At 62.8% G+C, this 110,364-nt stretch carries 111 protein-coding genes, 3 tRNA genes and 2 pseudogenes (2 of these 116 running past the window's edge); 53 read left to right on the plus strand and 63 right to left on the minus strand.

Going from position 1 to position 110,364, the window contains the following annotated elements; translation table 11 throughout:
- Both AB7C87_RS00500 and purD read left to right on the plus strand, forming a co-directional pair.
- Positions 1 to 1,013 carry the 3' portion of a hybrid sensor histidine kinase/response regulator gene (locus AB7C87_RS00500; RefSeq protein WP_369727448.1) on the plus strand. Its footprint begins 814 nt before the window's first position, so the window shows 1,013 of its 1,827 coding nt (coding positions 815–1,827); the start codon falls outside the window, past its left edge; its stop codon occupies positions 1,011 to 1,013.
- Between the two features lie 91 nt (positions 1,014 to 1,104).
- Positions 1,105 to 2,505 carry a phosphoribosylamine--glycine ligase gene (gene purD / locus AB7C87_RS00505; RefSeq protein ID WP_369727449.1) on the plus strand — a complete coding sequence of 467 codons (1,401 nt, stop codon included), beginning with the start codon at positions 1,105 to 1,107 and terminating at the stop codon, positions 2,503 to 2,505.
- A gap of 121 nt (positions 2,506 to 2,626) precedes the next feature.
- On the opposite strand, the gene AB7C87_RS00510 is transcribed toward purD, so the two are convergent.
- The 7 genes from AB7C87_RS00510 to AB7C87_RS00540 all read right to left on the minus strand — a co-directional run bounded on the left by AB7C87_RS00510 (position 2,627) and on the right by AB7C87_RS00540 (position 9,195).
- Positions 2,627 to 3,349 carry a DICT sensory domain-containing protein gene (locus AB7C87_RS00510; protein ID WP_369727450.1) on the minus strand — a complete coding sequence of 241 codons (723 nt, stop codon included), beginning with the start codon at positions 3,347 to 3,349 and terminating at the stop codon, positions 2,627 to 2,629.
- Positions 3,349 to 3,711 (minus strand): DUF7344 domain-containing protein, encoded by a 363-nt coding sequence (locus AB7C87_RS00515; protein WP_369727451.1) that lies wholly within the window; start codon positions 3,709 to 3,711, stop codon positions 3,349 to 3,351. The genes AB7C87_RS00510 and AB7C87_RS00515 overlap by 1 nt, the downstream gene beginning before the upstream one ends.
- Positions 3,712 to 4,018: 307 nt before the next feature.
- Complete coding sequence (locus AB7C87_RS00520; RefSeq protein ID WP_369727452.1) at positions 4,019 to 5,356, minus strand: aminotransferase class III-fold pyridoxal phosphate-dependent enzyme; 1,338 nt, start codon at positions 5,354 to 5,356, stop codon at positions 4,019 to 4,021.
- Positions 5,357 to 5,578: 222 nt separating this feature from the next.
- A complete protein-coding gene (locus tag AB7C87_RS00525) occupies positions 5,579 to 6,868 on the minus strand; it encodes an MgtC/SapB family protein (RefSeq protein WP_369727453.1) in 1,290 nt (429 codons plus the stop codon).
- Positions 6,869 to 7,016: 148 nt separating this feature from the next.
- Positions 7,017 to 7,292 carry a PadR family transcriptional regulator gene (locus tag AB7C87_RS00530; protein WP_369727454.1) on the minus strand — a complete coding sequence of 92 codons (276 nt, stop codon included), beginning with the start codon at positions 7,290 to 7,292 and terminating at the stop codon, positions 7,017 to 7,019.
- A 653-nt stretch (positions 7,293 to 7,945) separates the two neighbouring features.
- Positions 7,946 to 8,092, minus strand: a complete 147-nt coding sequence (locus AB7C87_RS00535; protein WP_369727455.1) for a DUF8555 family protein — start codon at positions 8,090 to 8,092, stop codon at positions 7,946 to 7,948.
- A 395-nt stretch (positions 8,093 to 8,487) separates the two neighbouring features.
- Positions 8,488 to 9,195: a hypothetical protein gene (locus AB7C87_RS00540; protein WP_369727456.1), complete on the minus strand. Its 708-nt coding sequence runs from the start codon at positions 9,193 to 9,195 to the stop codon at positions 8,488 to 8,490.
- Between the two features lie 229 nt (positions 9,196 to 9,424).
- Here AB7C87_RS00540 and AB7C87_RS00545 point away from each other — a divergent pair, with 229 nt between their 5' ends.
- Positions 9,425 to 10,435, plus strand: a complete 1,011-nt coding sequence (locus AB7C87_RS00545; protein WP_369727457.1) for a lysylphosphatidylglycerol synthase transmembrane domain-containing protein — start codon at positions 9,425 to 9,427, stop codon at positions 10,433 to 10,435.
- Positions 10,436 to 10,473: 38 nt separating this feature from the next.
- Entirely contained in the window at positions 10,474 to 11,199 is a 726-nt protein-coding gene (locus AB7C87_RS00550) for a DUF7117 family protein (protein ID WP_369727458.1), read from the plus strand.
- Positions 11,200 to 11,231: 32 nt separating this feature from the next.
- On the opposite strand, the gene AB7C87_RS00555 is transcribed toward AB7C87_RS00550, so the two are convergent.
- Positions 11,232 to 12,125 carry a bifunctional methylenetetrahydrofolate dehydrogenase/methenyltetrahydrofolate cyclohydrolase gene (locus tag AB7C87_RS00555; RefSeq protein WP_369727459.1) on the minus strand — a complete coding sequence of 298 codons (894 nt, stop codon included), beginning with the start codon at positions 12,123 to 12,125 and terminating at the stop codon, positions 11,232 to 11,234.
- Between the two features lie 165 nt (positions 12,126 to 12,290).
- On the opposite strand from AB7C87_RS00555, the gene glyA reads away from it, so the two are divergent.
- The 3 genes from glyA to AB7C87_RS00570 all read left to right on the plus strand — a co-directional run bounded on the left by glyA (position 12,291) and on the right by AB7C87_RS00570 (position 17,758).
- Positions 12,291 to 13,544: a serine hydroxymethyltransferase gene (gene glyA / locus AB7C87_RS00560; RefSeq protein WP_369727460.1), complete on the plus strand. Its 1,254-nt coding sequence runs from the start codon at positions 12,291 to 12,293 to the stop codon at positions 13,542 to 13,544.
- 287 nt (positions 13,545 to 13,831) lie between these two features.
- On the plus strand, positions 13,832 to 15,151 hold the full coding sequence (locus tag AB7C87_RS00565) for a serine hydrolase domain-containing protein (protein WP_369727461.1): 1,320 nt from the start codon (positions 13,832 to 13,834) through the stop codon (positions 15,149 to 15,151).
- A 498-nt stretch (positions 15,152 to 15,649) separates the two neighbouring features.
- Complete coding sequence (locus tag AB7C87_RS00570) at positions 15,650 to 17,758, plus strand: hypothetical protein (protein WP_369727462.1); 2,109 nt, start codon at positions 15,650 to 15,652, stop codon at positions 17,756 to 17,758.
- Between the two features lie 23 nt (positions 17,759 to 17,781).
- On the opposite strand, the gene AB7C87_RS00575 is transcribed toward AB7C87_RS00570, so the two are convergent.
- Positions 17,782 to 17,922: a hypothetical protein gene (locus AB7C87_RS00575; protein ID WP_369727463.1), complete on the minus strand. Its 141-nt coding sequence runs from the start codon at positions 17,920 to 17,922 to the stop codon at positions 17,782 to 17,784.
- A gap of 378 nt (positions 17,923 to 18,300) precedes the next feature.
- On the opposite strand from AB7C87_RS00575, the gene tbsP reads away from it, so the two are divergent.
- The 9 genes and pseudogenes from tbsP to AB7C87_RS00620 all read left to right on the plus strand — a co-directional run bounded on the left by tbsP (position 18,301) and on the right by AB7C87_RS00620 (position 26,509).
- A complete protein-coding gene (gene tbsP / locus AB7C87_RS00580; RefSeq protein WP_369727464.1) occupies positions 18,301 to 19,119 on the plus strand; it encodes a transcriptional regulator TbsP in 819 nt (272 codons plus the stop codon).
- A gap of 433 nt (positions 19,120 to 19,552) precedes the next feature.
- A complete protein-coding gene (locus AB7C87_RS00585) occupies positions 19,553 to 20,257 on the plus strand; it encodes an RNase P subunit p30 family protein (protein ID WP_369727465.1) in 705 nt (234 codons plus the stop codon).
- Complete coding sequence (locus AB7C87_RS00590) at positions 20,241 to 20,903, plus strand: class I SAM-dependent methyltransferase (protein ID WP_369727466.1); 663 nt, start codon at positions 20,241 to 20,243, stop codon at positions 20,901 to 20,903. The genes AB7C87_RS00585 and AB7C87_RS00590 overlap by 17 nt, the downstream gene beginning before the upstream one ends.
- A gap of 4 nt (positions 20,904 to 20,907) precedes the next feature.
- Positions 20,908 to 21,482 (plus strand): annotated as a pseudogene (locus AB7C87_RS00595) (Rpp14/Pop5 family protein).
- Between the two features lie 4 nt (positions 21,483 to 21,486).
- A complete protein-coding gene (gene psmA / locus AB7C87_RS00600) occupies positions 21,487 to 22,239 on the plus strand; it encodes an archaeal proteasome endopeptidase complex subunit alpha (protein ID WP_369727467.1) in 753 nt (250 codons plus the stop codon).
- 187 nt (positions 22,240 to 22,426) lie between these two features.
- On the plus strand, positions 22,427 to 23,152 hold the full coding sequence (locus AB7C87_RS00605; RefSeq protein ID WP_369727468.1) for a ribosome assembly factor SBDS: 726 nt from the start codon (positions 22,427 to 22,429) through the stop codon (positions 23,150 to 23,152).
- A 406-nt stretch (positions 23,153 to 23,558) separates the two neighbouring features.
- Positions 23,559 to 24,869 carry a GTPase HflX gene (hflX, locus tag AB7C87_RS00610; protein ID WP_369727469.1) on the plus strand — a complete coding sequence of 437 codons (1,311 nt, stop codon included), beginning with the start codon at positions 23,559 to 23,561 and terminating at the stop codon, positions 24,867 to 24,869.
- An 81-nt stretch (positions 24,870 to 24,950) separates the two neighbouring features.
- Positions 24,951 to 26,108: a thiolase family protein gene (locus AB7C87_RS00615; protein WP_369727470.1), complete on the plus strand. Its 1,158-nt coding sequence runs from the start codon at positions 24,951 to 24,953 to the stop codon at positions 26,106 to 26,108.
- Complete coding sequence (locus tag AB7C87_RS00620) at positions 26,105 to 26,509, plus strand: PhlB family protein (RefSeq protein ID WP_369727471.1); 405 nt, start codon at positions 26,105 to 26,107, stop codon at positions 26,507 to 26,509. The genes AB7C87_RS00615 and AB7C87_RS00620 overlap by 4 nt, the downstream gene beginning before the upstream one ends.
- Here the strand turns inward: AB7C87_RS00620 and AB7C87_RS00625 are convergent.
- Positions 26,506 to 27,375, minus strand: coding sequence for a DUF7547 family protein (locus tag AB7C87_RS00625; RefSeq protein WP_369727472.1), 870 nt, complete (start codon positions 27,373 to 27,375; stop codon positions 26,506 to 26,508). The two genes, AB7C87_RS00620 and AB7C87_RS00625, sit on opposite strands and share 4 nt — an antisense overlap.
- A gap of 145 nt (positions 27,376 to 27,520) precedes the next feature.
- Here AB7C87_RS00625 and AB7C87_RS00630 point away from each other — a divergent pair, with 145 nt between their 5' ends.
- From AB7C87_RS00630 to AB7C87_RS00640, 3 genes are all read left to right on the plus strand, one after another.
- On the plus strand, positions 27,521 to 28,171 hold the full coding sequence (locus AB7C87_RS00630) for a DUF7504 family protein (RefSeq protein WP_369727473.1): 651 nt from the start codon (positions 27,521 to 27,523) through the stop codon (positions 28,169 to 28,171).
- 78 nt (positions 28,172 to 28,249) lie between these two features.
- Positions 28,250 to 29,002, plus strand: a complete 753-nt coding sequence (locus tag AB7C87_RS00635; RefSeq protein WP_369727474.1) for a ribonuclease H-like domain-containing protein — start codon at positions 28,250 to 28,252, stop codon at positions 29,000 to 29,002.
- 67 nt (positions 29,003 to 29,069) lie between these two features.
- Positions 29,070 to 29,465 (plus strand): acyl-CoA thioesterase, encoded by a 396-nt coding sequence (locus AB7C87_RS00640; RefSeq protein WP_369727475.1) that lies wholly within the window; start codon positions 29,070 to 29,072, stop codon positions 29,463 to 29,465.
- Positions 29,466 to 29,481: 16 nt separating this feature from the next.
- Here AB7C87_RS00640 and ddfA read toward each other — a convergent pair whose 3' ends face one another.
- The 7 genes from ddfA to AB7C87_RS00675 form a co-directional block, all read right to left on the minus strand.
- Positions 29,482 to 29,772 carry a DdfA family disk-determining factor gene (ddfA, locus tag AB7C87_RS00645; protein ID WP_369727476.1) on the minus strand — a complete coding sequence of 97 codons (291 nt, stop codon included), beginning with the start codon at positions 29,770 to 29,772 and terminating at the stop codon, positions 29,482 to 29,484.
- Positions 29,773 to 30,154: 382 nt separating this feature from the next.
- Positions 30,155 to 30,228, minus strand: a tRNA-Thr gene (locus AB7C87_RS00650).
- Positions 30,229 to 30,240: 12 nt separating this feature from the next.
- Positions 30,241 to 30,735, minus strand: coding sequence for a GNAT family N-acetyltransferase (locus AB7C87_RS00655; RefSeq protein ID WP_369727477.1), 495 nt, complete (start codon positions 30,733 to 30,735; stop codon positions 30,241 to 30,243).
- Positions 30,736 to 30,864: 129 nt separating this feature from the next.
- Positions 30,865 to 31,473, minus strand: coding sequence for a CBS domain-containing protein (locus AB7C87_RS00660; protein WP_369727478.1), 609 nt, complete (start codon positions 31,471 to 31,473; stop codon positions 30,865 to 30,867).
- A 218-nt stretch (positions 31,474 to 31,691) separates the two neighbouring features.
- Positions 31,692 to 32,453, minus strand: a complete 762-nt coding sequence (locus AB7C87_RS00665) for a GTP cyclohydrolase III (RefSeq protein WP_369727479.1) — start codon at positions 32,451 to 32,453, stop codon at positions 31,692 to 31,694.
- Positions 32,454 to 32,564: 111 nt separating this feature from the next.
- Complete coding sequence (locus AB7C87_RS00670) at positions 32,565 to 32,888, minus strand: DUF5785 family protein (RefSeq protein WP_369727480.1); 324 nt, start codon at positions 32,886 to 32,888, stop codon at positions 32,565 to 32,567.
- A 32-nt stretch (positions 32,889 to 32,920) separates the two neighbouring features.
- Entirely contained in the window at positions 32,921 to 34,357 is a 1,437-nt protein-coding gene (locus AB7C87_RS00675; protein ID WP_369727481.1) for an ATP-binding protein, read from the minus strand.
- 269 nt (positions 34,358 to 34,626) lie between these two features.
- Here AB7C87_RS00675 and AB7C87_RS00680 point away from each other — a divergent pair, with 269 nt between their 5' ends.
- A complete protein-coding gene (locus tag AB7C87_RS00680) occupies positions 34,627 to 35,058 on the plus strand; it encodes a hypothetical protein (RefSeq protein ID WP_369727482.1) in 432 nt (143 codons plus the stop codon).
- A gap of 33 nt (positions 35,059 to 35,091) precedes the next feature.
- On the opposite strand, the gene AB7C87_RS00685 is transcribed toward AB7C87_RS00680, so the two are convergent.
- The 5 genes from AB7C87_RS00685 to AB7C87_RS00705 form a co-directional block, all read right to left on the minus strand.
- Positions 35,092 to 35,703 carry a HEAT repeat domain-containing protein gene (locus AB7C87_RS00685; RefSeq protein WP_369727483.1) on the minus strand — a complete coding sequence of 204 codons (612 nt, stop codon included), beginning with the start codon at positions 35,701 to 35,703 and terminating at the stop codon, positions 35,092 to 35,094.
- A gap of 62 nt (positions 35,704 to 35,765) precedes the next feature.
- Positions 35,766 to 37,793 (minus strand): SpoVR family protein, encoded by a 2,028-nt coding sequence (locus AB7C87_RS00690; protein WP_369727484.1) that lies wholly within the window; start codon positions 37,791 to 37,793, stop codon positions 35,766 to 35,768.
- 47 nt (positions 37,794 to 37,840) lie between these two features.
- A complete protein-coding gene (locus AB7C87_RS00695) occupies positions 37,841 to 39,205 on the minus strand; it encodes a YeaH/YhbH family protein (protein ID WP_369728365.1) in 1,365 nt (454 codons plus the stop codon).
- A 7-nt stretch (positions 39,206 to 39,212) separates the two neighbouring features.
- On the minus strand, positions 39,213 to 41,498 hold the full coding sequence (locus AB7C87_RS00700; RefSeq protein ID WP_369727485.1) for a PrkA family serine protein kinase: 2,286 nt from the start codon (positions 41,496 to 41,498) through the stop codon (positions 39,213 to 39,215).
- Position 41,499: 1 nt separating this feature from the next.
- A complete protein-coding gene (locus AB7C87_RS00705) occupies positions 41,500 to 43,572 on the minus strand; it encodes a PrkA family serine protein kinase (RefSeq protein WP_369727486.1) in 2,073 nt (690 codons plus the stop codon).
- A gap of 688 nt (positions 43,573 to 44,260) precedes the next feature.
- Between AB7C87_RS00705 and AB7C87_RS00710 the strand changes: the two genes are divergently transcribed.
- Positions 44,261 to 44,653 carry a DUF5820 family protein gene (locus tag AB7C87_RS00710; RefSeq protein ID WP_369727487.1) on the plus strand — a complete coding sequence of 131 codons (393 nt, stop codon included), beginning with the start codon at positions 44,261 to 44,263 and terminating at the stop codon, positions 44,651 to 44,653.
- Between the two features lie 193 nt (positions 44,654 to 44,846).
- A complete protein-coding gene (locus AB7C87_RS00715) occupies positions 44,847 to 45,293 on the plus strand; it encodes a UPF0179 family protein (protein ID WP_369727488.1) in 447 nt (148 codons plus the stop codon).
- A 120-nt stretch (positions 45,294 to 45,413) separates the two neighbouring features.
- Here AB7C87_RS00715 and AB7C87_RS00720 read toward each other — a convergent pair whose 3' ends face one another.
- Together AB7C87_RS00720 and AB7C87_RS00725 are read right to left on the minus strand one after the other, a co-directional pair.
- Positions 45,414 to 45,770 (minus strand): winged helix-turn-helix transcriptional regulator, encoded by a 357-nt coding sequence (locus AB7C87_RS00720; protein WP_369727489.1) that lies wholly within the window; start codon positions 45,768 to 45,770, stop codon positions 45,414 to 45,416.
- Between the two features lie 86 nt (positions 45,771 to 45,856).
- A complete protein-coding gene (locus AB7C87_RS00725) occupies positions 45,857 to 46,297 on the minus strand; it encodes an SRPBCC family protein (protein WP_369727490.1) in 441 nt (146 codons plus the stop codon).
- Between the two features lie 116 nt (positions 46,298 to 46,413).
- Between AB7C87_RS00725 and AB7C87_RS00730 the strand changes: the two genes are divergently transcribed.
- Genes AB7C87_RS00730 through AB7C87_RS00740 form a run of 3 tightly spaced genes read left to right on the plus strand, consistent with a single transcriptional unit; the run spans position 46,414 to position 50,394 of the window.
- Positions 46,414 to 47,382 (plus strand): ABC transporter ATP-binding protein, encoded by a 969-nt coding sequence (locus AB7C87_RS00730; RefSeq protein WP_369727491.1) that lies wholly within the window; start codon positions 46,414 to 46,416, stop codon positions 47,380 to 47,382.
- Complete coding sequence (locus AB7C87_RS00735) at positions 47,379 to 49,250, plus strand: PrsW family intramembrane metalloprotease (protein WP_369727492.1); 1,872 nt, start codon at positions 47,379 to 47,381, stop codon at positions 49,248 to 49,250. Before AB7C87_RS00730 ends, AB7C87_RS00735 begins: the two co-directional genes overlap by 4 nt.
- Complete coding sequence (locus AB7C87_RS00740; RefSeq protein ID WP_369727493.1) at positions 49,240 to 50,394, plus strand: ABC transporter permease; 1,155 nt, start codon at positions 49,240 to 49,242, stop codon at positions 50,392 to 50,394. The genes AB7C87_RS00735 and AB7C87_RS00740 overlap by 11 nt, the downstream gene beginning before the upstream one ends.
- Positions 50,395 to 50,450: 56 nt before the next feature.
- On the opposite strand, the gene AB7C87_RS00745 is transcribed toward AB7C87_RS00740, so the two are convergent.
- On the minus strand, positions 50,451 to 51,488 hold the full coding sequence (locus tag AB7C87_RS00745; RefSeq protein WP_440590502.1) for a transposase: 1,038 nt from the start codon (positions 51,486 to 51,488) through the stop codon (positions 50,451 to 50,453).
- Positions 51,489 to 52,392: 904 nt separating this feature from the next.
- Here AB7C87_RS00745 and AB7C87_RS00750 point away from each other — a divergent pair.
- The 3 genes from AB7C87_RS00750 (at position 52,393) to AB7C87_RS00760 (ending at position 55,007) form a co-directional block, all read left to right on the plus strand.
- Positions 52,393 to 52,779: an ArsR/SmtB family transcription factor gene (locus tag AB7C87_RS00750; RefSeq protein WP_369727494.1), complete on the plus strand. Its 387-nt coding sequence runs from the start codon at positions 52,393 to 52,395 to the stop codon at positions 52,777 to 52,779.
- A 239-nt stretch (positions 52,780 to 53,018) separates the two neighbouring features.
- Entirely contained in the window at positions 53,019 to 54,182 is a 1,164-nt protein-coding gene (gene arsB / locus AB7C87_RS00755; protein ID WP_369727495.1) for an ACR3 family arsenite efflux transporter, read from the plus strand.
- 96 nt (positions 54,183 to 54,278) lie between these two features.
- Positions 54,279 to 55,007, plus strand: a complete 729-nt coding sequence (locus tag AB7C87_RS00760) for an HNH endonuclease (protein ID WP_369727496.1) — start codon at positions 54,279 to 54,281, stop codon at positions 55,005 to 55,007.
- Between the two features lie 229 nt (positions 55,008 to 55,236).
- Here the strand turns inward: AB7C87_RS00760 and AB7C87_RS00765 are convergent, their stop codons facing one another.
- The 6 genes from AB7C87_RS00765 to AB7C87_RS00790 all read right to left on the minus strand — a co-directional run bounded on the left by AB7C87_RS00765 (position 55,237) and on the right by AB7C87_RS00790 (position 61,247).
- Positions 55,237 to 55,383 (minus strand): hypothetical protein, encoded by a 147-nt coding sequence (locus AB7C87_RS00765; RefSeq protein WP_369727497.1) that lies wholly within the window; start codon positions 55,381 to 55,383, stop codon positions 55,237 to 55,239.
- Between the two features lie 66 nt (positions 55,384 to 55,449).
- Positions 55,450 to 56,307: a phosphate ABC transporter ATP-binding protein PstB gene (pstB, locus tag AB7C87_RS00770; RefSeq protein ID WP_369727498.1), complete on the minus strand. Its 858-nt coding sequence runs from the start codon at positions 56,305 to 56,307 to the stop codon at positions 55,450 to 55,452.
- Positions 56,308 to 56,485: 178 nt separating this feature from the next.
- Positions 56,486 to 58,198 (minus strand): sensor histidine kinase, encoded by a 1,713-nt coding sequence (locus AB7C87_RS00775; RefSeq protein WP_369727499.1) that lies wholly within the window; start codon positions 58,196 to 58,198, stop codon positions 56,486 to 56,488.
- Positions 58,199 to 58,378: 180 nt separating this feature from the next.
- Positions 58,379 to 59,281 carry a phosphate ABC transporter permease PstA gene (pstA, locus tag AB7C87_RS00780; protein ID WP_369727500.1) on the minus strand — a complete coding sequence of 301 codons (903 nt, stop codon included), beginning with the start codon at positions 59,279 to 59,281 and terminating at the stop codon, positions 58,379 to 58,381.
- Entirely contained in the window at positions 59,278 to 60,207 is a 930-nt protein-coding gene (gene pstC, locus AB7C87_RS00785; RefSeq protein WP_369727501.1) for a phosphate ABC transporter permease subunit PstC, read from the minus strand. Before pstC ends, pstA begins: the two co-directional genes overlap by 4 nt.
- Positions 60,204 to 61,247 carry a PstS family phosphate ABC transporter substrate-binding protein gene (locus AB7C87_RS00790; protein WP_369727502.1) on the minus strand — a complete coding sequence of 348 codons (1,044 nt, stop codon included), beginning with the start codon at positions 61,245 to 61,247 and terminating at the stop codon, positions 60,204 to 60,206. Before AB7C87_RS00790 ends, pstC begins: the two co-directional genes overlap by 4 nt.
- Positions 61,248 to 61,450: 203 nt before the next feature.
- Between AB7C87_RS00790 and AB7C87_RS00795 the strand changes: the two genes are divergently transcribed.
- Positions 61,451 to 62,446 (plus strand): PhoU domain-containing protein, encoded by a 996-nt coding sequence (locus tag AB7C87_RS00795; protein ID WP_369727503.1) that lies wholly within the window; start codon positions 61,451 to 61,453, stop codon positions 62,444 to 62,446.
- A 41-nt stretch (positions 62,447 to 62,487) separates the two neighbouring features.
- Here the strand turns inward: AB7C87_RS00795 and AB7C87_RS00800 are convergent, their stop codons facing one another.
- The 4 genes from AB7C87_RS00800 to AB7C87_RS00815 form a co-directional block, all read right to left on the minus strand.
- On the minus strand, positions 62,488 to 62,859 hold the full coding sequence (locus AB7C87_RS00800; RefSeq protein ID WP_369727504.1) for a 30S ribosomal protein S8e: 372 nt from the start codon (positions 62,857 to 62,859) through the stop codon (positions 62,488 to 62,490).
- A gap of 138 nt (positions 62,860 to 62,997) precedes the next feature.
- A complete protein-coding gene (locus AB7C87_RS00805; protein ID WP_369727505.1) occupies positions 62,998 to 63,354 on the minus strand; it encodes a hypothetical protein in 357 nt (118 codons plus the stop codon).
- Positions 63,355 to 63,568: 214 nt separating this feature from the next.
- Complete coding sequence (locus tag AB7C87_RS00810; RefSeq protein ID WP_369728366.1) at positions 63,569 to 64,939, minus strand: outer membrane protein assembly factor BamB family protein; 1,371 nt, start codon at positions 64,937 to 64,939, stop codon at positions 63,569 to 63,571.
- Positions 64,940 to 64,969: 30 nt separating this feature from the next.
- Positions 64,970 to 67,225: an NADP-dependent malic enzyme gene (locus tag AB7C87_RS00815; RefSeq protein WP_369727506.1), complete on the minus strand. Its 2,256-nt coding sequence runs from the start codon at positions 67,223 to 67,225 to the stop codon at positions 64,970 to 64,972.
- Positions 67,226 to 67,350: 125 nt separating this feature from the next.
- Here AB7C87_RS00815 and AB7C87_RS00820 point away from each other — a divergent pair, with 125 nt between their 5' ends.
- On the plus strand, positions 67,351 to 67,824 hold the full coding sequence (locus tag AB7C87_RS00820; RefSeq protein WP_369727507.1) for a phosphopantetheine adenylyltransferase: 474 nt from the start codon (positions 67,351 to 67,353) through the stop codon (positions 67,822 to 67,824).
- A gap of 72 nt (positions 67,825 to 67,896) precedes the next feature.
- Here AB7C87_RS00820 and AB7C87_RS00825 read toward each other — a convergent pair whose 3' ends face one another.
- A complete protein-coding gene (locus AB7C87_RS00825) occupies positions 67,897 to 68,205 on the minus strand; it encodes a transcription initiation factor IIB family protein (RefSeq protein WP_369727508.1) in 309 nt (102 codons plus the stop codon).
- 242 nt (positions 68,206 to 68,447) lie between these two features.
- Here AB7C87_RS00825 and AB7C87_RS00830 point away from each other — a divergent pair, with 242 nt between their 5' ends.
- The 3 genes from AB7C87_RS00830 (at position 68,448) to AB7C87_RS00840 (ending at position 70,044) form a co-directional block, all read left to right on the plus strand.
- On the plus strand, positions 68,448 to 68,621 hold the full coding sequence (locus AB7C87_RS00830) for a hypothetical protein (RefSeq protein WP_165874869.1): 174 nt from the start codon (positions 68,448 to 68,450) through the stop codon (positions 68,619 to 68,621).
- A gap of 46 nt (positions 68,622 to 68,667) precedes the next feature.
- A tRNA-Leu gene (locus AB7C87_RS00835) sits at positions 68,668 to 68,751 on the plus strand.
- A gap of 672 nt (positions 68,752 to 69,423) precedes the next feature.
- Positions 69,424 to 70,044, plus strand: coding sequence for a hypothetical protein (locus AB7C87_RS00840; protein WP_369727509.1), 621 nt, complete (start codon positions 69,424 to 69,426; stop codon positions 70,042 to 70,044).
- 10 nt (positions 70,045 to 70,054) lie between these two features.
- Here AB7C87_RS00840 and AB7C87_RS00845 read toward each other — a convergent pair.
- A pseudogene (locus AB7C87_RS00845) lies at positions 70,055 to 70,165 on the minus strand (IS6 family transposase); the annotation flags it as partial.
- A 174-nt stretch (positions 70,166 to 70,339) separates the two neighbouring features.
- Here AB7C87_RS00845 and AB7C87_RS00850 point away from each other — a divergent pair.
- Entirely contained in the window at positions 70,340 to 70,471 is a 132-nt protein-coding gene (locus AB7C87_RS00850; protein WP_369727510.1) for a hypothetical protein, read from the plus strand.
- A gap of 1,163 nt (positions 70,472 to 71,634) precedes the next feature.
- Here AB7C87_RS00850 and AB7C87_RS00855 read toward each other — a convergent pair.
- A complete protein-coding gene (locus tag AB7C87_RS00855; RefSeq protein WP_369727511.1) occupies positions 71,635 to 71,934 on the minus strand; it encodes a winged helix-turn-helix domain-containing protein in 300 nt (99 codons plus the stop codon).
- 220 nt (positions 71,935 to 72,154) lie between these two features.
- Here AB7C87_RS00855 and AB7C87_RS00860 point away from each other — a divergent pair, with 220 nt between their 5' ends.
- The 3 genes from AB7C87_RS00860 (at position 72,155) to AB7C87_RS24235 (ending at position 73,152) form a co-directional block, all read left to right on the plus strand.
- The gene (locus tag AB7C87_RS00860) at positions 72,155 to 72,568 is read left to right on the plus strand and encodes a DEAD/DEAH box helicase family protein (protein WP_369727512.1); all 414 of its coding nucleotides are present in this window, start codon (positions 72,155 to 72,157) and stop codon (positions 72,566 to 72,568) included.
- A 229-nt stretch (positions 72,569 to 72,797) separates the two neighbouring features.
- Positions 72,798 to 73,046 (plus strand): UPF0175 family protein, encoded by a 249-nt coding sequence (locus AB7C87_RS00865; RefSeq protein ID WP_369727513.1) that lies wholly within the window; start codon positions 72,798 to 72,800, stop codon positions 73,044 to 73,046.
- Positions 73,033 to 73,152, plus strand: coding sequence for a PIN domain-containing protein (locus AB7C87_RS24235; RefSeq protein ID WP_502259736.1), 120 nt, complete (start codon positions 73,033 to 73,035; stop codon positions 73,150 to 73,152). Before AB7C87_RS00865 ends, AB7C87_RS24235 begins: the two co-directional genes overlap by 14 nt.
- Before the next feature lie 132 nt (positions 73,153 to 73,284).
- On the opposite strand, the gene AB7C87_RS00870 is transcribed toward AB7C87_RS24235, so the two are convergent.
- On the minus strand, positions 73,285 to 75,165 hold the full coding sequence (locus tag AB7C87_RS00870) for a serine hydrolase domain-containing protein (RefSeq protein ID WP_369727514.1): 1,881 nt from the start codon (positions 75,163 to 75,165) through the stop codon (positions 73,285 to 73,287).
- A gap of 538 nt (positions 75,166 to 75,703) precedes the next feature.
- Here AB7C87_RS00870 and dacZ point away from each other — a divergent pair.
- On the plus strand, positions 75,704 to 76,516 hold the full coding sequence (dacZ, locus tag AB7C87_RS00875) for a diadenylate cyclase DacZ (protein WP_369727515.1): 813 nt from the start codon (positions 75,704 to 75,706) through the stop codon (positions 76,514 to 76,516).
- 1 nt (position 76,517) lies between these two features.
- Entirely contained in the window at positions 76,518 to 77,282 is a 765-nt protein-coding gene (locus AB7C87_RS00880) for a mechanosensitive ion channel domain-containing protein (RefSeq protein ID WP_369727516.1), read from the plus strand.
- Between the two features lie 30 nt (positions 77,283 to 77,312).
- Here AB7C87_RS00880 and AB7C87_RS00885 read toward each other — a convergent pair whose 3' ends face one another.
- The 4 genes from AB7C87_RS00885 to AB7C87_RS00900 form a co-directional block, all read right to left on the minus strand.
- Positions 77,313 to 78,137 (minus strand): nucleoside phosphorylase, encoded by an 825-nt coding sequence (locus AB7C87_RS00885; RefSeq protein ID WP_369727517.1) that lies wholly within the window; start codon positions 78,135 to 78,137, stop codon positions 77,313 to 77,315.
- A 91-nt stretch (positions 78,138 to 78,228) separates the two neighbouring features.
- The gene (locus AB7C87_RS00890; protein WP_369727518.1) at positions 78,229 to 78,768 is read right to left on the minus strand and encodes a GbsR/MarR family transcriptional regulator; all 540 of its coding nucleotides are present in this window, start codon (positions 78,766 to 78,768) and stop codon (positions 78,229 to 78,231) included.
- Between the two features lie 184 nt (positions 78,769 to 78,952).
- Positions 78,953 to 79,447, minus strand: a complete 495-nt coding sequence (locus tag AB7C87_RS00895) for a nitroreductase/quinone reductase family protein (RefSeq protein WP_369727519.1) — start codon at positions 79,445 to 79,447, stop codon at positions 78,953 to 78,955.
- Between the two features lies 1 nt (position 79,448).
- Entirely contained in the window at positions 79,449 to 80,051 is a 603-nt protein-coding gene (locus AB7C87_RS00900) for a hypothetical protein (RefSeq protein ID WP_369727520.1), read from the minus strand.
- 431 nt (positions 80,052 to 80,482) lie between these two features.
- On the opposite strand from AB7C87_RS00900, the gene AB7C87_RS00905 reads away from it, so the two are divergent.
- The gene (locus AB7C87_RS00905) at positions 80,483 to 80,974 is read left to right on the plus strand and encodes a DUF488 family protein, N3 subclade (RefSeq protein WP_369727521.1); all 492 of its coding nucleotides are present in this window, start codon (positions 80,483 to 80,485) and stop codon (positions 80,972 to 80,974) included.
- Positions 80,975 to 81,535: 561 nt separating this feature from the next.
- On the opposite strand, the gene cdd is transcribed toward AB7C87_RS00905, so the two are convergent.
- From cdd to AB7C87_RS00940, 7 genes are all read right to left on the minus strand, one after another.
- Complete coding sequence (gene cdd, locus AB7C87_RS00910; protein WP_369727522.1) at positions 81,536 to 81,940, minus strand: cytidine deaminase; 405 nt, start codon at positions 81,938 to 81,940, stop codon at positions 81,536 to 81,538.
- Between the two features lie 88 nt (positions 81,941 to 82,028).
- Positions 82,029 to 83,096, minus strand: a complete 1,068-nt coding sequence (locus tag AB7C87_RS00915) for an ABC transporter permease (RefSeq protein WP_369727523.1) — start codon at positions 83,094 to 83,096, stop codon at positions 82,029 to 82,031.
- Positions 83,093 to 84,340 (minus strand): ABC transporter permease, encoded by a 1,248-nt coding sequence (locus tag AB7C87_RS00920; protein WP_369727524.1) that lies wholly within the window; start codon positions 84,338 to 84,340, stop codon positions 83,093 to 83,095. Before AB7C87_RS00920 ends, AB7C87_RS00915 begins: the two co-directional genes overlap by 4 nt.
- Positions 84,337 to 86,007, minus strand: a complete 1,671-nt coding sequence (locus tag AB7C87_RS00925) for an ABC transporter ATP-binding protein (RefSeq protein WP_369727525.1) — start codon at positions 86,005 to 86,007, stop codon at positions 84,337 to 84,339. Before AB7C87_RS00925 ends, AB7C87_RS00920 begins: the two co-directional genes overlap by 4 nt.
- A 4-nt stretch (positions 86,008 to 86,011) precedes the next feature.
- Positions 86,012 to 87,067, minus strand: coding sequence for a BMP family lipoprotein (locus AB7C87_RS00930; protein WP_369727526.1), 1,056 nt, complete (start codon positions 87,065 to 87,067; stop codon positions 86,012 to 86,014).
- A 156-nt stretch (positions 87,068 to 87,223) separates the two neighbouring features.
- Positions 87,224 to 88,609, minus strand: a complete 1,386-nt coding sequence (locus AB7C87_RS00935) for a phosphopentomutase/phosphoglucosamine mutase (protein ID WP_369727527.1) — start codon at positions 88,607 to 88,609, stop codon at positions 87,224 to 87,226.
- 185 nt (positions 88,610 to 88,794) lie between these two features.
- Positions 88,795 to 89,427 carry a MaoC family dehydratase gene (locus AB7C87_RS00940; protein WP_369727528.1) on the minus strand — a complete coding sequence of 211 codons (633 nt, stop codon included), beginning with the start codon at positions 89,425 to 89,427 and terminating at the stop codon, positions 88,795 to 88,797.
- Positions 89,428 to 89,830: 403 nt separating this feature from the next.
- On the opposite strand from AB7C87_RS00940, the gene AB7C87_RS00945 reads away from it, so the two are divergent.
- The 5 genes from AB7C87_RS00945 (at position 89,831) to fabG (ending at position 93,699) form a co-directional block, all read left to right on the plus strand.
- A complete protein-coding gene (locus tag AB7C87_RS00945; RefSeq protein WP_369727529.1) occupies positions 89,831 to 90,145 on the plus strand; it encodes an AbrB/MazE/SpoVT family DNA-binding domain-containing protein in 315 nt (104 codons plus the stop codon).
- Positions 90,146 to 90,147: 2 nt separating this feature from the next.
- A complete protein-coding gene (locus tag AB7C87_RS00950; protein WP_369727530.1) occupies positions 90,148 to 90,633 on the plus strand; it encodes a hypothetical protein in 486 nt (161 codons plus the stop codon).
- 51 nt (positions 90,634 to 90,684) lie between these two features.
- Positions 90,685 to 91,230: a poly(R)-hydroxyalkanoic acid synthase subunit PhaE gene (locus AB7C87_RS00955; protein ID WP_369727531.1), complete on the plus strand. Its 546-nt coding sequence runs from the start codon at positions 90,685 to 90,687 to the stop codon at positions 91,228 to 91,230.
- Positions 91,227 to 92,831, plus strand: a complete 1,605-nt coding sequence (gene phaC, locus AB7C87_RS00960) for a class III poly(R)-hydroxyalkanoic acid synthase subunit PhaC (protein WP_369727532.1) — start codon at positions 91,227 to 91,229, stop codon at positions 92,829 to 92,831. The genes AB7C87_RS00955 and phaC overlap by 4 nt, the downstream gene beginning before the upstream one ends.
- Positions 92,832 to 92,955: 124 nt before the next feature.
- On the plus strand, positions 92,956 to 93,699 hold the full coding sequence (gene fabG, locus AB7C87_RS00965; RefSeq protein WP_369727533.1) for a 3-oxoacyl-ACP reductase FabG: 744 nt from the start codon (positions 92,956 to 92,958) through the stop codon (positions 93,697 to 93,699).
- 113 nt (positions 93,700 to 93,812) lie between these two features.
- Here fabG and AB7C87_RS00970 read toward each other — a convergent pair whose 3' ends face one another.
- Genes AB7C87_RS00970 through AB7C87_RS00980 form a run of 3 tightly spaced genes read right to left on the minus strand, consistent with a single transcriptional unit; the run spans position 93,813 to position 96,861 of the window.
- On the minus strand, positions 93,813 to 94,847 hold the full coding sequence (locus tag AB7C87_RS00970; RefSeq protein WP_369727534.1) for an NAD(P)H-dependent flavin oxidoreductase: 1,035 nt from the start codon (positions 94,845 to 94,847) through the stop codon (positions 93,813 to 93,815).
- A 57-nt stretch (positions 94,848 to 94,904) separates the two neighbouring features.
- Positions 94,905 to 95,441, minus strand: a complete 537-nt coding sequence (moaC, locus tag AB7C87_RS00975) for a cyclic pyranopterin monophosphate synthase MoaC (RefSeq protein WP_369727535.1) — start codon at positions 95,439 to 95,441, stop codon at positions 94,905 to 94,907.
- Positions 95,434 to 96,861: an NAD(P)H-hydrate dehydratase gene (locus AB7C87_RS00980; RefSeq protein WP_369728367.1), complete on the minus strand. Its 1,428-nt coding sequence runs from the start codon at positions 96,859 to 96,861 to the stop codon at positions 95,434 to 95,436. The genes moaC and AB7C87_RS00980 overlap by 8 nt, the downstream gene beginning before the upstream one ends.
- A gap of 138 nt (positions 96,862 to 96,999) precedes the next feature.
- Here AB7C87_RS00980 and AB7C87_RS00985 point away from each other — a divergent pair, with 138 nt between their 5' ends.
- From AB7C87_RS00985 to AB7C87_RS00995, 3 genes are all read left to right on the plus strand, one after another.
- Positions 97,000 to 97,356 carry a DUF7987 family protein gene (locus tag AB7C87_RS00985; RefSeq protein ID WP_369727536.1) on the plus strand — a complete coding sequence of 119 codons (357 nt, stop codon included), beginning with the start codon at positions 97,000 to 97,002 and terminating at the stop codon, positions 97,354 to 97,356.
- A gap of 78 nt (positions 97,357 to 97,434) precedes the next feature.
- Entirely contained in the window at positions 97,435 to 97,920 is a 486-nt protein-coding gene (locus tag AB7C87_RS00990; protein ID WP_369727537.1) for a hypothetical protein, read from the plus strand.
- A gap of 448 nt (positions 97,921 to 98,368) precedes the next feature.
- Positions 98,369 to 99,415, plus strand: a complete 1,047-nt coding sequence (locus AB7C87_RS00995) for an ATP-binding protein (RefSeq protein ID WP_369727538.1) — start codon at positions 98,369 to 98,371, stop codon at positions 99,413 to 99,415.
- A gap of 499 nt (positions 99,416 to 99,914) precedes the next feature.
- Here the strand turns inward: AB7C87_RS00995 and AB7C87_RS01000 are convergent.
- Positions 99,915 to 99,998 (minus strand) — tRNA-Ser (locus tag AB7C87_RS01000).
- A 41-nt stretch (positions 99,999 to 100,039) separates the two neighbouring features.
- Positions 100,040 to 100,780 (minus strand): hypothetical protein, encoded by a 741-nt coding sequence (locus AB7C87_RS01005; RefSeq protein WP_369727539.1) that lies wholly within the window; start codon positions 100,778 to 100,780, stop codon positions 100,040 to 100,042.
- A 106-nt stretch (positions 100,781 to 100,886) separates the two neighbouring features.
- Here AB7C87_RS01005 and AB7C87_RS01010 point away from each other — a divergent pair, with 106 nt between their 5' ends.
- Positions 100,887 to 101,132, plus strand: coding sequence for a hypothetical protein (locus tag AB7C87_RS01010; RefSeq protein WP_369727540.1), 246 nt, complete (start codon positions 100,887 to 100,889; stop codon positions 101,130 to 101,132).
- A gap of 38 nt (positions 101,133 to 101,170) precedes the next feature.
- Here the strand turns inward: AB7C87_RS01010 and AB7C87_RS01015 are convergent, their stop codons facing one another.
- From AB7C87_RS01015 to AB7C87_RS01030, 4 genes are all read right to left on the minus strand, one after another.
- A complete protein-coding gene (locus AB7C87_RS01015; protein ID WP_369728368.1) occupies positions 101,171 to 101,782 on the minus strand; it encodes a uracil-DNA glycosylase in 612 nt (203 codons plus the stop codon).
- 109 nt (positions 101,783 to 101,891) lie between these two features.
- Positions 101,892 to 103,688, minus strand: coding sequence for an ATP-dependent DNA ligase LigA (gene ligA / locus AB7C87_RS01020; RefSeq protein WP_369727541.1), 1,797 nt, complete (start codon positions 103,686 to 103,688; stop codon positions 101,892 to 101,894).
- A gap of 78 nt (positions 103,689 to 103,766) precedes the next feature.
- Positions 103,767 to 104,339 carry a hypothetical protein gene (locus AB7C87_RS01025; RefSeq protein WP_369727542.1) on the minus strand — a complete coding sequence of 191 codons (573 nt, stop codon included), beginning with the start codon at positions 104,337 to 104,339 and terminating at the stop codon, positions 103,767 to 103,769.
- A 67-nt stretch (positions 104,340 to 104,406) separates the two neighbouring features.
- Positions 104,407 to 104,970 (minus strand): hypothetical protein, encoded by a 564-nt coding sequence (locus AB7C87_RS01030; RefSeq protein WP_369727543.1) that lies wholly within the window; start codon positions 104,968 to 104,970, stop codon positions 104,407 to 104,409.
- Between the two features lie 111 nt (positions 104,971 to 105,081).
- On the opposite strand from AB7C87_RS01030, the gene AB7C87_RS01035 reads away from it, so the two are divergent.
- Complete coding sequence (locus AB7C87_RS01035; protein WP_369727544.1) at positions 105,082 to 106,635, plus strand: glutamate-cysteine ligase family protein; 1,554 nt, start codon at positions 105,082 to 105,084, stop codon at positions 106,633 to 106,635.
- A 12-nt stretch (positions 106,636 to 106,647) separates the two neighbouring features.
- Here AB7C87_RS01035 and AB7C87_RS01040 read toward each other — a convergent pair whose 3' ends face one another.
- Complete coding sequence (locus AB7C87_RS01040; RefSeq protein ID WP_369727545.1) at positions 106,648 to 107,052, minus strand: secondary thiamine-phosphate synthase enzyme YjbQ; 405 nt, start codon at positions 107,050 to 107,052, stop codon at positions 106,648 to 106,650.
- A gap of 174 nt (positions 107,053 to 107,226) precedes the next feature.
- Between AB7C87_RS01040 and AB7C87_RS01045 the strand changes: the two genes are divergently transcribed.
- Together AB7C87_RS01045 and AB7C87_RS01050 are read left to right on the plus strand one after the other, a co-directional pair.
- Positions 107,227 to 107,691: a universal stress protein gene (locus tag AB7C87_RS01045; RefSeq protein ID WP_369727546.1), complete on the plus strand. Its 465-nt coding sequence runs from the start codon at positions 107,227 to 107,229 to the stop codon at positions 107,689 to 107,691.
- Positions 107,692 to 107,814: 123 nt separating this feature from the next.
- The gene (locus tag AB7C87_RS01050; protein WP_369727547.1) at positions 107,815 to 108,252 is read left to right on the plus strand and encodes a hypothetical protein; all 438 of its coding nucleotides are present in this window, start codon (positions 107,815 to 107,817) and stop codon (positions 108,250 to 108,252) included.
- Between the two features lie 3 nt (positions 108,253 to 108,255).
- Here the strand turns inward: AB7C87_RS01050 and AB7C87_RS01055 are convergent, their stop codons facing one another.
- Together AB7C87_RS01055 and AB7C87_RS01060 are read right to left on the minus strand one after the other, a co-directional pair.
- Entirely contained in the window at positions 108,256 to 108,468 is a 213-nt protein-coding gene (locus tag AB7C87_RS01055) for a hypothetical protein (RefSeq protein ID WP_369727548.1), read from the minus strand.
- Between the two features lie 103 nt (positions 108,469 to 108,571).
- Positions 108,572 to 109,012, minus strand: a complete 441-nt coding sequence (locus AB7C87_RS01060) for a pyridoxamine 5'-phosphate oxidase family protein (RefSeq protein WP_369727549.1) — start codon at positions 109,010 to 109,012, stop codon at positions 108,572 to 108,574.
- Between the two features lie 136 nt (positions 109,013 to 109,148).
- On the opposite strand from AB7C87_RS01060, the gene AB7C87_RS01065 reads away from it, so the two are divergent.
- Entirely contained in the window at positions 109,149 to 109,910 is a 762-nt protein-coding gene (locus AB7C87_RS01065; protein WP_369727550.1) for a sugar phosphate isomerase/epimerase family protein, read from the plus strand.
- 118 nt (positions 109,911 to 110,028) lie between these two features.
- Here the strand turns inward: AB7C87_RS01065 and AB7C87_RS01070 are convergent, their stop codons facing one another.
- On the minus strand, positions 110,029 to 110,364 hold the 3' portion of the coding sequence (locus tag AB7C87_RS01070) for a DUF2267 domain-containing protein (protein ID WP_369727551.1). The gene runs 54 nt beyond the window's last position; 336 of the gene's 390 nt are visible here — the last part of the coding sequence; its start codon lies beyond the right edge, outside the window; the stop codon is at positions 110,029 to 110,031.

Here is a 110,364-nt window from a genome sequence, read left to right on the forward strand (position 1 = left end):
TCGCGTTCGACGAAGAAGGTACGTTCACCCGATCACAGGGTCGAGCGCTCGAGCGGGTCGGACTCGAGCCGGGTGAGGCCGTCGGCGAATCGGTGTTCGACCTGTACGCCGACGTTCCGGCGATACGCGAACACAGCGAGCGGGCACTGGCCGGCGAACAGGTGAGCACGATCGTCGAGGTAAACGGGGTGACGTTCGAGTCGTGGTACCAGCCGATCTTCGACGGTGAGGAGGTCACCGGCGTCGTCGGTCTCTCCTACGACGTTACCGAACGCGAACGACGGAAAGTAAAACTCCAGCGACAGAACGCCAGGCTCGACGAGTTCGTGAGTATCGTCTCCCACGACCTTCGCAACCCGTTGAACGTCGCGATCGGGGCGATCGATCTCTTAGACGGCGAGGGAAACGATGGCGACGTGGTCGCCGAAAGCGCGTCGATCGACGCCACCGAAGCGGCGACGATCGCGTCCGAAGCCCACGATCGGATGGACCGGTTGATTACGGATCTGCTCTCCATCGCTCGGGACGGCGAGTCCGTCGACAGAGACGAATCCGTCTCCCTCGAGGCCGTCGCGCGGCGATGCTGGCAACACGTCGAGACATCGAATGCCGAACTCGCCGTCGAGACGACGCGAACGGTCCGGGCCGACGGCGGGCGTCTCGAGCAACTCCTCGAGAACCTCGTGGGCAACGCCGTAGAGCACGGCTCCACGAGCCATGCAGAACCAGATAGTTCTACAGACGCGATCGAACACGGCGACGAGGGCGTGACGGTGACGATCGGCAACCTCGAGGACGGCTTTTTCGTCGCCGACGACGGCCCGGGGATCGCCGAAAGCGATCGCGAGCGGGTGTTCGATTGGGGGTATACGAGTTCGCGTGAAGGAACCGGTCTTGGCCTGAGCATCGTCGAAGAGATCGCCGCCGCTCACGGGTGGACAGTCGACGTGGTTCGAAGCACGGACGGCGGCGCACGGTTCGAGATCACCGGTGTTTCGACCGTCGAGGACTGACCGGCCCGAGTGTAGAACAACGCACGACCATGCATACATTTCACTCGCCCAAAGGGTAACGCTTACAGGTTCGTGCGTTCCGCTATCGGTTATGCGAGAGAACGTGCTCCTGATCGGTGGTGGCGGCCGCGAACACGCCATCGCTCGCGTGCTAGCGGACAGCGAGGTCGACCTCTACGCCTGTGCGGGGAATCGAAACCCGGGCATCGCGGAGATTGCGGCCGGATTCGAGACCCTCGAGACGACGGACCCGGACGCCGTCGTCGAGTACGCCGAGGCGGTCGACGCGACCATCGCCGTCGTCGGCCCCGAGGCACCGCTCGAGGCGGGCGTCGCGGACGAACTCGAAGCCGCGGGCGTCTACGCCTTCGGCCCGAAGGAAGCGGACGCCCGAATCGAGACGGACAAGGCGTTCCAGCGCCGGTTCATGGCAGAACACGACATTCCAGGCTGTCCGGATTTCGAGACGTTCGACGATCCGGAGGCCGCGTGTGACTTCATCGACGAGTACGACGGCGACCTCGTGATCAAGCCGGCCGGGCTGACGGGCGGGAAGGGCGTCAAAGTCATCGGCGAGCAGGTTACGCCCGAGGAGGGCAAAGCGTACATCCGTGATTCGGACTACGACCGGATCGTTCTCGAGGAACGGCTCATCGGCGAGGAGTTCACCGTCCAGGCGTTCGTCGCCAACGAAACGTTCGAGACCGCCCCCGCCGTCCAGGATCACAAACGCGCCTACGAGGGCGACGAGGGACCGAACACGGGCGGCATGGGCAGTTACTCCGATGCGACCCGCGAACTGCCGTTTATGACCGAAGAGGATTACGAGGAGTCCGTCTCGATCATCGAGGCGACCGTCGACGCCTTGGAGGACTACCGCGGTATCCTCTACGGCCAGTACATGCTGACCAGCGAGGGACCGAAGGTGATCGAGTTCAACGCCCGCTTTGGCGACCCCGAAGCGATGAACACGCTCCCGGTCCTCGAGACGGAGTTCCTCGACGTGCTCACCGCCGCTCGAGACGGCGATCCCGTGCCGGAACTCGAGTTCACCAACCAGGCAACGGTCTGTAAGTACGCCGTTCCGGAGGGGTATCCAACGGATCCGGAGGCCGGCGCGAAGGTGCAGGTCGACGAGGAGAGCGTGGCGCGGGTGGTCCGCGCCGCGGATGACTCGATCGGGGAGGGGAACGACCCGCGAGAGAGCGCCGACGACGCCCTGCTGTTTTACGCCAGTGTCGAAGAGCGGAACTCTTCGAGTTCTGATGACGTCGACGAGCGCGAGGACGGCATCTACACGACGACCTCGCGGTCGTTCGCCCTGGTCGGCGTCGCAGACACGATCACCGACGCCGAGGAGATCGCCGAGCGTGCCATCGCAGTCGCTGGCGAAGAGGGTCTACACGTACGCCACGACATCGGTAAACCCGACCTCGTCCAACAGCGTATCGACCACGTCGAGGAGCTTCGGGGCGACGATAGTAACGACTGATACGGATTACTGTAAGGATTTCCACACTGATCGCACGACCGCTGTGCGATCAGGTGTGCATTGACGTTCGGTCGCGACTCCTGTCGACACTGACACCCCTTCGCACGGCTGATTCGACCGCTCACCCGAGATCGTACGTCCTCTCGAGATACTCGAGGAGGTCGTCGACGATTCCCGGTTCGTACGTCCAGAACCCGTAGTAGCGCTCGGAGCCGCGTTGCTCCGCAACGAGTGCACACTTTTGGAGATCGTTTTCCGCACCGTCGAAGACGAGAAACCAGAAATCGCCGATCTCGCCGTTTCCCGTTACGACGCTGATGCCGTCGAATGGATCGTTCCACTCGTCGTCGATAAAGACGGTGATCGTAATCGATCCGCGCTCTCCGAGCCGGGTGTATACGTCAACCTGGTCGGCGAGGGCCTCACGGCGCTGGAACCCGACGTACAGTTTGCCGCTCCCGACTCGCCACGCGCGCTCTTCGATCTCGCGTGCCGCCGCGAGCATCTGGCGACGGTCGTAAGCGGAAAAGACGGTGTTCTCGAGGAAGTCGAACAGCTCGCTCGGTTCGACGTCGCTCTCGGCGAGTTCCCACGGCGGGCTGATCTCCGGCGAGAGAATCGTTTCGAACTGCTCGAGGCCGATCGCCCCACGAAACTCGCCGTTGGCGCGGCGGATGATTACAAATCCGGGCCCCGACAACGCGCCCAACGAGTGGTGTGAAACGACGACGTTCCGGGTTTCGAACTGCGTCGACAGCTCGTCGGCGACCGCCGGATCGTCCGCGTAGACCTCGAGGTGTTTCCGGTGTCGTTCGACGGTTTCGATGGTCTCTCGGAGCCCCATTATTCGCTCCGTTCGATTTCGAGACACGAGTAGATCACTGGCGGGATCGAAACGTCGTCGACGGTTCCGTCATCGGGGTGAAACGCGAGGAATCCGTAGTGATCCAGCCGAGGAAGCGTCGCGTGGTAGAGGGACGTTCGTGCTGTTTCGTAGTCGATCTCCGTCGCGATCGCACCCGTCTCGGTGGCGGTGACGGCCGCGACGATCGCGGCAAGTTGCTCGAGAGTCGTCTCCGATCGGCCCTGTAGGTACCGAATGGTCGTTCGAACCGCTTCGTTCGAAATCAGGCGGAGGATCTCCTCGGCCGACAGATCGATGTCGGCAGACTCGAGTTCCGAGACGAGAGCGAAATACTCCTCCATACCGGTTATCGAACAATCGGCTGTTGAGACGTAAATAGTGCGTGCCGGAGACGGCAGGAACTGATCAGGTGGATTTCATTCTCGGTTGGAACACGGCACTCGGGGAATCGGAGTGGGTAGCGGACCCCGTCTACGCAATTCGCACAAGCGGTCGTCGGTATCGGTCGTCATCCCCTCGAACGTGGAGGCCTGTATTCACGGCTTCGACTCTCCGCCGTGTTCGAGAGGTTCTGCGCGGCGGTCCTGTCTCCCGGTCGGGGAGTGGGACTTCGGTCTTGGTTTGGGGAGAACGGGACATCGATCCCGATCAGACGACGTCGTCGATCGCCTCCGCCAGGAGCCCGACGCACAGATCGATCTCTCGTTCGGTGACGTCGAGCGGCGGGAGCAATCGAAGCGTCTCGTGGCCACAGCCGAGGGTGAGCAAGCCGCGTTCAAACGCCGCCCGAACGACGGCCTCGCGGCGATCGTGCGTGTCGAACTCGAGTGCGAGCATGAGCCCGCGGCCGCGAACGTCGACGACGGCGGGAGACTCGGCCTCGAGTTCGACGAGTCGCTCCCGAAGCTGGGACCCGCGTTCGCGGACGTTCGAGAGGAGGTCCTCCTCGCGGATGACGTCGATCGTGAGCGCCCCTTGCATCGAGGCGACGACGTCGCCCCCGCCCCAGGTCGAGGAGAGTCGCCCCTCGCGGTCGGGAAAGACGTCCGAACGTGAGATCGTCGCGCCCACGCGCAACCCCTTCCCGGTCGCGATTACGTCGGGGGTGAGGTCGAGCCGGTCGACGGCCCACCACTCGCCCGTCCGTCCCAGCCCGGACTGGATCTCGTCGGCGACGATCGTCAGATCGTATCGCCTGCGGAGATCCTCTATGTCTCGCGCGAACTCGGGGTTGGCGACGCGATACCCACCCTCGCCCTGGATCGGCTCGAGGACGAGGAACGCAACCTCCGACGGGTCGATCACACCCCGTTCACGATGGAGTTTGTCGGCGACGACGTTGCCGCCCGGACCGTCGGTGAGCCATCGGGTTTCGTACTCCTCGTCGCTCGCCGGATAGGGAACGCTGACGACGCCGGGAATTTCGGGGAAGCCGGTCCGGTGGACGGCCTTCGAGCGATTCAGTGAGAGCGCGCCGAGGGTCCGTCCGTGAAATGCTCCGTCGAAGGTGAACGCGCGGTGGCCTCCCGCGGCGTAACAGATCTTGATCGCGTTTTCGACGGCCTCGGCGCCGGAGTTCGAGAGGAAGACGCGGTCCATGTCGTACTGCGCTGTCAGTTCGACGAGTCGTTCCATCAGTTGCGTTGGACCGGGCAGATCGAGATCAGTCGAGGCGCTCCCGGAGCTCACGTAGAAGTCCTGACCAGCGATCTTGAGCGGGTCGACGAGGTCGAATTCCTCGAGTCGGTCACGAATCTTCGGATTGTTGTAACCAAGCGGTGCGGCGGCCACGTGGCTCGTAAAATCGAGCAATACGTTCCCGTCGACGTCGGTACAGAACGGGCCGATCGCTGGTGCGCTCGTCTCCCAGACGAACTCGTACACGTAGGTGCTAGGTGTGGCCACGTCGTGGTGGGCGTCGACTAACCGTGTAGCACGTTCGCCTGGAATCGCCTCGACCCGAGGTTCGGCTGTCTCTCGGTCCATGCCACTACGTATCACGGCGGTGTGTAAAGACACCACGGCGATTCTCGTTCGTCGCGCCTCGAAGGGGAGATGACGGCGATCTCGGAACGCGATCGGGTGATGTGAACGACCGGGACCGGCCAGACGACGCGACGAACGAATTGCCATCCGAGTAGCGTCGAGCGTACGGGCAGTGGTGGTTTTTTCCGATGCTGGACCAGCGTCTCCGTCAGTTGGACGCAGTCACACGACGATGACGACCGACGCGGCCGCCCCGCCGAGCAACAGCGCCGCGCTGTAAGTCGCCACCTGATTCCGGAACGTGTGATTCGTCGACGTCCCCGCCAGCATCGCCTTGACGACGATGCTCGAGACCGTCGCGAGCAGGATCGCGATCGTCGCCTCCGCCGCCCCGAGTTGGCCGCCCCGGTAGAGGACGACGGCGGAAGTGGTCGCGCCCGCACTCGAGACGAAGCCGCTCGCGACGGCAGTCGCGTAGAAGCCGAGGGTGCCGAACCACGTCTCGGCGAGCGATCCGAACACGAGGACGACCAGGAAGACTGCACCGAACGCGAGGGCGTTTTTCAGCGAGAACGGACTCTCGAGTTCGACGGGACCGGACTCTCGCCAGTCGGCCGTCAGGCCCGCGATGACGAACGCGAGGACGATGACGGCGCCGAGTGGGATAACCGCCTCGACGAGAACGTCCGTCCCACCGCCGACGGTAAAGCCGACGGCGATCGCGAGATTGCGGGCGGCCATCGCCGCGTTCGCGAGCAAGATCGCGGCGACGGCGTAGGAGGCCGCCTCGGGTCGCTGTCGGACGTGGTCTAACATCGTCCCGACGACGGCGGTCGACGAGGCGAGGCCGCCGAAAAAGCCGGTAACAGCGATGCCGCGGCCGCCGTAAGTCGAAACGATCGCGTAGTTGACGATGCCGATGCCGGCGACCGCGACGACCATCAGCCAGATCACCTGGGGCTCGAGTGGAATGGTGATACCCGCAATTTCCGGTTCGTACTCCGGTGGCAACAGCGGATAGATGACGAACGCCAGGATGGCGAACTCCGTCGTCGAACGCATCTCCTCGCGGGAGAGTCCCCACGCGAACTCGTGAAGTTCCCGTTTCAAGACGAGCAACAGCGACGAGAGGACCGCGACGGTGACGCCCTCGAGGATGAAACCCGCGGCGACGAGCGCACCGACGCCGTAGGCGACGAGCATCGACACCGAGGTCGTCAGCGAGAGTCCGGTGTCTTCCTCGCCGAGTAATCCCTGTACCGCCAACAAGATGCCCTGAACGATGACGAGCAGACCCCCAAGCACCAGCAGACCCTCGCCGACGTCGGTCTCGAGGACCAAAATGGTGAACACGGCGGCAAGCAGGCTAATCAGCGAGAACGTTCGGATTCCTGCGGACTTCTGTGACCACTCGCGCTCGAGGCCGAGGAACATCCCGAGCGCCCCCGCCAACGCGATCCGGACGATCGTCTCGTCCAGTGGCCACCCGACCTGCAGTACGACCTCGTTCACTCGACGACCTTCCATCCGAGCGTACATAAACGACGTGTCGAGTGGAAAAATCTGCAACCGACGCTCGCCCCATCAGGACGACTCCAGAGTACTGCTCAACGGCGATCGGTCGCTCGATTTCGCGAAAAGTGACGTTCTATTGTCAGAATCAGAGGTCGACGTACTGGGACTCCCACTCGCGGCGTGCCTCGAGTTCGCGGCGGCCACGACGGGTGAGCGTGTAGAAGTTCGTTCGACGGTCACGACGCCCCTTCTCGACTAACCCCTTATCGACGAGTGTATCGAGGTTCGGGTACAGCCGCCCGTGATGGATCTCCTTCTCGTAGTACTCCTCGAGTTCTTCTTTGATCGCCAGTCCGTGAGGTTCCTCCTCGCCAGCGATGACGAAGAGCAAGTCACGCTGGAATCCTGTCAGGTCGTACATTGGGAAAGTACCACCCGTACTTACTGTCGAATTTTAATAAGGCTATCGGGTTGCTCCGATCGAAACGGGGATACTATCCCTCGAGGGAACGCTATCCGGTTCGAAAGAAATGATAACGGCCGTGATGAGTAGATCCGCGTATTACACGTAATGCTAAAATCATGTTTACAGTACGTTCATTTCTTCTCGGGATAATTATACCGTGGCTGCGTAGAGTCTCTCAGACGTACGACCGATATCAAGAACTCACGCTAAGCGATAGTCAAGCGCCGTCAGTTACGTAAACAGGAAAGCAGATCGCGTGACGGAAAAAGTCACGCGATCGCTTGCCGCCCTGAATTGGTCCCCGCTGACGCTTCGGCCCTCCAAGCGAAGCGTCAACTGAAAGGTTTCGCTGGGTCGACTTAAAGGTAACGACACTCCCTTGGATCGTGATATGTTCGTGACGTCTAGTAGCTCCCCCGTTACCAGCCCGTTGGGTGGGTCGAGTCGTCGCGACGGAATTCCGAATTTGGACATCGATCTCGCTGATCGTCTTGCGGGGAGATCGGAACAGTGGTGTCGATCTACCAGTGTACCCGTGGGCCGATCACGATCACAGCGGAGACGGTGTCAGGATTCCGTCCGACCCCCACCAGTTTCGACGAGGGGAATCACATGTGTTCTTCCTCGAGTACCCATCCAAGTGCGCGTTTATAGTAGGTAAACATCGACTCGACGCCATCGTGGCGCATCTCCTCGCTCTCGAGTTGTTCCTCGAGGAACTCGTATTGGTCGCGAATCTCCGCTTCGTCGCGCATATCTGGAAGACGACGCCGAGCGACAAAAGCCCGCCGGGAGGGGAATACGGGCCGAGACGGGTTATCGGTCCGGTCGTTACTGACGTTTCCGACTCGCGAGCGAGCCCTGAGTGGGTCGGCGAGTCGGACGGTAATCCGTCCGACGGGAGGCCAGTCGATCGAGGATAGTCGCGTTCGCACACCTCACGGTTGAATCCAGAGGTGGATTCGTTCGAGGTGCGACCGGGTCACGTCGGGGCCGAATGAGCCCGTATCCGAATCCCATTCCGGGACCGATTTGCGTACCGAGCCAGGCGGCTATTGGTCATTCTCGACGGTCGCAAGCGGTTTCGATCCTCAGACATCGGTACAGCAGACCCTCTAACTCGGAGGGTGTGGACTGACCGATCGGGGATTTAGATTCCGTCGTCCTCGTCGTCTTCGTCCTCGTCCTCGTCATCCATGCCGTCGTCCGTTTCGGCTTCTTCGCCGAGGGTAAGCGTGATCTCCTCGTCGTCACCGTCGATCTCGACTTCGTCTTCGGCTTCGTCACCCTCGTACTCGGCCTGAACCGTGTATTCGCCGTCCTCGAGATCGTCGAACTCGGCTTCGCCGTTCTCGTCGGTCTCTTCTTCCATCCCGTTCTCGTCTTCGTCGTCCATCCCGTCGTCTTCGTCCTCGTCCATCCCGTTCTCGTCTTCGCCGTCGTCCATCCCGTTCTCGTCTTCGCCGTCGTCCATCCCGTTCTCGTCTTCGCCGTCATCCATTTCGTCGTCTTCGTCGTCCATCTCATCGTCGTCCATCCCGTTCTCGTCGAGCGTGACGGTAGCTCCTTCGACGGGTTCGGCTTCGTCGTCTTCGACGGTGACGGTCAACGTGTACGTCTCGTCCTCGTCGTCTTCCTCGTCCTCTTCATCCATCGGATCCTCTTCCTCGGCTGGATCTTCCTCTTCATCCATCGGATCCTCTTCTTCGGCTGGATCCTCCTCTTCTGCGGGCTCGCCGTTGGCAGGGTCGTCTTCCTCGTCACCGGGACCCTCGTCGGCACATCCGGCCAGAACGAGCGCGCCTGCTGTACCTGCCGCAGCGATGAACTTCCGCCGATCGAATCGTGGGTGGGACATACTCCTGGATAGAACGTTCCCGCTGGTCTCAGTGCGGCCTGCAGTTGCCGTACATTAATGACCTGTTGAACGTCGTGTACCGGCCCGTGACGGTCCCCGAGAGAGAACAGTTCACGGGCCCGAGCAGTTCGATCGACGGCCGGTTCCTGCTTCGAAGCAACGGAATCGTGATTCTCCTTCCTCACGTCGCGACACAAGACAATTGTACAACCGGTTCGATGATCGACTCGTGAAACGACGGGCCGTTTCGGGCTTCATCCTCGCCGGCGTGCTTCTCGCGGCGCTGGTCGTCGTCGTCGGCGGGCGCGAGGTGATCGACCAGATCACGGCCGCGGATCGACGGATGCTCTGGCTCGGGGTCCTCTCGGGAACGCTCGCACTGACGTTCCGCGGACTGGTCTGGGGGCGATTCGTGACGCTCGTCGACGACGCTATCTCCCGCGGACGGGTTGTGACGATTTTTCTGACCGCGATGTTCCTCAAGTACGTGACGCCGTACGGCCAGGTCGCGACCGAGCCGCTCGTCGCACACCTCGTCGCTCGAGACGGCGAGATGGCGTTCGAGGACGGGCTCGCGAGCGTCCTCTCGGCCGATTTCGTCAACTACGTCCCCTACTACACGTTCGGCTTCATCGCGCTCGGTCTCGTCGTGTTCGACGGCACCCTCGGAAGCGGTATGCTCTCGCGGCTTCTCGCGTTCTGTGGGCTCTTCGGTGTACTGCTCTCGACGGTCTACGTCGTCACCCGCCGTCCGGAGGTCGTCTACGGAATCACCCTCGCGGGAAGCAAACCGATCCGGCGTCTAACCGGCGTATTCACCGACCGGTTCGACGACCGACTCGAGCCTCGAGTGATCAGATCCCGACTCGACGGTTTCTACGGAACCCTCGACGCGATCTCCGGTGATAGACGCACTCTCGCCGTTGGGACAGTGTACGCACACTGTGGCATGCTCTTCCTGATGCTTCCCGTCTATCTCGGCGGCGTGGCACTCGGCTACCGAATCGCACTGCCGGTCGTCGCGCTGGTCGTTGCCCTCGGTAAGCTTGGGTCGGTTCTGCCGTCACCCGGCGGAACGGGTGGCGTCGAAGCGATCGTCGCGGCGAGTCTGGTCGCTTTCGCCGGGATGACGGAAGCGCCGGCCCTGACGGTCGCGTTCATCTACCGTCTGAGCACCTACTGGCTGACGATCGCCATCGGCGGGGTTGCCGCTAGCGGGCTCACGATCGACCGACCGTGACCGGTGGGACTTTCCAGTCGGCCGGCGTAGCGTCGACCATGAAGATTCGCGGGGAGCGCGAGTGCACCCAGTGTGGCACCCGCTGGTCGTACTACGAGACCGGGAGCATCGGCTGTCCCGCCTGTGGAAGCCTCCACAGCGTTGGTCTCGACGAGCGTACCGAACACACGGATCTCCGCATCGAGTTCGATCTCACCCCGGTCCGCGCCGACATCGACGAGGTCCCGACCGACGAACTCGCCGAGCGGGCTCGAGACCGCTGTCGCGAGTACGTCCGCCGTCGCGGATTCGTCAACGCTGGCGACCTCCGCGACCTCGACGACGCCTATCTCGTGGCGGCCGAACTGCTCCACGTCGCCGACATCGTCGTTCGGGAACTCGATCTCGAGGAACGCGAAGCGCTCTACTTCCTCTCGCTGTTACGCGACGCCGACGACGACGAGCGCCCGCCGCCCGAGGAGGTTCCGCGGACGTTGCGAGCGGGTCGCGGCCTCGCCTACGCCAACGCGGTCAGGGAGTACCGCCGCGAGATCCGAACGTGGACGGACGACCGCGAACTCACGGCGGCCGAACGGAGCGCCCTCGAGACGCTCGGCGAACACGTCAAACGCGTTCGGATGCTCGACGGCGACATTAGCCCGCGGACGGCAGAACGGCTGGTTCAGGCCACACGCGAGCTCGCAAACGGGCTCCGCGGCGACGAGCTCGCTTTTATGCAGGCACAGGATCGACTCGAGGAGTTAGCGGTCGCCAGTCCCGAGTAACGAAACGGGAACGCAAAGAGCGGCGGAGAGAGTTAGGGCAGGTCGACGTCGACTCCTTCCTGAACGCTCGCCGCTTTCACGGTGTTGTAGAGCAACATCGCGCGCGTCATCGGGCCGACGCCGCCGGGGACGGGTGTGATCGCGCTCGCCTTTTCTTTTGCGCTCTCGAACTCGACGTCGCCGACGAGTTCGTACCCTTTCTCGGTGTCTGCATCGACGCGGTTGACGCCGACGTCGATCACGACCGCGCCGTCGTCGATCATCGAGCCGTCGACGAGTTCGGGGACGCCGACAGCGGCGACGACGACGTCGGCGCTCTGGGTCTTTGCCGCCAGATCCTGGGTCCGGGAGTGACAGACCGTCACCGTGGCGTTGCCGTCCTCGGCCTTCTGGATCAGTAGGTTCGCGAGCGGTTTGCCGACGATGTCCGATCGGCCGACGATCGTCACGTCCGCACCCTCGAGATCGACGCCGGCGGACTCGAGGAGCTTCTGGACGCCGTGGGGAGTACAGGGGCGGAATCGGGCGTCGCCGGCGACGAGCCGACCGACGTTCTCGGGGTGGAACCCGTCGACGTCCTTCGCGGGATCGACGCGACGGATGACCTCGCGGTAGTCGACGTGATCGGGAACCGGCGACTGGACGATGTAGCCGTGAACGTCCGGATTCTCGTTCAGCGCGGCGATCTCGTCGTACAGCTCTTCGGCGGGGGCGTCCCCGTCGACGTCGACGTGGTAGCTCTCGATGCCGACCTCCTCGCAGTCGCGCTGTTTCATGTTCACGTACGTCTCGCTGGCGGGATCGTCACCCATCAACACGGTCGCGAGACCGGGTCGCGATCCGGCGTCCGCGAGCGTCTCGATGGCGTCGGTCAGCTCCTCGCGAATCTCGCTCGCGACGGCGTTGCCGTCGATGATCTCGGTCATTACTCGAGACCCCGACCGCGAGGCTAATCAACCCTCGGATTCGTGCTCAGATGGCTCCCGAAGGATCGGTAAATATCCACGTTCGTGGATAGAATGTGGCCCAAATAGGGGCTCCACTTGCCGCGGAAGGGTACACTTATGCGGCCGACGACCCCCACATCGGACATGGAACACGAGCATGTCCGCGACGTCGATCCCGCCGTCGCCGATGCACTCGAGTCGGAAGTCGACCGTCAGCGATCGTCGCTCCAGATGATCGCGAGCGAGAACCACGCCAGCCGCGCGGTCATCGACGCGCAGGGAAGTGCGCTGACGAACAAGTACGCGGAGGGATATCCCGGCTCCCGGTACTACGGCGGCTGTGAGTACGCCGACGAGGTCGAACAGCTGGCCATCGATCGCGCGACGGAGCTGTTCGGCGCCGAGCACGTCAACGTCCAACCCCACTCGGGCACGCAGGCCAACCAGGCCGTCTACTTCGCCGTGCTCGAGCCTGGGGACAAGATCCTCTCGCTGGATCTGACTCACGGTGGCCACCTGAGCCACGGTCACCCGGCGAACTTCGTCGGCCAGTTCTACGACGTCGAACAGTACGAGGTCGACCCCGAGACGGGCTACGTCGACTACGAGGGCCTCGCCGAACAGGCCACCGAGTTCGAGCCCGATATCATCGTCTCGGGCTACTCCGCGTACCCGCGCGAGATCGAGTGGGGCCGAATTCAGGACGTCGCCGACGACGTCGACGCCTTGCATCTGGCGGACATCGCTCACATCACCGGTCTCGTCGCCGCCGGCGTCCACCCCTCGCCAGTCGGCGTCGCCGACTTCGTCACCGGCTCGACGCACAAGACGATCCGCGCCGGCCGCGGCGGCATCGTCATGTGCGACGAGGAGTACGCCGACGACATCGATTCGGCCGTGTTCCCCGGCGGCCAGGGCGGCCCACTCATGCACAACGTCGCCGGGAAGGCCGTCGGATTCGAGGAGGCCCTCCAGCCCGAGTTCGAGGAGTACGCCTCCCAGACGGTCGCCAACGCGAAGGCACTCGGCGAGAGCCTCACCGAGAACGGCTTTTCGCTCGTCTCCGGTGGCACCGACAACCACCTCGTGCTCGTCGATCTGCGCGAGAGCCACCCGGACACCTCCGGCGGCGACGCCGAAGAAGCGCTCGAGGACGCCGGCATCGTCTTAAACGGAAACACGGTCCCCGGCGAGACGCGCTCGGCGTTCGATCCCTCGGGCATCCGCGCCGGCACGCCCGCGCTCACGACTCGAGGTTTCGACGAGGACGACTGTCGCACGGTCGGCGATCTGATCACCCGTGTCGTCGACGCCCCCGAGGACGACGACGTTATCGCCGACGTCCGCGAGGAAGTCGAACAGCTGTGTGCGGAGAATCCGCTCTACGAGGACGAGTAACGCTCGAGACGTCCGTTTTATTACACCGTCTGCACCGATTTCCACACTGATCGCACGGCTCACGGGTCGTCGCTCCGTTCGCCGTCGCGGTTCTCGCGTCACTCGAACCGTGCTTCCGGCTGACGATCAGGTGTGCATTGGCGTGCAGTAGCTCCGATATTTCCGTCACATTTGGGACGCTCCTGTGAGACCGCGGTCGCTGTTGACGTCGACCGCGTCCGACCGAATCATCCGACGCTGGAATACGCACGCACCAGCTTTGCCATCGGTCGTCGTCTCCGTTCACCATGGCTTCGAACAGGAGCGACGTCGGTCGACGGGCAGTCCTGTCGGCGATTGGAGCCGCCGGAACGGCCGCGCTCGCTGGCCACTCCGCCGCGGCGAAGACCGGCCGGGACGACGGGATCCACTGGATGCTGGACGACGACCCCGAGACGATCGCACGCGGTCACGAACGCATCGAACGACAGTTCCAGTACCAGCTCGATCAGGGACTCCACCACGGCGCCCAACTCGCGGTCTACCGGGGCGAAGAGCTGGTCGTCGACCTCGCGGGCGGTATCACCGGAACTGAAGGCGAGGACGAAGAGATGCCGATGGACGATGCCGAACCGGACGGGATCGAAACCGCACCGGACTCGAGGTTCGTCCTGTTTTCGAACACGAAGCCGCTGGCGGCGGCCTGCGTCCACGTGCTGGCCGACGAGGGGGAACTCGACTTCGACGATCCGGTCGTCGATCACTGGCCCGAGTTCGCGGACGAGGACTCGGAGAAAGCCGAAGTGACGGTTCGCCACGTCCTCACCCACCAGTCGGGGCTCCCGGAGACGCCGGTCGATCAGGCCTACGAGGACTGGACTGACCCCGACGCGCTGGCCGAAGGCGTCGAGGAGGCCGAGTTGCAGTTTACGCCGGGCGAGGATACGGCCTACCAGTTCTATAGCTTCGGCTGGATCGTCGGCGAGTTGGTACGACAGGTGACCAGTGAGCGGATCGACGACTTCGCGCGTGAGAACGTCTTCGAACCCTTAGGGATGGACCGCACCCACATCGGAAGGCCCGAGAGCGAGGACGAGAACGGCGATATCGACGTCGCGACACTCGTTGGCTTCGAACCCTACGATCGGGTCGGCGAAGCGGGGCTGATGGCGGGCTACACGACCGAGGAAGCCGCGGAGACCTACAACCGCGAGGAGGTCCAGGAGGGACTCAACCCCGCATGGACCGGGATCGGTCCGACACGGGAACTCGCGCGCTTTTACGCCTGCTATCTGAACGGTGGCGAAATCGATGGTACCCGAATGTTGAGCGAGGAACTCGTCGAGGAAGTGACCGACCTCCACGTGGAGGAACCGCCCGAGGGCGGCGTCGGAACCGCGTCGCGGTACGGGCTCGGCTTTCAGCGCGGTGGTGCGCTCCCCGATCGTCGGGGCGTTCCCGCGCCCGAGGGGACGTTCGGCCACGGCGGGCTCGGCAGCAGCATGACCTGGGCCGAACCGGAGACGAACCTCGCCGTCGCGTACGTGACCAACGGGATTCGCGACGGGTACGAACACGACGTCCGCTCGGCGATCCTCTCCGAGTCGGTTCGCTCGGAACTGGTCTGATGCGTATTGCCGTCCACCGTTTCCGAACACGAGTCATCGACATCGACGTCTCCGCCACGTCCTCGACGCCGCGGGAAACGCCACAAGCGGCAGGCACACCGTCTGAGCAACGCGGTCGACGCGGCCGAGTACGCGGGACTCGAGAGCAATACGAGTTCGTCGACTCATCGGCCGAGATACCACTGACCGGGAACTCTCGAAGCCCGGAGCCGCCAGGAGTCTCGAAGCCCGGAGCCGCCGACCGATCGTGACGGACCGATCTCGAAAGTCATCCAATCGGATTTCGTCCGGGATCGTCACCGGAGCGGTCGTGTTCGCTCGTCAGTGACGACGTATATTGCCTCGAGAGGTCTCCTGGATGCGAAATCTTCCGCACCCCCGGGAATACTAACAGCCAACACTAATTGTATCAAGAGCAATCACTCGTTCGATCCAATCCAACGACGGAGGTGACATTCCGATACAACTAACTTATCGGGGGAACATTCGCCGTACCGAATGATAGAGTGGGAGGTGGGGAACCACGCTCTCCGCGTAACGGACGTGGACAACGCCGAACTGGTCGTCTTCGGCGACGACCTCGGCGTCGACGGCAGTGGTTCCGACGTTCCACGTCCCGTCGACGAGTCCATCGCCGCGACCGCGAGCGAACTTCGATTTCCCCACGCCGTCGTCTACGCGTTCTCACTCGAGTCCGACGAGCGATACGAACTCGACCCCTGCGGCGGGTCGATCTCGCTTCCGGCCGGTGAGCACGTCGTCGACGTCGATGCGGACATCAAGACCTATCTCCGCTTTTCGGGCCCTGCGCGGATCGAACGTTCGGCCGGCTTCGATTCGATCGTCGTCAGCTTCCCGACCCGAACGCCGCTCCAGATCGGCTTTCGGAGTCGCCACGAACTGCCAGCCGGAACGATCACCGTTCCGGACTCCCCCGAGGACGTCGCCGAGGCCCTGACACACCTGTCTTCCGCACAGAAGACGGCCGGCCCGGACCGAACGTATCCGACGCTCCGCGGCCATCCGCCCCTTTTTGAACCTGGCGATACCCTCGAAATTCCAGAGCACGTTCGGGCCGAGACGCCGAACTCGGGTGTCGAACTGCTCGTTCCCCCGACGTACGAGAGCCTGTTCGTCACCGCGCCGCTTGCGTACTATCTGCAGGCGACCGTTCGAACTCTGCCAGACGCGGGCGTCGCTCGCGAACCAGACTATCCACGACTCCGGCTCCCCGCGGTCGACGTCGAGAAACGGCTCGGACCCATGCCTAAACTCGAACGAGACGTCGAGCGACTCCTGCGAAAGACGTTCTTTCTGGATAGTCTCGTCCGCAACGCCGGCCCCTACGGGACGACGCTCGCGGCGACCAATCTGCTCGCCGCTCTCGACCTCGATCCGACAGCGTTGTACGAGACGTCGCCACAGCGTCGCCTCTCGAGGTATCTCGATATTCCGTATGCGGCGATCGAACACCGCCTTCCCGACTGGCATCTCTCGACGTACGTCGAACCCGGATACGACCGAGTCGAGACGTTTCCGTTCCTGCTCGATCGACTGAGCATGATCTATACGCCTCGTACGTCCGAACTCGACGGCAAGGAGTTAGTCGAGCGGTCGCTCGAGGATTTCTACCGTGGTAGCCCAGTTCCCTCCACGGGGGCTCGCGCGAGTGCAGGACAGGTCGCGTCGGTAAACATCGTCAAGCCGGAACTCAGAAACGGCCGGGTTCACGGCTGGCTCGCCGACGGCGTGCCGATCGACGTCTTCAAGTGTACGCCGGAGGCCTACCGGAACCGCCTCGATTACGTCGAACGGACGAGCGATTCGATCTCGATTCAGGTCGTTCTAAACGACCCCGAAATGAGCGGCGAACACGACAGCGTCGCCGAAATCTATCGCCGACGCTCCGAGGAGCTTCCGATGAACGTGACCGTCGAGGAGTCGCTTCGAACCGCAAAGCTCGCACGGATCTTCGAAGGAGACCACGACTTCGTCCACTACATCGGCCACTGTGAGACCGACGGGCTTCGTTGTTCGGACGGCTACCTCTCCACCTCGAGTCTCGACCGCTGTAACGCCCAGACGTTCTTTCTCAACGCCTGTGGCTCGTTTTTCGAAGGGCAGACGCTGATCGAGAAGGGAAGCGTCGCGGGCGCGGTGACGTTTACCAAGGTGTTGAACGATCACGCCGTCAAAGTCGGCTCGACGTTCGCTAAGCTCCTCGTTCACGGTTTCAGCATCGAACGAGCGATGCGTCTCGCCCGCAGGCGGATCATGATGGGGAAAGATTACGCCGTCGTTGGCGACGGAACCCACTCGCTGATCCAGGGAGAACACCGACTGCCGACCACGGTCACGATCGAGGAACTCGAGGAGACGGAAGATGAGTTCCTGGTCACGTTCGACTGTTACTCCACGCGAATCACTGGTGCGTACTACTTCCCACACACGGCGGACAACGAGTACGCGTACCTCTGTGGCCGGGAGTCGAGCTTTAGGCTCTCCCGATCGGAACTCGCCAGCGTACTCGAGGAGACGGAGGCGTCCGTGATATACGACGGTGACGTATCCTGGTCCGAAGAACTCTACAATCGGTTCGATCCCTGAGGCCGAGCGCTGTCCGTCTTTCCCTACGGGCCGCCGTACGTACTAACCCGCTTTGCCCGCATCGCGTCGCGTTCGATCTGCCGATCGTCCTCCGTCGGTGGCGTCCACTGGCCGTCGACGGTCTCGAGCGCATTCCACTGGAACTGATCGGAGCTAACACCCATACGATACAGTAATACAACGAGGTAGATATATAGTTATTGTCACATGTGTGATACCGGTGCGTGCGATTGACTCGCTCGACGAGAGATGGCGCCGTAGAACGAATCGCCGAACCGATTCGACACCACACTGTCGCGAAAATGCGTCGGTTTTCCGGGGACGGTCCGGCGACCGAAACGGAACCGATAATCTCGTCGAGCGGAGGCGAGGTCGACCGCCTGGGTCCAAACCGATTGTGTCTCGTTACCACGGGCACGACACCGTCGACAAAATAACATATTATCTCTCAAAAATTACCGAGACAGGCCGGAACGAGAAGTTCTGCTGTGAGAACGGCCAGCAAAATTAAGTGAGATGGGGACGATTACTTGTGTATAGGCATGACCTCGAATTTACTCAACCACCAGATTGACGATATCCTCGGGTCGGTTCTCGAGGACGCGAGCGGGGACGTCTACATGATCAACCCGTCCCGTGACGCCATCGAAGAGTTCGTAACCGTCGCCACCGAGTTCGACGGCTCCGCACCCTCGGTTCGCATGCTCGCCGACGAGCGGACGCTAAAAGACGTCATGGACGACTTCATCGTCGCGTCGAACGCCGCTGACCTCATCGCCGACGAAACGCTCTCGCTTCGAACCATCGGAGAAGCACCGGAGAACTCGCTTCTGATCACCGACGACCGCGTCGTCGCCGTCGTCCACGCCGGCGACCGCGTCGGCGGCCTGGTTACCGACGACGACAGCTTCGTCGAGGACACCTACGAGACCTACACAGGACGCTGGGAGGACGCCTCGGCGTTCAACCTCCGGACGCCGCCGATTACGGACGTCCGCGAAACGCTCTCCGAAGAGATCAGCCCCGGCGCCGAAGACGACTTTACGGCAATCCTCAGCTCCCTCGAGACCGCACGCGGCGACGGTGACGGCCTGGACGAGGTCACCATCTCGCTTCTCGTTGCGGCGAAAAACGAGGCCCTGCTATACGACATCAGCAAGTGGGGCGAGGACGTCGGTATCGCGAGCAAGGCTACGTTCTCGCGGACGAAGACCAAACTCGAGGACATGGGCCTGATCGACACCGAGAAGGTCCCGATCGACGTCGGTCGCCCGCGACTGCGCCTGAAGATCGGCGACGACCGCCTCCGCGAGGCCGACAACGGCCAACTCGCGACGGTCGCACAGTCGATTCTCAACTAGAACCGAACAACACTCCCCTTCGTTCTCTCACTGCGTAGCGACGCTTCGCGTCGCATCCTCGCCCGGCCCACGGCTTCGCCGTTCGCTCCCCGCGGCGCATCGCGCCGCGCTCTTTACATCAGTCGTCGGCCCGCTCGCTCCCGATGGTCGCTCGCGATGAGTAACGGGTCGTCAGCCTGCCCTTCCCCGTCGAGTAGACACTGTCCGTCTGCGAGGTCGTCGGCGCTCCGCGCCGACTGCTCGAGGGGCCTTCGGTCTCACTGCTCGGAAGTGCCTGCTCTTCCGGAGGGGGTGCGTCTCTCGCAACGCTCGAGACGCACTCCCGGCCAAACACCATCCGAAGCGACGGTCGATCCGCCCATCCGAAGCGACGATCGATCACCTCCCGTCGCGTGACGCAAACCCCAAGTTTCCGCCCCGAGCAGTGTCGAGTATGTACGAGGCCGTCCACGCCCAGCCAGACGGACAGAGCACGGTCGAGCGGCTCGCGGAGACGGCGGCCGACTACGGCTTCGAGGGCGTGGTCGTGCGCAATCACTCGAGCGCTCGAGCGGCGTACGACGCCGAAGAGATCGCCGAGGAGTACGGGATCGACGTCGTCCGCGGCGTCGAGGTTCGAGCCGAGGATCCCCAGCACGCCAGCGGTGCTGTCGGCAACTATCGAACCGACGAGACGATCGTTGCCCTCGAGGGCGGGACGAACGCGTTGAACCGGTTCGCCGTCGAGAACGACAAAGTCGACGTTCTCGCCGGTCCGATGGACGGAAGCGGCGACGTCAACCACGTCCTCGCGAAGGCGGCCGTCGAGAACGGAGTCAGGTTCGAGTTCGACCTCGGCGGGGTGCTCCGAGCCCACGGCGGGAGACGGGTACGAACGATCCAAGCGTTGCGAAAGCTCGGCGAGATCGTCGACTACTACGACGCGCCGTACGTCGTGAGCGCGGATCCGTCCTCTCACCTCGAGCTTCGCGCGCCGCGGGAACTGGCGGCGCTTGGCGAGACGATCGGCTTCTCTTCGGCGTTCGTCGAGGAGGGGCTCGCAGAGTGGGGGCGACTCGCACGGCGAAATCGTCAGGTCCAGTCCGAGTCGTTCATTGAGCCGGGCGTCGAACGGGGACGGTATGAAGAAGACTCTTGAAGAACACGCCGCCCGGTTCGACGAGATCGCGAGCGAGTACGACGACGATGGCTCCGAGGAGTATCGCGCCTGTGCGAGTCTGGTGATCGAACACGCGGCACCAGACGAGGAGGACGTCGTCCTCGACCTCGGCGCTGGAACCGGCGCTATCGCGCTCGCGCTCGCACCCGACGCCGCACGCGTCGTCGGGCGAGACATCAGCGACGGCATGCTGGCGAAAGCCGAGGAGAAAGCCGCCGACTCCGGCCTCGAGAACGTCGAGTTCGGCTCCGGCCGGTTCCGCGATCCCGACTACGACGGGGCGGTCGATATCGTCACGTCGAACTTCGCGATGCACCACCTCTCGGACGAGGAAAAGCGGGAGGCGATTTCGGTGATCGCCGACCTCGAGCCCCGAACGTTCGTCCTCGGGGACGTGATGTTCTTCGGCGAACCCGATCCCAGCGAGCCCTTTTACTCGCCCGAAGTCGACGATCCGGCGACCGTTGGCGTCCTCGCCGACGCGTTCACTGACGCGGGCTTCTCGCTGACCGCAGTCGAGCGCGTCAACGACCAGGTCGGCGTTCTCGTCGCCGAGCGAACGCAGTCTGGCGGAATCGAGGCGGTCGACGGCGAGACCGGACTCGAGACCAGCGGCGGCGAGTGAGCCGATGAAACACCTCCCGAAACACCTCCAACCGCGGTGGCGATATCTCGCCGTCGTGTTGGAGACGCGGCCGGACGAATCGATCGACAGGCGGTCGTTCCAGCGGGAGTGTTGGTACGCGGGCCAGAACCTGCTCGGCGATCCGGGGAGCGCTCGAGCGGATCTGCGCGTGATTCGATACGAGTTCGCCGACGGGGCCGGGGAAGCCATCGTTCGGGTCAGACGGGGTGAGACCGAACCGGCGCGGGCGGCACTCGCCTGTATCGACGAAGTCGACGGCGCGTCGCTCGGACTCGTCGTCCGCGGTATCAGCGGGACGATTCGTGCCGCCGAAGAGAAATTTCTCACCGAGTAACAGGTCAGCAGGGATCCGACGTAAACTTGGGTCTTGTCGTTCCGGCGACGAGCATCGTGGTAAGAAAACTATTTAGGACGCCGTGGGCAAGTCACGGAAGAGAGAAACGTCGTGTTCGGGAACGAGGACGAGTCGCCGTCAACCGTGATGGATCTGCCGACGTTCGACTCGAGGAGGCGTTCGCGGGTGCGACAGACCTCGATTACGATTCAGATTTAGCGTGATACTATGCAGGGACAAGCCCAACAGCAGGCGTACGACCGAGGCATCACGATCTTCTCGCCGGACGGCCGACTCTACCAGGTCGAGTACGCCCGCGAGGCGGTCAAACGCGGCACGGCAAGTATCGGTGTACGAACGACGAACGGCGTCGTGCTCGCAGTCGACAAACGGGTCCCCTCGCCGCTTCTGGAGGACTCGAGCGTCGAGAAGATCCACAAGGCCGACAACCACATCGGCATCGCGAGCGCGGGCCACGTCGCCGACGCCCGCCAGCTGATCGACTTCGCGCGTCGCCAGACGCAGGTCAATCAGCTTCGCTACGGCGAGCCGATCGGCGTCGAGACGCTCACCAAGGAGGTCACCGACCACATCCAGCAGTACACCCAGGTCGGCGGCGCCCGCCCGTTCGGCGTCGCATTGATCGTCGGCGGGATCGAAAACGGCGAGCCGCGCCTGTTCGAGACCGACCCCTCGGGGACGCCCTACGAGTGGAAGGCACTGGCCGTCGGCGCCGACCGGAGCGAACTCCAGGAGTACTTAGAGGAGAACTACGACGTGGAAGCAGACTTAGACGGCGGCATCGCGCTCGCACTCGACGCGCTCGCGTCGGTCAACGACGGCTCGTTGCTTCCAAGCGAGGTTGGACTCGCGACCGTCGACGCCGAAACGGAGTCGTTCGAACAGTTCGACCAGGACCGGATCGGCGAACACTTAGCGGAGAACGACCTTCTCGACGAGGGCGACGAAGACGACGAGTAATCGGCCTCACCTCTCTCGATCGACTCGCCTCGCCGAACCGCCGTTTTCGACGGTTTTTCGGCGTTCAGACGGTACGTTCGAAACCAGTACCGACCAAACCAACGGTGAGTAGTTGGTTCGCCGATCCAGCGATCCAGCGACCTGTATCAGGAAAAGCTCTTTTACCCGGCCGGGGCTACTCCCGAGTATGATATCGCTTGACGAGGCGGTGACAGCGCGACTCGAGTCACACGGTGCGCGCTTCGAAGTGTTGGTCGACCCCGACGCCGCGCTCGCGATCAAACGCGACGAGTTCGATGGCGATCTCGAGGACGTGATCGCCGCCGAGGACGTCTTCGAGGACGCTTCTCGGGGCGACCGTCCGGCGGAGGACGACCTCGAGAAGGTCTTCGACACCACGGACCCACTCGAGATCATCCCCGAGGTCATCACGGACGGAGAGATCCAGATCACGGCCGACCAGCGCCGCGAGATGCAAGAACAGAAGCGAAAACAGCTGATCGATACGATCACGCGCAACGCGGTCAACCCGCAGATGGACAACGCGCCCCATCCACCGGATCGGATCGACAGCGCCCTCGAAGAGGCCGGGTTCACGGTGGATCCGATGGAGCCAGTCGAACAGCAAGTCGACGACGCACTCGACGATCTGCGCCCCGTTATCCCGATCCGGTTCGAAGAGGTGACGATCGCCGTTCAACTTCCCGCGGAGTACGCCGGGAGCGCCCAGGCGAAGGTTCGTCAGTTCGGCGACTTAGAGCGCGAAGAGTGGCAACCGGATGGTTCGTGGATCGGCGTCTTGACCTTCCCTGCGGGGATGCAAAACGAGTTCTACGACACCGTCAACGAACACACGAGCGGCACCGCCGAGACCGAGATCGTCAAGGACAAAGACGATCTGCGGACCCGGTAGCTCGAGTTCTGATAGACGGATTCCTGTCCCGATGTCCCGGCGGTGAGTCGAACCGGATGAGACGAGTCTCGGTGGAGGAGTGCAGCGAGTCCACCGCTGCACCCGCCGCCCGGGTCCCGATTGTGCCGGAACTGGCTTCCAGTAAACCGTACCAGTCCATTAGGCTGGCTGAGGCTCCATCTCGAGCACGGGATTCAAGACGATCCGACACGTACGGTACCCTATGACTCAGTATCGGAACGCGGAGGTGTTCGACCGCCATCGATAGCGTGTCTGGGCGCGTAACGTCCCGACCTCGGGATCCGCCGTCCGTGCTCGTCGCTCGAGCGACGGGGCTCGTTCGTCGGGGCGGCGAGTGCTATCGCTCGAGCGAACGCTCCCGCCCGGTACACGTCTACGGACAGCCATGAGAGCGATCATCACAAAGCGCGTCGACTCCGGAACGCCCGACACGGACGAGATCCGCGACCTCGCGGCGGCGGCAGGGTACACCGTCGTCGGCGAGGTGACCCAGTCACGACGCGCGGATCCTGCGCTCCAACTGGGCGAAGGAAAGGCCGAAGAACTCGCCACTTTGGTCGCGGAAACCGAGGCAACGACCGTCGTCTTCGACAACCGGCTCGGTCCGTACCAGACGTACAACCTCGGTCAGTTGTTGCCCGAGGGCGTCGAGGTCATCGACCGGTTTACGCTCATCCTCGAGATCTTCGGCCAGCGTGCCCAGACGCGCAAGGCACAGCTCCAGGTCGAACTGGCGGAACTACGGTACGAACTTCCCCGTGCCGAGGCGAAGACGAGCCTCGCGAAACGGGACGAACACCCCGGGTTCATGGGTCTCGGCGAGTACGACGAGAGCCGTGAACGGGACATCAAAGCCCAGATCAGCCGGATCAACGACGAACTCGAGCAGATCGAGCAGACGGAAGAACACCGTCGAGAGCGCCGTCGCGACTCCGGGTTCGATCTGGTCGCGCTCGCGGGCTATACGAACGCGGGCAAGTCGACCCTGCTTCGCCGACTCTCCGAGGGACTGGACGTCTCCGAGAACGAGGATCTCCACCCGGATCTCGACTCGACTGCAGAGTCCGAAGACAAGCTGTTTACGACGCTCGGAACGACGACCAGACGCGCGGCTATCGAACCTCGCGACGTGTTGGTGACCGACACCGTCGGGTTCATCAGCGACCTCCCTCACTGGCTCGTCGAGTCGTTCAAGTCGACGCTCGATTCCGTCTACCGGGCCGATCTGGTGTTGCTCGTCGTCGACGTTAGCGAGGACGTCGACGAAATCCACGAGAAACTCGTCACGAGCCACGATACCCTCTACGAGCGAAACGAGGCGCCGATCGTCACCGTGTTGAACAAGATCGATCAGGTCGAGGAGGCGGAACTCGACGAAAAGCGCGAGGCGTTGTCGGCGCTCGCTCCGAACCCGGTCTCGGTCAGCGCGCGGGAGGGAACCAACGTCGACGCCTTGCTCTCGCGAATCGACGACGAGCTTCCCGACTGGGAAAAAGAGCGACTCGTGTTGCCGATGACGGATAACACGATGAGCCTCGTCTCCTGGATTCACGACAACGCGAGCGTCGAGGACGTGACCTACGGCGACGAGGACGTCCTCGTCGACTTTCAGGCTCGACCGGCAGTGGTCTCACAGGCCCGATCGCGCGCGAGCGAGTTGCACACCCCACCGGCGGAGTCGACGGAGATCTCCTAACGACGAACGGACCGGTACTCCATTCCGTCTCACACGACCGCTTCCCCCACTTATAAATCTCAGAGACGATTCTGAGTTGATATGGAACGTGTTGCAATCATCGGCGCGTCCATGACCCAGTTCGGACAACGCGAGGAGTGGGTCGTGGACCTCCTCTCGGAGGCCGCCCTCGAGTGTCTCGAGGACGCGGCGGTAGACGCGGCGACCGTCGAGCACCTGTACGTCTCGAACATGGCCAGTGGCGAGTTCGAGGGACAGACGGGCGTGATGAACGCACTCGCCCACGACATCGGCGCCGTGCCGGCGTACACCCAGCGAATCGACCAGACGAGTTCCAGCGGCGGTGCCGGCATGTACGCCGCCTGGCAGTCGATCGCAAGCGGCGCGAGCGAGATGACCCTGCTCGTCGGGGGCGAGAAGATGACCCACAGGACGACCGGCGAGGCGACCGACGTCATCGCGTCGCTCACCCATCCCGCCGAGTACAAAACCGGCGTCACGTTGCCGTCGTTCGCCGGCCTGACGGCGCGCCACTATCTCGAGCGATTCGACGCACCCCGAGAGAGTCTCGCGAGGGTCGCGGTGAAAAATCACAAAAACGGCGTCGACAACCCCCACGCCCAGTTTCAAAAGGAGGTCGAGATGGAGACCGTACTGGAATCGCCAATCGTCGCCGATCCGCTCCGGCTGTACGACTTCTGTCCGATCACGGACGGCTCCGCGGCGCTTTTGTTCTGTCCCGAATCCGTCGCGAAGGAGTACGCGGACGAGTACGTCGTCGTCGCCGGGATCGACGGCGCGACCGACACTCACGTCGTCCACGAGCGCGAGGACCCGACCGTGATGGGCGGGGTCGTCGAGAGCGGCGAGGGGGCCTACGAGATGAGCGGCTACGGTCCCGACGATATCGACGTCGCCGAACTCCACGACATGTTCACGATTCTCGAGTTCCTCCAGATGGAGGGGCTGGGCTTCGCCGAACAGGGCGAAGCCTGGAAACTGGTCGAGGACGGCTACACCGAGCGCGATACCGGCGAACTGCCGGTCAACACCTCGGGCGGACTCAAATCCAAGGGCCACCCGCTCGGCGCGAGTGGCGTCGCTCAGGGCGTCGAAATATACGAACAACTCGTCGGTGAGGCCGGCCCGCGTCAGGTCGACGCGGACGTCGGACTCTGTTGTAACGTCGGCGGGTTCGGAAACTGCGTTATCACGACCATCATGGAGGCATCAGAATGACGATGGAAGCCTACCGATACGAGGACGGTTCGATCAGCTACCCCGGCCATCCCCGCGGTCGCGACGGATCGGAACCGGTCGAAACGATCGACCTGAGCGAACACACCGCGGAGGTCATCACCTGGACGACGAGCACCGCCACGCCGCCAGGCGTTCGCCAGCCGAACACGCTCGCAATCGTCGAGTTCGATATCAGCGGGGTATCTGACGACTCCTCGAGCGGCCAGACCCAGTCCGGTGACGGCGAGATCGTTCGAGCGATCGGACAGGCAACGACCGACGACCTCGAGACGGGCGATACTGTCCGTCCGGTCCACGTCGACGAACTCCGCGAGCCGGGTGCCGGTATCCGTGAACCGGCCAGCCAGGAGTGGGACGGTTATCGCTTCGAACCGGTCTAGCGACCGACTCCGGAATCGCCCTCGCCGCTATCGCCGTCACCGTCGTTCTCGTTGCCGTCTCCTTCGTTCTCGTTGCCGTCGTTTTCACCCGCGGTTTCGTGTACATCGTCGTCTTCGTCAGTGTCCTCGCTCGCGGTTCGATCGTCGTCGTTTTCGTCCGGATCGGCTTCGTCCACGGCATCGCCGTTCCCATCACGACCGGCGTCGGCCGCACTCGAGTCGTCCTCGTCGGCACTGTATCGGTCTTTCAGCGTCTCGAGTTCGGCGTCGACGTCGACGGCGGACTCCGGCTCCGGGTCGGGGTCGGGAGCCGGCGTTTCGGAATCCGCTCTCGGATCGCCGTTCACGACGTCGATCTCGACCGGCTCCGATGTCGGCGATCCGTCGGACGTGTCAGCGCCGGCTTCTTCCGTTGCCGCTCTCAGACGGTCGTCTACCTCGTCGCGGAGCGTCCGAGCGTCTGTGAGGAGATCCCTGGCCTGTTCGTCCGCCGGAAGCGTTCCCTCCGATGCCGCTCGCTGGAGTTCCGAAAGCACCGTATCCAGCCTCGATAGCGTCGTTCGCCGAAGCTCGTTCGCTCGATCGTTGGGGACGGAGATCGCTTCGGTGGTTCGGTCTCTAACCTCTCGCTCGGTTCGGACGAGTTCGAGCCCACGCTGGAACGCCTCGAGTGCGCGGACGCTCGACTCGAGGATGGCGAGCAAAGTGGGGATCGCGACCTCGTCGGTAAACGAGAGTAGTTCCCGCGGCGTCGGGGGGCGAAGCGGCGGTCGGCGCCGGGGGGACTCGAGTTCGTCGGAAAGCTCGTCGATCGTCCGCGTCAGTTCACGGATCGCCTCGACGAGTTCGTCATCTCGGTCAGCCATACCATCCCTACGAGGTTCTGTATGAAAAGAGAGACGATCGAGGGACGTTTATCGGCGTAGATTCCTGGTATTAGGAGTGTACTCGCTTTTTAAAAAATTTCCTGGCCACAATATTTATTGTATTCTTTCCCCTGGACTAGGGTGAATGCAACGTGAGCTGGGGGATCCTGGGGGAGACCGTGCAACGTTCGCACAAACGCTCAATACATTGAAACATACGGGGAGTAACCTGCTTCTCGTCGGAAGCGGTGCCGGGGCACACGACGCGGCCTGTCGTCGGTTGCGCGGTGAAAGTGGCCACGACTCACGGTATCGAGTGTTCGTGACCGACGACGTGAATTGCTGTCGTCACGCCCACGACGGAGAAAACGCGACCACCGCGATCGTCGAGTACTCCGGATCGCCCTCGAGCGATCCGGGTGACGACGGGGCCGATGGAGACGGGTCACTCGGCCACCTCGTCGCCGACGTCATCGATTCTATCGACGAGTTCGACGACGACGCTGACGGACTCGAGCCGTCGGAGCTTCGCGTCTGCATCGACTCGCTCGTCCCGTTGCTCCACCGGTACGACACCGAGGACGTGTTTCGGTTCGTTCACGTGACGACCGCTCGAGTCGAGCAGGCGCGTGGAATGGGTCACTACCATCTTCCGGTGTCGCGCGATCACGACGCGGTAACCCTTCTCGAGCCGATGTTCGACGCCGTCGTGGAGCTTCGAACCCGCGAGAACGTCCACGAACAGCAGTGGCACCTCCGGGACCGGACGACGACGACCGATTGGGTCCAGTTGTAAGCGCCACCGGCGGGCAACACTGGTCACGCGCCCGGGGAGATCCGAGCGTTTTTTACGGTCTCTCCCCCCTGAACAGGTGTGCGAATCGAGAACAGTTTCATTCCCGTTCGCGGCGTCGGTGAACTCACCGAGCAACGCCTCTGGGAGAACGGCATTACCCACTGGAACGAGTTCGACGGGAGCGTCGTCGGCGAGACCCTCGCCGACCGGATCGACGCATTCATCGAGGAGGGATGGACACATCTCGACCGCGGTGACGTCTCCGTCTTCGCCGACCAGTTACCCGCCTCGAGTCGGTGGCGACTCTACGAGAACGTCCGCGAGAACGCCTGTTTTCTGGACATCGAAACGACCGGCCTCGACGCGAATCGAAACCGGGTGACGACGGTTAGCGTTCATCGGGGCGGCGAAACGAAGACGTTCGTCAACGGCCAAGACCTCACGTGTGAGCGTCTCGAGACGGAACTCGAACGATCGTCGTTGCTGGTGACGTTCAACGGTCAGCGCTTCGACGTCCCGTTTCTCGAGACGTGTTACGATCTCGACGTCTCCGTTCCCCACGTCGATCTGCTCTACCCCTGTAAGAAACTCGGGCTCGACGGCGGACTCAAGGCGATCGAACGGGAGATCGGTATCGGCCGAGAGATGCCGGACCTTAGCGGACGGGACGCCGTCAGGCTCTGGCACGAGTACGAACGCGGTGACGACGCCGCCCTCGAGACCCTGGTCGAGTACAACCGTGCGGATACGGAGAACATGAAACCGCTGATGGAGACCGTCGCCGATCGGTTACACCGTCAGGTCTTCGAGACTTGCTGTCCCCCGCGGTGACCACGACCGACCGCGACGGTCGCTCGAGAACGCCATTCATACGGTGACTGACGACGTTCAGACAACCATGAACGAATTCGAGTACGAAGTCGATCTCGACGTTCGGCTTCGGGACATCGACTTCATGGGTCACGTGAACAACGCTGTCTACGCCACCTACCTCGAACAGGCTCGCGAGCGCTACTTCGGCGACGTACTCGACGTATCACTTGTCGACGTCGGAACCGTACTCGTCAACCTCGAGATCGATTACGCGCGCCCGATCGAAGCCGACGAATCGGTGACGATCACGCTCGGAATCCGCGAACTCGGCGACACCAGCATTCCGATCGAGTACGAGATCCGTGCCGACGGCGAGTTGGCCGCGACGGCACGCACCGTCCAGGTCGTCGCCGACGGCGAGACGGGCGAATCGAAACCCATTCCCACCGCGTGGCGCTCTCGGATCGAGAGCCGCCGCTAGACGACCGGACAAGCCGTTATGCGTCCTCTAAGTCGTCGTACACCTCGACGTCGCCCTCGCTGGTGACGACGACGCGATACCCACAAAACGGGAACTCGACGCGACCCTGCGTTCGGGTCGTTCCATCGGCACGAGGAGAAAATAGGGAATCCAGCGCTTCGGGATTGACGACGCTGTAGAGTGCATCGTATTCCGGGGGTTCGATCTCCGTTGGATCGACCCCTTCACGTTCGGCGACCGACGCAATTACTTCGAAGCTCAGTGAGTGAACCGAATCTGCCTGCGAACGATCGACTGAGAGTAGCATTGGGCGCACACTTTCTTTCACCGGATATAAATCCTCTGGCCTCAACCCGGGCCTGTAGTATAGTTTCGGATTTCAATGAACAACTGTGTGCTTCAATGGGTTTCTTGGGGAATAAATGTGTCCTGTGGTTAGGATGCTCGTATTGTTTACAACGTTTCAAGGAGAAATATTCGACTGGAAAGGTGGGATTGTAACGGTTCGAAAACGACGGCGCCACCGCGCTGGCATTCACAACGTCGCCCCAACAAAATCCGTAGAAGGCCACAAACTGGGGTTGGAAGCGAGGGCAGGGATTCCAATCACAGTCGGAGCGGAGTCCCTTCCCGGGTTCAAACCCCGCCGCTTTGGCACCGTCGCTTGCGAACGTGGACGCGACGAACGAAGCCAGGGCGGGGATTTGAACCCCGGAAGTCTCGATTACAAGTCGAGTGCATGAACCGCCCATGCTCCCCTGGCGCAGTCGGTCAGTTAGCGGTCCTCCTTTGAATGTGTGTCGTTTTCCGACCGATCGACCAGCGGTCGCTCCATCGTAACCCGCAGGTGGTCGTAGCCGTGGCGCCGATAGAATCGTCTCGCGTCTTCGTTTTCCGCCATTACCTCGAGGAGCACCACCTCGACGCCCCGGGCCGAAAACGCCTCTTCGACCGCCTCGAGCAGTGCCGAGCCGATCCCGCGGCCACGGTGATCGGGGTCGACGTACAGGTTCGACAGCGATCCGCGGGTCGCCTCGAGTTCCAGGGCACCGCGTTCGACCGAAAAGGAGGCGAACCCGACGACGTCGTCGTCGACGCGAGCGACGAGTAGCCCGTCGCTCGCCCGATAGGCGGCGAGCGTCTCGCCCATTGCCGTTCGATTGGCCTCTGTTCGGACGTACGAGCCGTACGAACGCTGGTCTCGAGCGAGACGCACCCACAGCTCCGTGATCGCCTCGAGGTCGTCGGTCGTCGCAGGTTCGACGATCATGCGATCGATCCACTCGCGGACGAGCGAAAAGGCTTCGCATCGGATCCATCGTACGGTCTGTTGTCCGTCAGTTCCGGCGCAACTGCGACCCAGAGCGGTTGCGCTGAGAACGCAGTACAGCAAACCGTCTCAGACGGTTCGACAGTCGGAACAGACGAGCTGTCCGTTCGCGTCCCACAGCGAGTCAGCGAGCGAGCCACAGGCTTCACAGACGCCCTGGGTGGTGTACTCGTCGCCGCCGTTCGGAAGCGCCCGTTCGTCGGTCGTCTCGCCGAGCGTCGGCGCGACCGACTCGTCGGTTCGATGTTCGAGGTCGACCACCGGCTCGGTCGAACGGGACGGCGTTACCGTCCCCTGGAAAGAGCCAGCCGCGGCGATGACGTCCCGTTGCGTGAGGAGCCCGAGTACCTCATCGTCGTCCTCGACGACGACGTTCCGAATGTTTTCCCGGGCCATCCTGGTCGCCGCATCGGCGAGCGAGCGATCCGGCTCGAGCGAGATAACCGGCGTCGTCATCACGTCGCCCACGTTGATCTCGGCGGGAACCGTTTCGTCGGCGACGACGCCGAGTACGTCCCACTCGGTGACGATGCCGACCGGTTCCGAGCCCCGGACGACGAGGACGCTACTCGTTCGCTCCTCACGCATGAGCCGAACCGCGCCGAGGAGGCTGTCCGACTCGCTGACCCCGACGTATTCGGTCGTCAGGACGTCCCTGACCGACAGTTCCGATTCCATGTGTGAACCATACCCACGGGCGGGCTAAAAGCTACTCCCGCTACACTTAAGCGAGTCGGCGCCGAAGTTTGGTGACTCGGCAAGGCCGTCGATCACCGCCCCCTCGGTCGGATTCCCGTCTCGACGTCCCGGCACGACTGCGACCGCGGCGGTCGTGTCGGAACTGTTCGGCAGTCGTCCGTACCAGGTGCGTCTCCGGCGATAGCCCCGAGTCGGCGTTACCAGTCGAATTCGACTCTCGTCCCGTCTGCTCGACAGGTTTCGAGAGCGTGTTTCGCCGCGAAGCCAGCGTCGTGAGCGCTCGAGCCGCGTCCGACGCCGACTTGTAGTTCGACGTCGACGGCTGTTTCGACGTGTTGGATCGCGTCTTCGTAGTCGTTCGCTCCGAGGTCGGGGCAGACGACGATGACGTTGTCGCCGCCGACGAAAAACGAGAGGCTGTCGTGGGCGTAGCGCATGTGGCGCATGAGTTCGGCGTAGCCCTGTTCGATCTGGATGAAGCTATCGAAGGCGTTGAGTTCGTCCGTGTACTGTCCGGTGGCATCGACGACGTCGAAGTGAGCGATTTGGACGTCGTCGTCGGTTCGGTGGGGTTCGTCGATGGCGCGTCCCTCGAGACACTCCCGTCTATCCTCGTCCTGTGCGCTTCCGGCGTTCTGGACGAACGTCGTTGCGTCGGAAAGCGCCTGGACGGGCGAGGTTCCGGTCGCGACGCCGAGGCTGAGCGTGACCGGATACCGGTTGCCGACGGACTCCTGGAGGAGTTCGTGATCGGCCATCGTGAGTCCGTTCGTGACGGCGATCATGTTGTCGAAACGAGTGAAAAACGTGTAGCCGTCGCGGTTGCCGACGAACTGCGAGATATCGGCGTAGAGTCGGGACTGCATCGTCTGAAGATCGGCTTCTCGGCGGGGTTCGGGGGTCACCGTCCACGGCCCGTAGTTGTCGATCTGAACGAGCGTTACCTGCGTATTAGTCACGGTAGCGGAGTCTTCCGAACGGTCCCGTATAAGTGATACGTAATCCAGATTCGTGACGCCTGCCGTTCGCCGACCGAAACGGACACCCGCGCCTCGAAACGCCCGCTCGAATCAGGCGGGTTTCTTCTCCGGGTCCGAGCCCTTCGGGTGATAATCCCAGAAGTTCCCCTCACGCATGGCCGCGCCGACGGCCTTGTGCATGTCCGTAATCGTCTCGAACGCCGCGGGTTCGACGTACTCGAAGATCTCGGACATCGGGACGACCGTCTCGTAGTTGATTCGGATCGGGTCGTCACCGTGTTCCTCGACGAACTCGTCGCGCTCGAGGGAGAAGTCTTCTTCCTCGTCGACTTTCTTGGCGATGATCGCCATGTCGTACTTGCGCATCCCCTCGCTCCCCTCCTCGCCGTCGGGATCGTGTGGCCAGTCGCTCATGCTCGTTGGTGTGCGTGGGGAGTCCAAAAGGGTTACTCCTCGTAGCTGACGAGTTCGACGCCGGTAAATTCGAACCGAACGCCACCGGCCGCACTTTCGGACAGGTCGACCGACCAGCCGTGGGCCTCGGCGATCTCCCGTACGATCGCCAGCCCAAAACCCGTCCCGGAATCGGAGTCGGTCCATCCGGGTTCGAACACTCCTGACCGGTGCTCTCGTGGAATCCCAGGACCGTCGTCCGCCAGGTAGAACCCGTCCCGTTGGGCTGTCGCCCCGACCGTGATCGTCGTCCCGGCGCCCGCGTGATCGACTGCGTTCGACAGCAGGTTCTCGAACAGCCGTTGCAGACGTGTTTCGTCGGCCACGATCTCGAGGTCGCCGTCGCCGACGTCGACCGTTACCCCGTCCGAATCGAGCGCCCGTTCGGCGCGCTCGAGTACTGATTCGACAGTTTCGGGCGCGGCGTCGACGACGGTTCTGCCGTGTTTCGCGAGCGCCAGCACCTCCTCGATCAGATCGGCCATCCGTTCTAAGGCGGCGGCCGCGTCCGCGAGCCGCCCAGAGTCGCGCGTTTCCCGTTCCAGTTCGACGCTCGCGGTCGCGATCGACAGCGGATTTCGAAGGTCGTGACTGACGAACTCCGCGAACTGCTCGAGGCGGTCGTTCTGGCGCTCGAGTTCTCGCTGGGCCTCTTTTTGACGAGTAATGTCCCGGGTGACGCCGAGCAATCCGATCGTGTTTCCATTGGGATCGAACAGCGGCACTTTCGACGAGAGGTTCCACCGATCGTGTCCCGGCAGGTACTCCTCCGTATCGAGGATGGGCTGACCCTCGCGGAGAACCGTCCGGTCGTCACCGAGGGCTGATCGGGTGTGCTCGTCGGGTGCAAACGGAATTTCGTCGTCGCGTCTGCCGAGGAAGACGTCGGGGTCGTGAAACGCTTGACTGACCGCCACGTGACGGGAAGATTCGTCTTTGATGTACATGTGGACCGGCAGGCACTCGAAGATTTCGTCGAACAACTCGCTCTTGTGGACCGCGATCGATTCGAATTCGACGTAGTGATCCGACGGGTGGTACGGTGACTCGTCGATATCGACGGCCCGACCCGTGGTGTCTCGAATCGTCTCACACAGCGCGTCGACGTCACGAGTGTCGACGTAATCGTCCGCGCTGGTTGCCGTCGCCAGCGGAATCTCCCGGGAGTCGAGTTTACCGTACAGGACGAGCGACAGCGACGGCCACGACCGACGCAGGCGAGTTATCGCGGTCGACCCATCCTCGTGGCCCAGCCGGTAAGAAACCACGACGCAGTCGACGTCGCCACCCTCGAGTCGCTCGAGAGTCGTCGTCATCGTCGACGTCGGGTCAGCCTCGATACCGTCGCGATCGAGTCGCGTCGCGAGCCTCGAGGCGGCGTCGAAATCGTCGTCGAAACAGACGACTCGGAGCGTAGCGGACGAGCGCATGCGGACTCTATCGCTGGCGAAATCACTTGTAGCTGTCCGCCGACTAACCCCTTTCCTCGAGCGGTGGGTATCGAGCGATCGACCCCCGTTCTCGCATCCGCGACCGCTGATCCGGTAACACCCATCTCAGGAGTCTCGAGGAGGTCATACCATCCTCGACAGCACTCATACTCGACGGCACCACCACTCATACTCGACGGCACCACCACTCAGCAGCGATTGTTCTCCCGGACGAAAAGACTACGTTGTGAACGATCGAGTCGGGCGGTGTGTATCCCTGCGGACGAGTCGATCGGTGGTTCGGGTTGCTCCTCGTCGCTCTCGGCGCGTATCTGCCCTGGATTCGGAGTCATCCGACGGTCGATACGGCCCTTCTCATGTATCCTGCCGGACTCGGTTCCGGCTTAGAAATCTGGGGATCGATCACGCTCGCGCTGTCGGTTATCGCCGCCGTTGGAATCGTGACCGGGATCGGGGGGGTCGATACGTCCCTGTTTCGGGCGCTCGTCGGAGCGACGGCGGTGGTCCTGGGCGGTCACGTTCTCGTCCACTCACCCGGTGTTACGGGACCGTTCGTCGCGGGCACCGGTGCGATCCTGACGGTACTCGGCGGTCTCGTACTTCTGGTCAGCGAACGAAAACCGCTCGGAGAACTTCCCTCCTGGCTCTCGAGCGAGAGTGGCGATCGGTCCGTTCGCTAGTGACGTCTCCGTCGATCTCGAGACCGGCGCATCTCACCCCGAGACCAGTGTCCGCGCCCGTTGTGCCCGATCGCGGACCTCTCGGCTCGGATCGTTCGCCGCGAGATCCGCGAGTCGCTCGCGTACGCCCCCGACGGCCACGTCGGTTTCGAGTCCGACGCGGCCGAGCGTCGTCGCCGCGGCGGCCCGAACGTCGGAGTCGTCGCTCTCGAGGTGAGTCGCGATCACGTCGACGTGATCGGCGAGGACGTCCGGTCTGGCGACGGCAATCGACTCGAGACACCGGAGCAGGTCCGCGGCCGTCTCCGGCGGCGGATCGTTCGCGAGGAACGCGACGATTTCGTCGACCGACGGAGCGACGTCAACCGGCGACTCCTCGGCCAGTTCGGCCAGACAATACGCGACCGTATCGTGACACTCGAGCGACGGCTGTGCGAGGAGCGCCCGAAGCTTCGGAACCGCTGGAAGGCAGACTCTCGGTCGCTCCTCGACGTTGTCTCGAATCGTTCGGACGGCCTCGCGCTGTGTGGCCGGCGTCCGATCGTCGAGCTGTACCAGAACCGACGGCAGATCGAACGAATTGGAGCCCGGTCGCTGGTCGACGGACTCGCCCCCATCCCTATCCATGCTACCCGCTTTCTGCATGTTTGATAGAAGGCAAAAGCCTTCCGGCAGTTTAATTCGAGACGTCTAGAAAGAAATGAGAGTCAGGCGAGCCACTCGTCCGGTTTCGTGTCGTAATCGACGTCGTCAGCGGCGAGGTGTTCGACCTCGTCCCACGGCACGTCCTCGATCGTGACGTCGTGGCCGTCGTAGCGGATCAGTTTCCCGCGCTCTTCGGCTTCCGGCTCGCGATTTCTGCGTTTGGCGACCTCGATATCGTGTTCGTCGACTTCCTTGACGATCGTCAGGAGGTTCACCGGCCGCCCCCACAGCTCGAAGATTCGTTTGAGCGTCTCGCGAGCCTGACCGAGATCCAGCATGACGCCGTTGTACTGGTGACCCAACAGGAGTTCGTTCGCGTTGTTGTAGTTGCCGTCGTAGACCGCGATCGTCGGCTTGCCGAAGTTGGTAAACTGCAAGAGGAGCTTCTTCTTGACGTCCTCGGCGGCGTCACTCGCCACGTGGAACTGGCCGGTCGCCTGGGAGTGCTCGTAGGTGAAGTAGTCGTTTTCCGTGATGAACTCCTGAGTGAGAAACTCGTCCAAGAACGTCACGTCGTTGTGGCTCTCGCGAACGTCGAACATCCGGTCCCACCCCGCAGTGAACTCGACCTCCGCGAGCGCCTCCTCGACCGACGAGTATCTGGCGTCGTCGAACAGGTAGCGCCCGATCCGCTCGAGTTCGTTCTGGTTGACGCCGGGAAGGAAGCCGCGGTTCTGGCGTTTGACCAGCGAGTAGTGACGGCGTGCAAGGCCTTCGTAGGTGAGTACCTTCCAGGGGTAGCGGTCGACGTCGAACTCGCCCTCGCGGGCGGCGAAGAGCGCTTCGTGGTCGATCCACTCTTCGGGAACCTCCTCGAGCGAGTCGAGCGTCTCTGAGGTGATGACGTCGATGGCGTCGGGCGGCTCGAGGTCGGCGAACACGTCGTCGAAGTCGACGACGTCGGTTAGATTGCGCCAGGAGACGCCCTCGACGCGCAACAACTGTTCGACGACCTCGCGGCGGTTGGTCGCGTTCTCGACGTACTCCCACAGCTCCATCCCGAGGCTGTAGGGGTTGAGCCCGCCCGAGCCGAGGACTTTTGCCATGTGGTCGGCGTAGTCGACGACCTCGTCCTCGTCGGCGAAGCCCTCGTCGGTCATCATCGTCGACTCCCAGTAGGCGGCCCACCCTTCGTTCATCACTTTCGTCATCTTCTGGGCGGCGAAGTAGTACGCCTCCGCGCGCATCATATCGAGGATGTCGCGTTGCCACCCTTCCATCTCGACGGCGCGTTCGGACTCGGCATCGTACTGTTTCCCGTATTCGCGGACGAACGCGAGTACGTCCTTTTGGGGCTCTTCCGGAAACGTCACCTGACCGTCTTCGGCTTCGAGTTTCTCGAGCCACTCCTCGTCGAACACCTCGCCTTTGATCTCCTCGGAGAGGTCGAGTTCGTCGAGTTTCTCCGCGAGATCCTCGTCGAGATCCACTGCCGGACCGTCGAGATCCAGCCGGCGCTCGAACACCCGATGCTGGTCGATGTTGTCCTCGAGCGAGAGGCAGTGATCGATCCACTTCTCGACCTCCGCGCGGTCGATGTCGGGATCGGACATGTACTCGTCGATCGCCCGGGCGTGGCGCTCTAACATCGCGGCGGCGTTGACCTGATCGTCGTCCGAGCGGCCGCTCGTGAACATGCCGAACCACTCGTTGTTCGCGAAGAAATCGGAGTGGGCCTCGACGTGGGTGATGACCGCCTTCTGGTCGGCCGTCGTGTTCGACTCCTGAAGGAACGCGTGGGCCGGGTTGTCGTTGTTGACGATCTCGAAGGCCTTGCCGCCGCCGTACTGGCCCTGTTTCTGCTGGCGGTCGTACTGCATGCCCCACCGCCAGTGGGGGTACCGTGACTGGAACCCACCGTAGGCGATGAGTTCGTTCATCTCGTCGTAGTCGATGATCCAGTAGTTGACCGGGTAGGGTTCGAGACCGAGCTTCTCGGCCAGATTGCGGGCTTCCCATACCGGTTCCTCGAGTTCGGTCGCGATTGCCTGTTTGCGGAACCTGTCCGCGTTCGAATTGGAGTTACTCATGGAAATCACCGGTTTTCGCGAGTTCGAAGCGAACGACGTTTGCTTCGTTACTCATCGTCGTCACCTTCCGTGCTGAGAATGCGGTAGATCGCGTCGGTTACGTCGTCCTCGCCGTTGACGTACGCCACTGCGACGTCGTCGGCGTCGGTGCCGAAGTGGCGCTCTAACTCCTCGGCGTGGGTCGCGTTGATCGCGTTCCCGCTCGGCTGGGTCTCGACGTAGGCGTGGAGGTTGGCGTCGATCTCTTCCATCATCGGAATCACGCGCTCTTCGGTGTCGTTCGAGGAGTTCTCCGAGTCGCCGGCCGCGAAGACGTACCGGTTCCAGTCCGACCACGGGTACTCCTCTAGCAACTCGGCGGCGAGTTCGTACGCGCTCGAGATCTTCGTCCCACCGCCGGAGCGGATGCCGAAGAAGTCCTCGCGTTCGACCCGCCAGGCGTCGGCGTCGTGGGCGATGTAGACGAACTCGGCGTTGTCGTACTTGCCGGTCAGATACCAGTCCAGCGGCGTGAACGTCCGCTCGACGAGTTCGCGTTTCTTCTCGCGCATCGAGCCGGAGACGTCGCGGATGTTGACGACGACGACGTTCTTCTCTTTTTCCTCGACGATCTCGGGGTAGCGGTATCGCTCGTCCTCGCGGCGGAAGGGGACGTGTTTGATCCCCTCGCGGCGGATCTTCTGTTGGACCGACTGGCGCTCGACGTTCGCCTCGACCTCCTCGATCGACGACCACGTGCCCCGTTGCTCGTCGGGAATCTCGGCGTGGGCCTCCTCGATCCAGGCCATCGAAACCGGCAGGCTCTCGCCGCGAGCCCACTCGAAGACCTCGCGGGGCGTGATCCCCTCGACCTTACAGACCTCCCGAAGAAACTCCTCGTCGAAATCCATCGCGAGCTTTCGCTTTAAGCCCTCCTTGAACATCCGCTCGAAATCGAGCGTGCTGTCGGGGCCCGTCCGCGTGAGATCCGTGAACGGTCCTTCTTTCTCCTCGATGACCTTCTTGCCTTTCGGCTCTAACTCGAGGCCGAGTTCCTCGTCGAGTTCCTGAGCGAACTCCTCGGGGTCCATCTCGTAATACTCGTGTTCGCCGCCCTCCTCGCCGGGTTCGCCCTCTTCGCCGTCCTCGCCGTCGCCCGGCTGTGGCTGGGGCTGGCCGACCGGCTGTCCGACGTCGGGCGTTCCGCCGTCGCCCTGCCCGACGCCACCCTTATCGCGCTGGTCGTACTCGAACTCCGGTAGCGAGACGATCTTGACCGGGATTTTGATCTCGCCGGGTCGACTCTGCCCGAGGTCGCCGTACTGGATGAAGTCGGCCAGATCCTCGCGGCGCTGTTCGCCGACTTCGCGAAATCGCTCGAGGTCGTCTCTCAGTCCCATCGGTACACCTCTCCCGTCGGCTCGACGGTCGATCGTCGGTTCAGTCCCATCGGTAGCTCACCTGTCCCATGACGTGTCTGCTGGTCAGTTCGGCCGACGCCTCGGAGTAGCCGAACTCGGAGACCAGCGTTCCGATCGTGTTCTCCTTGACGGACTCCGTCTCCGTCCCACTCGGCGGGTCGTCCCACTGGCGCGGGTCGAAGTCCTCGAAGGTTCGTCTGACGTCCTCCCAGTCGTGGCTTTCGAGGACGGATCTGATCACCGGAATCGCGGTGAGATCGACGTCCTCGACGGCGAAATCATCGTCGCGGTGTTCCCAGGCGTGGCGGTTGAGCGACGTGATTACTTTCTCACGGCGGAAGTTCCGGACGCTCTCTCTTGGAAGGTTGCCCTGATACTCCTCCTCGGAGAACCGGCCGAGATGTTCGATTTCGAACAGCTTCATCTTCAGCGGGTCGGGCTCGACGCGCTCGCCGCGGTCGTTGTACAGCGGCTCGTCGGTCTCCCAGGCGTAGACGTGTTCGACGTACTCGGCGACGGTCTCCTCGTCGACGCGTTTCTCGTGCATAATCGCCTCGATGACGTCGGACTCCTGTTGGTCGAAGATGTAGTTTTTCACGGGAACGACGCGGTTCTCGAACTCCGAGCGCTCGCCGCTCGAGAACACCGGTGCGTCGGCCATGCGTTCGGCCATCCCGTTTAACACGTCGCGGGGCATCACGACGTCCTCGACCGGCAACTCGGCGTGGTGGCGGTCCCGGTCAGTCTGGAGTAACTCCGCGAGCGTGTCGCGCGTGTACGTTACCGGAATACCGTGCTCGCCGTCGTGAGAGCCGTCGGCGAAGTCGAACTCCGCTTTCTCGCGTCGCGTATCGCCTTCCTGTAGGTAGCCCTGGTCGTAGATCAGCGCCTTATCGACCAGATCGAGCCCGTTCGGGAGGTCTTCCTCGTCGAGTCGGGTAACGACAGCGTAGAGCGCGGCCGCCTCGATGGCGTGGGGTGCGAACTCCTCCGTCCGCGTCTCACCGTCGCTGTCTTTGACCGTCACCGTCACCGGCTCGCGGATCCGTTCGGACAGTTCGTCGTAGCCGTCGGCCTCCCAGACGCTCGTCTCGTTCGTCAGCTCTCGGCGGATGAGCTCACACTCCAGACTCAGGTTCGTCAGGTAGCCAAAGCGGTGCTTGTCGAGGCGCCGTTTGAGCGCCTTCAGCGGATCCATGCCGTTTCGGTCGGCGTGCTGGTTGAGCTGGGCCTCGAGGTCGGGGTTGGAGATGATCAGTAGCTGGGTGTCGACGTCCATCCCGATTCCCTTGTCCAGTTTGACCGACTGCTCGTCGGGGACGTTGAGCAGTTTCTGCAGGAGGTCCGCGTGCTGGGCGGCGTCCTCGACGATGGTGAGGACGCCGTTGCCCTGCGAGAGCACGCCGTCGTAGGAAAAGGCCTGCGGGTTCTTGCGCCCACGGGAGTCCAGCTCCTGGAGCATGCCGTGCATCCACGAGCCGACGAGTCGCTCCTTGGGGCGGCCGTCGTCCTCGCTGTGGAGGACGCCGACGCCCTGTCCGAGGTCGACGACGTAATTTTTCACCCGCAGGTGGCTCTCGTCGCTGATCGCCGAGAACAGTTCGTCCTTACCAGCCCGCCGGTAGCGCTCCTCTAAGAAGTCGTACGCTTCCCGGGAGAACGGATCGAGCTGGGCGTCGACTCGGACGGGGACGTGGTCCTCGAGTTCCGCGTTCAGATCCGTCAGAATTTGCTCTCGGACGTCGTCAGGGAAAACCGACAGTGGATGACACTGGACGGGGCTCTCGTACCAGTGTTGGTCGTCCGAGGCGGTTGGGTCACCGCCGTAGCTCAGGCTTCGGTCCTCGGCGTCGGCCGTCGTGACGTTCCACTCGACCGTGTACCGACGGCCCGCCGGCGTCTTCGAGTACTCCCGGAGGCCGTTGACCAGACAGCGTTTCAGTTCGGACTTGCCGGTCGCCGTCGGCCCCTCGAACCAGACGATCTTCTCGTCTTTCGCTCGCCCGGCGGCGATCGATCTGAGATCGTCGACGAAGCCGTTCAACACCTCGGTGTTACCGAGGATCGCGTGCTCGCCGTCGTTGTGCGGATCGTCGAAGAAGCGATACCGTTCTTTCTCCTCGCCTTCCTCGACGACCGTTCGCGTCCCCGCGGCTTCGATCGCCTCGAGGAGGTACTTCGAGGCGTGGGAGGCGATCGTCGGGTTCTCGAAGATCCGATCGACGTACGCTGCGAGGCTCATCGGTTCCTCGTAGGTCTCCTCTAACGCGCGGTCGGCCTCGGTGACGTAGTCGGTGCCGGTCATATCAGTCTTCCATCTCTGCTTTGGCGACCTCCGCGCCGGCGAACTCGAGCACTTCCTTGGCGCCCTCCTCGGAGTAGCCCTGTTCCATCAGAGCGTCGATCCACGAGGACCGCTCGTCGTCGTCGAACTCGTTGGCCGACACGAGTGCGGAGAAGTTGATGTTGTGTTTCTTGTCCTCCCAGAGTTTGCGTTCCAGCGCGCGGCGCAGGCGCTCGTTGTCCTGGGGGTTGAAGGCCTCGCCCTCGCGGGCCCGCCGGGAGACCCAGTTCGAAACCTCCTGGCGGAAGTCCTCCTTGCGGTCTTCCGGCACGTCGAGTTTCTCCTCGACCGAGCGAAGGAACGTCTCGTCGGGTTCTTGCTCGCGGCCCGTGAGTTCGTCCTCGATCGTGTCGTCGTCGATGTAGGCCATGACGTGGTCCATGTACTTCTCGCCCTGGCGCTGGATCTCGTCTAGGTCGTACGCCAGCGCGTGACGGACGTCCTCGATCGCACGCTCGCGGTACTCCTCGCGGACCGTCTCGAGGTAGCGGTAGTAGGTCTCGAAGTTCTCCTCGGGGACCGAGCCGTGGTGTTCTAAGTTCTCCTCGAAGAAGTTGAACACCGTCAGTGGCGAGAGAAAGCCCCGCGAGCGGTGTTTCGAGTCCATGATCGCCTCGGCGATCTCGTCGCCGATAAAGCGCGGCGAGATGCCGACCATCCCCTCGCCGATCTCGGCTTTCGCGGCGGCCTCCTCGCGAAGCTTCTTGACGTCGATGTCGTCGCCCTCGTCGATCTCGCCGTTGTACGCCTTCGCCTTCGCCAGCAGTCCGACGGTCTCCGTGTCGGGCTCTTCGATCCGCGTGAGGACGCCGAAGAGACCGGCCATCTCGAGGGTGTGGGGCTCGACGTTGATGTCGGGGACGTCGGCGTTGTTCAGCATCTTCTGGTAGATGCTGGCCTCGTCCTCGTAGGAGAGGACGTACGGGAAGTCGATCCGCTTGGTGCGGTCGTTGAACGCTTCCATCTTCTCGTCGCCCTTTTTGTCCTTGTACTCGGGCATGTTCGTCCGTCCGACGATGACCTGGTCGATGTCGATCCGCGGGTTGTTCTTCGGCTTGATCGTCTGCTCCTGGGTTGCGTGCAGGAAGTCATAGAGGAACTCCCGCTGGAGTTTGAGCAGTTCCTCGCCGGAGAAGATGCCCCGGTTGGCGTTACAGAACGCACCGGAGTAATCGAACGCCCGCGGGTCGCTTTCGCCGTAGATGGCGATCTTCGAGTAGTTGACGTCTCCCGTCAACTCGGTTTCGTCCTGGTTCTTCTTATCCTTTGGCTCGAAGGTCTCGAGACCCTGACGTTTGTTCTCGTCGGCGACGAACCGGATGATCTCGACGTGGTTCTCGAGGACCTGCTTTAAGTCATCGTCGTAGTAGGCGAGCAACCGGTCCATGTAGAACTCGCTTTCTGGATCGAGCGCCTGCTCGTTCTGGATGGTGTACGGCGCCTCGAGGCGCTCGTTTAAGTCGTCGATCACCCGCTGGCGTTGCTCGTGTGGGAGGAGCACGAGCGGATCCTGGTTCATCGGCGACCGGACCGTGTCGTCGGCGGGGTCCTGGTCTTTGATGACGTCACAGAGGTTCGTCCAGCGGAACGTGTACATCCGCCCCTCCTCGCGCAGGGTGTAGTCCTCGAAGTACTGGCGGACCTGCTTGTCGAAGTGAGATTTGCCCGATCCGACCGGGCCGAGCAGGAGCTTGATTCGACGCTCGGGACCGAGACGTCGTGCACCCGATTTCACCTTGTTGACGAACTCGTGGATCGACTGGTGGATCACCTTCCCGTAGAAGGTGTTCTCACCGTCGTGTAACGGATCCTCGCTCGCGAGCTGGTACTCGACGACGCCCTCGGTCTCGTCGTAGGTCGTGCCGTAGTAATCGAACATATCCGCGACGCGCTGGTGGGCGTTGCGGGTAATCTTCGGGTCCTCGTACGTCTCCTCGAGGTACCAGTCGAACGATTTCGTCTCCCGCAGGTCTGCGGGCATCGATTCCTTGTAGTCCGTACTCAGCTTCTCGAGCGTCTCGATGTCACCGTTCATGGTATCACTGCCAGTTGTCGCTCCCTCGCCGTTGGGGTGGCCACATCCACACGTCGTCGATCCGACGCTCTCCGTGCGTTCGATTCTGAGACGAACTCTCGCGGAGAGCGCGAACCCTTTCGGGCGGCGTTCTGTCGTTTCATGGGTACTCGCGTGCCACGTGCCGTGCTCGAGACTCCGTGTCGGTCTCGAACGATACGCGCCGGGGACGGGCGCGACGTGGATCGACCCGCCGTGCGGATATCGATAGTATTTAATGAGTGAGTAATCCAGCTACTTAACCTTGGCCCCAAAAGATATTTATTAGAAATATATTCCAGGCAATATATGCAGGCATCTATGTATGTGGGCGGATACCACAGCGCTCGTCGGGGGTGTCCGGTCATAAGTCGATCGCCTGCATTGCCGCGGTTCGGTCGCGCGCGGTGTGCGTCTAACTAGCACGACCTCGGATCTATATTCTCCGTTGGATTGCACGTTGTGAGAACGAGAGGGCCAACCGCTCGGTTCGAGAACCACGACTGCAACGGAGTGGCGGAGTGAGCGACAATCACGACTGCGATCGGGGCGACGACCCGTGAGCTGTACGATCAGTGTGTCGAGCGCCTCAGTCGTTGCTGTAAACACGAAACACCGGCGGCGAATCGGTGGCGACGAGGATTTAGGACCGACCACCGTAGTCGGGAATATGACCGATCTGTCGACCCTGCCATCGGCCTGGGAGATCTGGTCCCAGGGCGAAGACGGACGAGTCGTTCTCGCCTACCGGCCGGACGTCTTCGACGGCGCCGAGTTTCCCGCCGCCTGTCTCCCGACGCTTTACCTGACGCACGGTCGTCGGACGAGACGTCCCGGTCAGAATCCGACCGATACGACCGGCGACGACGACTGGTTCGTCACTCTCTATCTCGAGCCGGACGTCTCGCTCGACGGCGGCGAACGGTTTTCGACGCGAGCCGACGCCCTCGAGTACGTCCTCGATCTCGCGTGCCGGTTCGCCGACGGCGAGGTCGATTACCGAGGTCTGTATCAGGTTCCTCGAGAGCGTTACTTCGATCGATTGGACGAACTGACCGGGTGAGAGACCAGCGACCGCTTCGAAACTGACCGGGTGAAAAATCAGCGACCGCTTCGAGATGCTCGCACGCGGAACTAAAAGAGAGAAATGCGACGCGAACGGCGGATCGTGACCCGAGAGAGAGTAAGGCAAAGCACGGCCCGAGAGAGTAAACGTGAGAGTGAGGCTTAACCGGCGCTGGCGAGTAGGGGACGACATGTCCACCGTCACCCTCGTCGGTTCCCGCCTGGCCGAGCCGGGAATCGAGTTCGTCTACCACGGCGAAGCGGACGGCTGTGCCGGCTGTCCGTACCGGAGCCAGTGTCTCAATCTCTCGACCGATACCCGCTACCGGATCACGTCCGTTCGGGAGAACGCCCAGACGCTCGAGTGTGCGATGCACGACGGCGGCGTCCGCGCAGTCGAGGTCGAACCCGTCTCGGTGCGTGCGAACATCGTCTCGAAGGGAGCGTTCGCCGGAAGCAAATCGAGCCTTCCGGGCCCGTGTCCGTACGTCGAGTGTCCGAGCCACGAGTACTGCGAACCCGACGGCCTCGAGTTCGACGAGGAGTACAGAATCAGCGAGATCGTCGGGGACCCACCCCACGACATCTGTCACCTCGACAGGGGACTCCAGCTCGTCGAACTCGATCCCGAGGGCTGACACGGATTTCTATACCAGTGTACCGGCCCAACCGCAACTCGGGTCGCGATTTGGCCGGAACTGACTGACAGTAAACCGTATGATTCCGTCGACGTCAGTCCCCGGCGGCGCAACCCCACGTCAGCGTCGATCCGACTCGTCGACGGCCTCGAGCCAGCTTCCGGCCCAGCACTCGATCTCGTCGAACACCGGCTCGAGCGACCGGCCCTTGTCGGTAAGGCTGTAGTAGGTCGCGATCGGCGCGTCCTCCTCGATGCGGCGTTCGACGAATCCCATCTCCCCCAGATCGTCGAGCACCCGCGAAAGCGTCCGCGCGTTCGCACCGGTCGAACGTTTGAGTTCGTTGAACCGCTGTTCGCCGGCGAGCAGTTCGTGTAGTACGGCCAGACGCCACTGCGATCCGATCTGCTCGAGCGACTCGATGACCGGGCAGGCCTCAGGATGCTGGTCGTCGGATTGCGGTCGTTGCGATGACATCGGGTCTCTCCTCGACGTTCGGCCCGGGGGACAATAGCAGTTCGGAATCGAACGTACTAACACTGTGTTACTCCCTGTGATATCGGTTACTCGCTCGATTGTGGTCTCTCGGCCGCTGTTCGCTCGTCTTCGAGGATCGATTCGATGCGCTCGAGCGCCTCGAGACAGACCGGAACCGATCCCGCGGCGTGGAGGGGGACCTCGAAAACGACGCGACAGCGCCGATCACCCAGGTCGTCGACGCGGTGGCCGGCCGACGGGACGCACGGCACACCCCAGGTCCAGCGACGATCCGTCCGGGCAGTGATGGTAAACGGCAGCCAGGCACCCGGCACCCGGATTCGACCGGCGGTCCCTTCTCGAACGCGGCGGTCGGTCGATTCCACCTCGCTGACGACCGGCGACCAGTCGGGCCACCGCATCGTATCGACCAGGAGTTCCCAGGCCCGTTCCGGAGCCACCGCGAGCACCTGTGAGACCTCGAGTCTGTAGCCGTCGGCCGTCCGCGCTCGCTGGACGCGGGTCATCGTACGTCGGTCTACGCCCTCGGTGAATATGGCGTTTCGGACACTACCTGTTCGCTGATAGAACTATCCGTAGCCGCTAGACTTTACTTGGGGGACTTCCTGGCTCGAATCGAGTAATGGCGATAGTCGAAGTCGAAAACCTCCGCAAGGAGTACGGGGGATTCGCCGCCGTCGAAGGGAGCACGTTCTCGATCGAACGCGGCGAGGTGTTCGGCGTTGTCGGCCCGAACGGCGCCGGGAAGACGACCACGTTGAAGATGATCGCTGGTCTCATCGAGCCGACCGACGGGACGGCGACGGTGGCCGGCTACACCCCCGGTGAGCCGGCGATGCAACGCCGGCTCGGCTTCCTCCCCGAGGAGTCGCCGTTGTACGAGGAGATGACCGCCCTCGAGTATCTCACCTTCTTCGCCGACCTCTACGACGTTCCCTCGGGCGTCGCCCGCGAACGGATCGATCGGACGCTCGATCGACTCGACCTCGAACACCGGACCCGGCGAATCGGCAACATGTCGAAGGGAATGAAACGCAAGGTTGCAATCGCCCGGGCGCTCGTGAACGACCCCGAGGTGCTCATCTTCGACGAACCCGCGTCGGGGCTCGACCCGTTGACGACGAACTACATCATCGAGTTCACCCGCGAACTGAGCGATGAGGGAAAGACGATCGTCTTCAGCGCACACAACCTCTTTCACGTCGAGAGCATCTGTGATCGGATCGCGGTGATGAACCACGGTCGGATCGTCGCCCGCGGCTCCGTCGAGTCGATCCGGGAGGCCCACGGCGGCACCGAGTACCACGTCTACGCGACCGTCGACGGGAGTCACGCGCTCGAGGGGGTCCTCGTCGACCGGGAGAACGACCTGATTCGACACGTCGTCGGTGGGATGGACGACGTCGAGACGATCCGCGAGACCGTCGACGCGGAGGGCGGCCGCATCACCGATATTCAGACGAAGACGCCGAGTTTGGAGGAAATCTTCCTCGAGATCGCGAGCGCCTCGGATTCCGAGGAGGACGCTCGCTCGGAACCCGAAGCGGCGTCGGACGCCACGACGGACCGCGGGGAGGAAGCCCAGACGTGAGCGACGAACGGTCGCCGCCCGAGTCGGTCCGACGACGGCTCGAGTCGGTCCGTCGGCGTGTAGTCGGCTCGCTCCGACGAACCGCGCGGATTGCCCGCTGGGAAGTCTCCCGGTCCGCCGGAACCGTCGACCGGCGGACGATCTTCGCGGTGGTCGCGATACTCGTCGTCGTCGGCGGCGTCGGGCTCTCGGTCGCCGAGGACGGGATCGGCCTCGAGGACGAACTGTACGTCGTCGGCGTCGATGCCGAAGACCCCTACGCCGACGTCGCGGCCGAGAGCGATCAGTTCCGGGCAATCGAACTCGAGGACGTCCGGATCGACGATAGCGGGAACTCGAACGTCGACGTCGTCGTGACCCGTGACGGTGAGTTGGGGTACGCCGGGGACAACGGCGAACAGGCGTTCGAGGCGTTCCGCGAGGCGATCGTAGCGGAAAACGCCGAGCGAATGGCCGCCGAGGACGACGACGTCGCCGCCTATCCGGTACTCGTGACCGTCGAGTATCAGGAACGAACCCCCGGACCGCGATCGGACGCCGAAAGTGGTTCGACCGGCGACACATCCACGTTCGACGACGGCGACGATTCGACCACGGACACGACGGACGAGGACTCGACTCCGACGGGCGCAACCGGGGACGGTGAGCTTCAGGTACCCGACGTCGGTGCCACGGCCACAGAGCAGACCAGCCCCGGAACGCCCGATACGCTCTCGCCGCCGTTTCCGTTCCAGTCGCTCGTGCTCGCCTTTCTCTTTATCGTGCCGATGAACTTCGTCATCCAGACCTACGGGAGCACGATCATGGACGAACGCCTCAAGCGACGCGGCGAGTTACTTCTGGTGTCGCCGTCCTCGCGCTACGAGATCGTGGCCGGAAAGACCCTCCCGTATCTGCTCGGCCTCGTCGGCATCGTCGTCGCGACCGCCGCGGTGATCGGCGGGCGGACGCTCTCGGTCGCCGCGGCGCTCCCGATCGCGCTGGTGTTTCTCGCGTCGACGTTCGCCGGCGCGATGCTCGCCCGATCGTTCAAGGAACTCACGTTCGTCACCGTCACCATCAGCGTCTTCTTGACGACGTATACGTTCGTGCCGGCGATCTTCACCGAAGTGACCCCGATCGCGCTGATCTCGCCGCTCACCCTGGTCGTGATGGATCTGCAGGGCGAGTCGGTCCGATTCGTGGAGTACCTCTTCTCGACCGCTCCGTTTTATCTCAGCGCGACCGTCCTCTTCTTGCTCGGCATCGGTATCTACCGCGAGGAGGACATGTTCGCCCAGAAGCCGGTCCCCGCGAAGATCCTCGACGCGATCACGAGCCAGATCGACGCCATCTCGAGGCGCGTCTCGGCGTACTGGAGCCCGTTCGTGCTCTCGATCATGTTCATCCCGTTCGTCTTCGCGGCCCAACTGCTCGCGGTTGCGCTGTTGTTCGTCGTCCCCGAGTCGATCGCACTCGTCGTGATGTTCGTCCTCGCCGCGGCGATCGAGGAGTTCGCGAAGAGCATCCACGTCTACGCTGGATTCTCCCGGTCTCGATTCGAACCGACAATCCGCGTGGCCGCGATTCTCGGTGCGCTCTCTGGGCTCGGCTTTTTCGTCGGCGAAAAGATCACCCACGTCGGCCAGTTCGTCGGGCTGTCGGATCTCCCGATCAGCGTCGCCGCGTTCGGCCCTGAACTCGGCGCCGATCTGGCGATCCCCGTTTTGCTCGCTCTCTTTCTCGCTCCGCTTGCCCTCCACGTGGTGACGGCGATCATCTCCGCCACGGGTGCGAGACGTGGCAGAGGGACGTACGCCGCGGCGTTCGTCGTCGCAACTCTCGTTCACGCCCTCTACAACCTCGGGGTGATCGCCCTTGTCACCTGATCGCGACGAGTGGCGATCCGACGACGAGCCGTCGACGCCTCGCGGGCCGAACCCACCCTCGAGAAGCGACCGCGACCGACGGTCGAGGGGCGTCTGGCGGGCCCGCTGGGCGCTCGTCCGCCGACAGCTTCGCTCGCTTCGCTCGGAGAAGACGATCCTGCTCGCGATCGCGATTCAGCTGTTTATCGCGTCGTTCTCCTCGTTTCTCGTCGTCGGGCTCGTCTCGATGTACGAACCCGACTCCGTGGACGGCTACGAGGCCGACGTCGCCGTCACGGGAAGTGACACCGACGAACTGCTCGCCGTCGCCGACCAACAGAACGGGATCGATCCGCGATTCTACGACGAACGGGCGGAGGCCCACCGTGCGTTCGACGAGGGGTGGGTCGACGCCGTCCTCGACGCGAACCGAGACGACGAGGGGAGACTCATCGTCCGCGTGACGGCTCCAGACGGCGGGCTCGAGACGACAGTCCTCGTCGTTCAGCTTCGCGAGACCCTCGAGACGATCGAGTACGTCGAACGGATCGAGAACGCCGACAGCCTGGCCGAGCCGCCGCTGTCGGTTCCCCAGGGAACCGACGCCAGCCCGTACGCGGAGTTTTCATACACCGTGTTAGTCCCGCTGTTGTTGTTCCTACCGGCGTTCATCAGCGGCTCGATCGTCGTCGACTCGCTCGTCGAGGAGCGCCAGCGCGGCACTCTCGAATTGCTCCGGGTCGCCCCCGTCTCGTTCGTCGACGTCGTCGACTCGAAGCTGGTTGCGACCGCCGCGCTCGCGCCGGTTCAGGCGATCGCCTGGCTCGCCCTGCTCGCGTTCAACGGAACAGCGGTTGCGAATCCGCTCGCGTTGATCGTACTCGTCTCGGCGCTCGCCGTGCTTGTGGTCGGCGTTGGCGGCGTCGTCGCACTCACGGCGCCCGATAGACGCCAGGCACAACTGCTGTACTCGATCGCTGTCGTCGGCGCGCTCGTCGTCTCGACGCTGTTGCCCGAACACCCGGCCAACACCGTTGCAAAGTTCGCGATCGGAAACCCGACGGCGACCACGTGGCTCTCGCTCGCGCTGTACTGTCTGCTCGCCGCGATCGCCTTCGGCGCGGTTCGGATCGTCCTCGATCGAGTCGATCACGACTCGCTTTGACGTCCTCCACACGACTGAAGTCGTGGGATTCCTCCGTGGGCAATCCGGCCAGTGGGTTACCCCGGCTGTGAACTTGCGGGTTTGCCGACGCTGGTTTGGTCGAACGGACTCGACTGTTCCCCAAACCGGGCGGGTGTCCAGTCGTGTCCATCCCACTCCCAGTACGCCCCTGATTCGGGTGCGTCCCCCTCGCGTTCAGCAGAGAGGGCAGCAGGCCGCGCCATCGGCCCAACCTCGTTTTGCAACACGTTCCACGCCCCTACAACATCGCTGTGTGCGTCCAACTCGCACTCGTGACACCGAAACGCATCACCATCCCGAGACACGTCCTCGCTTCCACAGTCGGGACACTCACTGCTCGAATCAGCCTCGCTCACCTGCTCGACGCAGATTCCAACGTCACCGAGTGTGAGCTCGAGGCGGGCAACGAGTTGTCGGTGCGACCAGAACGAATGGGTCTTGTCGTTCACCACTGAAGACCAATGCCCCTCCAACACATCGGTCAAATCACCAACGTACACCGTATCGATGTTGCGCGCTAAGAGCCAATCCGCAGCGTGCTTCACCGCTGCATCACGACTGTGGTCGCGCTTGCGCGATCGGTCGTCGTACAGGCGTTGAATCCGGTTACTCGTATATCGGTCGTCGGGAAGTGCTGATTGCAACTCGGCAATCTGACCGGACAACTCACGGAAGCGTTCATACTCCGGTCGAGCGTGGTACACAGCGGTTTCTCCAGTGGTAGTGACGATCGCAAGCGTGTTGTTCGCGCCCACGTCGATAGCAGCAGAATGCGTCGTGTTCTCGGTCTCGAGTGTGTGAGTGAAAGCCTCCAGTCGCTGTTCCTGCAATCGGTCTGGCCGAATGCAAACCGGATGCTTGACACGAATCCTGTCTGCTGCCTCGTCGTAGACCAGTTCTAACCTGCTATCGTCACCGTTCCATTGTGGATTACCGCGAACGTCCAGTGTGATGCGCTCTTGGTACTCGAAGTCGTACTTCTCTTCGAGGACGTCACCGACGCCGAACTCCAGGGTACTCCGCTTCTCGTCCCAGTCGAAGGTGTAGAGGTCGTTACGGATGAGGCCGTGCAACTCGTAGCCGTCCCCGCGATTCCCCCAATACCCGGGTGGGGACGGTTTCTCCGTCACTGTAGGATCTGAGTCGTCGTGATAGTTCTCGAGGAGGCGGAAGTGGCTCCGCCATGCCTCGCTGTTTTTCCGGGCGACTTGTTGGCACGCCGCCTTCCCCAGAATGGGTGCGTACGTGTCGTAGAGGTCGGTGTACTCGGCGTCCCAGACGTCGCCGTCTTCTTGGAAGTACTGTTGTCGACGTCTCCAGACGCTTTGCGTCTGGATGGCACACCAGAACTTCGTTCTGGGGACGGCGGTAGTTGATCTGGTTCCACAACGGGGCGTGGGCGGCCAACCACTCGAACACGCACTGCCGGTACCGTTCGGTGGCGGGTTCGGCGATGTACTCGTTCGTGCGTTGTGGTCGGCTGCTCACGGATTTAGTGTCAACCTATTATATTGTAAACGTTGGGATTACAGCACTGGATCCAGTTCGTGGTTGTATTCAGAAGTGACGGATTCATCCGCACGACTACAGTCGTGGGCGTTCTCCTGTTATCCCTGTAAACGACGATCCGTGCGAACCGACTCGTACAGTTCTCTCTCGAATCATCGACGAAAAACGCGGAAGACGGAGTCGAACGGCCGCTATCGACCAGTTCAGCGTCGGCTGAACACGCCCTTGATGCGCGAGACGATACCACTGTCGTCGTTCTGGTTCGTCTGTCGATCGTTGTGTTCGTCCGCCATAGACAGGTAGTCGTAAGGAACGTTTTCTACTGAAAAATTGTGGACCCGGGTGAAAAACCTTCCAATAAGTGGATGGGTTGGGGCGTCCTCGCACCTCGAGACGGCCCGACCCTCTTCGGTGGGCCGGTTGATCGTTCGACGAAACAGTTATTTGAACAACTCCTCAACCGATTGTATGGCAAACGCGGAATCTCGACTCCGGCGGTATCTCGAGGACGACGTCGGCGAGTGTCGGGACGACGACCTCGAGGTTCGACTCGCCGAACTCGACCGGCTCGACGAAGCCGTCGACGAGACGGCGTTCGACGCAGACGTGGCCGCACTGTCGGCGCTCGCGAACGAAACACGGTACCGGATCGTTCGCCTGCTGGTCGCGGCCGACAGTGAACTCTGTGTCTGTGAGATCGCACCGTTGATGGACGTCAGTCAGAGCGCGATTAGCCACGCGCTTTCACAGCTTCTCGAGGCCGGTCTCGTCACGAGGCGCAAAGATGGCAAGTGGCGCAAATACGAGCCGACGCATCGAGCGATCGCGCTCGTTGCCGCACTCGATGGAACGTAGCGCTACGTCCGTCTCCGAATACGTGGTTTCTGGCTCCCCCTCGAGACAAGTTCGTCCTCCGTCCGATAGCCAATGTTATATATGTGGTATCATTCATATGAATCATGTCTCAATCGATTCGACAGTGGCGTGTTATACGACACGATAGATTGGTCGATGACAGCGTTTTGTCTCGCGATAACTCGTACCAATCGATCGAATACCCCGCCCACAATCTGACGGTCAATCGGTGACGACGAATGAGTGAACACGAACATGGCCCGGACTGTGGCTGTTCGGCCTGTGGCGATCCGAAGTCGATGTCGTTTCTCGACCGGTATCTCACCGTCTGGATCTTCGCCGCCATGGCAGTGGGCGTCGGTCTCGGGCACGTCGCGCCGTCGGTGACTGACCCGATACAGGAGCTTCACCTCGTCGAAATCGGTCTCGTCGTGATGATGTATCCGCCGCTGGCGAAGGTGAACTACGGCCAACTGCCGATGGTGTTTCGCAACTGGCGCGTACTCAGTTTGAGCCTGATCCAGAACTGGCTCATCGGGCCCACGCTGATGTTCTTCCTGGCAGTCGTCTTCTTCAGCGGACTCGTCCCCTGGTTCCCGGCCCGTCCGGAGTTCTTTCTGGGACTGATCTTCATCGGCATGGCTCGCTGTATCGCGATGGTGCTCGTCTGGAACGAACTCGCCGACGGCTCGAACGAGTACGCGGCGGGGCTGGTGGCCTTCAACAGCGTCTTCCAGATCATCACGTACGGGGTCTACATCTGGTTTTTCGCGCTCGTCTTGCCATCGTTGCTCGGAATGGAGGCGCTCGTGGCCGGAATCGACGCATTCGACATCACGCCGATGCAGGTGTTCTGGGCGATCGCGATCTTTCTCGGGCTTCCGTTCGCCGGCGGGATCCTCAGCCGGTACGTGGGGACTGCGACGAAAGGCGAACAGTGGTACGACGAGACGTTCGTCCCGACGATCAGCCCCGTGACCCTGATCGCGCTCCTGTTTACCGTCGTCGTGATGTTTGCCACACAGGGCCAGAGCATCGTCGCCGAGCCGACCGACGTGCTGTGGATCGCCGTCCCGCTTACGATCTACTTCGTGGTGATGTTTCTCGTCAGCTTCGCGATGGGACGCGGAATCGGTGCGGATTACACCACGACGACTGCCATCGGCTTTACCGCCGCATCGAACAACTTCGAACTGGCGATTGCCGTCGCCATTGCCGTCTTCGGCGTCGCCTCCGACGTCGCCTTCGCGACCGTCGTCGGCCCGCTCATCGAAGTCCCCGTCTTACTCGCGCTCGTCAACGTCGCGGTGTACTTCAGGCGACGGTTGAACTGGCTCGGGGACGACGACGCAATAGCGGAGACGACGGATCCCGATGTCGCGGAATCGGCCACCGACGATTGATCGCGAGGTCGTCGGTAAACTCCGCCGGCGCTCGTTTCGACCGTTCGAACCGATCGTGCCGATGGATCTATCCGCTCGAGAGTCGATGATCGACCGATGGCCTCCCGCGAAACGGCGGCCCGTCCGGACGAACGCGGCTACGGCGACGGCTGGGAGCGACTCCGTCGCCGGACGCTCCGCCGGGACAGTCATGCCTGTACGCGCTGTGGGGCGGACGACCGGACGCTCCAGGCACACCACGTCGTCCCCCGATCCGCGGGTGGGCCCGACGAACTCGAGAACTTGCTCACGCTCTGTCGCCCCTGTCACGGGGTGATTCACCAGTACAACCGTTCGTTCGACGACGTCCGCGAGGATGCGCCGCTGTTTCCAGATCCCGACTCGCCAACGCCGGTCGCCCGAATGCGAACGCCCGACGACCAGATCTGTAGCCGCTGTGGAACCGAACACGACGACGCGACCGAACTCGTCGCCTGGACGGACGTCCCGGACGCCGAGGGTCGCTCGAACGCCGATCACCTGATCCTCTGTAAACCCTGTGCCGGGCTCGTCCTCGAGCACCACCCAGGATGTACTTGGGAGGAACTCGACGGAAACCACCGGTTTCAACGACACGAACTCTCCCAACGGCGACTCGAGGCGTCCGTTCGACCGAGCGCGTTCGGCCGGTCCGAGGTCGGGTTCCGACGCGAGCCGCGAAATTGGCGAGAACGGGTAATCGACGACACGCCGCTTCGGTTTCTGTTCAACAGCAAGATCGTTCGAGGGGTTGGCCTCGTCGTCGTCGCGTATCTCACCATACTGGTACTGGCCGGAGCGCTGTGAGACAGTAACAACTGAAACGATTCACACGCCTATCGCTGATGCATCTGGCGATCAGGGGTGCAATGACGTTCAGTGGCTACTGTACGGATCCCCGGCCGTAGTACGGTTTGCTGTACCGATTTACCGCACAACCACTGTGGGTGTCGTGGTTCGGCGCAAACGATGCACGCCAGACCGTATAATGGGGTGTCCGGGATCAACGAATAGCCACAGGCCGCAACCCCCCGTCTCACGAGCTGAGTATCTTCCAGAAGAACGGCACCATCGCGAACAGTGCCAGAAAGGCGAGCCACCAGGGGAAAAACAGGAGAAAGACCAACCAGAGCAAGAGACCGGTGACGACAGCCACGAGCTTCTGCTTGATCGAGATATACATTATATCCTGACGTCGGCGGACAAAACAATTAACGTGTCGGTTACTGATCGGGATCGATCGACGCCGTCATCCGAACTTGCCGGTGATGTAATCCTCGACGCGCTCGCTTTCTGGATTCTCGAAGATCTTGTTGGTGTCGTCGAACTCCACGAGGTGACCACCGGTGAGAAAGACCGCGGTCTTATCGGAGATACGCGCCGCCTGTTGCATGTTGTGGGTGACGATTACGACGGTGTACTCTTCGGCTAACTCCTCGACCAGATCCTCGATTTTCGAGGTGGCGACCGGGTCCAGTGCGGATGCGGGTTCGTCCATCAGGATAACCTCCGGATCGGGCGCGATCGCTCGAGCGATGCACAGTCGCTGTTGTTGTCCGCCCGAGAGGTCGAGACCGGAGGAGTCGAGTTGGTCTTCGACCTCGTCTAACAGCGCCGCTCGCTCGAGTGCCGTCTGAACTTGCTCGTCGACATCGTCGTCTTTGCCCTGGACGCGCAGGCCGTAGGCGACGTTGTCGTAGATCGATTTCGGAAACGGGTTCGGCTTCTGAAAGACCATGCCGATCTTCCGACGAAGCGCGACCGGATCGACGTCCTCGTCGTAGACGTTCTTGCCGTGGAATCGAAGGTCTCCCTCGACGCGAGCGATGTCGATGAGGTCGTTCATCCGGTTGATCGATCGGAGAAACGTCGACTTCCCACAGCCGGAGGGTCCGATAAGTGCGGTCACTTTTCGCTCCGGAATCTCCATGTGGATGCCGTGAAGCGCCTGTTCGTCGCCGTAGTAGACGTCGAGATCCCTGGATTCGATGACGGGGTCGGCGACTCGAGGCGAGCCAAGCGGCACATCGGTTTCGGTCGATTCGGACCGGTGATCGTCGGCCTCGGTTTTCGATACCGTTCGTGGTCCACCGGCGTTTGCAGTCATGGACGGTAGTTCATTCTTCGAGATCAGGCAGTTACCTGTTCCGGAACGTTTCGTCCGGATCGTTCGCCGGACCTGACGATCGAGACGATCGATCCGTCCGGGTTCGCTCGGTCTGAAACGACGGAGGGGGCGCCAACCTAAATAGGATACTATGATCTCTCCGGTCCAGAGCCGTTGACTATATATCTCTATTGAGCTCGACCTGATCCGGTCGAGCCTCTTCGGTTCTCCCGTCGCGGTCGGTCGAGAACGTCGACTCCGCTGGGCGAGGAAGCTCGAGAACGACCGTACTCCCGGCGTCGTCAGGATCGGTCGCGCCGCCAGACGCGGTCGACTCGATAGACGGAATCGATAGCCGACCGCCGTATCGGCTGACGATCCAGTCGACGAGCCAGAGACCGATGCCGCCGGCGTGGTTGACCTGTGAGATTTCTCGCTCACCCGTGATCACCGAGACGGCTTCGGGGGAAATACCGGGGCCGTTGTCCTCGACGACCAGGCGAACCCACTCCGGCGTCGTCTCGATCTCGATCGTGACGGTGGGGTTCGGTCCGGCGTGGTCGACCGCGTTCGACAGTAGTTCGTCGATCGCGATGCCGATTCCCTCTCCACAGGCTGCGATCGCCCGGTTCGGTCCGTCGACGGTGACGTCCTCGAGTTCACGCGAACGGCCCGTCGCGTCGAACGTGTCGATGCGTTCGCGAGCGACCGTCGCGACGTCGGTTCGAGGCGTCTCGTCGCCGATCGGATCGAGCAACGACTCCGTCGTCCGGGCCCGGTCGGCCAGTTCGAGCAGTTCACGCGTCGCTGTCGCGATCTCCGCGGCCGAGTTCTGTTCGTCCCCGTCGAGTTCCGATTCGAGATCGTCGGCGTGACCGACGACGAGGTTCAGCGTGTTCCGAAGGTTGTGTCGCAGAATTCGGTTGAGGACGAGCAACATCTGCTCGCGCCGGGCGAGCGATCCCGCCAGCCTCTCGAGTGCGCGGTCGATTCGCCGCCACTCGGGCGCACCGCCGATCGTCGGGTCAGCCCCGTACTCGCGTCGCTCGAGCGCACGGAGCCGCTCGAGGAGCCGTCCGATCCGGCGAACTTTCGACCGGTAGACCCACACGGCGAACCCGGTGACCGAACCGAGCAACAAAACGGCCGACGCGGTCTGGAAGAGTGCCAGCCAACCGAGCGATCCGGTGACGGCACTTCGTTGCTGGTGGGCGGTCACCGTCCAGTCGACGGTCTCGACCGCCGCCTCGCCGTCGATCGTCTCTTCGGCGTGGTCGACGTTCGTAAACACCGTTTCTCCATCTGCTTCGACGGTCATTGCCCCTTCGTCGTCCTCGACTAGGGGTTCGAACAGGCGTTCGTCGTCGAGGTGGTAGGCACCGTTGAGCGAGCCGACGACCTCGCCGTCTGTACGAATCGGCGTGCTCACGACGACGACGTCATTACCGGTGTCCGCGGAGAACGGCTCGCTAACGTAGGTTTCTCCCGCCAGTGATCTGTCGACGTACCGTCGCTCGCTGAGATCCGTCCCCACGAGCGCAGCTGGCGCGTCCGACTCCACGGTTTCGATCGCTCGCACCTCCCCCGTCTCGTCGACGACGGTGACACCGTCGAACGCGGAGACGTCGACGAGATACTCGAGCGCTTCGGCCTGTCGGTCGGTTCCGTGAGCACCGACGTCCGGATTGCTCGCTGCGATGGTGAGCGTTCGCTGTTGTTCGCGAATCCTATCGTCGAGCATCGTTGCCGACAGCTCCGCACGCTCGGCGACGGAATCCTCGGCGCTGTCGAGCACATCGGTTCGGTGCGTATCGAACGTGACCACGAGGATACTCCCCGAGACGATCACGACGATGAAAAACGCGACACAGAACCGATACGTAAGCCTCATTCGCCGGTATTCACTGGCATTACATATCAAGGTGTTATTATATTTGTGGCTGTATCGTGTCAGGTCCAGCCATTATCGAGGCAAAACGAAGATCAAATCATCGATCATGTTTACTGGAGGACATTTATTGGTCGGCACGTCGTCGTTGACGCTACCCCGACACCGTGGATCGGTTTCCGGTCAGCTCCGCGGATCGTACCGGTTCCTGATGAAGATCGCGACGGCGTTCATCAGCAACAGGATGGTGAGCAAGACGACGATACCGGCGGCGGCGACGTGTTGGAACTCGGCTTCTGGAAGGGTCGCCCACTCGAAGATCATCATCGGCATCGCGCTGAACGGACTCGTGAGACCGTCGGGTGCGACGAACAGCGAGGTCGCGGCGCCGATCATCAGGATCGGTGCCGTCTCGCCGATCGCCCGCGACAGCGAGAGGATCGTTCCCGTCATGATCCCGGGAAGCGCACGCGGCAAGACGACGTCGCGGATTACCTGCCACTGCGTCGCACCGACGCCGTAGGCCGCCTGTCGCTGTGAGTCCGGCACCGCACGGAGCGCTTCCTGCGTCGAGACGATAACGATCGGCAGGATTAGAAGCGTCAAGGTCAACGCACCGGCGATGAGACTCGAGCCGAGTTGCATCCCGCGGACGAAAATCGCCAGCCCGAGCAGTCCGTACACGATCGACGGGACCCCTGCGAGGTTGGCGATGTTCGCCTCGATGAACGACTTCAGCCGGTTTTCAGCCGCATACTCCTCCAGATAGACCGCGGCGCCGACGCCGAGGAAGACGGTGAAGACGGCCGTCAATGCGATAAGGAAGATCGAGCCGACGATGGCAGGATAGATGCCAGCACCCCGTCCGCCCGGCTGGAAGTTCTCGATCACCTGGGACGGAGGATACGTCAGGAACTCCCAGGTAACCCAGCCCCACGACTCGTAAAGGACGTCCGCGATCAACGCGACGAGTGCGACGATACCGACGAGCGTCGAGACGAAACAGATCGCGACGAATACGCGGCCGATTAATCGCTTACGAGCGATGTTTTCGGTGCCTTCGGCGAACGGGTTTCCGGCGCTCATTGGTACTCCTCCCTGTAGCGGGACTTGACCCACAGGCTGAACAGGTTCATCGAGAGCGTCATCACGAACAGCGTCAGTCCGACGGCGAACAGGCTCTGATACCCGATCGACCCGACCGAGATGTCACTCTTTCCGATCTGAACCATGTACGCCGTCATCGTCTGGATCGGCTCGAGCGGGTACATCGTGATCTGGGGGTCCATCCCCGCCGCGAGCGTTACCGCCATCGTCTCGCCGATCGCCCGCGAGAGCGCGAGGATGTACGAGGCGATAACCCCCGACAGCGACGCGGGGAAGACGACGCGCGTCGACACTTCGAACTTCGTCGCGCCGAGCCCGTACGCCGCGTTTCGCAGGTCGTCGGGAACCGCCGACATCGCGTCCTCGCTCAAACTCGAGACCATCGGGATGATCATGATTCCGACGACGATCGCGCCCGCGGCCGCGTTGAACGTCCCGGTACCGGGGAAAAAACGCTGGATGATCGGTGTAATAAACGAGAGCGCGAAGAAGCCGTAGACGATCGTCGGGACCCCTGCAAGGATCTCGAGGGTTGGCTTGACCACCTTGCGGACCTGCGGGTTGGCGTACTCCGAGAGGTAGATCGCCGTCGCGGTCCCGACGGGAATCGCGATGAGCGCCGATCCGACCGTAATGAGGAGCGTCCCCCAGACCAGCGGCAGGACGCCGTAGCTGTGCGGTCGGATGACCGGTGACCACTCGGTCCCGGTCAGGTACTCGAGGATCGACACCTGCTGGAAGAACTCGACTGATCCCTGGACCAAGACCAGAATAATCCCGAGCGTCGTCAGAACGGTGACGAGCGCACACGAGAAGAAGACGTACCGGATCGCCGCGTTCTTCCGATCGTCGATCCCGCTCGAGCCGCCGGTCGTGATCTCCGTCGTTTCTTCGACCTGACTCATTCTCGCCCCTCCGCGATCGCATCCTCGAGTTTCTCCGCGCCGGCCCGGACCTGCTCGTCCGGAACGGCGTAGTAGCCGACGCGTCGGGCGGCCCACTGCGTCCACGCTAGCTCCTCGCCCGGGTCGACGATTTCGGCCTCCGTCGCCTCGCCGTCGATCTCCTCGAAGTAAAATCGGGCGAACGCGCGGACCTCCTCGCGGTCGAAGACATCGGTTCGGACGTAGGTGTAAAGCGACCGAGTCAGCGGCTGGTACTCCCCGCTCTCGATGCTCTCTCGGTTCGGCTCGACGTCGCCGTCGCCGGCGTCGACCCCGACGAGCTTGAGGTCGTCTTCGTTCTCGTAGTAGTAGCCCGCGCCGCCGAATCCGAGCGCGTGTCTACTCCCGCGAACGCCGCGAACGATCACGTTCGTGTCCGAACTCGCCGAGTAGTCGGAGCGTATGTTTCCGATCTCGCCGGTGAGTTGCTCAGTGAAGTAATCGAACGTGCCGGAAGCGGGATCGCGGCCGTAGAGCTCGATCTCTTCGTCCGGAAAGTTCGGGTCGTCCGGACGGACGTCGCTCCAGGTCTCGACGTCCGATCCGGACTCCCAGATTGCCGCGAGCTCCTCGACGGTGAGATACTCACACCAGTCGTTGTCAGGGTGGGCGATGACGGCCAGTCCGTCGAGTGCCGTCTCGAGTTCGAGATACTCGATCCCGTTTTGCTCGCAGAGATCCCGTTCGCCCTCGAGGATCGGGCGACTCGCGTTCTGGATGTGCGTTTCACCCGCACAGAAGCGTTGGAACCCCGCGCCAGTTCCGGAGCCTCGGACGGGGATCACGACTCGGTTGTTGCGCCACTGGAACTCCTCCGAGACGACGGCTCCGTGTGGAAGGACGGTGTTACTGCCGTCGATTCGAATTTCACCGTCGAGCCCGCTGTCCTCTCCCCGTACGAGACATCCCGCGAGCCCAGAAAGTGCCGTTCCGGCAGCGCCGAGCAGAACGCGCCGACGCGAAACCCCGTCGGCCCGACCGGTAATCGGCTCGTTTGCCATCACTCAGCTAGTGGTGATATCGTCTCTAAATACCCTACTATGTTTGCTATATATTTCTATGTTGGACAACGGGTACCGAGCTCTGGTACGAGAGAAAGCGAGTCATAATCCACTTACCAGGCCACTGCTGGCCAGAAATCGCGTTCTCTGAGGAGTACGGAGATCTGGCCAGATTTATAGTTCTACCGCCACAACCTCGCCACATGGAGACCCGCAAAGTGCAGGTGACGGGAGGGTCGACGTACACCGTCTCGCTCCCGAAGGGGTGGGCGACCGAAAACGGCGTCAGTGCCGGAACCACGGTCGAGTTCTACCCCGAGGACGACGCGCTGTTGTTGACGCCACAGAGTGACGTCGAGCGCCAGGAGGGGACCCTCGACGTCTCCGATCTCGAGGGTGAACGGCTCACCCGTGCCGTGATGACGATGTACGTAAGCGGCTTCGACATCATCCGGCTCGAGGCCGGCCGCATCACGACGGATCAACGACGGGCGATCAGGGACGCGACTCAAAGCCTCGTCGGCGTCGAAGTTCTCGAGGAGACGACCGACAGCGTCGTCATCCAGGACTTACTCGACTCCTCGGAGCTGTCGATCGTCAACGCCGTCTCCCGGATGCGCCTGATCGCCACGTCGATGCTCGAAGACGCCGTCATCGCACTCGTCGAAAACGACGACGACATCGCCCGTGACGTCATCGAGCGCGACGACGACGTCGACCGCCTCTGGCTCGTCGTCTCCCGAATCTTCCGTGCGACGCTCAGGTCCCCCCGTGCCGCCGAGGAACTCGGCGTCCCCCGCGAGGACTGCTTCGACTTTCACTCGAGCGCTCGCCAACTCGAGCGGGTCGCCGACCACGCCGCGAAGATCAGCAATTTGGCGCTGAAACTCGAGGAGATTCCCGAGGACGTCGCCGACGCGCTCACCGAACTCCAGGCCGACGCCACCGACGTCTTAGAGAAGGCGATGGACGCGCTGTTCGCCGACGAGAGCGACGAGGCGAGTCAGCTGGGACACGCCGCCCACGAAGCGGTGCTCGAGATCGACGAACACACCCGAACGATCGACGACATGTTGCGGGAACTCGAGCCCGTCCAGGCCCAGTCGCTCGGACTGATCGTCGACTCGCTCTCCCGGAGCGCCGACTACGGCGGAAACATCGCCGAGACGGCGTTACAGAAGGCGGCGCCGCGGCCATAGCTCGGCGAGTTCGGTCGCGACGAGCCGGAAAACGGTCGACGTTATTCGAGCAAAACGGCGTTGACCTGGCCTGTCTGGCCGGGCCGGGACGTGACGCGGGCCTCGCCTTCGGAGGTCGCGATGACCGCACCCTTCGTGATGATGTTTCGGCGGACGTAGTTGGGGTTCGCGTCGTTCTCGACGACGTCTTCGATATCAGCCGAAAGCGTCTCGCCGCCGTCGTTGACGCTCGCGACGTTGGTCGCCAGCGCGCGGGTTTTCTCGCCGTTACCGCGGACGTCGACGGTCCGGAATCGCGGCTCGCCGACCTGCGTCTCCGTCGGGAGTCGGCCAAGTTCGTCCTTACGGCGCTTTCGTACGTTCTTCAGTCGGCCACCGGTACGCTTGCGCGTGGAGCGTCCCTGATTTTGCATACGCGAGAGAAGATCCGGCTTCTACTTGAATGCACGCTTTCGTGTCGGCGCTGTCGACGTCGGCGACTCGAGTCGGCCACTCCTCCGGCTCCCGTCTGGGTCGTACGGTTTCCGGTCGCAACCGGTATCGAATCCGACTCAGCCTCGTCGGCGCTGTCGTCGTCGGCGACTCGAGCTGAGATCACGACGGACGCCTCGGGTGACGGTTCCGATCGGAACGCCGATGATCGCGGCGCCGGCGAGGACGACCAACACCGTCACCGGTGGGAGCAACGGAACGACCGTACCGACCGAAAGGCCCGACTCGGAGAGCGCTCGGACGCCTTCGGGGTTGGTCGCGAACGCGACGAGCAAGAGGACGAAGGCGTACGTAACGACGATCGAGATGATCGTTCGAATGGGTCGGGTCAGTACCCGATAGCTGTGGTGTTTGACCGAGGCGACGAACACGTCGGGATGGCGGAGAATCCGCCGGAGCGTCAGTTTCGAACGCATGCCGACTCTATATCCGATATTTATTATATATGTTTCCATGAGAGACGCCGTCCGTCGGAGTTGGAGAGTTCGATCGTTGGCGTCAGAGAGGTCGACGAACGAGATTCGGGAGCATCCGACTCGTTCTGCGTCGGACGTCGAGAGAGATATCCGGTCGCGTGCGGTCGGTCCACAGCCGGTGTGACCGGGAGACACTGCGCCGGCGCTGTCGCCGTCAGTCGTCTTCGACGAGACAGTAGGCGTGGCCACGCTCCTCGAGAACGGTCTCCTCGTCGTCGTTCCAGTAGTTCGAGAAGACGCCGCGTTCGCTGTAGTAGATCCGGCCGTCTCGAGGGATCGCGCCGCCGGTGACGTGGCCGCGGTTTTCGACCCGCCAGCGGCGTTCACCGGTCTCGCGATCGAGAGCGTAGAGGTGGGTGTCGTAGGAGCCGACGAGGACCGTCTCCGCGGTGGCCGTAAGCGAGCCGATGACGGTACCACCGACGCTCGCCGACCACAGTTCCTCCCCCGTGTCGGTATCGAGCGCGTAGACGTGGTTGTCGTCACTTCCGACGTAGACGACGCCCTCCTCGGGATCGAGCGCCGGGTTCGACATGATAACGCGGCCGGTGTCGAACGACCACTCCTCGCTGCCGTCCTCGAGGGAGAGTCGATAGAAGTGACCGTCCCAGGAGCCGACGAACGCCGCGCCGTCGTAGACTGGTGTCGTTCCCTTGATCTCCGCGCCGAGGGTGAACGCTCCGCCGGCCATCTCCTCGCCGTCGGGGCCGTCTTCGCCGCCGGCCTGGAACGTCCAGGCGCGCTCGAGGGAGGGAAACTCCCAGCAGTAGACGACGCCGTCGTTCGAGCCGGTGACGAGTCGACCGGCGTCGCAGTCGATCGCTGGCGAGGGATGGGGCATCCCCCAGATGTCGTCGTCGCTCCAGGTTAGCCGCCCGGTTCGAGCGTCGATCTCCCACAGCGCTCCGCTCGCCGGATTGCTGTACTCCGCCAGGATGTAGAGCGCTCCGTCGATGTAGGCCGGACTCGAGCCGATCGCGATCGAGCCGCCGAACTCGCGGGCACCGGTTCGCCAGGTCAACTCGCCCGCCTCGACGTCGACGGCGTACATCGCGCCGTCGTAGCCGCCGACGTAGGCGGTGTCGCCGACGACCGCTGGCGTTCCGTGGAACCCGAGGCTACCCGGCCCGACTCCGGCTCCCGTCTCGAGCGTCCAGCGGTTCTCGCCCGCCGGCGTGACGGCGTGGATCTCGCCGGTATCGCTCGCGACGAGGACCGTCTCGCCGTCGGGCGTCGGCCGCGGCGTCGACTTCGCCGCGGTGTGGCCGATCCCGTTGACCGGAAACGACCAGTCGACTCGCACCTCGGAGGGGACCGTTGCGTCAGGGTAGTACCCCCACCGGCGCAGTCCACGGCGAAACATCGTCACGTCGTCGTCGACGGGTCGTGGCGTCGTCGTCGGACCGGCGTCCGCCGTCGCCAGCGAACAGCCAGGGCTCATCCGCCCGTAAGCGGTCGTACAGCCCGATATGGACGCCAGTCCAGCGGTCGCGACCGTCGCGAGGAGCTTCCGTCTGGTGGGCATTCCCGTCCCGTCCGACTGCTCGCTCACGGCTTACTCCTGTTGGGCGTCGACGACGGCCACGCCAGCCAGATTCACGATGTCTTTGACTTCGTCGCCGCGTTGGAGAACGTGGACCGGTTCGTCCATCCCGACGAGCATCGGCCCGATGGCGTCCGCACCGCCCAGCCGCTGGAGCAGTTTGTAGCCGATGTTGCCCGACTCGAGGTTCGGGAAGACGAGCACGTTCGCCGGCTCCTCGAGTTCGGAGAAGCCGTACGTCCCCTCGAGGATGTCCTCGACGACGGCGGTGTCGGCTTGCATCTCGCCGTCGACGGGGAAGTCGACCGCGGGGTCGTCCTGGAGCATCCTTGCGGCGCGGCGGGGCTTGCGGGTCCCTTCGTTGTCGACGCTGCCGAAGTTCGAGTACGACAGCAAGGCGGCTCGAGGCTCGACGTTGAACCGGCGGGCGAGTTTTCCGGTCTGTTTGGTTACCTCCGCGAGCACCTCCTCGTCCGGCGTCTGGTTGACCGTGGCGTCGGCGACGAAGATCACGCGGTTTTTGAACGCGAGCATGTAGACGCCGGCGGCGTAATCGACGTCTTCGGCGGTGCCGATCACCTGAAGTGGCGGTCGGAGCGCGGAGGGATAGTGATGGGAGAGGCCGGTCAACAGGGCGTCCGCATCGCCCTGTTCGACCATGACGCTCCCGAAGTAGTTCGAATCGCGCTCGATGAGTTCGCCCGCTTCCGTCCGGGTGATTCCCTTACGCTGGCGAAGTTCGTGCAGTCGGTCGGCGTAGCCCTCGTAATCGCCGACGGCCGGGTCGGCGACCCGAGGTTCGAAATCGAAGCCGAGATTCGCCGCAGTGCGACGGATCTCGCTTTCGTCGCCGATCAAAATCGGCGTCGCGATCCCCTGTTCCTGGATCTGGTAGGCCGCCCGAATCATCTTCTCGTTTTCCCCCTCCGCGAGTGCGACCGTCTTGGGGTCGCTTTTCGCCTTGTTGAGCACCACCCGCATCATCTCGCGGGACTTGCCGAGACGGGCCTCGAGTTCCTCTTCGTAGGCCTCGAGGTCGATCTCGGCGCGTGCGGCGCCGGATTCCATCGCGGCTTCGGCGATCGACGGTGCGACGCGAAACAGCACGCGCGGGTCGACCGGCTTCGGGATGATGTAATCGGGTCCGTACTGGATCGGATCGTCCCCGTAGGCTTTGACGACCGCATCGGGAACGTCCTGGCGTGCGAGGTCGGCGAGCGCCTCCGCACAGGCGACTTTCATCGCCTCGTTGATCTCCGTCGCGCGAACGTCGAGGGCGCCACGGAAGATGAAAGGGAAGCCGAGGACGTTGTTGACCTGGTTGGGGTAATCCGATCGTCCCGTCGCCATGATCACCGTGTCCTCGCGGGCTTCCTTCGCGTCCTCGTAGGCAATCTCCGGATCCGGGTTCGCCATCGCGAAGACGATCGGATTCTCACCCATCGATCGGATCATCTCCTGGGAGACGATCCCACCGATCGAGAGGCCGACGAAGACGTCCGCGCCCTCCATCGCGTCGGCGAGTCCACCCTCCGGTACGTCGCGGGCGAACTGCCGTTTGTACTCGTTGACGCCGTCGTCTTCCGCACGAGCCTCGGTGATGATCCCCGAGGAGTCACACATCGTGATGTTCTCCTTGCGACAGCCAAGCGAGACGTAGAATCGGGCCGTCGCGATCGCGCTCGCGCCCGCGCCTGAGAAGACGACCTCGAGTTCCTCTAAGCTCTTTCCGGCGATGTCGGCGGCGTTGAGGAGCGCGGCCCCCGAGATGATCGCCGTGCCGTGTTGGTCGTCGTGAAAGACCGGGATGTCGATCTCTTCGCGCAGGCGCTCCTCGATGGTGAAACAACCCGGCGCTTTGATGTCCTCTAAGTTGATTCCGCCGAACGTCGGCTCCATCATCTTGATAGCCTCTACGACTTTGTCGGGATCGGCCTCGTCGAGTTCGATGTCGAAGACGTCGATGTCGGCAAAGCGCTTGAACAACACGCCTTTCCCCTCCATGACGGGTTTGGATGCCTGCGCCCCGATGTCGCCGAGTCCCAACACGGCCGAGCCGTTCGAGACGACGCCCACGAGGTTCCCCTTCGCGGTGTACGTGTAGGCGTCGGTCTCGTTCTCGGCGATTTCGGTACACGGTGTCGCGACTCCCGGCGAGTACGCAAGCGAGAGGTCCCGTTGCGTGTTCGTCGGCTTCGTGGTCGATATTTCGATCTTGCCCGGCGGATCCGTCCGGTGATACTCGAGTGCGTCCTCGTCCAGTCCCATACCGGGGACACAGCGGCGGATCACTAAAAACGATGCGAAGGGAACAATCGACGATCGTCGAAATCGGGGCCGAAATCGGTGTTGCATTCGACCGTTTTATACGGACCGCCCAAGTGGGGTGGCGTATGGACGTCGCGCTTGGTGGGACGTTCGACCCCGTTCACGACGGCCATCGTCGGCTGTTCGAACGGGCGTTCGAACTCGGGGACGTGACGATTGGGTTGACAAGTGACGAACTCGCCCCGAAAACTCGACACGTCGAACGACACGTCAACTCCTACGACCAGCGCGAAAACGCCCTCGAGGACGTACTGGAGTCGATCGCCGCGGAGTACGACCGCGAGTTCGAAATCCGACCGCTCGAGGAGCCGACCGGGATTGCGACCGAACCGCAGTTCGACTATCTCGTCGTCTCCCCCGAAACCCGCGACGGCGGGGAACGGATCAACGACATTCGCCGCGAGCGAGGCCACGACCCGCTCGAGGTCGTCGTCGTTCCCCACCTCCGGGCGGAAGACGGCGACATCATCTCGAGTACCAGAATCGTCCGCGGCGAGATCGACGAACACGGGAGAGTGCTCGACGAGAGCGACGGCTAGTCGGATTTCGTTCCCCATACTGGACCGTTCGGCCGAATAAGCCGGCGGCTGTCTCAGTGAAACGGTGTGTCGTCACCAGCGCGGGGCTTCGAGCCCCGCGTCCTCGAGGAGCGTTTTCCACCGAGATTGAATCGAGAGCCGTGAGACGTCAGCCGCTTCGGCGACCTCGCCCTGGGTACGTCCGTCGCCGGCGATCAGCGACCCCGCGTAGATGCTCGCGGCGAGAACCGCCCGCTTGGACCGGTCTTCCTCCGGAACGTCTGCGAGAAAGAGATCGGTCGCACACGACCGCGCCTCGCCCGAGAGTTCGAGACGGTCGGCGACGCCCTCGAGGGTCTCGAGCCAGGCGGCGTACTCGACGCGATCGCGCGCGCTGTGCATGAGCCATCGTTTTGCCTCGTCGGTGATAAATCCCGCGTCGATGTCGGTCGTCAGCCGCTCCCCCGGGACCGATTACCGTCGGAAACGGCAATAGCGTGCTACTCGAGCCAACGTGTGGCTACGAATAGCTAGGGATAATGGGCGTTCCTGCGGGATTTCACTAGGAGATAACTACTTAAGCACGGATCAGGCCAAGGTGTAGTCGACGCCCGTCACCCGCGCTCGTCGGGGGGTCGTCCGTCATGAAGGAACCAACCTGCAAGCTCGTCTGTACCGGTTGCGGTCTCGAGATGCCGTATCGAGATCGATCGCTGGCCGAACAGGCGGCTGAGTTACATCAGCTCCGCGATCCGGAGCACGTCACGTTCATCGTTCCGCCGGACTGGTCGCCCGAGGAGCCTGTCAAACACGAGTGAAACGGATCGACAGGTTCTTACTCGAATCGGCAAAATCTCGAGGTGAGCGCGGGTAGCCAAGCCAGGAAAAGGCGCAGCGCTTAGGACGCTGTCCCGTAGGGGTCCGCCGGTTCAAATCCGGTCCCGCGCATGAGCGAACGAAGTGAGCGAAGAGCAGGACCGATTTGAACCCTGCAAGTCGCAGCACTCGAGCGAAGCGAGAGTGACCGTCTTGCTTCGGTTCAAATCCGGTCCCGCGCACTCAGACCGAGTGTTTCAGCTCCCCTACCGCTCGTCCCCTCCTCGTCTGGCCAGACATGAAAATCAGTCGATATAGCAGTATACGTCCAACACCGCCAGTGACTCTGTACCGGTGATCGTCGTCGCTTTGATCGTCTTAACTGCTCAATCCTGTCGCTGTAAGTAGTACTATGAGGCTGTTTCCGTCCGAAGAACGCACTGTTGAGATCGACATAGCCCGAGTGGCGGAGTTGCTGCGCGGAAGCACGCAGCATGCCCAACAGATGTACATTGCGTATCAGTCAAGCTCCCAAAGCATATTTTGCCACACGTAGAGCCTTCTCAACGAGGTTGAGGAGTGCGACTGCTATAATCGAGTTCTTGATTTCATTCTCTCAAACTGTTACAGAATAGTCCCGATTCTTTCTGACGTTTTCAGTAGAAAATAAGAAATGTTTTGGTAGTTGTCCTACTGTGTTTGTATTAGCCGGAGGCCTAACTTGTGGGAATCCCACTGACGACACAAAAGAAATTATGGGCGGCTTCGGGAAATAAATGTGCGCACCCAGATTGCGACAACGAGGTGGTAGACTTAGATCTAAATATTGTAATTGGGCATGTTTCTCATATACGTGCCCGCAGTTCTGGAGGGCCACGGTATGACCCAGAAATGGATGACAGCGAACGGGATAAGTATTCAAATCTAATTATATTATGCCCAACTCATCACGAAATAGTTGACAAAGCACCAGAGGAGTATCCCCCAGAAGTTCTTGAACAATGGAAACTGGGGCACGAACAACAATCTCCCGATGTTCCCGAGCTTTCGCGAGATCTTCTTGAAGAATTGTTTGACAAAGTTGAGCCAACAATGTTACTGATACACGTACAAGAGGACGACATTGACGCTTTGCGTGATATACTCGATTGGGTGCCGCGTGAAGAGTATCCGGAATACAAAGACCATCATGATAGTTATCCCGTTGTGGTAACATTCGATGATCTTCAGGAACTTCTCAGTCGGGCCGCTGTACCATATCGGCAAAAGCGAAACGGGAAACCATTCTACAAACAGACAGGAAAATGGAAGGAAGAGGAGATAATTCAGGCTTTATCTATTGTGGCCCAGATGATGGATTCTGCTATTCAGTATTATCGGGTGGAGGGGAGCCGCCGCAAGTCAAAAATACGTGATGATCTGTAGCCGCCACTGTCTAGTTTAGCAGCTCCTCCGCAGGTGTTCGGTTGTTCAGTGCTTGATTTGGATGATCGTGGTTATAGTGGTGTCTGAAGTGTCTGAGCCAACGGCGTGCGTTGGCTGGACTACCTCAGAACACGGAGCGTTCTGATGGTCACCAGAAGGTTGATCCGGAACTTGAGCATTTGGACTGAGTTCTCGCGTTTAAAAGAACGCCCACAGAGCAGTCCGGCGTCACCTCCTCCAGATCCGGGCCGAGGCGAGTCAGGCGTGCTTGCGACTGGTCGGCCCGGAGGCGACGATGTCTTACCGACCCCAAGCGGATCAGGACGGCCGACACCGGACCGGAACCGTCTCGTTGACCGGCGGCTCACCGATGGGCCTTCTCGAGTGCGACGAGTCGATCGACGACCGGCGTGATGCCGATCCATGACGACGACACGGCTCCGAGAAACTGCTCGGACTCGAGTGGTGTATAGTAGCCACTGAAACGAATTATACACTGATCACGAAGCCGTCTTTCGATCAGATGTGCATCGACTTTCAGTGGCTACTATAGGTATCGTGGTGGCGAAGACGAGGTGCGTATCGGTTGGGAAATTACACAAAGTCGCCTGGCACGAATCCAGCATCTGACTGTGCGAAAGGTATAATTGTTTACCGGAGAACCTAGAGACAAGAAGATGGGCCTGAAGGATATTCCCACCGTAGATGAACTGGCTGAAACAACCGGTCAGTCCAGGGAACAACTTCTAAAAGACCGCGAGGCGGCGTCGAAGATGTCGAGTTCCGCTGACGACGAATAATGGATATTCGATGGGCGAGTCTGGGTCTACAAATACGATAGATCAATTATTGGGTCACACGGAGGGGCCGGCACAACCGGTTACTGACCGTGATCTCGTGCGAGCGCGTTCATCAGCTTATATCGTTCACGGGAACGTTCACGAACTGGCTCGGATGTGCGATGATATCTCGACTACAGGGACGATCATCGTCGAAGAAGGAGCCGACACAACGGACGTAGAGAACGAGGTCTATAGACGAGTTCATAACTACGTTTCGTCGCTGTACTCCTACAACGAACAGATCCGATCCATCCTCAATAAGCGTTTGAATCAGTATATCGGAAAAGAGTATTTTCTTCCCGCACGGGATAGCAAGGCCCCACCGGACTACGTTCGTCGAGGCACGTTTCTCTGGGGGTTACGGAACGACTTCCAACACGGAGACTACTGGTGTCTCACGGTCACGTATAAAGGGACACGAGATGGAAACGATTGCTACCATCTCTACTTCCAGAAACGAGATTTCGAAGCGACGCCAAAAGGCGATCTCGATAGCGCTGGCGATTACCTAGCGCATTCTCCGGACGAAGATCAACGGTATCCACTCCCCTACATTGGTGACTTTCACCGGAACCTATTCAGTGAGTTCGAGAACGCGTTCGAAGACTGGTGTGACAGAAACCGCGCCGGAGTCCACGACTGATCCGGCAATACTGGTTCCCGCGCATAGAGACCGGAACGTAGCGATCAACAGGTTCGTTACCTTCTCGCTCTCGACGACGAACTAACGGCGGATCACCACGCTTGGTTATTCCTTGAGTTTCCCTGCCTCTAGTTCTCCCTCGAGGTACGCGAGTCCTCGATCGGTGATTCGGTAGTATCCGCGCTTCTCGTCGGTCTTTTCGAGCAAATTTGCATCGGAGAGGACGTTCATTCGACGAGAAATCGTATTCTGGCTGCGGTCGAGAACGCCGAGTTCTTCCACGAGATTGAACCAGACGGCAGTCGGCGGGAGCGCGATTCGGTGGCCGGCCTCGGTTTCGAGTTCCTGTAGATACTCGAGGATCGCATCGTCGGCTTCGTTCATCCACGAGACACGGGCCCGCATACCCCGGCCATCACCGGTTTGGTGATTAACTGCACCGGATCGAATTTTCTTTGAGGTGTTTGGCTCATAAGTGGACTATATACACTAAAGTCTAAATGTGTGTACCACACAGTACTCGACAGGGAAGCTCGACGCAGATGCGACTCTCCAGAGTCAAATGCGGTGGATCAGTGGTGGTGACACCGAACCGCAATAGCTCCCGTAACCAGTCTCCGAAAGCATGACAACCGACGATTCACGGGATACTAAACCCCTCGACCGGCGGAGCGAATCGGCCACGAACGCACGTCCTTCGATCGAGACCCGCCTCGAGCAGCTGGACGTCCTCACCAGAACGTTACTCGCGGATCTCGAGCACCCGGATCGAGTTCCAGCTCTCGAGACGAACGCTCACAAAGCCGTTAGACGCCACCTCCGTCAGATCAGAGCGGAAGCCAGTCAGGCGGGCCTGCAACTAGTCGGTCCGGAGGCGACGATGCCGTACCGGCCGCGGGAGGATCGGGACGGGCCACGCCGGACCGGAACCGTCTCGTCGACCGGCGGATTGGCGTCGGGTCTGCTCGAGTGTGATCCGTCCGCGAATCCTCTCGAGCGCGAGGAGTCGATCGACGGCCGACGTGGCGACGGTGTGTGACGCCCGCGGAGCGATCCGGTTCGACCGGCTCGAGATGCTCGAACTAACTGGTCACCACGACGATGTAGGAGGATTCGATGCCGAGTTGTGTCACGACACCTCGCTATACACGACTTTCAACTTCGAGCCAAATCCAGTGTACTATCGTCGCATCGGAGAACTCACGAGCGCTCGACCGTACCGATCCAATCGACCCAAGGCTTTGTAGCAGAATCGGCAACGAACGTGTATGCGGACGATCAACGTACCGTCGGACGTCTACGATTCGTTACACGTTCCAGAAGACGAGCGGGAAGACGTTATCCGGCGGGAGCTAGCGATCCCGTTGTCCCGAGAAGGGATTCTCTCGGGTGGAAAAGCGCACGAACTCGCCGGACTGTCGCATCGCGAATTCCATCGTCTTCTCGGTGAACGCGAAGTCGACCGCCACTATACGGACGAAGAACTCGCCGACGATCTCGAATATGGGCGACGATAACCTCGTCGTTTCCGACACGTCTCCCCTTCTCGATCTCGCGCTGATCGATCGACTCGACCTAAGTCGCGAGCAGTTTTCGTCGGTCGTCGTTGCCGAGCAGGTATGAGACGAGTTTCGATCCGGCCGCGAACGTTTCCCTAAGTGGTTCGTCAAGCCAGACGTGACGAGCGAACCGATCGCGGGTATCCGATTCGACTCGTACGTCGACGCTTGACGGAGTACCGAAGAACCACCCGCCTCAGTACGATCCGAACAGGAGGTTCCAGCGGTACAGAACCCACGCGACGACCACGAGAGCGCAGACGACCGCCGTGTAGTGGAGTCGTCTCGAGCGCGACCAGTGGCCGTCCCACCACGCTCGAGCGGCGAATCCAACGGCGAGGACGGTCGTGATCGCGGCCAGCGCGGGTATCGCCAACACGGCGGGAAGCCACGTGGGCGGCGAGAATATCCCGCCCGTGGCGACGAGGACCGCGGCGCCGACGCCGAACAGCGCGAGGAAGCTGACGGCGCCTCCGACGACCGCTCTGGCGCGGGTCCACGATTTCGGCGACGACGGATCGGTATCGTCGCCGTGATATCGGCGCCAGCCCGCCGCGACCGGCCAGCCGACAGCGCCACTCACCACAACCAGAAGCGACGCACCGAGAAGCGCCGCGTGCACGGTCGGCCGCTCGTGGGTAGCAACTTTGCGGTACCCTGTCGTCGGACTACTGCCACGGAACAGGTACGTTTCGCCGTCGATCTCGCGGATCGCGAGCCGTTCGGCGCCGTCGGCACGCCGGTAGACGCCGGAGTCGACCTCGAGCCAGCGGTGATCGTCGCCGCCGGTCATCAAAAACCCGTCCGCGTCGATCTCGAGGCGTTCGGGCGGTGCATCGCCCAAGCCGAGAACCGTGTTGTACCGGTCCGACTCGAGCAGAGTCGGGTCGAGATACGCCCCGGCGTGATCGGGGTCGGCATTCCCGGTCGGCGGAATGTCCGGCGCTTCGACCGGAACGAAACGGTCGAGAAAGGCCTCGACGAACGAATCGAGCGCCTGGTAGGCGTTTACCCCCTGCTCGCTGTGGGAGGCGACGAACAGTCCGAGGTCCAGTTCCGGCACGAGAAGCAGATCGCCCCGGAAGGAGCCGATCCCGCCACCGTGGCCGACGACGACCGTCTCACCCCGGCGCTGTCGCCAGAAGCCGAAGCCGACCCCCTCGAGGGCGTCGTGGGGAGTGCCCCACTGCTCGAGCAACGCGTCGGCCGCGTCGGGTGAGAGGATTCGGCCGCCGTCGGTCGATCCGTCCCCGAGTACCGCACGAATAAACTGTCCCACGTCGGCCGCGGTCGAGCACATCCCGCCCGCCGGCGGCACCTGCGAGAAGTGAGAGACCTTGGACGCGAACGCATCCGCGTCGGGTCCGGATTCGTTTGGGAGGTACTCGTCGGAGAGAGGTTCGAACGCGCTTTGTGACATTTCGAGCGGTTCGAACACCTCCTCGCGGACGTATTCCTCGAAGCGGCATCCGGTCTCGTCGGCGACGACTTGCGCGGTGAGTCCCGTCGCGTAGTTCGTGTACGACGGCACGCCACCCGGCGGTCGGAGCCGTTCCGGGCGCGGGTTCTCGAGCGTGTCGGCGAGCGGCCGAAGCTGATCCGGATCCGTCGCGATACCGAACGCGCCGACGTCGAAACCGGCGGTGTGCGTCGCCAAGTGGGCGAGCGTGATCGGCTCGTCCCCTTCCCGGATCGAGACGCACTCGAGGTGGTTCGTCACGTCCTCGTGGGGATCGATGCCACCGCGGTCGATTCGTTGCATCGCCGCGGTGTAGGTGATCGTCTTCGCGATTGAGCCGATCCGAAACGGACTCTCCTCGGGGTCGGCCGACGTCGAGTCGTCGAAAAAGTCCGAACCACTTCCGGCGAGTGCGACGATCTCACCGTCGTGAACGACCGATGCGACCGCTCCGCCGGCCCCGTGTTCCGCGAGCGTTCGCTCGAGGGTTTCATCGACGAACGTCTGGACGTCACGTTCAGTCGGCGGTTCCGCTGGTTCGATCGGCGAGTCGGCGGGCTCGCTCGCCGACGCGGACCTGCTGGGGACGAGCGCCGCGGCGGCCGTCGTTCCCGCCACAGACCCCAAAAACCGACGCCTCGAGGGACATCTCGTTTTGCTGGCGGTGGATTTCGACGGCGTACGCCGTGGTGGTCCATCGACAGGAGCGTTCACGACGTCCAGGTTCACGTTTGACGGCACGGTTTCCGGGGAGACGTTCGATGGCATCGGTGGATCAACCCGCGTCGGCCACCCCAATAGAATCGGAATGAGAGTTGTCGAGATACCAGTCACGCGAAAGGTATTTGTAAGAGATCATGCTTGTGAGAGAACACGTCGGGGATTTTCCTCTCGAAGAACGGGCTTCGATCCGACGCCTGATCCAGCGGGTCGATTCGAGAGTTATCGGCTCGATAGGTTGCCGTACGTTGTGATTTCCCGAGTGGACGATTCTCGAGCCGACGAGCGGAGGCGTCTTCCCGCTGGGATTGCGACTCAGCGAAAGCGGAATCGCGATCGATAGGATAATTGAGTTGTCGTGTGTCGTGAGTAAAGCGACAGACGGACGTCAGACGGTCCAAAACGCTTATTCGCGCGGACACGGCTTGTATGAGCAATGGCCGGGTTAGACGACGTGTTCGGGGATCTCTTCTCGAGTGTGGATGCCGTCATGCTCTTCGGGCCGAGTGGCTCGTACTACGAGCGGTTTGCCACGATCGACGACGTCGACGTGATCGTCGTCGGAACCGAAAACGACCTCGGCGCGGACGTCTTCGTCGAGTTACCCCTCGAGTTCGACGAGGTCGGCGAACGGATCAGCTTCGGGCTGGAGGGCGGTCTCGAACAGGGCGTTATCGAGGGCGGCGACGAACTCGTCTGTGCGACGAGCGTCTTCGACGACGAGATCGATACGGTTTCTCGAGTGCGCGCGAGTGCCGACGACCGCACGGGCGTCTACGATCTGTTCGCGAAGTCCCGTGCGGAACCGGAAGTGATCAAGGCAGTCGTCGAACTCGCGATCGAACTCGGCAAGAAAGGCCAGAAGGGGAAACCGGTCGGCGCGCTGTTCATCGTCGGCGACGCGGGGAAGGTGATGAACAAGTCCCGGCCGCTGTCGTACAACCCCTTCGAGAAGTCCCACGTTCACGTCGGCGATCCGATCGTTAACGTGATGTTGAAGGAGTTCTCTCGTCTCGATGGAGCGTTCGTCATCTCGGATGCGGGCAAACTCGTCTCGGCCTACCGCTACCTCGAGCCGTCTGCGGAGGGCGTAGACATCCCGAAAGGTCTCGGCGCGCGCCACATGGCCGGCGGGGCGATCACGCGAGATACGAACGCGATCGCGGTCGTCCTCTCGGAGAGCGACGGGCTCGTACGGGCGTTCAAAGCCGGTGAGCTCATCCTCGAGGTCGATCCGGAGGCGTACTGAGATGGACTGGCAGACGCTGATCGAGGAACCGGCGGTGATTGCAGCGGCAGTACTGGCGCTGGGGCTCGTCGTTGGCTACCTCGTCGGGCGGCTCAACAAGGAGCTGTTGACTGCCTCGGGCGTCCCCGAAACCGTCGAGGGGACGCCGTTCGAGCGGACAGCCCAGTCGATCGGGACGTCGACGGTCGAAATCGTCGCGCGGTTGAGTTCGTGGTTCATCTACGGGATCGCGATCCTGACGGCGATCCACATCGCCCAGTTGCTCGATACCGACGCGTTCTGGAATCGGGTCGTGGGGTTCATCCCACAGGCGTTTATCGCGATTCTCGTGCTCATCCTCGGGTTCATCGTCGCCGACAAGTCCGAGTTGATGGTCAGCGAGTACCTGCGAGGTGTGAAGATTCCGGAGGTGTCGGTCATCCCGAAACTCGTGAAGTACTCGGTGCTGTACGTGGCGTTTCTCGTCGCGCTGGGACAGATCGGCGTCTACGTCTATCCACTCCTGATCTTGCTGGTCGTCTACGCGGCCGGCATCGTCGTGGTTGGCGCGATCACGTTCAAGGACTTCCTCCTCTCGGCCGCGGCCGGAATCTACCTGTTGCTCAACCAGCCCTACGGGATCGGCGACCGGATCAGAGTCGGCGACCAGACGGGGATCGTCCAGGAAGTCGATCTCTTCGTCACGAAAATCGAGGACGACTCCGAGGAGTACATCGTGCTCAATCGGCGAGTGCTCGACGACGAGATCGTTCGCGTTCGTGATTGACGGAATCCGTTTCGACGCTCTCCGGGCGTGTCACTCCTCGAGCGAAAGTCCGGCGTGCCAGCTGTCGACGCCGGCCTCGCGTTTGATCTGGTCCATCCGCGCGAGCAGGTGCGTCGCGAGCGAGGCGGTTTCGGCGGCGCGCGATTCGCCTTTCGTCGCGAACTCGCCACCGTCGCGGTCTGCGTAGACGGTACACACCGCGCCCGCTCGGAGGCCGTAGAGGTTCGCGAGCGTACAGATCGCGCTCGCTTCCATCTCGATATTTTTGACGTTTGCGTCGATAAGGTGATCGACGAGGTCTTCGGAGCCTTCTGCCAGGAACCCGTCGTAGCCCTCCCGGCCCTGGCCCGCATAAAAGGAGTCGGCGCTCATCGTGATGCCGGTGTGGTAGTCGTAGCCGAGTCGTTCGGCCGCGGCGACCAACGCGGAGACGACCTCGTGGTCCGCGACGGCCGGGTAGTCCTCGCGAACGTACTCGTCGCTCGTCCCCTCCTGGCGCACCGCGCCGGTCGTGATCACGAGGTCACCGACGGACATCTCGGGTTGGAGCGCCCCGCAGGAGCCGACGCGGATGAACGTCTCACCGCCCACGCGGGCCAGTTCCTCGACCGCGATGGCTGCGGAGGGGCTACCGATCCCCGTCGAGGTGACCGAGATCGGCGTCCCCTCGACCGTCCCCGTCGCCGTCCGATACTCGCGGTGGTGGGCCACGACCTCGTGGTCGTCCCAGTGGGGCACGATCTTCTCGAGTCGCTCGGGGTTGCCGGGCAGGAGAACGGTTTCGGCGACGTCACCGGAACCGACCTCGAGGTGGTATTGTACGTCGGTGTGGGGATCTTCGCTGTCTGCTGGCATGTGATAGACGGGATTCGTAGCGGCGCCGTATATCAGTTGTTGTAAATACGACGTCTTTATTCAGCATGATCCGTGATACCGAGTAGGATTCTTACGACCGATCGTCGTCGATCGTTTGGGCCAGTTCGATCAACTCGACGAGTTCGTCCAGCGAGTGATCCGAAACGAAGGTCAACAAGGTGTCGATCCGTTCGAACAGCGTGGTGAGTTCGTCGAGGCGTTCCCGAGCGTGTTCGGTTCGCTCCGTTTCGGGTGCCTCCTCGAGGGCCCGTTCGGCCGAGTCGATACCGCGTGTCATGATCCGAAGTTCTCGTCGGCCTTCCTGCGCACCGATCTCCTCGAATACAGTCCAGAAGTCGGTTTCAGCGGTAAAATAGACGCGTTTTCCTTCCCCTGGTTTCGAGTGCCTCGAAACGAGGTAGTACCGCTCGAGTGCCTTCATCGCCGAACTCACGGTCGATTTAGCGTACCCGCTCTCCTCGACCAGATCGTCGAGCGAGCAGGGCTCCGGCGACAGATAGAGAATTCCGTATAGTCGGCCGTAGCTCTGATTGATTCCGTACACTTCCGCGGCCTGGGCCATGGCGTCGACAATGGCGTCGCGCGCCTGTTCGAATTCATCACTTGTCATTGGTGGCTTCGATCGGTCTGCCGTCGAGTCCATTCGACTCGTGTTACCCCCTCATGAACGCGACGGAAATCCCGAACGCGTCCGTTTGCGCTCGTTCGGTTCTATTGAACGCCGCCACCGTGAACCCATCTATTCACGCCGATGGCTCACGACCGGTATCCGGGCTCTTTCGTCGGGAGGAGCGTCAACCGGAGATGCTGCCCTGTTGATCGGACCACCCCTCATCAAAGGTCACGACCACGACGACGAATTCGGCCGCTTTTTCGCGGAGCCGGTACTCACTTGGGATCGTTCGTCCCGGAATCACAGCGCTCGCCAGACGGAGCAGCGAGGCCGCCCAGCGCACCGTCTCGAGTACGACCTCGTCGTCGGTTTCGACCCTCCCGGTACCCGTGAGCCGTTTTCCACGAATGAGGAGGCTGAGCGGGTGTCCACCGCGGAAGTTCTTCCACCAGTTCGTCTGTTCGGTAGGCGTAAGCAACACGATACTGTCACCATCTCGCCGGTAGAGAACCGGCGTGGAGAACGATCGGCCGCTGTGCCGTCCCTCGTACGTGAGGATGGTCAGCCACCTGCTCATCGGCCAGTGGACCGGCGAGCGTAGTATCCACTGGACGAACGGGTTCACGACTCGGTGTTCGAAGCGACGGCCGAGCGAACGGACGCGTCCGCCGGCCATCTCAGGCCTCACCGACGAGGTGGCCGACGAGTAATTTGAGTGCCAGTAGCGTTCCGAACCACTCGAGCCCGACCGGGAGGATCGACTGGTACGCGGCGAACAGCACCCACCCCGAGAACAGCGCGAGGGCGACCGGTCGGCGGAGGGTTGGGCCGACGCCCAGGACGAGGATCGACGCGAGGAGCACGTACGCGTAGACGATTCCGGCCGCGGTCCACGTCACGCTCGCAAACAGCGCCGCGAGGACGAACGGGTGAACGTGTCCGGCTACGAACATGAAGTGATCTCGGTTAGTTTTTCCGGCTCGGTGCCACCACCGCCGCCCGTTCACCGAGGCGGTCGCGGTGACGCCTCCAGCCACGTCGAATGTGATCGCGGCGACGACCGCTAACTGGAGTGTGGACCACCCCAGATCGGCGTACACTGCGTACCCGCAGACAGCGAGCGTCCAGCAAATCGCGACAGCGAGTGTCACCCCCTGTTCGGCGGGCGTCGCCGTCGGGCCGACCAGGCGATCCCAGTAGCCGACGACACCCGTTCGAGGTGTGATGGGGGCGTCCGCTTCGCTCGAGACGGACGCCCGATTGTTTTCTATATTCGCCATATACCGAATATAGTGTGTGTGTGGGTATTACTGTATCGGTGCCGGGCATTGAGAGACGGAGTTGTGAAAAAACGCGATGTCGGGAGCGCTCTGGACGGTCTCGATAGTAGCCACTGAACGTCATTGCACACCCGCTCGTGGTTTTTCAGCCGGAGACGTGCTGTTCCGCCGGTCTCCGGCTGATGACTACGAGCGGTGTGCAAATCGTTTCAGTTGAGACTATAGGTCGGTGGGAAGCACAACTACGGCTACGGCATCAATCGGCTGGAAGACACGCAGGTCGTTGACTTGGAGGCGTTGGACTACTCACGTCTCGGAGACAGCGAGGCGTTCATCCTCGAACTCGTGACGTCGTTCGTGCTGGAGTCGGAGTACCCGAACACTCACGATTGCAACAACTGGCATAAATGCGTGACGGCCCTGGGTGAGGTATGGAACGAGAGGATCGGAGATCCGACGCCGACCGAAACGACGGGGGATCGGATACGGATGGGTTCATCCTCACCGACACGTACGTCGCCGCCCTCCAGTACGACCTTGCCGACGTGTCGCCGGACGCGACGCTCGTCGGCGTCGTCCGGAAGCCGACGTCGTGGTTTCACGCCGCGGTGGACGAAAATCGCCCCGAACTCGGCCCGCCCGCGGAGCTCCTCGAGTCGGTTCGCGACGCCGAAGACGGGTTGAAGATGCGCGGCATCTGCGAGGAGGGCGCGCACAATGCGGCCTGGGATCAGGCCGACTTCGGTGACCGGTACCGACGGCATCTCGAGGAGTCAATCGAGGCACGGGATGCACTCGAGGATCTAACTGAGCGCCTCGAGTCGGGCGAGTCGATCGCGCTCGTCTGTTACGAGAACACGGAGAAAAAGCGTTGTCACCGGACGATTCTGCGGAACGTGCTCGAGGACCGCCGTCGGGAGTGAGACAGACTGTTGTCCTGTGTCGTGTGTCAGGGGAGCGCTCGACGAGCGGGGGCATCGGGACGGTCGACGAGCGACGTTCGCACGTCGTTTCACCGACTGCGATAGCCCTTACCGATTCTACTGTGTCTCCTCGACCTGCGGTGGCGCGCACTGTCGAGGGGCCGAGTGACAACGAGACCGCTCGCGACGTTGCGATGTCTTCGTGTGCGCAGTGAACGAAGGTGTGGAAGAGCCGTAGAAGTGTGCGGAAGGACTCAATGGAAGACCGCTATGACATCCTCGTCCGCACGAGTGGAACGGCCAGAGCAAGTAGTTTACACGAAACCAACGGCCACCCCACTCGAAGCTGGCAACGATGAGTAGCCACGTCCTCCCCAGCCGATTCGCTCCCGTCGGTCGCTCATCCACCGGAAGACGCGAGTGTCTTCCGAGCCATTCGATCACTCCGTTCGCGAAGACCACGCGAGTGGGGGCGCGGTTCGCTATCCGCTCACCGCGCCCCAGCGCGCCACGTCCTCGAGGGTGGTCCGCGAACGACGTCCTCGAGGGGCCCGGCATGAATCACTCGAGTGTCTCCTGGGAAATCGTATCGGGGAGCAGTTCGCCGAGCTTGTAGACGCTCGGCTCCTCGCCCTCGCCTTCGTCACAGATCACTTCGAGATCGGGTTTGCAGAACTCCGAGAGCGTCTGGCGACACATGCCACAGGGGGTGACGCCGTCCCGCCGACTCGAGCTGACGGCGATGCGGGCGAACTCGCGGTGACCGTTCTTGACCGCCTCGGCGACCGCGACCTCTTCGGCGTGGAGGCTGTTGCTGAAGTTGGCGTTCTCTACGTTACAGCCGACGAAGACCTCGCCGCTTTCGGTCTCTATGGCGGCGCCGACGCGGTACTCGGAGTAGGGGACGTGTGCGGCCGACTGGATCTCGCGGGCGGCCTCGAGCAGGTCGTCGATTTTGTCAGTCATGATTCCCGATGCGACGGGAACGTGCAAGAAAGCACCGCCCGGTGAGCCCACGCGACGACTCCGCCCCGACGAACGACGACTCGAGTCGTTACTCTTCGCCGGACTCGTAGTTATCGCCGGCCGCCTCGGGGAGAGTGGTGCGGCCGACGAAGACGAGGACGACGATCACCGTTAGGTACGGGATCGTCCGGATGAGTTCCGTCGGGACGGCGTAGCCGGCCCCCTGGAGCCGGAGCTGGAACGCGTCGAGTCCGGCAAAGAGGAACGAGCCGGCGAGCGCGCCGAGGGGGTGGTAGTTCGCGAACAGGTAGGTGGCGATCGCGATGAAGCCACGGCCCTGCATGTCGGTCTCGCCGCCGCCGGCGAAGGTGCCGAGCTGGCCGAGTGCGAAGCCGGCGCCGCCGAGGCCGGCGAAGATCCCCGAGAGGATGACGGCGGTATACCGAACTTTCCGGACGTCGACGCCGGCCGTATCGAGCGCCTTTGGGTTCTCGCCACTCGCGACGACCCACCGGCCGAAGCTCGTGTGCTTGAGCACGTACCAGCCGGCGAACGCCGCCACGAGCATGATCCAGACCTGTGGCGGGGTGTCGAACAACAGGTAGCCCACGACCGGCACGTCCGAGAGGACCGGAACCGTCACGTTCTGGAATCGACCGACGCCGTCCGTGTTGGGACTGCCGAAGACGATCCGCGAGACGAACGGCGCCAGCCCGAGTGCGATCAGCCAGACCGCGAGCCCGGCGATGATCTGGTCGGCTTTGTACTCGATACAGACGATCGCGAACAGCAACGCGAACAGCGTGCTCGCGAGCACGCCGGCGAGCAGTCCCCACCAGTGATGGGAGATGGCGAACGTCGACTCCCCGGATCCGAGCCAGTAGGTGACGACGATCGCACTGAACGCGGCGACGATGAGCAGTCCCTCGATACCGATGTTGATGACCCCGCTCTTTTCGGCGAAGATGCCGCCGATCGCGGCGAGTGCGATGGGTACCGCGAGACGGAGCGTCGCGGTGTGCGTACTCGGGCTGGCCGCGATCGAGAGCGAGACGCCGGCCCACGAGTCTGGGAAGACGAGCCCGACGACGATCCAGATCGCCGCGAGGCCGACGCCAGCCGAGAGGAGCGTTCGACGGGAGATGCCGTCGATCATCGGTTCTCACCTCCGTTTTCGCCGTCGATTCGACCGCCGTCGGCGCGAACCGGCTCGCTCGAGCCGACGTCGACGTAGCGCGTCCCGATCATGCGGAAGAACTCGGGCATCGCGACGAAGAGGATGATCAGCCCGCTCAGGATGCCGACGAGTTCCGGCGGGACGTCGGTGGCGGTGCTGATCGAGCGCGATCCGCTCTGGAGAACGCCGAACAAGAACGCCGCCGCACCGACCCCGAGGGGGTTGTTCCCCGCGAGGATCGAGACGGCGATACCGTCGAAGCCGAGCGCCGGCACGTTCTCGAGCCAGCGGCCGTGGACCATGAGGACCCAGAACGCCCCGCCGATACCGCCGAGTGCGCCCGAGAGCGTCATACTCGCGACGGTCATTCGTCTGGCGTCGACGCCGCTGTAGTCGGCCGCATCTGGCTGGACGCCGCTCGTTCGTAGCTCGTAGCCAAAGGAGGTACGGGCGAGCAACCAGGCGATCCCAATCATGAGCGCGACGGCGAATCCGAGTGCGAGCAGGGAGAAGTTCATTCGACCGCCGAACCCGACGAACGGGACGTTCGGAATCTCGGCGTACTCGGGGACGGGCGCTGTCTGGGGGTTGTTGCTGTTCGGATCCTGGAACTGCCACGACAGCAGGGTCGAGGTGATTCCGATTGCGACGAAGTTGAGCATGATTGTCGTGATGACCTCGTTCGCGCCGCCGTAGGCCTTGAGGGCGCCGGGAATCGCCCCGTAGAGTCCGCCCGCGGCCGCCCCGGCGAGTACGCCGATTGGAATGAGGACGACGGTTCCGAGGAAGCCTCCGGGAGTGATCGCCGCGGCGTAGAGTACGACGACTGCCGTTGCGAGTCCTCCAACGATTAGCTGGCCTTGAGTACCGATGTTGAACAGGCCGGCCCGAAACGCGACCGCAACCGACAGCCCGGTGAAGATCAACAGCGTCGTCTGCTGGAGTGTCGTCGCCAGACTGAAGTTCAACGGGTGGAAGCCGGCTTCGAGCGGGTGTCCGAGCGCACCCAGGAACAGTTCGTAGTAGACCTGCATCGGGTTGTAACAGAACGTCCAGGTGCCGACGTCGAGTCCGCTTCGACAGGAGGCGAATCCGCCCGAGACGAAGACGAGAACGGCGCCGACGAGGATCGAGGCGAGAAGCGCCGCGACGCTGACAGCGATCCGTTCGGCGACCGACGCGTGGACGAGTCGCTCGAGGAGCTGTTCGATGGACTCCCTCATGTTCGGTCACCTCCGTCACTGGGTTCGGTGCCGGGATTCGATGTTGGCGGGTCGGATTCGTCACTCGAGGCCGTTCGGTCGACATCCTCACTCGGCCGTTCACCGGCCATCAACAGACCGAGTTCCTCTTCGGTCACGTCGTCGGGATCGGTCACGTCGACGAACTCCCCCTCGTAGATCACCGCGAGGCGATCCGAGAGACTCCGGACCTCTTCGAGTTTCGATGAGACCAGCAGGATGGCGACGCCTTCCCGACGAAGCTCGAGCAGGCGATCGTGGATGAACTCCGTCGAGCCGACGTCGACGCCCCGGGTTGGGTGGGTCGCGACCACGAGGTCGGGGTCGCGTTCGAACTCTCGGCCCACGATGAACTTCTGCTGGTTCCCCCCCGACAGCGAGACGGCGTCGGCGTCCGCGTTCGGTGGTCGAACGTCGTACGTTTCGATGATCTCCTCGCTGTGTCCGCGGACGCGGTCCCAGTCGATCCGTCCCGAGCGGGCGAACGGTTCGGATCGCTGACTCCCGAGAACGCCGTTTTCGACCATGTCGAACGGCATGACGAGACCCCGGGCGTGTCGATCCTCTGGGATGTAGGCCATGCCGGCGTCGATTCGGTCGCGTCGTGACCAGGCGGTGACGTCCTCGCGATCGAACGAGACGGCCCCACGGTCCGGGCGGCGCAGGCCGGTGATCGCCTCGACCAACTCCGCTTGTCCGTTTCCGTCGACGCCGGCGATCCCCAGTATCTCGCCGGCACGCACCTCGAGGTCGACGGCGGAGACGACCTCGACGTCGCGTTCGTCCTCGACGACGAGATCGGACGTCGAGAGGACGACGTCGCCGCTCTCACGTGGTTCCACGTCGGTCTCCATGAGAACTTCGCGACCGACCATGTACTCCGCGAGCTCCTCACGAGTCGTTTTGCCAGGGTCGACCGTCCCGACCCCTTCCCCGTCCCGGAGGACGGTGATCTCGTCGGCCGCATGGGTCGCCTCGCCGAGTTTGTGGGTGATGAAGATGATCGTCTTCCCCTGGGCGGTCAGCTCCTCGAGGACGCCGTACAGCCCCTCGACCTCCTGTGGGGTGAGGACGGCGGTCGGCTCGTCGAGGATGAGGACGTCGGCGCCGCGATAGAGGGCCTTCAGGATCTCGACGCGTTGTTGGGCGCCGACGCTCAGATCCGAGACCGTCGCGGCCGGATCGACGTCGAAGCCGTACCGATCACAGAGGTCGTTGATCCGCCGATCGATCCGGTCGCGATCGACGGCGAGCCCGAACCACTTCCGGGGTTCGTTGCCGAGTGCGATGTTCTCGGCGACGGTCATCGGCTCGACCAGCATGAAGTGCTGGTGGATCATCCCGATGCCCGCGTCGATGGCGTCCCGCGGCGAGTCGAACGATCGCTCGCTCCCGTCGACGACGACGCGCCCCTCCGTCGGTTCGTAGAGTCCGTAGAGGACGTTCATCAGCGTCGTCTTTCCGGCACCGTTCTCCCCGAGGAGGGCGTGGACCGTCCCCCGTTCGACCGCGAGATCGACCTCGTCGTTCGCGACGACGCCCGGAAATCGCTTGGTGATTCCCTGGAGATGAACCGCGAGACCCGATTCCCCCTCGGCGGTCCCGTTTTCCGTCAGATCGTCCGTCGTCTCCGTTCCCGTCTCGGTCATACGGTTACGTCTCGTGTGGAACGTCGATGTCGCCGTCGACGATCGCCGCTCGGGATTCCTCGAGTTGGTCCGTCACGTCACTCGGTATCTCGTCACCGAGCGTATCGCCGTAGACGGCGCTGACTCCGTCCTCCTCGAGGCCGAGTTCTTCGATCTCGCCGCCCGCGAAGGTGTCATCGATGACTGCCTCCACGGCGGAGTAAACTGCGGTGTCGACCTGTTTGACCATGCTCGCGAGGATCACGTCGGCGTAGTCGGGCTCGGTCAGCGACTGGTCTGCGTCGACGCCGATCGCGAACCGATTTTCGGATTCTGCGGCCTGGAAGACGCCGACACCCGTCGCACCGGCCGCGTGGAAGACGATGTCGGCGTCCTGGTCCTGGTACATCGACAGCGCCGCTTCCTGTCCGCCGGCCGTGTCGTTGAAGTCGCCGACGTACGTCGAGACGACCTCCGCGTCGTCGTTGGCAAACTCGACCCCTGCGGTGTAGCCCGCCTCGAAGGACTCGATCAACGGCGACTCGACGCCGCCGACGAACCCGACCACGTCCGCGTCCGGGTTGGTTTCCCCGTCGCCGGCCGCGAACTCCTGGCTCGTCAGCAATCCGGCCATATGCCCGACCTGGAACGAGCCTTCCGGCTCGCCGAAGACGTAGCTTCGAACGTTGTCCTCCTCGACGACCGCGTCGATGATGATAAAGTTCTGATCCGAGTACTCCGCCGCGTTCCCCTCGAGGGCGTCTTCCTGGGCGAAGCCGATACAGCTGATGAGATCGTAATCGCCGGATTCGGCGAAATCACGCTGTGCACCGTCGAACTCGCCTTCAGTTTCCGGTTCGCTCTCGTCGAACGAGATGCCGAAGTCGTCCTGGGCGTTCATCACGCCCTGTTGAGCCATGTCGTTGAACGAGTTGTCGCCGAGGCCTCCGGTCGCGTACACCATCCCCACTTGGCCGTCGCCACCGCCTTCCTCATCGCCGAATCCGCCGACACAGCCGGCGATCGTGGTCAGTCCAGCAATTCCAGCACCCTTCAGTACCGTTCGCCTGTCGCGTGGCATGACACTGACTAGCGCGGACTACTGTTTTATATCCGTCGGATCGGCCGTTCATCGATTAATAGACGGTGTGAGAACGATGCCCTAAGTGTATAGACCGCGGTCGAACGGGGGATTTGGGTGCTCGAACGTCGAGTTTGTCGGCGGTTCGTGCGCTCCTCACGACCGCGTTCCGGCGTCGACGGCCGACTCGACGACCGTACTCGCGTCGTCGATCAGTTGGTCGACGTCCTCGCTTTCGGCGTATATTCGGACGTAGGGTTCGGTGCCGCTCGGACGGACGAGGACCCACGAGGCGTCCGGAAACTCGAGGCGAACGCCGTACTCCGTGTCGACGCTCGCGCCGGGGAAGGCGTCGGGGAGGTCGGTCTCGAGGGCGCCCATCGTCTCGGGTTTGTGGTCGTCCGGACAGTCGACGCTCACCTTCCGGTAGGGGCGTTCAGTCACCGGGTCACGGAGCGCCTCGGTGTCGCCGGCGTCGGCGACGAGTGCGCCGACGATCGCCGCGCTCGTGACACCGTCGATCCAGCCGCCGAATGCCGGATGAATGTGTTTCCAGGGTTCGGCGGCGAAGACGACCGCCGTCTCCTCCCCGCCGGCGGCCCGTTCGCGCGCGATTCCCTCGTGGAGCGCACCGAGTCGGATCCGTTCGACCCGACCGCCTTCGGCGCGGACCCGTTCGTCGATCCGCGCGGAGGCGTTCGGCGTGGTGACGACGACGGGATCGTCCGCGTCGCTCTCGGCCGTGTAGTGGGCGGCGACGACGGCGAGTACGGTGTCTTCGTGAATCACATCGCCGTCGGGCCCGAGTGCAACGAGCCGATCGGCGTCGCCGTCGTGGGCGAGGCCGAGGTCGAACGAGCCGGCCTCGAGAAACGCGGAGAAGTCCGCGAGCGTCTCCGGCGTGGGTTTGCTCTCGCGGGCGGGGAAGTGGCCGTCGACGGTCGCGTTCACCGCGACGACGTCGGCGCCGAGTCGTTCTAACACCTGTGGCGTCGCGAGCGCGCCGACCCCGTTGCCACAGTCGACGGCGACGGAGAGACCCGCGAGGAGCGAGCCGGAGCCGTCCTCGGCGTCGAACTGATCGCGGACGAACGCGGCGACCGCGTCCCGGTACTTCCCGAGCACCTCGAGCGCGCTCGAACGCCCCCACTCGTCCCACGCCGCAAGGACGGACTCGTCCGCGTCAACGGCCGTTTCGACCGCCCGTTCGGTTTCGCGGTCGTACTCCACGCCGTCGACGAACAGTTTGATGCCGTTGTCCGTCGGTGGGTTGTGACTCGCGGTGATCATCGCACCGCGTCGACCCCGAGAGGCAAACGCGAGCGCGGGCGTCGGAAGCTGACCCACGCGAACGACGTCCGCGCCGGCGCTCTCGAGTCCCGCCTCCATCGCCGCGGCGAGCGCGGGACCGGTTTCGCGACCGTCGCGCCCGACGACGAACGTCTCGCCGGGTTCGCCGGCGGCCCGTCCGACGGCGAGTGCGAGCGACGGTGTGATCTGCTCGACCGGCCCACGAATTCCTGCGGTCCCGAACAGCGTCATGTGGCCCGTTTCGGGAGGAGGTGTTTAGATACTGTCGGCTCGAGGCGCCGATGAGAGGCGACGAAGAGTGCAGTTGTTGGTGGAGGCGCCGATGAGAGGCGACGAGGAGATGCAACGTCGATGGCAACTTGGCCGCCGCCTCTCGGGAAAAGGTACGAGCCGCGCAAAATTCGGGTGCCGTTTGGTTACTCCTGGAACTCGTCGATCAGTACGACGGCTTCTCCGTCGATTACCTGCACGTCGTCGTCCTCGTTGCGGATCGTGGTCTCGAGGCGGTACTGGCCGTTGCCGAGGGATTCGACGATTTCGACGCGCGCGGAGACGCGGTCGTCGATACCGACGGGGGCGCTGAACTCGAGGTCCTGAGAGAGGTAGATCGTCAGGCCGGGAAGTCGGGCGAGGGCGGCACTGATGAGCCCAGAGACCAGCGTTCCGTGGGCGATTCGCTCGCCGAAGCGCGTCTCGCTTGCGAACCCCTCGTCCAGGTGGAGGCGGTTCGTGTCGCCGCTGATCTGGGCGAACGCTCGGACGTCCTCCTCGGAGAGGGTCTTCTCGAACGTAACGGTGTCGCCGACCTCGATATCGGACGGATCGTCGACGGTTCGATCGAACGACCAGTCGAGATCCGAGTAATCGATAGATGGGACGGAAGCGGGGGCCGAATCGCCGTTCGAGGTGGAGCCGGCGTTCACGGGAAACATCGCGGAGACGGCGGCCCGGTTAGCGGCGGTTGCACTCTGCAGGAAACTCTGGGTCATCGCCGTCCACGCGTTCGTCATGGCGGCAAAGTTGTTCCCCCCAGTGTTCTGGTGTGACATCTATCGGTGTTTAGGGAGCGGGATTTATCACTCTTTGGCTGGTTCGATTACCCAGTTTTACCAGTCAAGAGGTGGCGATCGATTTCCAGCGTAACTCCATCTTACCGGGTTCAGATGCGAGTAAGACTCGATTACGATCCACCGAAATGAGGGTCGGCTGATGGGGACTGTTCCGACGGATGACCACAGTCTCGACGAACGACATCGACTCGAGGAAGTCGCCGACTCGACCCCTTCGATGCGTAACACGGACATCGGTAAGCGACAGGAACCATCGATCCGACTGGATCGACCGGTCCGTCGAACTCCCTTCAATACCACACGAACCCTGTGATGGCAGACAATGGCATCAGATGGTATCTCGTGGAAAGGCTTATTAGGTCAGGGTTCGTTCACTCCAGTGATGACGGACGATTCCGACCGATCGCTCTGGTTTCCGCCGGCGATGTTCACGGAGCAGATGCAGGAGGCGGGCGAGCAGGTCGCCGAATCCCAGACGGAGATGATGAGACAGTTGATGCAGGCGGGGTCCGCGAATCCGCTCGAGGACGTCTCCGCCTTCGGTCCGATGAACATGGGAACGGCGACGTTCAAAGCTCGCGTCCAGAGCGGCGGTCGGGTCAGCATTCCCGGCCCCGAACGGGAAGCCCTCGACATCGAAGAGGGTGACATCGTCCAGACGATCGTCGTCCCCGTCAAACGCAACCGAGAGGAGTAATCATGACTCAGAACCCACTCACCGCAGTCTTCAACGCACAGCGTACCGCCGTCGAACAGTCCCAGACGCTCACCCACGACGCCCTCGAGGCTCAACGAACGTCGTTCAGCGCATTTAGCGACGCCCTCGAGACGTCGGGATCGCTCGTCGAGTCGAACGCCGAACTCGCCAAGGGCGCCGTCCACGCCTACTTCGACGCCCTCGAATCGACGTTCCCCGAAGAAGCCGGCGACTTCGACGACCTTCGTGAGTTCGTCGACGAGAGCGTCGACTCCACGACGGAGGCCCAGACGCAGTCGATCGAAGCCGCCATCGACACGCTCGAGGAGTCCGAGGTCGCCTACGACGAGTTCGCGGCCAACTACGCCGACGTCGTCGACACCTCCTTCGACACTTTCCTCGAGGCCCACGAGCAGGTCGAAGCGAACGTGACCGCCGTCGCCTCGAACGTCGAGGACGCCGCCGAAGAGTTCGACGTTTCGGCGTAAACCGTCGGGACAGCCCAGCCTTTTCACACCTACACCCCCTACAGTTATTCAATGTCAGACTCAGAACAGCCCCAGGCCCAGAACTGGAACGCGTTCGTCGAACAGTGGAACGAACAGTTCCTCGACGCCCTCGAGGACAACATGGAAGCACAGGCCCAGTTCGTCGAGAACTGGTCGGAAACCGTCGGTGAGGTAAGCGAGGACGAAGAGATCTCCGACGGCGTCGAGGGCTACGCTCGCGCCTACGAGACGTGGATGAACGCCTCCCAGCAGATGGTCGACCGGATGAACGACACGCTCGAGGGCGAAGACGTCGAACTCGAGGAGTTCCGCGACATCTGGCTCAATACGGCCAACGAGGCGTTCAAAGACGTCATGTCGACGACCGCGTTCGCCCGAATGACCGGCGAGACGGTCGGCGACGTCCTCGAACTGCAACAACAGGCCGACGAGGCCTCCGAGGAGACCCTGCGAACGCTCGGCTTCGCGACCGAATCCGGCGTCTTAGAGGTCGGCGATCGGCTCGTCGAACTCGAGCGGCGCCAACACGCCGTCGAGCGAAAACTCGACCGCGTCCTCGAGCACCTAGAAGAATGAAAAACCCCTACGCAACCGTCCTGGACATCCAGCGTCAGGCCTGGGAGGAGACGGCCGACCTGGCCGAGAAGACCCGCATCGCACCCGACCGCACCGAGACGATCGAGAACGTCGACGTCGGCCAGACGCCGAGTGAGGTCGTCTACGAGGAGAACAAGCTTCGATTGCTCCACTACGAGCCCAAGACCGAAGAGCAACACGACGTTCCGATCCTCGTCGTCTACGCGTTGATCAACAAGCCGTACATCCTCGACCTTCAGCCCGACCGATCGGTCGTCCAGACCTTACTCGAGGCCGGCTTCGATGTCTACCTGATCGACTGGGGCGAACCGTCGAAGCTCGATCGCTCCCTGGGGCTCGAAGACTACGTCACCCGCTACATCGACAACTGCGCCGACGTCGTCCGCGAGCGTTCGGACCAGGACGCGATCAACGTCCTCGGCTACTGTATGGGCGGGACGATGTCCGCGATGTACGCCGCGTTGTTCCCCGAGAAGGTCAAAAATCTCGCGCTGATGGCCGCGGGCCTGTGTTTCGCCGGCGACGGCGGCGTCCTCGAGTTGTGGGGCGCCGAGGAGTACTACGACCCCGAGACGGTCAGCGAGACGTTCGACAACGTTCCGGCCGAGTTTCTCGACGTCGGCTTCGCGCTGATGGATCCCGTCGCCAACAACGTGACGAAGTACGTTCGCTTCTACGACAACGTCGAGGACGAGGAGTTCGTCGAGAACTTCGCGCGCATGGAGCGGTGGCTCGACGAGGGAATCGACGTCGCGGGACGGGCCTACGAGCAGTTCATCACGGACATCTACCAGGAGAACAAACTCTACGAGAACGAACTCCACTTGAACGGCGAGCACGTCGACATCTCGAACATCGATATGCCCGTTCTCCAGATCGTCGCCGAGTACGATCACCTCATTCCGCCGGGAGCGTCGAAACCGTTCAACGACGGCATTCCGTCCGAGGATACCGAGATCATGGAGTTCGCGACGGGCCACATCGGGATGTCGGTCTCCTCGCGGAGCCACGCCGAACTCTGGCCCGACGTCTGTGAGTGGTTCGAGGAGCGCTCGAACGGGAAAAACGAGGCACAACGCGCCTCGGATAGTCGATCGGCCGCCGAGGGCGAACCCGACACGCCCGAACCCGAGGCCGAAGACGCCGCCCTCGCGGAGGACGTTGCCGGCGACGAGACCGGTGTCGACGACCTCGAGAGCCCTCACGCGACCGTCGATTCGAGTGGCGATCTCGACGCGGAGACCAGCGATCTTCACGGCGAGGATCGATCCGACGATGAGATCGCCGCACGCGGCGAATCGAACGTCGAAGAAGCGCCTGCTGAGCCCGGCGAGATGGCCGTCGACGAGGACGTCGTCGACGAGATCGCCGACGAGGGTGGAGAATCGGAGATCGAAGCCGGAACTGACGACCTGACCGAGATAAACGGCGTCGGGGAGGCGTACGCGGAAGACCTCGCCGGAGCCGGCATCGAGACGTTCGATCAACTCGCCGCCGCCGACGTCGCGGATCTGGCCGCGGAGACGGGTATCTCGCCGAACCGGGTCGAAGACTGGATCGAGCAGGCCGGAAACCGATAACCAATCGCGACCGGCTCGGGCAGACAGTTCTCGAAAGCTGGAATTTCCGTCGACGAGACGGATCGAATGGTAATTCGTTTCACAGGACGTTATTTACGATCGGAGAGTGAACGTTCACGCAACCATGTCCATGGAGGGACGAACGTGCGTCATCACCGGGTCGGCACGCGGTATCGGTCGGGGCATCGCCGAATATCTCGGAGAAGAAGGGGCGAACGTCGTCGTCAACTACCGATCCTCGGAGGGACCGGCACTCGAGGCGGTCGACGCGATCGAGACGGCGGGCGGAAACGCGGTCGCCGCACAGGCCGACGTGGCCGTTCGCGATGAGGTCGAGTATATGAGGGAAATATGTCACGAATCGTTCGGTCCCGCTGACGTCCTGGTCAACAACGCCGGGATCACGGCCGACGACCAGTTCACCGAGATGACTCGTGAGGAGTGGGACCGCGTGATGGACGTCAACCTGGGCGGGATGTTCAACTGTACACAAGAGTTCTACGACGACATCTGGAACGCCGAGGAAGGTCGGCTGATCAACATCTCGAGCGTCGTCGGCAAACAGGGGAACTTCGGGCAAGCCAACTACGCCGCGGCCAAAAGCGGCATGTTCGGGTTTACCCGAACGATCGCACTCGAACTCGCTCAGGGTGGCTCGACCGCCAACTGCGTCGCGCCCGGGTTCACTCGAACCGATATGGTCGAGGGCGTCCCCGACAAGGTGCTCGACCGAATCGTCGCCGGAATCCCCCTCGAGCGCCTCGCCGAAGTCGAAGACATCGCCGCAGTCGTTCGGTTTCTCGCGAGCGAGGACTCGTCGTACGTGACGGGAGAAGTGATCGACGTCAACGGCGGCATGGACCTCTGATCGAGGGGACCACGACGCCCTCGCCGCCCCCACTGCCCTCCCGTTTTGTCGCCGTCCCTGCTGTCCTCCCGTACATACTATCCACCCATTGCTCGCTTCCACCACTCTCCCGACTACGACCTCGGATCTGGTGGAACTCGAGTCTCGAGGCCTGCGACCGCTTCACGAAGTTCGGCGACGAGCGCCTCGAGAACCTCGTTCGCGGGTCCCGATTTCTCCACTAATCCGGTACACTGTCCGGCGTACAGTGCCATCTCCTCGACGTCACCATCGACGTCCGGCGTGGCAAGCGCTTCGTCGTAGCGCTCGATCGGTTCGCCAGTTCCGGTCGTCGCGACGACGTCGTCCTCGCCGGGTCGATTCCCCGGAGATGGATTCCCGCTGATCTCCCACCGCTCGAGCGTGTCGTTTTCCAGCACGCGGTGGGGCATACCCGGCCAGCCTTTGTCGTACACTGTCGTATACTGCGTGTCCGTCTCGTCGCTCTCGAGGACGCGATTTTGATACGTCTCGTGGATACCCGCCTCTTCGGTCGCGACGAAGCGTGTGCCCAGCCAGGCGCCGTCGGCGCCGAGCGCCAGCGCGGCCGCGATCCCGCGCCCGTCGGCGATCCCGCCCGCGGCTACGATCGGGACTTCGTCGCCGACGGCGTCTACAACGCGTGGGACGAGCGCCATCGTCGCCACTTCACTCTGGACGTGTCCGCCGGCCTCGCGTCCCTGTGTGACGACGACGTCGACGCCGGCGTCGACCGCATCGCGGGCGGCCGCGGCGCTGGCGACCGTCTGGAACGCGAGCGCGCCCGCCTCGTGTACCCGGTCGACGTAGGGCGCCGCGTCGCCAAAGGAGAAGGTGATGACGTCCGGGTCGGCGGAGAGGATCGCCTCGAGGTGATCGTCGGTGTCGACGATCGTGGTTCGGTCGTCGAGTGCGAGGTTGACCGCGAACGGTTCGTCGGTTCGCTCGCGGGTTTCCTGGATCACTCGAGCGGTCTCCTCGCAGTCGCGCCACGTCACTGCGAGGTGGCCGAGGCCGCCGGCGTTCGAGACGGCCGCGGCGAGTTCGGGATTCGTCGCGCTGCCGATTGGCGCCTGCACGATCGGGTACTCGATACCGACGGTCTCACTGAGGCCAGTGTGGATCGTCATTTCACGACACGATGGTTCGCATCACCGGTATATCACTTCCGGTGATTTCGCCCGACATCAGTCGTGTTTCCGGCGTTTTTCCTTCCTGTGCACCCGGACGTTCTCGATTCCGGTGTCGGGATACTGTCCGTCCTCGTCCTTCTCGACCGCTTTGACCATGTCCCAGACGACGTTCAGACCGGTGGTGACACCCTCGAGCGCCTCCATCTCACAACCCGTCTTGCCGGTGGTCTCGACGGCGACCTCGAGTTCGATTCGGTCTTCACCGAGGTCGAAGTCGGTGTCGACGTTCGTGATCGGTATCTGGTGGCACATCGGAATCGTCTCCCAGGTGTGTTTGACAGCCTGAATCGCGCCGATTCGGGCCGTCGCGAGCACGTCGCCCTTGCCGACCTCGTCCGCACGGATCGCCCCGACCGTCTCGGGCTGGAGTCGGATCTCGCCGACCGCGACCGCCCGGCGCTCGCTGTCCGGTTTGTCGCCGACGTCGACCATCTGGACGTCGCCCTCCTCGCTGGTGTGCGTGAGGTTCTTGGCGGCGTCGGTTCGCGGGTCCGGATTCGACCCCTCGGCGGAGGACGGCTCCTCAGACATCGCTTCCACCCCACAGGACCGCGGGAATCTCCTCGAGCAGGTCGGTCGCGAGATAGCCGTACCCCCCGTTCTCGGCGAGTCGTTCGCCGGCGAGACCGTTGACGTGTGCGCCCGCGGCCGCGGAGTCGAGCGGTTCCACGTGCTCCATCAACGCGGCGACGATTCCCGCCAGCGTATCGCCCGTTCCACCGACTTTCATCCCCGGCGTTCCCGAGCGACTGATCCGCGTCCGGTTGCCGTCCGTGATCACGTCGTCGGCTCCCTTCGCCAGAACGACGTGGTCCAGATCCGCCGCGAAGGCTTCGATTTCGTCAGCGACGTCGGCGAGCGAGTCAGCGTCCGGACCGCCCATCCGCTCGAGTTCGCCCCGGTTGGGCGTACAGACGAGCGTCGCGTCCGTGTCGACTTTGGGGACGACCGCAAGCGCATCCGCGTCGACGACCGCACGGCCAGTGTAGGACTCGAGAAATTGGCGAACGGCCTCGAGCGTCTCGTCGGCCGTGCCGAGGCCGGGGCCGAGCACGACGACGTTCTCGTAGCGTTCGGCGGTGTCCACCAGATCGTCGACCTGATCGGGCGTCAGCACCTCGCTCCCGTAGGGTTGAACGATCAGGTCCTCGCTGTAACCCTGGATCTCGCCCGTCACGGATTCGGGGGCGGCGACGAACGTCAGTTCCGCGCCCGCTCGTAACGCTGACTGGGCGGCGAGCGCTGGCGCGCCGGTGTACGGCCCGCCGCCGATAACGTAGGGCCGTCCTTCGCGGTCGGTCGGCCGGGCGAGAGAGACGTCGCCGGGACCGGCGAACCGCTCCGCCGCGGTCGGGATGCCGATATCCGCGACCGTCACCTCGGCCACCAGGTCCGCAAGACCGGGTTTCGCGTCGTGGAAGGTGACCACCCGGTCGGCTTCGACCCCGTTGTCGGCGTGGTCGCCCTCGTCGGCGTCGAAGCCGGAAGGGACGTCGACCGCGACGACGGTCGCGTCGGCGTCGTTGATCGCTCGAGCGGCGGTCGCCGCGGGTTCCCTGAGGTTGCCGCTGATCCCCGTCCCGAGCATCGCGTCGACGATCACGTCGGCCTCGGGGAGGTCGAAGGTCCGGGAGTCGGTCACCTCCCGAACGTCGTAGTCGGCACGCTCGAGGGCCTCCCAGTTTTCCCGGGCGATGTCGGTGCCGATGGTCTCGGCGCGCCCGAGCAGGAGGGTAGTGACGTCGTACTCCTCGAGAAACCGGACGGCGACGAACGCGTCCCCGCCGTTGTTTCCGCGCCCAGCGGCGATCGCCACGCTCGAACCCGGGTCCGCGACCGCTCGAACCGCGCGGGCGAGCGCGTGTCCACTCGACTCCATCAACTGTTTTCTCGGCACGCCGAGAGCCGCGGCGTTCTCGTCGACGGCGGCCATCCGCTCGCCAGTGATCATATCCGCGCCTTCGCCCGCCGTCGCGTTAAGCATGTGGGAGTCCGGTAGGGCGTCGGATCCTCGAGACGCGCCGACTGCTAACCGAATGTGCGTCCGACGTAACAATTATCTAATCATACCCTAAACACTCGCACAGAGATGGTTTCCCGCGAAAACCGCGTCCTCCTCGGTTCCCTGTTCCTGGTCTGGCTCGTCGTGACCGTCGTCGGCCTGACGGGCATCGGCGCAGAGAGTTCGGTGCTGGCCTTCGTCGTGCTGGCCGGGGTCGGAATCGTTCTCCCGCAACTGTACCTGGCCGCCACGGACGACGACGTCCCCGGCCGTCAGCGGGTTCGAATCGCCGCCGTTCTGGCGCTCGTGATCGCGATGCTCGGGTTCTCCGGCGCAGACCCGACCGAACGCCAGATCATCGCCGGCCTCGTGGCCACACTGCTGATCGCAGTCGTCGCCTACGAGTTCATCGCCGGATATCGGGGGACCGCCGCCGAACGGTAGCCGTCACTCGCTCGCTCATACCGGACGACGTCCTCCATCGAGCGATACACTCTCGGTTCGTCGGCTCCTCGTTCCGTCGTGAACGTCTTCTGGCTCGACGAAGACCCTCGACTCGCCGCCCGCTATCACTGCGATCAGCACGTCAACAAGCTGTTGCTCGAGGCCGCACAGGTACTCTGTACCGCCGCGCGCGAGAACGGCTACGAGGCCGACTTCCTCTACCAGTCGACCCACGTCGACCACCCCGTCACGCGGTGGGCGACCGAATCGCGGGGAAACTGGCTCCGACTGCGCGAGCACGCCGAGGCGCTCAACGCGGAGTTCGTCGAACGTTACGGGAAAACCGACGACCACGCGAGCTGGACGGTGATCGATCGGATCGATCCGGAGGAGATCGCGTTTCCAACCGACGCGCCGACGCCACGCCCGCAAGCCATGCCCGTGCAGTATCGGCGACCGGACGATCCCGTCGGTGCGTATCGGGCCTATTACGCCGGCGAAAAGGCAGAATGGGCCGAATGGCGCCACACCGACGAACCGCCGTGGCTCGAGGAGCGTCCGTAGCTCGAGTGGCGGGGTGCGATAACCGAACACGCCGAGTCACCCAACACTCCATCCTGGAACAACCCCGGGCCGCGATGTCGAGCTGATGCCGGCCGCGGTGGCGGGCCCGGTTCGAGTGGTCGATCGCTCGCTGCTTTGCGATCGACCGGTAAAGATACATCGTAGTTTGTGTCAGTCCCCCACGTATTATTCCGACACAGTCGGTGCCACGGTGACTCGAGGATCGTTTTCCTGGTACTAAACCACGGGTGCCAATACAGTGGCCATTGTACGTTATTACACACCTGATCGCCAGACAGATCGGCGATCAGTGTGTACCTCGTTTCAGTTGTTCCTATAGAAGGACGAGCACACGTGTTAATTCACCGTTCACTAATGCAGATTGTCACTGCACCAAATATATTTGGGAGTGTGACTATACGACGTGAATCCACATATAATGAATACTATGGATACAAAAAACGTTAAAATTCCGCCAATATTGGAAAATATGAATATCGCTATTACGTTACACGACCCGGAATCAGGAGACGTTCTGGACGTGAACGAGCAATTAGAAGAACTGTACGGATACTCCAAAGAGGAACTTCAGGCGATGTCCGTCGAAGACTATACAGCACCTTCGACGAAATTCACCCAAGAGAAGGCCATCCGTCGAATTCGAGCAGCCGCAAGTGGCACTCCCCAGAGATTTGAATGGCAGATCGAGCGCACAAATGGGGAGTATCGCTGGGTCGACGTTCACCTCACTCAGACCTCATTGGATGGGGACTGGTACGTTCTCGCAGAGATAAACGACGTTACCGAATACAGAGCCCGCGAACAGCTTCTCCGGCTCTTAAACCGAGTTATCCGTCACAATCTTCGTAACGACATGAACATTCTGGTGGGGTATGCGGATCGGATCAAAACAGCCATCGAAAACGAACAAGTCGAAGAAGAGATAGAGACGATCCTGAATATTGCGATGGATGTTGGGACGTTGAGTGAATCACTCAATCAAATTGAAAACGTGGTCAAATCAAACGCGACTCAGCGCGAACCCACTAACCTTCGAAATGTCGTCCAAAATCACGTAGCACAAGCCCAGAATCGACACCCATCGGTAGATATAGAAACAAACCTTCACACGGGAGTGTGGGTCAGTGCGGACAAAAGCCTGGAATATGCGATCGAAAACGCGATCGAAAACGCAATCGAGCACAATGACCAGGATTCTCCCGAGGTCACGGTAACCGCAACGGAGGATTTCGAACACGATCAAGGTCGGATTTGTATTGCCGATAACGGCCCCAAAATTCCCGACGTCGAAGTTGCCGTCTTAGGCGATGGATCCAAAGCGGATAGTACGTATCATGGATCCGGTGTCGGTCTCTGGATTATGAAGTGGTGTGTCGATTCACTCGGCGGTGAGCTAGCGTTCGAAACGAACGAACCACGCGGGAACGTCGTCAAAATTGACCTGCCAAAAATCAGACATAGTGCTGACGATTGAGGCGTTCCCGACCCAGAAATAGTACGTTCTCTCGTAGTTGTTTTCATCTCGTCCTACCCGTTCGTCACTCAGACAGTCGCCATTGAACGTCATTACACACCTGATCGCCAGACGAAAAGCGCGGTTCGGAGTGTGCGCGGTTCGGAGCGTGCGCGGTTCGGAGCGAGTGAAACGAGCGAGAACCGCGGAAAAGCGAGCGGGGAACGCAGTGACCCGTGAGCTCGGCGGTCAGTGTGTGAATCGTTTCAGTTGTTACTATCGTTCAACTCTCGCCATTTTGGGTTCGCCTTTCACATCTGCTTTCCGAGATGTAGCCCTCGAACGTCCCGCTCGTCCATGACCACAGACACCCCGCTTCGCTCCTCACGCCCGTTTGTCCTAAAAGCGGTGGGGATGGGATTTGAACGACGCCCAGACGTGCTCGCTTCGCTGTGCGCGATTGGTCTAGTTCAAATCCCATCGGCCTCGCTGTCGCTCACGTGATTGTTCGCGACAGCAACGGTGGGGATGGGATTTGAACCCATGAGGCTTGACAGCCACCTGCTCTCAAGGCAGGCGCGTTAGGCCGCTCTGCCACCCCACCACACCCCTACCTTCCCCACGCGTTCAAAAATGGTTATCGGTCTACTCGCGCTCGAGTCGACCATCTTCTCCTACCGCGAATTCGATCTCCGCTAGCGCCGCCGCCGTTGCTTCCCCGCCGGGGCGGTCGGCAACCTCACGCGCCTCGAGCGTCGCGAGAGTCGCACACAGTCCTGATTCCGTCGCTACGGAGGGGATCACGGGCGCGAATCCGAGATTCAACCCAGCCGCTTCGGTCCGGCTGGCGAGCGTCGAAAGCGCCGGCGTCGCGTACGCGTCGGCGAAGTCGACAGTGTCGGTAAGGCCCACAAAGGAGACGCGTCCGCCCGAGGACGGTCCGAGGACGACGTCGTAGCGCCGAAGCGCCATCGCCGCGCTGTCGACGTCCGACCGACCCACGAGCGGTACCGTCGGCTCGAGTACGCCGACCGTTCCGACCTCCTCGCGCTCGAGCAGGTGGGTGACGGTGTTGCCGATTCGAGCCGAGTGAGTCGAGCCGACCTGCCGTTCGAATCGGACGTCATCGAGCGACTCGAGGGCGTCTTCGGCGAGGTCGCGAACCGCATTTTCGGGGTCTCCGTCCGTGACGCCGTCGGGAAGCGTCCCCTTCCCACGGTAGTTGACGAGAAGCTCACCACCGCTCGCGTCGGCGGCCCGCAGGACGTCCGCGGTTGCGGCCCGATACAGCAGGGACGCCTCGGATTCGGTCACTGGGGTCGTCTCGACGAGCGACGGGAGGATGAGTCCCTCCCACGGGGGGTCGACGGGAACGACGACGATCATGCTCGACACTCCGGCGGCGCGACCCTTGAACGCGACGTTTGTCGCGCCGTCACGAGCGATGCCTCGCGTTTCGAACGTCGCGAGGCGATCGGATGGGACAATCGATATGCCGAACGAGGCCCTCACCGATAGTGTGAACAACCGAACGCTCGCGGCCGTAATCGGCACCGCCGTCGTCGTCGGTGCGGTCGCCGTCGGCGTCTACGGCTTCGTCACGAGCTACGTCCTCGAGTCTGCGGGCGCGTTACTCGTGCCGACGCTCGCGGCGCTTGCGCTCGTAATCCTCGTCGTCGCCGGGCTGATCGCCCTCGGCGTCGGCGCTTCACTCCGGCTAGAGACGCCGTACTGGTAGCGGTCGCCGAGCGCGACACGTCGGACTGAACTCCAGCGCTATCGCTCTTGGCGGCCCTTCGTCTGGCGGTAGTCCGAGGCCATCAGTCCCGCGAAGTGCTCGACCCACGCCTGGGTCTGTTCGTCAGTCTGCGCTCGCGCCTCGAGCATCGGAACGAGTGCGAAGCCGCGGCCGCGGATCGTCGTCGCGTGGACGTCCGGAAACGCGAGTTCCGAGGCCGGCGTCGTCGTGTACTCCGTCGCGATTTCGGTGAGCGCGCGCTCGCCAACGGGGATCAGGACTTCGGGGTTGATCATCCTGATCTCGGCGTTGAGGTACGGCTCGCAGTTGTCGATTTCCTCGTCGGTCGGCGGCCGTTCGGGGTCGCGACAGCGCGTGAGGTTCGTCAGGTAGACGTTCTCGAGTTTCGGCCGATCCGCCGGCGACGTGGCGTCACACAGCGCCAGGCGCTCGAGAATTCGCCGGAGGCCGCCCGCCTCGCTGTCGCCGTTCGCGGGGTCGCTCGCGACGAACGGAACGCCGACGTCGTCCGCCGCCGCGGACGGCCGTTCGCCGACGAACAGAAAGTCCGCGCCGACGTCCCCGTAGCCGTGGACGACCTGCGTGCGCGTCTCACAGAGTGCGGGGCAGTTCCGACACTCCTCGTCCATGTTGAACGGGTTCGCTCGAGTTCGCTGATTCGCGTCCACACTCGAATCTCGGGGGCAGATACCAAAAGGGACGCGACTGCGAACGGACGGGGCTCGGCGTGATCGGGAACTACGACGACCGCAGGGACTCGACGCGCTCGAGTGTCTCCGCGTCGCTGGGATCTTTGTCGTGGCGGACACCCACGAACCGGGGAAACCGGAGCGCGTAGCCCGAGGAGTACGTCGGGGAGGTCTGGATCTCCTCGTAGCCGACCTCGAAGACGACCGCGGGTTCGAGGGTTACCTCCTGGCCGTTCTCCGCGGCGACGTGTGGCTCGAGCAACTCCGTGAGTTCGGCGAGTTTCTCGTCGGTGATGCCGGTCGCGACCTTCCCCACGGTCGCGAGGTTCTGCGCTGAAACCACGGAGCCGGAAGAACGTCGTTTCTCGCTGTCGCCGTCGCGAACCGAGAGTTCGAACGTTCCGAGAAACGTCGCGCGCCGCCCCTCGCCCCACTCGGCGCCGGTGACGACGCAGTCGAGCGTCTCGACGTCCGGCTTTCGCTTTCGCCAGTTCTTCCCCCGACGGCCGGGCGAGTACGTCGATTCGGGATCTTTGAGCATGATCCCCTCGTGGCCGGCCGCCAGCGCGTCGGCGTCGATCGATTCGATCTCGTCGGCATCGTCCGTGATCCAGAGCAGGGAGAGGCCGTCGACGTCTTCGGGTTCGACCGCGGCGTTAGTACTCGCCGTGAGAACGTCCCCGAGTCTGTCGTGGCGATCGACTAACGGTTCCTCGAGGAGATCCTCGCCGTCGGCGTGGAGGCAGTCGAAGAAGACTGGGCGGACCGTGACGTCCTCGCGGGCCTTCTCGACGTCGTGTTTTCGACGAAAGCGCTTGAGCACCTCCTGGAACGGCAACGGCTCGCCGTCGTCGTCGACGGCGACGACCTCGCCGTCGAGGATAACGGGTTCCTCGAGGGTCCCCTCGGCGAACTCGACGACCTCCGGCAACGCGTCGGTGACGTCCTCCATGTTTCTCGAGAAGACGCGGGTGTGATCTCTCGAGTTGCCGGGGGGAGTGTCGCTCGACGCGCCCAGGGCGCCGAGGTCGTGCTCGAGGCCGTCCGGATCGTGGTGCAGTTGGATTCTCGCACCGTCGTACTTCCACTCGACGGCGGCGTCTTCCCACTCCTCGAGTGCTTCGGTTACGGTCCCCGCTTGGGCGAGCATCGCCTGGACGGGGCGGCCGACGGCGAGGTCGACGGCGTCGAGTCCCGCCAGGCCGTCCTCGCGGGCGACGCGAGCGATCCTGCCGTAGTCGTTCGAGACCTGCAAGGCGCGTTCGACCCGCTCGCCGGGGACGTCGAACGCGTCGGCGATCGCATCCCTGACGGCCCCCTCGCCGACGCCGATACGCATCTCCGAGAGAACGAGCCGCGCGAGGTATCGGCCTTCGTCGCCCGAGCATCGGTTGAACAGGCCGAACAGGAGGTCGACCTTGCGATCCTGACTGCCCGACCCCTCGGCCGCGGCCAGGTTCTCGAGCGTCTCGTAGACTTCGCGGACGGTCAGGTCATCTCCGCCGCTTCCACCACTGGTGAATGCCCCGAGTCCCTGCTGGCCGCCGAACTCGTAGCTGGCGGCCACTTCGCCGATCTCGCCGATCTCCGCGAGCCGATCCTCGACGTCGTCCGTGTCGACGTTCGTCCCTGCCGCGCGGGCGATCGCCTCGTAGCACGCCGACGGACCGACGTCGAGCGTCGTCGAGTCCCAGGCTGGAAACACCCGCCCCTGGACGAAGCGGGCAACCACTTCGATCTCCTCACCGGCGTCGACGAGCAGGTCCCTGACGTGGTCGACGATCTCGAGGTCGGCGGATTCGGCGTCGATCTCCGCGGCTCGATCGGCGAACGTCGCGAACTTCATCGGGCGTTGCTATCCTCGGCGAGGGTAAAACGGTTCTGAGAATCGCCTGTGACGGCGGAAAACTGCTCGCCGACGGGTCTATCGAGCGCTATCGGCGCGGACAGTGCGGGCGCGTTCGTAGATAGCGCCGTTGACACAGCCAACGGGGATTGTCAGCCAGGCCGACAGCAGGGCCGCAAAAAATCCAATGATAGCCGTCAGCGCGGCGGTGCCGTAAAGAAGCTCCTCGACCGTTCCGGTTCCCGGTCCGGTCCCGGAAACCACCGAGACGGCGAGCAAGACGAGGAAGACGAACGCGAGCGAGACGACGTACGTCAGCGCGGCCGTGATCGATCCCGCGACGGCGCCGAAAAACGGCACCCGATCCGGGAGGAGCCGCCAAATACCCGTTCCGACGAGGAAGGCCGCCGGTACGACGAACGGAAGGGCGACGAGCGCGCTCCAGCCCCACAGTGGATGGATGATGTCAGTCCAGACGCCGAGACGGAACAGTCCGAACGTACCGAGGGCGAACGTGACGGTAATCCCGAGCGCCGCCGATGCGCTCGCGTACCCGGCGCCGACGTCACGGCGGTCGGCTCTCGGAAGCCGACCGGGACCGTATCGCTTGCACGCGCTTGCGAAGGTTTGGAGGATCGGTGTGAGGCCCATAGGACGACAGTATGTTACTAGATTAAAATAATCCTGGGGAACGAAACGTCCGCGACTCGAGGCGCGATTATCGGACCGAGACGGTTCTGGCGCGTTCGTAGATCACGCCGCTGAGGCAGCCGATCGGGATCGTCACCCAGGCGGTCAAGATGAGCGCGAAGATTCCGATAACCGCGGTCACTCCCGCGGTGGCGTGGAGTAGTTCGGCTGTCGTCCCGATCGCCGTGCCGGTTCCCATGTAGGCCGTCAGAACGAGCAAGGCGACGAAGACGAGCACGAGCGCAACTGCGTAGGTCAGCGCGGTCGCGACCAACCCCGCGACGGCACCGAAGTACGGGATGCGTTCCGGAAGGTATCGCCAGACAGCGGCTCCGACGAGGAAAGCGGCTGGAACGACGAACGGGAGGGCGACGAGCGCGCTCGCGCTCCAGAACGGGTGGACGAAGTCGTGCGTGAACCCGAGTTGGTACACTGCGGTCGTCGCAAGCGCGTAAGTGACGGCGATGACGAAGGCGGCGGTCGCTCCCGCGTAGCCGGCGCCGAAGTCCCGCCGGTCGGCTCTCGGGAGCCGCCCTGGGCCGTATCGCTTGCACGCGGTTACGAGTGCCTGGAGGTTCGGTGTGGGACCCATATCTGGACGTTGTGTCAGCAGGGCCAAATCTCTTTGGGAGGAATCGGACTCACTCGCCCCGTCTCGACCGAGAGAGCCGCTTTTAAAAGGATCGGGCGCGCACTCGGAGGTATGCCAGAGGAGGAACTCGCCGCGCGAGTCGCCGACGTGTTATCGGTCGACGCCGAGGACTTCCGGGGACGGGCCGAGGAGGACGCCGCCGTCATCAAAGACGCCCTCGAGGACGGCGTCTTCGACAACCCGCAAGCGATCGTCGGCCTCGAGTACGAGTTCTACGCGGTCAAAGACGACGGCTGTGAGCTCCGTCGAGTGCCGCGTCGGCTCCTCGAGTTGATCGGGTTCGAGAAGGAACTCGGCTTACACAACGCGGAGATGACGACCAGTCCGCAGCCGCTCAACGCCCACGGGCTGGCGGCCCAGGAGTCGGAGGTGAAAGCCAGACTGCAGACCGCACTCGACGTAACCAGCTCCGAGCGCATGCGGCTGGTCAGCGACGGACTGTGGACGATCCCACCCCAGGGGGAGGACGCGTCGACCTACCTCACCGACAGCGTCGAGCGAACCGCACCCGCAGGTGACGGACGCGAACGGTCGTTTCGAATCGCCACCAACATGAGCGATTCCGCCCGCTATCACGCGATGGCAAATACGGATCGAGCGAGTGCCGCGGGGATGCGCATCGACGCACCCCACGTCTCCCTCGAGGCAGACACCGTGATGCCTGAGAGCCTCATTACGTCGATCCAGCCCCACTACCAGGTTCCACACGCGATCGACCTTCCGCTGTACTTTAATTACGCGCTTCGCGTCGCCGGGCCGCTCCTCGCACTCGGCGTCAACTCGCCGTTTTTCCCGGCGGATCTCTACGACGAGGACACAACCGCGGAGACGGTTCTCGAGGATTCCTGGATGGAACACCGGATCAGCGTCTTCGAGACCGTCCTGAACGACCCCTCGACCGGCGAGGGGAAGGTCCGGTTCCCCAGGGATCTCTCGACGGTCGAGGAGGCCGTCGACCGGATCGCGGCCGACGACACTATCGTCCCGATGCCGGTGGAGGCGGGCGAACGGTTCGACGATCGGTTTCCCCGCTTCCGGCGCAAACACGGCACCTACTGGCGGTGGGTTCGTCCGGTCTTCGGCGGACCGACCCGTTCAGCGGCCAACGCCCGCATCGAGTTCCGCCCGATTCCTGCCCAGCCGACGGTCCGGGACTCCGTCTCGTTTCTCGCGGCCTTCGCCGGCCTGATGGAGAGTCTGACCAGACTCGAGCACCCGGTCAACGAACTCGACTGGGAGATCGCTCGAGAGAACTTCTACGGGGCGATGCGTGACGGTCTCGAGGCCGACCTGACCTGGATCACGAACGACGGCAAGGAGACGACGGACTCGCTCGCGCTGTACGAAGACCTCCTCGCTCACGCCGAAGACGGGCTGACGAACCGTGGACTGACCGACGAACAGGCCGCGAAGTACCTCTATCCGCTCCGTCGACGCGTTCGACAGAACGCGACGCCCGGTCGCTGGAAACACGAACGGGTTCGGGCCGCAGTCGACGACGGTGACACACTCGAGGACGCGATCGAATCGATGCAGCGCCGATACGTCGAGCGCCAGTCCGAGACGCTACTCGAGGGGAGTTTTGCGGACTGGATCGTCGAGTAACGGTTCAGCGTCTCACCAGTGGACCAGCACCGTTCTGGTTCGAGGACCGTCACACTCGACGAACAACACTGACTGCCAGGTGCCGAGCGCGAGCGTCCCGTCGCTGACTGGCACGGTCGCACTCGGACCGACGAGCATCGACCGGACGTGAGAGTCGGCGTTTCCGTCGAGTTCATCGTGTTTCCATCCGGTGTTCGGGACGAGGTCCTCGAGGGCGTCCTCGAAATCCGAGAGCAGACGCGGTTCAGCTTCGTTGACCGTGACGCCGGCGGTCGTGTGCTGGACGAAGACGGTTGCAGTTCCCGAAACGTCGTCGGGAATCACCCGTTCGACCTCGTCGGTGATCTCGAGTACCGAGAGTCGGTCTTCGGTCGCGACCGAAAACTGTGCGTGGCGATCGTCGCCTGGTTCGCTCATACGCGTTCGAACGCGTTCCAGGGACACGATCGTTACGTCTCGGTTGGTGAGGTCACCGTTCGGTAACCGGCTGAGTTCACCTGGTGTGGAGGGACCGTTACGTTGCACGTTCGTTCCGAGTCCGCTGGAGACCTCCCCAGAACTATCGTACAGAAACGCGTACCCTCGAGTGGAATGTACGAGACGATCCTCCTGCCGACGGACATGAGCGTCGGCATCGACGACGCCACCGAACACGCGATCGATGCGGCACAGCGCTACGAGGCTGAACTGCACGTGCTGTACGTCGTCGACGCGGAGGCGTACAGTTCCTATCCCGGCGACGAGTACGTCCACGAGTTCGAAGGTCTCGAGAGCGCACTCGAGAACGCGGGGCGCGACGCCGTCGATTCGATCGCGAAGCGAGCGAGCGACGCCGGCGTCGAGACCCAGACCGTCCTCCGCCACGGCGTTCCCCACGAGGAGATCCTCGAGTATGGAGACGATACCGACGTCGGACTGACGGTCCTCGGGTCGAAGAATCGCTCCGGCGAGTATCGACGACTGCTCGGCAGCGTCGCCGAACGAGTCGCCCACATGTCGACCCGGCCGGTAACGATCGTGAAAACGCCGGTAGAGCCGGACGACGGGAGCCACTGACGAGGTTCCGTCACCGGTTGCCGGGTCTGACCGCCTGTAGAGGCCGGATATGGCCGACGGCAATCTGGACGGAATCGCAGTTGCGTCGGTACGATTATTATCCGTTCGGACGAATGTTTAGCTATGTCACGAATCGTGTTCGGCCTGGTCGGTGCCGTCGTCGCACTATTTCCGGAGGGAGTCCTCGAGGCCTACGAGACGGTCGCACTCGAGAATCCAGACGAGTGCTCGGCGAAACCGTGGCTCGTGTCGGCGATTCGGGCAGAGGGCGTACTCTACGTACTCGCGACCCTCGCTGGCGGTCGAGCGTACGGCTGGCTGACCAACGTCGCCGGCATCGCTGGGCTGGCGGCGGCGGTCACGCCGAGACAATATCTCGACGCCGGCGCGTCCTTCGCGTACGAACGCCCCGAGGACGTCGACTGGAACGAGGAGTTCGTCACCGGCGTCCGAGTAATCGGCGTTATGCTGGTCGTACTCGCACTCTCCGCGTTCCGAAAGCGCCGGCGAACCAAGTCGATCTCGCCCGAGGAAACTGACTCGAATACGGAACTCGAGTAGACGCTACCCGAGTAGGTACCGGAGCCACGGATTCGATCGGACGAACCGCGTCTCCTCGAGTACGCCGTCGACGCCGACCAGCCTGCCGGCACCCCAGGCGGCGAGACCGAACAGCAACAGCATGTTCAGAAAGCCGGCCAACGACCACGCGATCGGATCACCCCACCCGCCTTCGGCCCACTTCTCGAGGCCGGCCTGGAGGAACACCCAGGCCATCACGAGTCGTAATCCGAAGATCGAGTAGGCGACCCACGTTTCGGAGTAGTAAGGCCTACCGTGTCAGGATCCAGAACGGTCCGAACAGTAGTTCGTGGCCGTATCACTCGTCGACGCTCTTTCGACCCGAGACGGACTCCGGTTCGAGACAAAAATCGTAGAAATCGATCTCCGCTCGCGGACGGTCGAAGACGTCAACCGTCGGAATCTGTACCGCCCACATCCGTTGGACAGTCGCCGACTCGGGATCGAAATCGGCCAGTTCCTCGAGGCGCCCGGTGACGACGACGCTTCGCCACCCGTCGTCCGTTTCGTCGTACACCACCACCGAAACGGGGTTGTCGATTACGTCCGATTTGTTGCTCCCCGGTGGAAACGAGAGTCGAAAGTAGAAGGTCCCATCGCCACGGGAGTAGCCGTACGACACCGGAAGCGATGCCGGCGGTCCGTCGTCGGTTGCAAACGAGAGCACGCACGTCCCCCCGGGTGCCAGGAACTCGTCGCGTTCGTCGTCGGTCAGGGTTACCCAGCGGAGTCCCGTCATCTCGAGTTCGTACCACGCCGAGGCTAAAAAATTCGGTACCCCACGTCGGTCCTGACCGCTGGCTCGACGGGGTCGGGCGGGGACGGTGGCGAATGCGATCCCCGAACTCAAGAGGAGTGATCACCACTCGAACAGTATGGACGTTGGCCTCACCGTCGGCGACTCGCTCGAGCGCCTCGAGCGAACGATCGACGGCTACGACTTTGCCGAGCTATCCATCGGCGAAGGAACCGACCCGGCGGAAGTCGATACCGATCGACTCGAGTCGATCCTCGCCGAGGCGGACGCCGAGTTGTGCGTTCACCTCCCGTTCGAGCAGGACGTCGTGACGCCCGTTTCCGAAATCAACGACGCGATCCGCGACTACCAGGCTCGATTGCTCGAGTGGGCGGGTTCCGTCGGCGCCCGAAAGGCCGTACTCCACGGGACGGCTCGAAACCCACACGATACGGATCTCCGACCGATGTTCGCGGAGCAACTGGCCGCTATCGACGACGCCGCGGCGGACGCCGGCGTCGAACTCGTCGTCGAGAACGTCGGCCACCAGGCACGCGGTCTCCAGCTTACGGTTCTCGGAGATCTGGCTCGCGAAACCGGGACTGCGGTCTGTTTCGACGTCGGCCACGCCTACATGGAAGACGGCGACGACGGCGTCGACCGGTTCTGTTCGCGGTACGGCGACCTCATCTCGCACCTGCACGTCCACGACGCTCGCAGTCGCGGTGACACCCACATCCCGATCGGGGCCGGTGAGATCGACTACGGCGTCGTCACGGATCACCTCGGTGGATTCGACGGCACCGTCGCTCTCGAGGTGTTCACGGACGATATCGACCTGCTCGAGGACACGGCTCGGCGGGCGACGGCGGCCCTGGAGGCGTCCCCGGAGGACTGCTGAGACGACTTGCTGTAACTCGGTTCCGGCGAACGGTTACTCTCGTCCGTGATGCGCCCGCGGCCGGATGATAACGGACCGCTGTGGGTCGGTACCGTCGCGACCGACGGGCGGATTGCGGTCACTCCTCCGGCGTTTCGATCAGTTCGAAGAGTCCGTCGAAATCCTCGGGCAACTGGTTGTGTGCTTTCTCGATGTTTCCGGGCGGAACGACGTCCGCGACGACGGCGAGTAACTGCTGTGCGTGGTAGTTCGCGTCCGCGCGATCGACTCCCTCGCGTTCGGCCACGCGGTCGAGGAACTCCTGGTAGTCGAACCGCTGGCCGTGGTCGGCTTCCGTCAGGTAGCGGTCGATCTCCATCGGGAGCGGACTGGCGAGGTCCGTCGCCTCTCCCTCCTGTAGCCGTTCACCGAGCGTCGTCAGCACGGCCCGGGTGGCCCGGACTGCCTGCCCGAA

Source organism: Natrarchaeobius versutus (assembly GCF_041205745.1).
In the GTDB taxonomy this organism is placed as follows: Archaea; Halobacteriota; Halobacteria; order Halobacteriales; family Natrialbaceae; genus Natrarchaeobius; species Natrarchaeobius versutus.

What these genes read in the sequence shown, in the direction of transcription:
- AB7C87_RS00710 (WP_369727487.1), top strand. Translation starts at nt 44,261, where the DNA reads ATGACCGATCTGTCGACCCTGCCATCGGCCTGGGAGATCTGGTCCCAG.
- arsB (WP_369727495.1), top strand. Translation starts at nt 53,019, where the DNA reads ATGAGTGAACACGAACATGGCCCGGACTGTGGCTGTTCGGCCTGTGGC.
- AB7C87_RS00915 (WP_369727523.1), bottom strand. Translation starts at nt 83,096, where the DNA reads ATGATCGACGGCATCTCCCGTCGAACGCTCCTCTCGGCTGGCGTCGGC.
- AB7C87_RS01005 (WP_369727539.1), bottom strand. Translation starts at nt 100,780, where the DNA reads ATGATCGTCGTCGTTCCCGTCGACCCCCCGTGGGAGGGACTCATCCTC.
- AB7C87_RS00765 (WP_369727497.1), bottom strand. Translation starts at nt 55,383, where the DNA reads ATGTATATCTCGATCAAGCAGAAGCTCGTGGCTGTCGTCACCGGTCTC.
- dacZ (WP_369727515.1), top strand. Translation starts at nt 75,704, where the DNA reads ATGGCCGGGTTAGACGACGTGTTCGGGGATCTCTTCTCGAGTGTGGAT.
- AB7C87_RS00925 (WP_369727525.1), bottom strand. Translation starts at nt 86,007, where the DNA reads ATGACCGAGACGGGAACGGAGACGACGGACGATCTGACGGAAAACGGG.
- hflX (WP_369727469.1), top strand. Translation starts at nt 23,559, where the DNA reads ATGAGAGCGATCATCACAAAGCGCGTCGACTCCGGAACGCCCGACACG.
- AB7C87_RS00950 (WP_369727530.1), top strand. Translation starts at nt 90,148, where the DNA reads ATGACTCAGAACCCACTCACCGCAGTCTTCAACGCACAGCGTACCGCC.
- AB7C87_RS00640 (WP_369727475.1), top strand. Translation starts at nt 29,070, where the DNA reads ATGAACGAATTCGAGTACGAAGTCGATCTCGACGTTCGGCTTCGGGAC.
- AB7C87_RS01015 (WP_369728368.1), bottom strand. Translation starts at nt 101,782, where the DNA reads ATGGACGAGGAGTGTCGGAACTGCCCCGCACTCTGTGAGACGCGCACG.
- AB7C87_RS01050 (WP_369727547.1), top strand. Translation starts at nt 107,815, where the DNA reads ATGTCACGAATCGTGTTCGGCCTGGTCGGTGCCGTCGTCGCACTATTT.
- AB7C87_RS00930 (WP_369727526.1), bottom strand. Translation starts at nt 87,067, where the DNA reads ATGCCACGCGACAGGCGAACGGTACTGAAGGGTGCTGGAATTGCTGGA.
- AB7C87_RS01045 (WP_369727546.1), top strand. Translation starts at nt 107,227, where the DNA reads ATGTACGAGACGATCCTCCTGCCGACGGACATGAGCGTCGGCATCGAC.
- AB7C87_RS00620 (WP_369727471.1), top strand. Translation starts at nt 26,105, where the DNA reads ATGACGATGGAAGCCTACCGATACGAGGACGGTTCGATCAGCTACCCC.
- glyA (WP_369727460.1), top strand. Translation starts at nt 12,291, where the DNA reads ATGGAACACGAGCATGTCCGCGACGTCGATCCCGCCGTCGCCGATGCA.
- AB7C87_RS00510 (WP_369727450.1), bottom strand. Translation starts at nt 3,349, where the DNA reads ATGGGGCTCCGAGAGACCATCGAAACCGTCGAACGACACCGGAAACAC.
- AB7C87_RS00940 (WP_369727528.1), bottom strand. Translation starts at nt 89,427, where the DNA reads ATGTCACACCAGAACACTGGGGGGAACAACTTTGCCGCCATGACGAAC.
- AB7C87_RS00575 (WP_369727463.1), bottom strand. Translation starts at nt 17,922, where the DNA reads ATGGGTGTTAGCTCCGATCAGTTCCAGTGGAATGCGCTCGAGACCGTC.
- AB7C87_RS01040 (WP_369727545.1), bottom strand. Translation starts at nt 107,052, where the DNA reads ATGAGCGAACCAGGCGACGATCGCCACGCACAGTTTTCGGTCGCGACC.
- AB7C87_RS00880 (WP_369727516.1), top strand. Translation starts at nt 76,518, where the DNA reads ATGGACTGGCAGACGCTGATCGAGGAACCGGCGGTGATTGCAGCGGCA.
- AB7C87_RS00985 (WP_369727536.1), top strand. Translation starts at nt 97,000, where the DNA reads ATGGTTTCCCGCGAAAACCGCGTCCTCCTCGGTTCCCTGTTCCTGGTC.
- phaC (WP_369727532.1), top strand. Translation starts at nt 91,227, where the DNA reads ATGAAAAACCCCTACGCAACCGTCCTGGACATCCAGCGTCAGGCCTGG.
- AB7C87_RS01060 (WP_369727549.1), bottom strand. Translation starts at nt 109,012, where the DNA reads ATGACGGGACTCCGCTGGGTAACCCTGACCGACGACGAACGCGACGAG.
- AB7C87_RS00850 (WP_369727510.1), top strand. Translation starts at nt 70,340, where the DNA reads ATGTCTTACCGACCCCAAGCGGATCAGGACGGCCGACACCGGACCGGA.
- AB7C87_RS00855 (WP_369727511.1), bottom strand. Translation starts at nt 71,934, where the DNA reads ATGCGGGCCCGTGTCTCGTGGATGAACGAAGCCGACGATGCGATCCTC.
- AB7C87_RS00820 (WP_369727507.1), top strand. Translation starts at nt 67,351, where the DNA reads ATGGACGTCGCGCTTGGTGGGACGTTCGACCCCGTTCACGACGGCCAT.
- AB7C87_RS00720 (WP_369727489.1), bottom strand. Translation starts at nt 45,770, where the DNA reads ATGTCATCGCAACGACCGCAATCCGACGACCAGCATCCTGAGGCCTGC.
- AB7C87_RS00970 (WP_369727534.1), bottom strand. Translation starts at nt 94,847, where the DNA reads ATGACGATCCACACTGGCCTCAGTGAGACCGTCGGTATCGAGTACCCG.
- AB7C87_RS01065 (WP_369727550.1), top strand. Translation starts at nt 109,149, where the DNA reads ATGGACGTTGGCCTCACCGTCGGCGACTCGCTCGAGCGCCTCGAGCGA.
- AB7C87_RS00725 (WP_369727490.1), bottom strand. Translation starts at nt 46,297, where the DNA reads ATGACCCGCGTCCAGCGAGCGCGGACGGCCGACGGCTACAGACTCGAG.
- AB7C87_RS00790 (WP_369727502.1), bottom strand. Translation starts at nt 61,247, where the DNA reads ATGGCAAACGAGCCGATTACCGGTCGGGCCGACGGGGTTTCGCGTCGG.
- AB7C87_RS00865 (WP_369727513.1), top strand. Translation starts at nt 72,798, where the DNA reads ATGCGGACGATCAACGTACCGTCGGACGTCTACGATTCGTTACACGTT.
- AB7C87_RS00945 (WP_369727529.1), top strand. Translation starts at nt 89,831, where the DNA reads ATGACGGACGATTCCGACCGATCGCTCTGGTTTCCGCCGGCGATGTTC.
- AB7C87_RS00795 (WP_369727503.1), top strand. Translation starts at nt 61,451, where the DNA reads ATGGAGACCCGCAAAGTGCAGGTGACGGGAGGGTCGACGTACACCGTC.
- ddfA (WP_369727476.1), bottom strand. Translation starts at nt 29,772, where the DNA reads ATGCTACTCTCAGTCGATCGTTCGCAGGCAGATTCGGTTCACTCACTG.
- AB7C87_RS00905 (WP_369727521.1), top strand. Translation starts at nt 80,483, where the DNA reads ATGGAACGAGAGGATCGGAGATCCGACGCCGACCGAAACGACGGGGGA.
- tbsP (WP_369727464.1), top strand. Translation starts at nt 18,301, where the DNA reads ATGACCTCGAATTTACTCAACCACCAGATTGACGATATCCTCGGGTCG.
- pstC (WP_369727501.1), bottom strand. Translation starts at nt 60,207, where the DNA reads ATGAGTCAGGTCGAAGAAACGACGGAGATCACGACCGGCGGCTCGAGC.
- AB7C87_RS00995 (WP_369727538.1), top strand. Translation starts at nt 98,369, where the DNA reads ATGGATACAAAAAACGTTAAAATTCCGCCAATATTGGAAAATATGAAT.
- AB7C87_RS00935 (WP_369727527.1), bottom strand. Translation starts at nt 88,609, where the DNA reads ATGACGCTGTTCGGGACCGCAGGAATTCGTGGGCCGGTCGAGCAGATC.
- fabG (WP_369727533.1), top strand. Translation starts at nt 92,956, where the DNA reads ATGTCCATGGAGGGACGAACGTGCGTCATCACCGGGTCGGCACGCGGT.
- AB7C87_RS00615 (WP_369727470.1), top strand. Translation starts at nt 24,951, where the DNA reads ATGGAACGTGTTGCAATCATCGGCGCGTCCATGACCCAGTTCGGACAA.
- AB7C87_RS00750 (WP_369727494.1), top strand. Translation starts at nt 52,393, where the DNA reads ATGGCAAACGCGGAATCTCGACTCCGGCGGTATCTCGAGGACGACGTC.
- AB7C87_RS00675 (WP_369727481.1), bottom strand. Translation starts at nt 34,357, where the DNA reads ATGCGCTCGTCCGCTACGCTCCGAGTCGTCTGTTTCGACGACGATTTC.
- AB7C87_RS00895 (WP_369727519.1), bottom strand. Translation starts at nt 79,447, where the DNA reads ATGGCCGGCGGACGCGTCCGTTCGCTCGGCCGTCGCTTCGAACACCGA.
- AB7C87_RS01035 (WP_369727544.1), top strand. Translation starts at nt 105,082, where the DNA reads ATGCCAGAGGAGGAACTCGCCGCGCGAGTCGCCGACGTGTTATCGGTC.
- pstA (WP_369727500.1), bottom strand. Translation starts at nt 59,281, where the DNA reads ATGAGCGCCGGAAACCCGTTCGCCGAAGGCACCGAAAACATCGCTCGT.
- AB7C87_RS01010 (WP_369727540.1), top strand. Translation starts at nt 100,887, where the DNA reads ATGCCGAACGAGGCCCTCACCGATAGTGTGAACAACCGAACGCTCGCG.
- moaC (WP_369727535.1), bottom strand. Translation starts at nt 95,441, where the DNA reads ATGTCTGAGGAGCCGTCCTCCGCCGAGGGGTCGAATCCGGACCCGCGA.
- AB7C87_RS00550 (WP_369727458.1), top strand. Translation starts at nt 10,474, where the DNA reads ATGAAGATTCGCGGGGAGCGCGAGTGCACCCAGTGTGGCACCCGCTGG.
- AB7C87_RS00775 (WP_369727499.1), bottom strand. Translation starts at nt 58,198, where the DNA reads ATGAGGCTTACGTATCGGTTCTGTGTCGCGTTTTTCATCGTCGTGATC.
- AB7C87_RS00685 (WP_369727483.1), bottom strand. Translation starts at nt 35,703, where the DNA reads ATGCAGAAAGCGGGTAGCATGGATAGGGATGGGGGCGAGTCCGTCGAC.
- AB7C87_RS00920 (WP_369727524.1), bottom strand. Translation starts at nt 84,340, where the DNA reads ATGAGGGAGTCCATCGAACAGCTCCTCGAGCGACTCGTCCACGCGTCG.
- AB7C87_RS01030 (WP_369727543.1), bottom strand. Translation starts at nt 104,970, where the DNA reads ATGGGTCCCACACCGAACCTCCAGGCACTCGTAACCGCGTGCAAGCGA.
- ligA (WP_369727541.1), bottom strand. Translation starts at nt 103,688, where the DNA reads ATGAAGTTCGCGACGTTCGCCGATCGAGCCGCGGAGATCGACGCCGAA.
- AB7C87_RS00535 (WP_369727455.1), bottom strand. Translation starts at nt 8,092, where the DNA reads ATGCGCGACGAAGCGGAGATTCGCGACCAATACGAGTTCCTCGAGGAA.
- AB7C87_RS00800 (WP_369727504.1), bottom strand. Translation starts at nt 62,859, where the DNA reads ATGCAAAATCAGGGACGCTCCACGCGCAAGCGTACCGGTGGCCGACTG.
- AB7C87_RS00515 (WP_369727451.1), bottom strand. Translation starts at nt 3,711, where the DNA reads ATGGAGGAGTATTTCGCTCTCGTCTCGGAACTCGAGTCTGCCGACATC.
- AB7C87_RS00810 (WP_369728366.1), bottom strand. Translation starts at nt 64,939, where the DNA reads ATGCCCACCAGACGGAAGCTCCTCGCGACGGTCGCGACCGCTGGACTG.
- AB7C87_RS00520 (WP_369727452.1), bottom strand. Translation starts at nt 5,356, where the DNA reads ATGGACCGAGAGACAGCCGAACCTCGGGTCGAGGCGATTCCAGGCGAA.
- cdd (WP_369727522.1), bottom strand. Translation starts at nt 81,940, where the DNA reads ATGACTGACAAAATCGACGACCTGCTCGAGGCCGCCCGCGAGATCCAG.
- AB7C87_RS01055 (WP_369727548.1), bottom strand. Translation starts at nt 108,468, where the DNA reads ATGGCCTGGGTGTTCCTCCAGGCCGGCCTCGAGAAGTGGGCCGAAGGC.
- AB7C87_RS00660 (WP_369727478.1), bottom strand. Translation starts at nt 31,473, where the DNA reads ATGGAATCGGAACTGTCGGTCAGGGACGTCCTGACGACCGAATACGTC.
- AB7C87_RS00690 (WP_369727484.1), bottom strand. Translation starts at nt 37,793, where the DNA reads ATGAGTAACTCCAATTCGAACGCGGACAGGTTCCGCAAACAGGCAATC.
- AB7C87_RS00760 (WP_369727496.1), top strand. Translation starts at nt 54,279, where the DNA reads ATGGCCTCCCGCGAAACGGCGGCCCGTCCGGACGAACGCGGCTACGGC.
- AB7C87_RS00890 (WP_369727518.1), bottom strand. Translation starts at nt 78,768, where the DNA reads ATGACAAGTGATGAATTCGAACAGGCGCGCGACGCCATTGTCGACGCC.
- AB7C87_RS00830 (WP_165874869.1), top strand. Translation starts at nt 68,448, where the DNA reads ATGAAGGAACCAACCTGCAAGCTCGTCTGTACCGGTTGCGGTCTCGAG.
- AB7C87_RS00885 (WP_369727517.1), bottom strand. Translation starts at nt 78,137, where the DNA reads ATGCCAGCAGACAGCGAAGATCCCCACACCGACGTACAATACCACCTC.
- AB7C87_RS00955 (WP_369727531.1), top strand. Translation starts at nt 90,685, where the DNA reads ATGTCAGACTCAGAACAGCCCCAGGCCCAGAACTGGAACGCGTTCGTC.
- AB7C87_RS00605 (WP_369727468.1), top strand. Translation starts at nt 22,427, where the DNA reads ATGATATCGCTTGACGAGGCGGTGACAGCGCGACTCGAGTCACACGGT.
- AB7C87_RS00900 (WP_369727520.1), bottom strand. Translation starts at nt 80,051, where the DNA reads ATGGCGAATATAGAAAACAATCGGGCGTCCGTCTCGAGCGAAGCGGAC.
- AB7C87_RS00980 (WP_369728367.1), bottom strand. Translation starts at nt 96,861, where the DNA reads ATGATCACTGGCGAGCGGATGGCCGCCGTCGACGAGAACGCCGCGGCT.
- AB7C87_RS00530 (WP_369727454.1), bottom strand. Translation starts at nt 7,292, where the DNA reads ATGTACGACCTGACAGGATTCCAGCGTGACTTGCTCTTCGTCATCGCT.
- AB7C87_RS01025 (WP_369727542.1), bottom strand. Translation starts at nt 104,339, where the DNA reads ATGGGCCTCACACCGATCCTCCAAACCTTCGCAAGCGCGTGCAAGCGA.
- pstB (WP_369727498.1), bottom strand. Translation starts at nt 56,307, where the DNA reads ATGACTGCAAACGCCGGTGGACCACGAACGGTATCGAAAACCGAGGCC.
- AB7C87_RS24235 (WP_502259736.1), top strand. Translation starts at nt 73,033, where the DNA reads ATGGGCGACGATAACCTCGTCGTTTCCGACACGTCTCCCCTTCTCGAT.
- AB7C87_RS00555 (WP_369727459.1), bottom strand. Translation starts at nt 12,125, where the DNA reads ATGACCGAGATCATCGACGGCAACGCCGTCGCGAGCGAGATTCGCGAG.
- AB7C87_RS00655 (WP_369727477.1), bottom strand. Translation starts at nt 30,735, where the DNA reads ATGATCGTCGAACCTGCGACGACCGACGACCTCGAGGCGATCACGGAG.
- purD (WP_369727449.1), top strand. Translation starts at nt 1,105, where the DNA reads ATGCGAGAGAACGTGCTCCTGATCGGTGGTGGCGGCCGCGAACACGCC.
- AB7C87_RS00630 (WP_369727473.1), top strand. Translation starts at nt 27,521, where the DNA reads ATGCAACGTGAGCTGGGGGATCCTGGGGGAGACCGTGCAACGTTCGCA.
- AB7C87_RS00705 (WP_369727486.1), bottom strand. Translation starts at nt 43,572, where the DNA reads ATGAACGGTGACATCGAGACGCTCGAGAAGCTGAGTACGGACTACAAG.
- AB7C87_RS00570 (WP_369727462.1), top strand. Translation starts at nt 15,650, where the DNA reads ATGATAGAGTGGGAGGTGGGGAACCACGCTCTCCGCGTAACGGACGTG.
- AB7C87_RS00700 (WP_369727485.1), bottom strand. Translation starts at nt 41,498, where the DNA reads ATGACCGGCACCGACTACGTCACCGAGGCCGACCGCGCGTTAGAGGAG.
- AB7C87_RS00625 (WP_369727472.1), bottom strand. Translation starts at nt 27,375, where the DNA reads ATGGCTGACCGAGATGACGAACTCGTCGAGGCGATCCGTGAACTGACG.
- psmA (WP_369727467.1), top strand. Translation starts at nt 21,487, where the DNA reads ATGCAGGGACAAGCCCAACAGCAGGCGTACGACCGAGGCATCACGATC.
- AB7C87_RS00825 (WP_369727508.1), bottom strand. Translation starts at nt 68,205, where the DNA reads ATGCACAGCGCGCGCGATCGCGTCGAGTACGCCGCCTGGCTCGAGACC.
- AB7C87_RS00805 (WP_369727505.1), bottom strand. Translation starts at nt 63,354, where the DNA reads ATGCGTTCGAAACTGACGCTCCGGCGGATTCTCCGCCATCCCGACGTG.
- AB7C87_RS00565 (WP_369727461.1), top strand. Translation starts at nt 13,832, where the DNA reads ATGGCTTCGAACAGGAGCGACGTCGGTCGACGGGCAGTCCTGTCGGCG.
- AB7C87_RS00730 (WP_369727491.1), top strand. Translation starts at nt 46,414, where the DNA reads ATGGCGATAGTCGAAGTCGAAAACCTCCGCAAGGAGTACGGGGGATTC.
- AB7C87_RS00860 (WP_369727512.1), top strand. Translation starts at nt 72,155, where the DNA reads ATGACAACCGACGATTCACGGGATACTAAACCCCTCGACCGGCGGAGC.
- AB7C87_RS00585 (WP_369727465.1), top strand. Translation starts at nt 19,553, where the DNA reads ATGTACGAGGCCGTCCACGCCCAGCCAGACGGACAGAGCACGGTCGAG.
- AB7C87_RS00590 (WP_369727466.1), top strand. Translation starts at nt 20,241, where the DNA reads ATGAAGAAGACTCTTGAAGAACACGCCGCCCGGTTCGACGAGATCGCG.
- AB7C87_RS00670 (WP_369727480.1), bottom strand. Translation starts at nt 32,888, where the DNA reads ATGAGCGACTGGCCACACGATCCCGACGGCGAGGAGGGGAGCGAGGGG.
- AB7C87_RS00715 (WP_369727488.1), top strand. Translation starts at nt 44,847, where the DNA reads ATGTCCACCGTCACCCTCGTCGGTTCCCGCCTGGCCGAGCCGGGAATC.
- AB7C87_RS00540 (WP_369727456.1), bottom strand. Translation starts at nt 9,195, where the DNA reads ATGTCCCACCCACGATTCGATCGGCGGAAGTTCATCGCTGCGGCAGGT.
- AB7C87_RS00815 (WP_369727506.1), bottom strand. Translation starts at nt 67,225, where the DNA reads ATGGGACTGGACGAGGACGCACTCGAGTATCACCGGACGGATCCGCCG.